The organism is Halomonas sp. R57-5 (assembly GCF_900070345.1).
In the GTDB taxonomy this organism is placed as follows: Bacteria; Pseudomonadota; Gammaproteobacteria; order Pseudomonadales; family Halomonadaceae; genus Vreelandella; species Vreelandella ventosae_B.
On record NZ_LN813019.1, the window covers coordinates 4381170 to 4496512 of the forward strand.

The 115343-nt window shown below is 57.0% G+C and carries 109 protein-coding genes (2 of these 109 cut by a window edge); 49 read left to right on the forward strand and 60 right to left on the reverse strand.

All coding sequences use genetic code 11. The annotated features are described in order from the left end of the window. The 9 genes from HALO_RS19930 to HALO_RS19970 form a co-directional block, all read left to right on the forward strand. A protein-coding gene (locus HALO_RS19930; RefSeq protein WP_035576604.1) for an ABC transporter substrate-binding protein crosses the window boundary here: on the forward strand, positions 1–86 show its final stretch. Its footprint begins 1432 nt before the window's first position; only the last 86 of its 1518 coding nucleotides appear in the window; the start codon falls outside the window, past its left edge; its stop codon occupies positions 84–86. Positions 87–161: 75 nt separating this feature from the next. Beyond that, positions 162–1079 carry an ABC transporter permease gene (locus tag HALO_RS19935; protein WP_009288365.1) on the forward strand — a complete coding sequence of 306 codons (918 nt, stop codon included), beginning with the start codon at positions 162–164 and terminating at the stop codon, positions 1077–1079. 11 nt (positions 1080–1090) lie between these two features. After that, a complete protein-coding gene (locus tag HALO_RS19940; protein WP_035576603.1) occupies positions 1091–2002 on the forward strand; it encodes an ABC transporter permease in 912 nt (303 codons plus the stop codon). Beyond that, positions 1995–3044: an ABC transporter ATP-binding protein gene (locus HALO_RS19945; protein WP_050713929.1), complete on the forward strand. Its 1050-nt coding sequence runs from the start codon at positions 1995–1997 to the stop codon at positions 3042–3044. The genes HALO_RS19940 and HALO_RS19945 overlap by 8 nt, the downstream gene beginning before the upstream one ends. Continuing rightward, positions 3041–4054: an ABC transporter ATP-binding protein gene (locus tag HALO_RS19950; RefSeq protein ID WP_081899009.1), complete on the forward strand. Its 1014-nt coding sequence runs from the start codon at positions 3041–3043 to the stop codon at positions 4052–4054. The genes HALO_RS19945 and HALO_RS19950 overlap by 4 nt, the downstream gene beginning before the upstream one ends. A 37-nt stretch (positions 4055–4091) precedes the next feature. Then, positions 4092–5513 carry a M20 family metallopeptidase gene (locus tag HALO_RS19955; protein ID WP_035576602.1) on the forward strand — a complete coding sequence of 474 codons (1422 nt, stop codon included), beginning with the start codon at positions 4092–4094 and terminating at the stop codon, positions 5511–5513. After that, a complete protein-coding gene (locus HALO_RS19960; protein ID WP_050713930.1) occupies positions 5498–6670 on the forward strand; it encodes a M20 family metallopeptidase in 1173 nt (390 codons plus the stop codon). Before HALO_RS19955 ends, HALO_RS19960 begins: the two co-directional genes overlap by 16 nt. A gap of 81 nt (positions 6671–6751) precedes the next feature. Further along, complete coding sequence (sodC, locus tag HALO_RS19965) at positions 6752–7303, forward strand: superoxide dismutase family protein (protein ID WP_035576599.1); 552 nt, start codon at positions 6752–6754, stop codon at positions 7301–7303. Between the two features lie 185 nt (positions 7304–7488). After that, on the forward strand, positions 7489–8958 hold the full coding sequence (locus HALO_RS19970; protein ID WP_035576598.1) for a carbon starvation CstA family protein: 1470 nt from the start codon (positions 7489–7491) through the stop codon (positions 8956–8958). A 226-nt stretch (positions 8959–9184) separates the two neighbouring features. Here HALO_RS19970 and HALO_RS19975 read toward each other — a convergent pair whose 3' ends face one another. From HALO_RS19975 to lptF, 6 genes are all read right to left on the reverse strand, one after another. Beyond that, a complete protein-coding gene (locus HALO_RS19975) occupies positions 9185–11356 on the reverse strand; it encodes an esterase-like activity of phytase family protein (RefSeq protein ID WP_050713931.1) in 2172 nt (723 codons plus the stop codon). Positions 11357–11699: 343 nt separating this feature from the next. Next, positions 11700–12182 carry a bacterioferritin gene (gene bfr / locus HALO_RS19980; RefSeq protein WP_009288515.1) on the reverse strand — a complete coding sequence of 161 codons (483 nt, stop codon included), beginning with the start codon at positions 12180–12182 and terminating at the stop codon, positions 11700–11702. A 191-nt stretch (positions 12183–12373) separates the two neighbouring features. Next, positions 12374–12580, reverse strand: coding sequence for a (2Fe-2S)-binding protein (locus HALO_RS19985; RefSeq protein ID WP_035576596.1), 207 nt, complete (start codon positions 12578–12580; stop codon positions 12374–12376). Positions 12581–12749: 169 nt separating this feature from the next. Continuing rightward, complete coding sequence (locus tag HALO_RS19990; RefSeq protein WP_035576595.1) at positions 12750–13226, reverse strand: RDD family protein; 477 nt, start codon at positions 13224–13226, stop codon at positions 12750–12752. 68 nt (positions 13227–13294) lie between these two features. Further along, a complete protein-coding gene (gene lptG, locus HALO_RS19995) occupies positions 13295–14374 on the reverse strand; it encodes an LPS export ABC transporter permease LptG (protein ID WP_035576594.1) in 1080 nt (359 codons plus the stop codon). Then, positions 14374–15453 (reverse strand): LPS export ABC transporter permease LptF, encoded by a 1080-nt coding sequence (lptF, locus tag HALO_RS20000; protein WP_092490876.1) that lies wholly within the window; start codon positions 15451–15453, stop codon positions 14374–14376. The genes lptG and lptF overlap by 1 nt, the downstream gene beginning before the upstream one ends. Before the next feature lie 146 nt (positions 15454–15599). On the opposite strand from lptF, the gene HALO_RS20005 reads away from it, so the two are divergent. The 3 genes from HALO_RS20005 to HALO_RS20015 all read left to right on the forward strand — a co-directional run bounded on the left by HALO_RS20005 (position 15600) and on the right by HALO_RS20015 (position 18916). Continuing rightward, positions 15600–17120, forward strand: a complete 1521-nt coding sequence (locus tag HALO_RS20005; RefSeq protein WP_050713932.1) for a leucyl aminopeptidase — start codon at positions 15600–15602, stop codon at positions 17118–17120. A 166-nt stretch (positions 17121–17286) separates the two neighbouring features. Continuing rightward, entirely contained in the window at positions 17287–18384 is a 1098-nt protein-coding gene (locus HALO_RS20010; RefSeq protein WP_050713933.1) for a branched-chain amino acid aminotransferase, read from the forward strand. Between the two features lie 100 nt (positions 18385–18484). Beyond that, positions 18485–18916 carry a DNA polymerase III subunit chi gene (locus tag HALO_RS20015; protein WP_035576592.1) on the forward strand — a complete coding sequence of 144 codons (432 nt, stop codon included), beginning with the start codon at positions 18485–18487 and terminating at the stop codon, positions 18914–18916. Positions 18917–19019: 103 nt separating this feature from the next. Here the strand turns inward: HALO_RS20015 and HALO_RS20020 are convergent, their stop codons facing one another. Then, on the reverse strand, positions 19020–19490 hold the full coding sequence (locus HALO_RS20020; protein ID WP_050713934.1) for a Spy/CpxP family protein refolding chaperone: 471 nt from the start codon (positions 19488–19490) through the stop codon (positions 19020–19022). A gap of 161 nt (positions 19491–19651) precedes the next feature. Here HALO_RS20020 and HALO_RS20025 point away from each other — a divergent pair, with 161 nt between their 5' ends. From HALO_RS20025 to HALO_RS20035, 3 genes are all read left to right on the forward strand, one after another. Continuing rightward, positions 19652–20827, forward strand: a complete 1176-nt coding sequence (locus tag HALO_RS20025; RefSeq protein WP_035576590.1) for an MFS transporter — start codon at positions 19652–19654, stop codon at positions 20825–20827. Between the two features lie 135 nt (positions 20828–20962). Then, positions 20963–23809 carry a valine--tRNA ligase gene (locus HALO_RS20030; RefSeq protein ID WP_050713935.1) on the forward strand — a complete coding sequence of 949 codons (2847 nt, stop codon included), beginning with the start codon at positions 20963–20965 and terminating at the stop codon, positions 23807–23809. Between the two features lie 204 nt (positions 23810–24013). Further along, positions 24014–25087, forward strand: a complete 1074-nt coding sequence (locus HALO_RS20035) for a TauD/TfdA dioxygenase family protein (RefSeq protein WP_035576588.1) — start codon at positions 24014–24016, stop codon at positions 25085–25087. A 137-nt stretch (positions 25088–25224) separates the two neighbouring features. On the opposite strand, the gene HALO_RS23790 is transcribed toward HALO_RS20035, so the two are convergent. Further along, the gene (locus HALO_RS23790) at positions 25225–25749 is read right to left on the reverse strand and encodes a GNAT family N-acetyltransferase (RefSeq protein WP_035576587.1); all 525 of its coding nucleotides are present in this window, start codon (positions 25747–25749) and stop codon (positions 25225–25227) included. A gap of 349 nt (positions 25750–26098) precedes the next feature. Here HALO_RS23790 and HALO_RS20045 point away from each other — a divergent pair, with 349 nt between their 5' ends. From HALO_RS20045 to HALO_RS20075, 7 genes are all read left to right on the forward strand, one after another. Beyond that, on the forward strand, positions 26099–27142 hold the full coding sequence (locus tag HALO_RS20045) for an aminoglycoside phosphotransferase family protein (protein ID WP_035576586.1): 1044 nt from the start codon (positions 26099–26101) through the stop codon (positions 27140–27142). A 30-nt stretch (positions 27143–27172) separates the two neighbouring features. Further along, positions 27173–28393, forward strand: a complete 1221-nt coding sequence (locus HALO_RS20050) for an ABC transporter substrate-binding protein (RefSeq protein ID WP_050713936.1) — start codon at positions 27173–27175, stop codon at positions 28391–28393. A gap of 3 nt (positions 28394–28396) precedes the next feature. Continuing rightward, positions 28397–30070 (forward strand): ABC transporter permease, encoded by a 1674-nt coding sequence (locus tag HALO_RS20055; protein ID WP_035576583.1) that lies wholly within the window; start codon positions 28397–28399, stop codon positions 30068–30070. Positions 30071–30080: 10 nt separating this feature from the next. Continuing rightward, positions 30081–30719 carry an ATP-binding cassette domain-containing protein gene (locus HALO_RS20060; protein WP_035576582.1) on the forward strand — a complete coding sequence of 213 codons (639 nt, stop codon included), beginning with the start codon at positions 30081–30083 and terminating at the stop codon, positions 30717–30719. Then, positions 30706–31428, forward strand: coding sequence for a TIGR04283 family arsenosugar biosynthesis glycosyltransferase (locus tag HALO_RS20065; protein WP_231896764.1), 723 nt, complete (start codon positions 30706–30708; stop codon positions 31426–31428). The genes HALO_RS20060 and HALO_RS20065 overlap by 14 nt, the downstream gene beginning before the upstream one ends. After that, entirely contained in the window at positions 31418–32029 is a 612-nt protein-coding gene (locus HALO_RS20070) for a TIGR04282 family arsenosugar biosynthesis glycosyltransferase (RefSeq protein ID WP_035576581.1), read from the forward strand. Before HALO_RS20065 ends, HALO_RS20070 begins: the two co-directional genes overlap by 11 nt. Positions 32030–32114: 85 nt before the next feature. Then, complete coding sequence (locus tag HALO_RS20075; RefSeq protein ID WP_035576580.1) at positions 32115–34277, forward strand: FAD-dependent oxidoreductase; 2163 nt, start codon at positions 32115–32117, stop codon at positions 34275–34277. A gap of 39 nt (positions 34278–34316) precedes the next feature. Here the strand turns inward: HALO_RS20075 and HALO_RS20080 are convergent, their stop codons facing one another. Beyond that, the gene (locus HALO_RS20080; protein ID WP_306448728.1) at positions 34317–34712 is read right to left on the reverse strand and encodes a transcriptional regulator; all 396 of its coding nucleotides are present in this window, start codon (positions 34710–34712) and stop codon (positions 34317–34319) included. 165 nt (positions 34713–34877) lie between these two features. Between HALO_RS20080 and HALO_RS20085 the strand changes: the two genes are divergently transcribed. Both HALO_RS20085 and HALO_RS20090 read left to right on the forward strand, forming a co-directional pair. Then, on the forward strand, positions 34878–36272 hold the full coding sequence (locus HALO_RS20085) for a GGDEF domain-containing protein (RefSeq protein WP_035576579.1): 1395 nt from the start codon (positions 34878–34880) through the stop codon (positions 36270–36272). 32 nt (positions 36273–36304) lie between these two features. Further along, positions 36305–37444 carry an FAD-dependent oxidoreductase gene (locus HALO_RS20090; protein WP_035576578.1) on the forward strand — a complete coding sequence of 380 codons (1140 nt, stop codon included), beginning with the start codon at positions 36305–36307 and terminating at the stop codon, positions 37442–37444. A gap of 7 nt (positions 37445–37451) precedes the next feature. Here HALO_RS20090 and HALO_RS20095 read toward each other — a convergent pair whose 3' ends face one another. Together HALO_RS20095 and gloA are read right to left on the reverse strand one after the other, a co-directional pair. Further along, positions 37452–37913, reverse strand: a complete 462-nt coding sequence (locus tag HALO_RS20095) for an META domain-containing protein (RefSeq protein WP_035576577.1) — start codon at positions 37911–37913, stop codon at positions 37452–37454. A 91-nt stretch (positions 37914–38004) separates the two neighbouring features. Continuing rightward, positions 38005–38445, reverse strand: coding sequence for a lactoylglutathione lyase (gloA, locus tag HALO_RS20100; RefSeq protein ID WP_035576576.1), 441 nt, complete (start codon positions 38443–38445; stop codon positions 38005–38007). A gap of 131 nt (positions 38446–38576) precedes the next feature. Between gloA and HALO_RS20105 the strand changes: the two genes are divergently transcribed. Beyond that, positions 38577–39647: a metal-dependent hydrolase gene (locus HALO_RS20105; RefSeq protein ID WP_035576575.1), complete on the forward strand. Its 1071-nt coding sequence runs from the start codon at positions 38577–38579 to the stop codon at positions 39645–39647. Between the two features lie 22 nt (positions 39648–39669). On the opposite strand, the gene HALO_RS20110 is transcribed toward HALO_RS20105, so the two are convergent. The 8 genes from HALO_RS20110 to rho all read right to left on the reverse strand — a co-directional run bounded on the left by HALO_RS20110 (position 39670) and on the right by rho (position 46489). Next, complete coding sequence (locus tag HALO_RS20110) at positions 39670–40419, reverse strand: MliC family protein (protein ID WP_035576574.1); 750 nt, start codon at positions 40417–40419, stop codon at positions 39670–39672. Positions 40420–40464: 45 nt separating this feature from the next. After that, on the reverse strand, positions 40465–40977 hold the full coding sequence (locus tag HALO_RS20115) for a DUF3087 family protein (RefSeq protein ID WP_050713937.1): 513 nt from the start codon (positions 40975–40977) through the stop codon (positions 40465–40467). Positions 40978–41057: 80 nt separating this feature from the next. Continuing rightward, entirely contained in the window at positions 41058–42152 is a 1095-nt protein-coding gene (locus HALO_RS20120) for a 3-deoxy-7-phosphoheptulonate synthase (protein ID WP_035576572.1), read from the reverse strand. Positions 42153–42154: 2 nt separating this feature from the next. Then, positions 42155–42313, reverse strand: a complete 159-nt coding sequence (locus HALO_RS23235; RefSeq protein WP_172821689.1) for a hypothetical protein — start codon at positions 42311–42313, stop codon at positions 42155–42157. A gap of 397 nt (positions 42314–42710) precedes the next feature. Next, the gene (locus HALO_RS23645) at positions 42711–42839 is read right to left on the reverse strand and encodes a hypothetical protein (RefSeq protein ID WP_261377686.1); all 129 of its coding nucleotides are present in this window, start codon (positions 42837–42839) and stop codon (positions 42711–42713) included. A gap of 63 nt (positions 42840–42902) precedes the next feature. After that, positions 42903–43643, reverse strand: a complete 741-nt coding sequence (locus tag HALO_RS20125; RefSeq protein ID WP_035576571.1) for an NAD(P)H-flavin reductase — start codon at positions 43641–43643, stop codon at positions 42903–42905. A gap of 64 nt (positions 43644–43707) precedes the next feature. Then, positions 43708–45198 carry a 4-hydroxy-3-polyprenylbenzoate decarboxylase gene (gene ubiD, locus HALO_RS20130; protein WP_050713938.1) on the reverse strand — a complete coding sequence of 497 codons (1491 nt, stop codon included), beginning with the start codon at positions 45196–45198 and terminating at the stop codon, positions 43708–43710. Positions 45199–45229: 31 nt separating this feature from the next. After that, a complete protein-coding gene (gene rho, locus HALO_RS20135; RefSeq protein WP_050713939.1) occupies positions 45230–46489 on the reverse strand; it encodes a transcription termination factor Rho in 1260 nt (419 codons plus the stop codon). Positions 46490–47019: 530 nt separating this feature from the next. Here rho and ppx point away from each other — a divergent pair. Beyond that, the gene (gene ppx, locus HALO_RS20140; protein WP_035576569.1) at positions 47020–48573 is read left to right on the forward strand and encodes an exopolyphosphatase; all 1554 of its coding nucleotides are present in this window, start codon (positions 47020–47022) and stop codon (positions 48571–48573) included. Here the strand turns inward: ppx and tilS are convergent. The 18 genes from tilS to rpsB form a co-directional block, all read right to left on the reverse strand. Then, positions 48548–49846 (reverse strand): tRNA lysidine(34) synthetase TilS, encoded by a 1299-nt coding sequence (gene tilS / locus HALO_RS20145; protein ID WP_035576568.1) that lies wholly within the window; start codon positions 49844–49846, stop codon positions 48548–48550. The genes ppx and tilS overlap by 26 nt on opposite strands. Next, positions 49827–50783 carry an acetyl-CoA carboxylase carboxyltransferase subunit alpha gene (locus tag HALO_RS20150; RefSeq protein ID WP_035576567.1) on the reverse strand — a complete coding sequence of 319 codons (957 nt, stop codon included), beginning with the start codon at positions 50781–50783 and terminating at the stop codon, positions 49827–49829. The genes tilS and HALO_RS20150 overlap by 20 nt, the downstream gene beginning before the upstream one ends. Positions 50784–50888: 105 nt before the next feature. Further along, a complete protein-coding gene (dnaE, locus tag HALO_RS20155; protein WP_035576566.1) occupies positions 50889–54404 on the reverse strand; it encodes a DNA polymerase III subunit alpha in 3516 nt (1171 codons plus the stop codon). Between the two features lie 38 nt (positions 54405–54442). Next, a complete protein-coding gene (gene rnhB / locus HALO_RS20160; protein ID WP_050713940.1) occupies positions 54443–55090 on the reverse strand; it encodes a ribonuclease HII in 648 nt (215 codons plus the stop codon). Beyond that, positions 55080–56252 (reverse strand): lipid-A-disaccharide synthase, encoded by a 1173-nt coding sequence (gene lpxB, locus HALO_RS20165; RefSeq protein WP_035583025.1) that lies wholly within the window; start codon positions 56250–56252, stop codon positions 55080–55082. The genes rnhB and lpxB overlap by 11 nt, the downstream gene beginning before the upstream one ends. A gap of 31 nt (positions 56253–56283) precedes the next feature. Further along, the gene (gene lpxA, locus HALO_RS20170) at positions 56284–57051 is read right to left on the reverse strand and encodes an acyl-ACP--UDP-N-acetylglucosamine O-acyltransferase (RefSeq protein WP_035576565.1); all 768 of its coding nucleotides are present in this window, start codon (positions 57049–57051) and stop codon (positions 56284–56286) included. Beyond that, complete coding sequence (gene fabZ / locus HALO_RS20175) at positions 57048–57491, reverse strand: 3-hydroxyacyl-ACP dehydratase FabZ (RefSeq protein WP_035576564.1); 444 nt, start codon at positions 57489–57491, stop codon at positions 57048–57050. Before fabZ ends, lpxA begins: the two co-directional genes overlap by 4 nt. Before the next feature lie 149 nt (positions 57492–57640). Next, the gene (gene lpxD / locus HALO_RS20180; RefSeq protein WP_035576563.1) at positions 57641–58675 is read right to left on the reverse strand and encodes a UDP-3-O-(3-hydroxymyristoyl)glucosamine N-acyltransferase; all 1035 of its coding nucleotides are present in this window, start codon (positions 58673–58675) and stop codon (positions 57641–57643) included. Between the two features lie 53 nt (positions 58676–58728). After that, complete coding sequence (locus tag HALO_RS20185; protein WP_035576562.1) at positions 58729–59229, reverse strand: OmpH family outer membrane protein; 501 nt, start codon at positions 59227–59229, stop codon at positions 58729–58731. A gap of 90 nt (positions 59230–59319) precedes the next feature. After that, positions 59320–61671 carry an outer membrane protein assembly factor BamA gene (gene bamA, locus HALO_RS20190; RefSeq protein ID WP_369333477.1) on the reverse strand — a complete coding sequence of 784 codons (2352 nt, stop codon included), beginning with the start codon at positions 61669–61671 and terminating at the stop codon, positions 59320–59322. A 100-nt stretch (positions 61672–61771) separates the two neighbouring features. Further along, positions 61772–63130: an RIP metalloprotease RseP gene (rseP, locus tag HALO_RS20195; RefSeq protein WP_035576560.1), complete on the reverse strand. Its 1359-nt coding sequence runs from the start codon at positions 63128–63130 to the stop codon at positions 61772–61774. Between the two features lie 45 nt (positions 63131–63175). Beyond that, positions 63176–64372 carry a 1-deoxy-D-xylulose-5-phosphate reductoisomerase gene (ispC, locus tag HALO_RS20200; RefSeq protein ID WP_035576559.1) on the reverse strand — a complete coding sequence of 399 codons (1197 nt, stop codon included), beginning with the start codon at positions 64370–64372 and terminating at the stop codon, positions 63176–63178. Continuing rightward, entirely contained in the window at positions 64369–65199 is an 831-nt protein-coding gene (locus HALO_RS20205) for a phosphatidate cytidylyltransferase (RefSeq protein WP_035576558.1), read from the reverse strand. Before HALO_RS20205 ends, ispC begins: the two co-directional genes overlap by 4 nt. Beyond that, positions 65192–65980 (reverse strand): polyprenyl diphosphate synthase, encoded by a 789-nt coding sequence (gene uppS / locus HALO_RS20210; protein WP_050713941.1) that lies wholly within the window; start codon positions 65978–65980, stop codon positions 65192–65194. The genes HALO_RS20205 and uppS overlap by 8 nt, the downstream gene beginning before the upstream one ends. 93 nt (positions 65981–66073) lie before the next feature. Further along, entirely contained in the window at positions 66074–66631 is a 558-nt protein-coding gene (frr, locus tag HALO_RS20215; protein ID WP_035576556.1) for a ribosome recycling factor, read from the reverse strand. A gap of 4 nt (positions 66632–66635) precedes the next feature. Then, positions 66636–67409: a UMP kinase gene (gene pyrH, locus HALO_RS20220; RefSeq protein WP_050713942.1), complete on the reverse strand. Its 774-nt coding sequence runs from the start codon at positions 67407–67409 to the stop codon at positions 66636–66638. 174 nt (positions 67410–67583) lie between these two features. Beyond that, entirely contained in the window at positions 67584–68453 is an 870-nt protein-coding gene (gene tsf, locus HALO_RS20225; RefSeq protein WP_035576554.1) for a translation elongation factor Ts, read from the reverse strand. 263 nt (positions 68454–68716) lie between these two features. Then, positions 68717–69466, reverse strand: a complete 750-nt coding sequence (gene rpsB / locus HALO_RS20230) for a 30S ribosomal protein S2 (RefSeq protein ID WP_035576553.1) — start codon at positions 69464–69466, stop codon at positions 68717–68719. Positions 69467–69801: 335 nt separating this feature from the next. Between rpsB and map the strand changes: the two genes are divergently transcribed. The 7 genes from map (at position 69802) to HALO_RS20265 (ending at position 77555) form a co-directional block, all read left to right on the forward strand. Next, positions 69802–70593 carry a type I methionyl aminopeptidase gene (map, locus tag HALO_RS20235; RefSeq protein WP_035576552.1) on the forward strand — a complete coding sequence of 264 codons (792 nt, stop codon included), beginning with the start codon at positions 69802–69804 and terminating at the stop codon, positions 70591–70593. Further along, the gene (locus tag HALO_RS20240) at positions 70593–73268 is read left to right on the forward strand and encodes a [protein-PII] uridylyltransferase (RefSeq protein WP_050713943.1); all 2676 of its coding nucleotides are present in this window, start codon (positions 70593–70595) and stop codon (positions 73266–73268) included. Before map ends, HALO_RS20240 begins: the two co-directional genes overlap by 1 nt. Positions 73269–73357: 89 nt before the next feature. Then, complete coding sequence (dapC, locus tag HALO_RS20245) at positions 73358–74554, forward strand: succinyldiaminopimelate transaminase (protein ID WP_050713944.1); 1197 nt, start codon at positions 73358–73360, stop codon at positions 74552–74554. Between the two features lie 30 nt (positions 74555–74584). Further along, complete coding sequence (locus HALO_RS20250; protein WP_035576549.1) at positions 74585–74929, forward strand: Spx/MgsR family RNA polymerase-binding regulatory protein; 345 nt, start codon at positions 74585–74587, stop codon at positions 74927–74929. A 55-nt stretch (positions 74930–74984) separates the two neighbouring features. After that, entirely contained in the window at positions 74985–76010 is a 1026-nt protein-coding gene (dapD, locus tag HALO_RS20255) for a 2,3,4,5-tetrahydropyridine-2,6-dicarboxylate N-succinyltransferase (protein ID WP_050713945.1), read from the forward strand. Then, complete coding sequence (dapE, locus tag HALO_RS20260; RefSeq protein ID WP_035576547.1) at positions 75997–77169, forward strand: succinyl-diaminopimelate desuccinylase; 1173 nt, start codon at positions 75997–75999, stop codon at positions 77167–77169. Before dapD ends, dapE begins: the two co-directional genes overlap by 14 nt. Continuing rightward, complete coding sequence (locus tag HALO_RS20265) at positions 77166–77555, forward strand: hypothetical protein (protein ID WP_050713946.1); 390 nt, start codon at positions 77166–77168, stop codon at positions 77553–77555. The genes dapE and HALO_RS20265 overlap by 4 nt, the downstream gene beginning before the upstream one ends. A 98-nt stretch (positions 77556–77653) precedes the next feature. Here the strand turns inward: HALO_RS20265 and HALO_RS23650 are convergent, their stop codons facing one another. Beyond that, on the reverse strand, positions 77654–78199 hold the full coding sequence (locus HALO_RS23650) for a cold-shock protein (RefSeq protein ID WP_035576545.1): 546 nt from the start codon (positions 78197–78199) through the stop codon (positions 77654–77656). Between the two features lie 112 nt (positions 78200–78311). On the opposite strand from HALO_RS23650, the gene HALO_RS20275 reads away from it, so the two are divergent. After that, a complete protein-coding gene (locus HALO_RS20275) occupies positions 78312–78560 on the forward strand; it encodes a SlyX family protein (RefSeq protein WP_035576544.1) in 249 nt (82 codons plus the stop codon). Between the two features lie 85 nt (positions 78561–78645). On the opposite strand, the gene ald is transcribed toward HALO_RS20275, so the two are convergent. From ald to radC, 7 genes are all read right to left on the reverse strand, one after another. Beyond that, the gene (ald, locus tag HALO_RS20280; protein WP_035576543.1) at positions 78646–79764 is read right to left on the reverse strand and encodes an alanine dehydrogenase; all 1119 of its coding nucleotides are present in this window, start codon (positions 79762–79764) and stop codon (positions 78646–78648) included. A 174-nt stretch (positions 79765–79938) separates the two neighbouring features. After that, positions 79939–80373, reverse strand: a complete 435-nt coding sequence (locus HALO_RS20285) for an acyl-CoA thioesterase (protein WP_050713947.1) — start codon at positions 80371–80373, stop codon at positions 79939–79941. Positions 80374–80405: 32 nt separating this feature from the next. Further along, positions 80406–81596: a class I SAM-dependent rRNA methyltransferase gene (locus HALO_RS20290; protein WP_035576541.1), complete on the reverse strand. Its 1191-nt coding sequence runs from the start codon at positions 81594–81596 to the stop codon at positions 80406–80408. 54 nt (positions 81597–81650) lie between these two features. Next, on the reverse strand, positions 81651–82493 hold the full coding sequence (mutM, locus tag HALO_RS20295; RefSeq protein WP_035576540.1) for a bifunctional DNA-formamidopyrimidine glycosylase/DNA-(apurinic or apyrimidinic site) lyase: 843 nt from the start codon (positions 82491–82493) through the stop codon (positions 81651–81653). Between the two features lie 157 nt (positions 82494–82650). Further along, on the reverse strand, positions 82651–82806 hold the full coding sequence (gene rpmG, locus HALO_RS20300; RefSeq protein ID WP_022520204.1) for a 50S ribosomal protein L33: 156 nt from the start codon (positions 82804–82806) through the stop codon (positions 82651–82653). A 53-nt stretch (positions 82807–82859) separates the two neighbouring features. Beyond that, positions 82860–83096 carry a 50S ribosomal protein L28 gene (gene rpmB / locus HALO_RS20305; protein ID WP_008959893.1) on the reverse strand — a complete coding sequence of 79 codons (237 nt, stop codon included), beginning with the start codon at positions 83094–83096 and terminating at the stop codon, positions 82860–82862. Between the two features lie 257 nt (positions 83097–83353). After that, on the reverse strand, positions 83354–84028 hold the full coding sequence (gene radC / locus HALO_RS20310; RefSeq protein ID WP_035576539.1) for a RadC family protein: 675 nt from the start codon (positions 84026–84028) through the stop codon (positions 83354–83356). 174 nt (positions 84029–84202) lie between these two features. Here radC and coaBC point away from each other — a divergent pair, with 174 nt between their 5' ends. From coaBC to slmA, 5 genes are all read left to right on the forward strand, one after another. Further along, the gene (coaBC, locus tag HALO_RS20315; protein ID WP_035576538.1) at positions 84203–85510 is read left to right on the forward strand and encodes a bifunctional phosphopantothenoylcysteine decarboxylase/phosphopantothenate--cysteine ligase CoaBC; all 1308 of its coding nucleotides are present in this window, start codon (positions 84203–84205) and stop codon (positions 85508–85510) included. Next, positions 85507–85965, forward strand: a complete 459-nt coding sequence (dut, locus tag HALO_RS20320; protein ID WP_035576537.1) for a dUTP diphosphatase — start codon at positions 85507–85509, stop codon at positions 85963–85965. Before coaBC ends, dut begins: the two co-directional genes overlap by 4 nt. Before the next feature lie 61 nt (positions 85966–86026). Next, a complete protein-coding gene (locus HALO_RS20325) occupies positions 86027–87412 on the forward strand; it encodes a phosphomannomutase/phosphoglucomutase (RefSeq protein ID WP_050713948.1) in 1386 nt (461 codons plus the stop codon). A gap of 133 nt (positions 87413–87545) precedes the next feature. Further along, complete coding sequence (gene argB / locus HALO_RS20330; protein ID WP_035576535.1) at positions 87546–88445, forward strand: acetylglutamate kinase; 900 nt, start codon at positions 87546–87548, stop codon at positions 88443–88445. A gap of 19 nt (positions 88446–88464) precedes the next feature. Continuing rightward, positions 88465–89073, forward strand: a complete 609-nt coding sequence (slmA, locus tag HALO_RS20335; protein ID WP_035576534.1) for a nucleoid occlusion factor SlmA — start codon at positions 88465–88467, stop codon at positions 89071–89073. 104 nt (positions 89074–89177) lie between these two features. Here slmA and rpoH read toward each other — a convergent pair whose 3' ends face one another. The 4 genes from rpoH to ftsY form a co-directional block, all read right to left on the reverse strand. Continuing rightward, positions 89178–90044: an RNA polymerase sigma factor RpoH gene (gene rpoH, locus HALO_RS20340; RefSeq protein ID WP_035576533.1), complete on the reverse strand. Its 867-nt coding sequence runs from the start codon at positions 90042–90044 to the stop codon at positions 89178–89180. Between the two features lie 181 nt (positions 90045–90225). Then, entirely contained in the window at positions 90226–91269 is a 1044-nt protein-coding gene (gene ftsX, locus HALO_RS20345; protein WP_050713949.1) for a permease-like cell division protein FtsX, read from the reverse strand. Further along, positions 91266–91934 (reverse strand): cell division ATP-binding protein FtsE, encoded by a 669-nt coding sequence (gene ftsE, locus HALO_RS20350; protein WP_035576531.1) that lies wholly within the window; start codon positions 91932–91934, stop codon positions 91266–91268. The genes ftsX and ftsE overlap by 4 nt, the downstream gene beginning before the upstream one ends. Then, positions 91931–93241, reverse strand: coding sequence for a signal recognition particle-docking protein FtsY (gene ftsY / locus HALO_RS20355; RefSeq protein WP_035576530.1), 1311 nt, complete (start codon positions 93239–93241; stop codon positions 91931–91933). Before ftsY ends, ftsE begins: the two co-directional genes overlap by 4 nt. 90 nt (positions 93242–93331) lie before the next feature. Here ftsY and rsmD point away from each other — a divergent pair, with 90 nt between their 5' ends. Together rsmD and zapB are read left to right on the forward strand one after the other, a co-directional pair. Next, positions 93332–93976 (forward strand): 16S rRNA (guanine(966)-N(2))-methyltransferase RsmD, encoded by a 645-nt coding sequence (gene rsmD, locus HALO_RS20360; RefSeq protein WP_035576529.1) that lies wholly within the window; start codon positions 93332–93334, stop codon positions 93974–93976. 120 nt (positions 93977–94096) lie between these two features. Next, positions 94097–94291: a cell division protein ZapB gene (zapB, locus tag HALO_RS20365; RefSeq protein ID WP_035576528.1), complete on the forward strand. Its 195-nt coding sequence runs from the start codon at positions 94097–94099 to the stop codon at positions 94289–94291. Positions 94292–94314: 23 nt separating this feature from the next. Here zapB and HALO_RS20370 read toward each other — a convergent pair whose 3' ends face one another. The 7 genes from HALO_RS20370 to prfB form a co-directional block, all read right to left on the reverse strand. Further along, positions 94315–94758 carry a GNAT family N-acetyltransferase gene (locus HALO_RS20370; protein ID WP_050713950.1) on the reverse strand — a complete coding sequence of 148 codons (444 nt, stop codon included), beginning with the start codon at positions 94756–94758 and terminating at the stop codon, positions 94315–94317. Beyond that, positions 94758–95606: a hypothetical protein gene (locus tag HALO_RS20375; RefSeq protein ID WP_035576526.1), complete on the reverse strand. Its 849-nt coding sequence runs from the start codon at positions 95604–95606 to the stop codon at positions 94758–94760. Before HALO_RS20375 ends, HALO_RS20370 begins: the two co-directional genes overlap by 1 nt. Continuing rightward, positions 95603–95911, reverse strand: coding sequence for a BolA family protein (locus tag HALO_RS20380; RefSeq protein WP_035576525.1), 309 nt, complete (start codon positions 95909–95911; stop codon positions 95603–95605). The genes HALO_RS20375 and HALO_RS20380 overlap by 4 nt, the downstream gene beginning before the upstream one ends. A gap of 41 nt (positions 95912–95952) precedes the next feature. Further along, positions 95953–97356, reverse strand: coding sequence for an MFS transporter (locus HALO_RS20385; protein ID WP_050713951.1), 1404 nt, complete (start codon positions 97354–97356; stop codon positions 95953–95955). A 134-nt stretch (positions 97357–97490) separates the two neighbouring features. Further along, positions 97491–97877, reverse strand: coding sequence for a hypothetical protein (locus HALO_RS20390; RefSeq protein ID WP_035576523.1), 387 nt, complete (start codon positions 97875–97877; stop codon positions 97491–97493). A gap of 63 nt (positions 97878–97940) precedes the next feature. Next, the gene (gene lysS, locus HALO_RS20395; protein WP_035576522.1) at positions 97941–99452 is read right to left on the reverse strand and encodes a lysine--tRNA ligase; all 1512 of its coding nucleotides are present in this window, start codon (positions 99450–99452) and stop codon (positions 97941–97943) included. A gap of 34 nt (positions 99453–99486) precedes the next feature. Then, positions 99487–100585 (reverse strand): peptide chain release factor 2 gene (gene prfB, locus HALO_RS20400; RefSeq protein WP_144810681.1). Its coding sequence is split into 2 segments (ribosomal slippage): positions 99487–100509 and positions 100511–100585, totalling 1098 coding nucleotides; the frame shifts between segments, so codons are not numbered across the junction. A gap of 227 nt (positions 100586–100812) precedes the next feature. On the opposite strand from prfB, the gene HALO_RS20405 reads away from it, so the two are divergent. The 4 genes from HALO_RS20405 to HALO_RS20420 all read left to right on the forward strand — a co-directional run bounded on the left by HALO_RS20405 (position 100813) and on the right by HALO_RS20420 (position 105910). Further along, complete coding sequence (locus HALO_RS20405; RefSeq protein WP_050713952.1) at positions 100813–102393, forward strand: peptide ABC transporter substrate-binding protein; 1581 nt, start codon at positions 100813–100815, stop codon at positions 102391–102393. A gap of 83 nt (positions 102394–102476) precedes the next feature. After that, the gene (gene oppB, locus HALO_RS20410) at positions 102477–103406 is read left to right on the forward strand and encodes an oligopeptide ABC transporter permease OppB (protein WP_050713953.1); all 930 of its coding nucleotides are present in this window, start codon (positions 102477–102479) and stop codon (positions 103404–103406) included. After that, complete coding sequence (locus tag HALO_RS20415) at positions 103399–104277, forward strand: ABC transporter permease subunit (RefSeq protein ID WP_081899005.1); 879 nt, start codon at positions 103399–103401, stop codon at positions 104275–104277. The genes oppB and HALO_RS20415 overlap by 8 nt, the downstream gene beginning before the upstream one ends. Positions 104278–104296: 19 nt before the next feature. Then, entirely contained in the window at positions 104297–105910 is a 1614-nt protein-coding gene (locus HALO_RS20420) for an ABC transporter ATP-binding protein (RefSeq protein WP_035576517.1), read from the forward strand. An 84-nt stretch (positions 105911–105994) separates the two neighbouring features. On the opposite strand, the gene HALO_RS20425 is transcribed toward HALO_RS20420, so the two are convergent. Continuing rightward, complete coding sequence (locus HALO_RS20425; protein ID WP_050713954.1) at positions 105995–107326, reverse strand: OmpP1/FadL family transporter; 1332 nt, start codon at positions 107324–107326, stop codon at positions 105995–105997. Positions 107327–107591: 265 nt separating this feature from the next. On the opposite strand from HALO_RS20425, the gene HALO_RS20430 reads away from it, so the two are divergent. The 4 genes from HALO_RS20430 to HALO_RS20445 all read left to right on the forward strand — a co-directional run bounded on the left by HALO_RS20430 (position 107592) and on the right by HALO_RS20445 (position 111681). Further along, entirely contained in the window at positions 107592–108020 is a 429-nt protein-coding gene (locus tag HALO_RS20430) for a MerR family transcriptional regulator (RefSeq protein WP_035576515.1), read from the forward strand. Beyond that, complete coding sequence (locus HALO_RS20435) at positions 108017–110605, forward strand: heavy metal translocating P-type ATPase (RefSeq protein ID WP_035576514.1); 2589 nt, start codon at positions 108017–108019, stop codon at positions 110603–110605. The genes HALO_RS20430 and HALO_RS20435 overlap by 4 nt, the downstream gene beginning before the upstream one ends. Before the next feature lie 198 nt (positions 110606–110803). After that, positions 110804–111163: a hypothetical protein gene (locus HALO_RS20440; protein WP_050713955.1), complete on the forward strand. Its 360-nt coding sequence runs from the start codon at positions 110804–110806 to the stop codon at positions 111161–111163. Beyond that, positions 111160–111681 carry an RES family NAD+ phosphorylase gene (locus HALO_RS20445; RefSeq protein ID WP_197671952.1) on the forward strand — a complete coding sequence of 174 codons (522 nt, stop codon included), beginning with the start codon at positions 111160–111162 and terminating at the stop codon, positions 111679–111681. The genes HALO_RS20440 and HALO_RS20445 overlap by 4 nt, the downstream gene beginning before the upstream one ends. 13 nt (positions 111682–111694) lie before the next feature. Here the strand turns inward: HALO_RS20445 and HALO_RS20450 are convergent, their stop codons facing one another. The 3 genes in view from HALO_RS20450 to thrC are tightly spaced (at most 44 nt apart) and all read right to left on the reverse strand, a layout consistent with a single transcriptional unit that may run on beyond the window. Then, positions 111695–112324 (reverse strand): YitT family protein, encoded by a 630-nt coding sequence (locus HALO_RS20450; protein WP_035576512.1) that lies wholly within the window; start codon positions 112322–112324, stop codon positions 111695–111697. A gap of 44 nt (positions 112325–112368) precedes the next feature. Next, the gene (locus tag HALO_RS20455; protein ID WP_050713956.1) at positions 112369–114165 is read right to left on the reverse strand and encodes a single-stranded-DNA-specific exonuclease RecJ; all 1797 of its coding nucleotides are present in this window, start codon (positions 114163–114165) and stop codon (positions 112369–112371) included. Between the two features lie 7 nt (positions 114166–114172). Continuing rightward, positions 114173–115343 carry the 3' portion of a threonine synthase gene (gene thrC, locus HALO_RS20460; RefSeq protein ID WP_050713957.1) on the reverse strand. It continues 218 nt past the right edge of the window, so 1171 of the gene's 1389 nt are visible here — the last part of the coding sequence; the start codon falls outside the window, past its right edge — the gene reads right to left on this strand; its stop codon occupies positions 114173–114175.

Below are 115343 nucleotides of genomic sequence, written 5' to 3' on the forward strand. Positions count from 1 at the left end.
CCACCTACTACGCCCACACCGCTGATCTTGAGTTCACTGCTTACCCCGACGAACTACCGCGCTTTTACGAGGCAAGCTGGAAGTAACGGCGTGATATTTGAACTATCGGCAGCCGTGGCTCTTCCCACGGCTAGCCTTCTATAGCGAAGGGGTGATGCTTTATGTGGGCATTTGTTTTCAAGCGCACGCTAATAGCGCTTAGCGTCGCTCTGACTATTTCGGTTCTCTGCTTTAGTCTGCTGCAGCTCTCGGGTGACTTGGCGCTCTCCATTGGCGGCCCCGAGGCCACCGCCGAGCAGGTAGAACAAATCCGCGTTGATTACGGCCTGGACCGCCCGGTGATTCAGCAATTTACCACTTGGCTGTGGGGAGCCGTGCAGCTCGACTTTGGGCGTTCATATTACTACCAAAGCGAGGTAATGGATCTAGTCGTTGAGCGACTACCGGTGACGATGACCCTAGGAATCTTGGCCTTGGCGATTGCGCTGGGCGTGTCTATTCCCCTCGGTGTGGTCGCCGCGCTCAAACGTGGCAGCTGGATAGACCGTATGGCCATGGCGATTGCGGTCACCGGCCAGGCAATGCCCAACTTCTGGTTTGGCTTAACGCTGATCATCGTGTTTGCCGTCAAGCTGCAGTGGTTTCCAGCCGCAGGTAGCGATAGCTGGCAAGGCTTTGTGCTACCGGCCGTTGCACTGGGCTATTACGCCACCCCCGCCATGATGCGCCTGACCCGCAGCGGCATGCTGGAGGTGCTAGAGGCCGATTACATTCGCACCGCACGGGCCAAAGGGCTGCGCACCGGCACGGTTATCTTCAAACACGCCTTGCGCAATGCGGTGATCCCGGTGGTCGCGCTGGCCGCCGTGGAGCTCGGGTTTATGCTCGGCGGGTCAGTGGTTATCGAAACCGTGTTTTCACTACGCGGACTGGGGCAGTTGGCGTGGAATGCTATTTCACGCAATGACTATCCGGTCGTTCAGGCCATCGTACTGATCATTGCGCTGTTCTATATCGTGTTGACGCTGCTGGCCGACATTCTCAACGCAGCCCTCGACCCACGCCTGCGCGCGCGCTAACGGAGAACACCATGACAGACTCTCTTACCCCATCGGCTACCGCGCTACAAAGCCAATTACCTCCTGCTTGGCAGACGCGTCTATGGCGCAGCACGCTCAATAATCGCAGCTTGGCCATCGGCCTCTTAATCATTGCCTCGTTGGGGATTGTGGCGCTTCTAGCACCGTGGCTGGCTCCCCATGATCCCTACTTACAGGACACCGCTAATCGCATGGTGCCGCCTTTTTGGCACGACACCGGTAGCTGGACGCACCCCTTAGGTACCGACCGCCTTGGCCGCGACTACCTGAGCCGCCTTATCTTTGGCGCGCGAATTTCGCTGTTTATTGGGTTGGTGGTCGCGCTGATTTCCGGCCTGATTGGTACCACTCTGGGGGTCTTGGCGGGCTACTTTGGTGGTCGCGTTGATGCGGTGGTGAGTTACCTGCTGACCACCCGCCTAGCCATGCCCGTGGTGTTAGTGGCGCTGGCCATGGCCTCGCTGATCGGCGGATCAATGCTAACCGTTACGCTACTGCTAGGCCTGCTGCTATGGGATCGTTTCGCGGTCGTCGCCCGCTCGGCCACCCAGCAACTGCGCGATGCCGAGTATGTGCAAGCCGCCCAGGCGTTGGGCTGCCCTCTGCCCTACATTCTGCTACGCGAAGTGCTTCCTAACATTGCAGGCGCGTTGATTGTCGTCGCCACCCTTGAGGTCGCCAACGCCATTTTGCTCGAAGCAACGCTGTCATTTCTAGGCATGGGTGTGCAGCCACCCTCGCCCTCCTGGGGGCTAATGATCGCCGAAGGCAAAACCTATATGTTCTTTCAGCCCTGGGTGATTACGATCCCCGGCGGCGCGCTGTTTATGCTAGTGCTGGCGATTAACTTGCTGGGTGATGGACTGCGCGATCTCAGCGCACCGGGAGGCCGCAATGAGTAATCTATCAACCGCTGAGCATTCCGCGGCAACAAGCTCGCCTCTACTGACGGTTAAACAGCTGCGCGTCGACTTGCCCGTGGCAAAGGGCMCCCTTCACGCGGTACGGGGTATCGACTTTCACGTTGAGCGTGGAGAAATGCTCTGTCTTGTAGGTGAGTCAGGCTGTGGTAAATCCATGACCTCACTGGCATTAATGGGCCTGCTACCGGGCAAGGCGCAGATAAACGCCGATTGCCTCAACTTTGACGGTGTCAATCTGCTCACGGTTTCTGAGCGCGAACGCAGCAATTTACGTGGCGCACGCATGGCGATGATTTTTCAGGAACCCATGACCGCACTCAACCCCGCCTATACCTTGGGCAATCAGCTCTGCGAAGCCCTGCTTCGTCATCAGCGGGTGTCACGTAAAGCGGCCCATGACCGCGCCCTCTATTTGCTTGAACGAGTCGGCATTAGCGCTGCAGAAGAGCGAATGCGCCAATATCCCCACCAGCTTTCGGGCGGGTTGCGCCAGCGGGTGATGATCGCCATGGCACTAATGTGTGAGCCCGATTTGATCATTGCCGATGAACCCACCACTGCATTAGATGTGACGATTCAGGCGCAAATTCTGCACCTGCTACGCGACTTACAGCAGGAGTTTGGCACGGCGATCATTTTCATCACCCACGACTTGGGTGTCGTTGCGCGTATCGCCGACCGGGTCGCCGTGATGTATGCCGGCGAAGTGATTGAAACCGCCTCTGCACAGGCGCTCTTTAAAGCCCCCAGCCATCCCTATACCCAAGGTTTGTTGCGCTGCATACCGACGCCCGGCAAGACACTGCCAGGCAGTCGTTTGCAGGCGATCCCAGGCGTAGTGCCCAGCTTGGTAGGCAAGATCGAGGGCTGCGCCTTTTGCAATCGCTGCGATCAAGCGGATGAGCGGTGCCGAACCACGCCCCCCTTACAGGCAGTGGCAGGCGAGCACTTTTCACGCTGCCACTTTGCCCATCAGCTAGCCAGCCCAGCGCCACTAAACGATCAGGAGGTAACGTCATGACAAGCACCACCTCTCCTGCAAACAGTATGGATCCTCTTGCCCTTGAACTCTGCGCGCTGTCTAAAACGTTCAAACTGGGCGGTGGCATGCTACATAAGCCTCAAACCTTAAAAGCAGTCAATGAGGTATCGCTACGCGTTCCGCGCGGCCAGGTGATGGGGCTGGTGGGCGAATCAGGCTGTGGCAAGAGCACCTTGGCCAAGATGCTGCTGGGGCTGACACCCCCTAGTTCGGGCGATGTGCTGATCAATGGCAAAGCGATTGTTAACGCTAACCAAAAGGCACTGGCCCGGCATATACAGCCGATCTTCCAAGACCCTTATTCGTCGCTTAACCCACGCCAGCGGATTGCTCAGATCGTTGGTCTACCGCTACGTATTCACGCGCTAGGCACGCCCCGTGAACAGGCAGCGAAGGTCGATCAGATGCTTGACCTGGTCGGCCTACCCAAACGCGCCGCCCAGCAATACCCCGGGCAAATGTCAGGGGGGCAGCGCCAGCGGGTGGCAATTGCCAGAGCGCTGATTATGCGCCCTGATCTGGTGATTTGTGACGAACCCACTTCCGCGCTGGATGTATCGATCCAGGCGCAGATCCTCAATCTACTGCTCGACCTTAAAGATGAGTTTGGCCTTACCTACCTGTTTATTAGCCACGACCTCGCCGTGGTCGAACATCTCGCGGACCGGCTCGCGGTCATGTATCTAGGCCAGATTGTCGAAGAGGGTACCCGTGAGCAAATCTTCACCTCACCACGCCACCCATATACCCAAGCGCTACTCGCTTCCGCGTTGACCCCGGAGCCAGGTCTAGGCGTGCCCGACATAGGCCTGGGGGCAGGCCAGCCCGACCCCACTCAGCCACCTTCAGGCTGCGCTTTTCACCCCCGCTGCCCAATCGCTCAACCGCAATGCTCAGAGCAGACACCCAAGCTGAGCGCTATTACGCATGCTTCCGGTCAAGCTTTTGGCAAGGGCAGCCAGGCGCGTGTCGCCTGCCACCTTGCCTAAACATATTTAATCAATATTAACGTTAAAAGGAGTGCCTATGACGCGCCAACACGCCTTAGATCAAGCCAAATCTTACTTTGACAGCGGCGATTTTTATGACCAGCTTGCCCCGCGCATTGCCATCCGCAGCGAAAGCCAGGAATCGAATAGACAGGAAGAGCTTCACCGCTACCTTACTGAACAGATCATTCCGGATATTGAGCAGCTCGGTTTTAGCTGGGACATTGTTGATAACCCGGCGGAAGGGTTTGGGCCGTTTCTGCTTGCTGAACGCCTTGAGCCAGAAGCCTCGTTCAGCGTATTAACTTACGGTCATGGCGATGTCATCCGCGGCTATGACGACCAATGGGCTGAAGGGCTTTCGCCCTGGAAAATCACCCAGCAAGGGGATCGCTGGTACGGGCGTGGCACGGCGGATAACAAAGGCCAGCACACCATCAATTTAGCCGCGCTGGGCTGCGTGCTGAAAGCGAGCAACGGGCGCCTGGGCTATAACGTTAAGCTGGTGCTGGAAATGGGCGAGGAGACGGGCTCCCCTGGCTTAAAAGAGATCTGCCACCGCTACCGTGACCGCCTCGCCGCCGATGTGTTTATTGGCTCAGATGGGCCACGTTTGAATGCCGACGCTCCCACGCTGTTTTTAGGTTCACGGGGTTCCTTCAATTTCGACCTTAAACTCCAGGCCCGTGAAGGCGCTCACCACTCGGGCAACTGGGGTGGCGTATTAAAAAACCCTGCGGTGCGTCTGGCCAATGCACTCGCCACACTAGTGGATGCCAACGGTGTTATTCAAATCCAAGGCCTACGGCCTGACCCAATACCCGAAGCCGTGCGTAAAGCGCTCGCCGCATTGGAAGTCGGCGTCGGCGACAATGCCCCCACTATCGACACTAACTGGGGTGAGCCAGGACTATCGCCCGCTGAACGACTGTTTGGCTGGAACACCTTAGAAGTACTCGCCATGAAGGCGGGCAACCCGGATGCCCCGGCCAATGCTATTCCGCCAAAGGCCTATGCCCACTGCCAACTGCGTTATGTGGTGGGCAGCGACCAGGACAATTTTCTAGTCCATTTACGCCATCATCTGGATCAACACGGCTATCACGATATTGAGGTAAGCGCTGCGCGCATGTCGCAAATGGCGGCGACACGACTCGATCCTGAAGACCCCTGGGTGGGCTGGGCGTTGGCCTCTATGCAACGCTCCACCCATAAAACGCCGACGCTGCTACCCAACTTAGGCGGCTCGTTACCCAACGATGTGTTTGCCGAAACCCTGGGCTTACCCACGCTATGGGTTCCACACTCCTACCCCTCCTGCTCCCAGCACGCGCCTGACGAACACCTATTGGGGAGCATCGCTTCAGAGGCACTGATCTTAATGGCGGGGCTATTCTGGGATTTGAGTGACCAAGGATCAGACATCATGAGAGAGAAAGCCTTATGCAAGACGAACTAACCCAACAGGTTTGCGCGTGGCTGGAAGGCCAGCAGCAGGCGATGCAAGATTGCCTTGAGGCGTTGGTCAATATCGACTCCAACAGCTATGACAAAGCGGGTACCGATGCGGTCGCCGACCTGATCACTCAGTGGCTTGAGCAGGATGGCATCACGGTTATACGCCACCAGCGCCCTGACTCAGGCGATATTTTGGAAGCTCATCTGGGGGGAACGGGTCAAGGCCATGTCTTACTCATGGGCCACCGGGATACGGTTTTCCCCACCGGTACGGTGGCGGGCCGAGGCTATACCCAGCAAGACAATATCGGCTTTGGCCCAGGCGTTGCCGATATGAAAAGCGGCCTGGTGATGAACTGCTTTGTTATGCGTGCGCTAAGCCGCCTGCCCACCTGCCCCCTACCCGTTCGCGCCCTGTTTACCGCCGATGAGGAAATTGGCTCGCCGGATGGGCGGGCGTTTATCGAAGCGGCTGCCCAGGGGGCACGCGCCGCCTTAAATGTCGAGCCAGGGCGGGTCAGCGGCAATGTGGTGACGGGCCGCAAAGGGGGCGCTGGTTTCTTAATCGAAGTCGCTGGCAAGGCCGCCCACTCGGGCGTTAGCCATGCCGATGGCGCCAGCGCGATAGAAACACTCGCTCGAAAAATCATCAAGCTGCATGCGTTAACCGACTATGAGGCAGGCATCACCACCAATGTGGGCACCATCGCCGGAGGCGTGTCACGCAATACCGTCGCGCCTTTCGCGTCAGCACAGTTGGACACTCGTTTTGTAACCACTGCCCAGCGTGATCAGCTGTATAAAGCCATTGAGGCGATTATCGCGGAACCCGACGTTCCCGGCACTCTTGCGACCATAGAACAAACCTCTGAATTTTATCCTCTCGAAGCGCGTATGAGCAGCGCGCTGTTTGAGCTTTATCAGGTTCAGGCTAAGGCGATCGGGTTTGCTGTTGACGGCGAATTCACTGGCGGCTGTTCTGATGCGGGCKGGACGGCCAGCCTGGGCATTCCCACTCTGTGCGGTCTTGGCCCTATCGGCGCAAAAATGCACACTGACGAAGAGTACTGTTTGCTGGATACACTGGTGCCGCGCACTCAGACACTCGCTGCTACGTTATTGAATTTGCACGATGTATCCTTTGCTTCGGCACGTTAAATTGGCAATGTAACTGCTAGCCAACTACCTTGAGTAAGCAACGCTGCTACAGCGTTTCCATGGATTCGGAAGGAGATCAACATGCGCTATTCAACTATACGTTTCTCAACACCGCTTACCGCTATTGCCGCCTCGCTGCTGCTCGCCACCTCAGCGGCACAAGCCAATGAAACGCTTGATGTCGAGATGCATAAAGTCAGCACCGAGGGTAATGAAGAGTCAATCGGTACCGTATCCCTTGAGCATACGGATCACGGCTTACTGCTGACACCTTCGTTGACGGGCCTTGAGCCTGGGGTCTACGGTTTTCACGTTCACCAGAATGCCAGCTGTGATCCCGCCGAGAATGACAGTGGCGAGATGACCGCGGCACTGTCGGCTGGCGGACACTATGACCCTGAGGAAACCGGCACTCACCAAGGCCCCTATGGAGAAGGTCATTTAGGCGATCTACCGGTGCTAACGGTTAATGAAGATGGCGAAGCCAATCTCCCCGTCTTGGCGCCGCGCTTGAGCATGGAAGATATGCCTGGCCGCAGCTTGATGATTCACGAAGGCGGCGACACCTACACAGATGAGCCCCACCTGGGCGGCGGTGGCACCCGGATGGCCTGCGGCGTCGTTGAGTCTTAAGATTTGCCTTTGCTAACCGATAAATTGGGCAGCCACTAGGCTGTCCATTTTTTTGCTTAAGGCCCACTAAAGTCTAGCTGTGATTTTATAGTGCTTATCTGTAAATTCAGCCCTGCTAAAGAAGTACCTGCTTGCATGCTCACCGGTATGCTCGCCCATTCCCCTCACTGCTCTAGGTACCTTAGATGATCACCTTTATCGTATCGATCCTGCTGCTGATAGCGGGCTACTTTACCTATGGGAAGTTCGTTGAACGCGTGTTTGTGACTAACCGCAAACGTCAGACCCCTGCCTTCAGCATGCGCGACAACATCGACTACGTGCCGATGAACACCACGCGCAACTCGCTTATCCAATTATTGAACATTGCCGGGGTGGGCCCCATTTTCGGCCCCATTCTTGGTGCGCTGTATGGACCGGTGGCCTTTATCTGGATTGTGGTCGGCTGCATCTTTGCCGGTGCCGTGCACGACTACCTGACCGGTATGATCTCAATCCGCAACCACGGCGCTCACTTACCTCAGCTGGCCGGCAAGTTTCTGGGTAAAGCGATGAAGCACGTCGTCAATGGCTTCGCGATCTTGCTGCTGTTGTTAGTCGGCACGGTATTTGTGACCTCCCCCGCGGCGCTGCTGGCCAATATGACCTCGCTGTCACTGACACTGATCATTGTTGCCATCTTTATTTACTACCTGATCGCCACGCTGCTGCCAATCGATAAGGTCATTGGCCGTATCTACCCCTACTTTGGCGCCCTGCTGCTGTTCAGCGCCGCAGGTATCGGTATTGGCTTGGTTGTCACCGGCGCTCCGATCCCCGAGCTTTCGCTGCAAAATATGCACCCTGACGCCGCACCGATTTTCCCGCTACTGTTTTTAACCATCTCCTGCGGCGCGCTTTCCGGTTTTCACGCCACCCAAACGCCGATTATTTCGCGCACCACGCAAAACGAAACCAATGGGCGCAAAATCTTCTACGGCATGATGATCACCGAAGGCATTATCGCGATGATCTGGGCGGCCGCCGCCATGAGCCTGTTCTACGGCGACCAGTCGCTTTCCGATGTGCTGGCGGCCGGTGGCCCTGCCGCGGTGGTCAGCGAAGTATCTACCACCATGCTCGGCGCGGTGGGTGGCACCCTGGCCGTGCTCGGCGTTATTGTGCTGCCGATCACCTCGGGCGATACCGCCTTTCGCAGCGCGCGGATGATCATCGCCGACTACATTAAGATCGATCAAAAGCCGATTATGAAGCGCGTCATGGTCGCTCTACCGCTGTTTGTGGTGTCTTACGCGCTAACCCATATGGACTTCACACTGCTATGGCGCTACTTCTCCTGGGCGAATCAGACCACCGCCGTGATCGCGCTGTGGGTAGGCACCATGTACTTGGTGCTGTCGCGTAAGCCTCACTGGATCACCTCGATCCCAGCCACCTTTATGACCATGGCCACCTTTACCTATTTAGCCTACGCGCCGATCGGTTTTGGTCTGCCGCTGCAGTTAAGCTACGTGGTCGCGGCGCTAGGTACGCTCCTTTGCATCGCGCTGTTTATGAAGCGTGTCCGTCGTCTAAGCCGGGCAACTTTTGCCGTTGATGAGCCGGCGGTACCGAGCCAGTTTGTGGACAGCGGCGAGGTGATGGCAGCTAAATAGTTAGGCGCTCCATAACGTTACCGCCACACTCTCTTCACAGGACGCTCTTCACAAGACATTCTCCACACAAGAGCCACTCCACAAAAAAGGGCACACATCAGCCACATAACCGTGTTTGATGCGTGCCCTCGCTTTTTCTCCTATCTCGCCTATCCTTCCTTTTTTCCCCTACTCCTCATGTTTATCGCTTCCATGCTGCTGCGGTATAGACGAATACAGGCAGGGACTACTCCAGCGGTATCGACCAGAAGTAGGTCTCGCCAGAGCTATCGTCCACACCGTCGTTGTCACTGACCAGCCAGGCGTTGCCATTATCGTTAATCGCCATTCCTTCAATCTTGTCCACCACAAAGCCGTTGTAGCTGGCTAGGTCGGGAATCAGGTCGCGCACTAGCTGTTTCTCGGCCACCGGCAGCTCACCGCCCAGCGGGGCAGGTTCCAGGCCATCCAGGGCAATGCGGGTCACTTGCTTAACCTTAGCCTCGGCGCCGATCTGGTTGTCGCGCTCGATCAAATACAGCCAATCGCCATGGGCGGTGATTTCGGAGAGGCCAATCCAACCCTGTTCCACGTTATCCAGCGGGTAATGAACAGCGCCCCACTCGCCACTGTCGATATCAAAACGCAGTAGCTTGACCATGCCTTCGGGGTCATCCTGCCAGGGGCGCTGCAACGCCAGCCACAGTTGATCATCAATGCGCGTGACGCCTTCTAATCCCCACTTCAATGCCTGTTGAGCGAGCGCCTCGGGAAGTGCAATTCCTTGGATAATCTCACCGTCGGAACCCACATGATAAAGGGTGTTGGCAAGGCCTTTGTCGTTACCTTCGGAAGCGACCCAGAAGCCACCTTCACCATCGGTGGTAATGCCTTCCATATCCAGGCCTAGCGCAGGTTCACCGTTGCGGGTCACGTCCAGTGCTGCCGTAATCCGCGCTGGGGAGGCTGAGGGGTCGATGGTAAAGATGCGCGGCTGGGCGCTGTAGAAGCTGTCATTGACCGCATAAAGTACGTCGTCAGTGGCGACTAACCCGGAAAGTGCGCCCCAACCGATCAGTTCATCGGCGCCCGCCGAGGTCAGGGTAGGATAGACCGCTGGCGCATCCTGATATTGATAAATCATGACATGGGCGCGGGGGCCGCCGTCTTCGCCCAGATCCCCTTCATTGGCGGTGGCTAACAGGCCACGGCTGGGAATCGCCACGGCGCCTTCGGGAGACAGGCCCGAGGGCAGTAGCTGGGTGAGCTGCGGTTCGGCCAGGTTGCTAACGTCATAAACGCCCACCAGCGAGCCGCGCTCGGAAAGCAGGAAGACATAGGGCGTACCTTCGAACACCGCAAGCTCCATCCCCTCCGGCTCGCTGCCTTTGGCATCCGAACGCTTATCGGGGTAGTGACCCGCTTCAATCACCGCGCGCTCGAATGAAGTACCTGACTCGTATACCACCTCGCCGCGCTTGTTGAAGATCGTCCAGCCGCGCGCGCCGCCATCCATATCGCCTTCGTTGGCAATAGCGAAGTGGTCGTTGTCGATCCACTGCAAAGCGTCCGGCTCACGCAGGCGCTCGGCTTGCTGCTCGTTGAAAATCAGCGCACCGKCATCGCTGGCGTCAATGCCGTCCAGCTCGACAGTCCCGGCACTGAAATCCGCCACCACCTTTCCGGCGTAGTCGAGCACCACCAGGTGGTTGTTCTCCTGCACGGTGACGACGGTCTCACCCAGGGTATTGATATCGACAAACTCCGGCTCGGGATCCTCGGGGGCGATCTCGGCGAGCCCGGTTACGTCGGCGTAGAGCAGGCTGTCGCAGTTAACCAGCCCTTCCGCATTGATCTCCACCAGTGCCACGGAACCGCCGGGCATCTGCGGTACACGTCCATCACCCGCCTCTTCGTCGCGTTCGTTCTCAATGGCGACAGCGACAAAGCGCCCATCGGGGGCCGCAGCGGAAGCCACACTATCGGGCTGTCCGTCCAGCGGGCAGGAGGCGAGTATCTCGCCACTGGCTAAATCGACCGTACGCAGTTCCCCGGAAGGTTCGCTGTAGGAAGCCGATGTATTCACTCCGACATAGGCCATATTGCCGAGCACCGATACGGCCGTAGGCTCACCGTCCATAACGATATTACCCAGCGGTTGCGGATTAGCCGGGTCGCTGATATCGATGCGCCCGATCACGCCCAGCGGGCTATCGGTATACACCAGCGTCATGCCATCACCGGAGGCAGCAATGATTTCAGGCGCGGTCTCGCGTGTACGATCCTCGCCCTCGGCCATGTTATCGGGAACCGCGAAGCTGGCGATGCGGTTGAAATGCTTATCTGCCGCACCTGCCGCTTGCGTGGCGGCCAGCACAGCAGCCAGCGCCAATAGGATTGGTCTGCGTTTGAGTATCATGATGGAGTTAATCCCCTGCTTAAGCTTAAGAAACGACTGATTAAGTTATTAAACTTGCTATGCCCGATTAACTATCCAACACCATGGCGATGTCAGGCTTATGACACTCACAGGCTAAGTTAGCGCCGTTGGCTATCGGCACACCTCAACGCTAAACCCAGGCTGCCGCGAAGATGGGKAAGTAGTGAAGGAACGCATAGGGGAAAAGGGAAGCAGGAAAATCGATAGATAAAAGGAGACTTTAGAACGAAAGCAGCCAGTCAGTTAGCCCTGACTGGCTGCTTTTTAGCTAGTTTTGGTTGCTAGCTTGCTTCTATACATACGACATACGCGCGATAGCGTTTTACTCGTCGCCTGCCATCTGCATTTGACGCTGCATATAATTCTGAATACCCACCTTGTCGATCAAACCAAGTTCCGTTTCGATGTGGTCGATATGGTCTTCTTCGTCGGCGAGCAGGTCACGCAGCATATCGCGAGTCACGTAATCTTTAACGCTTTCGCAATAGGTGATCGCTTCGATGTAGTCGTTGCGGCCGTCGTGCTCAATTTTTAGATCGCTTTCGAGCATCTCTTTGACGTTTTCGCCGATGTGCAGCTTGCCCAGGTCTTGCAGGTTGGGGATACCTTCGAGGAACAGGATACGCTCGATGATCTTGTCAGCGTGCTGCATCTCTTCGATGGACTCATCGTATTCCCATTTGGCGAGGGCTTTCAGACCCCAATCTTTATACATTTTGGCGTGCAAAAAGTACTGATTGATCGCAACCAGTTCGTTGCCGAGCGCCTTATTAAGATGCTCAATAACTTTCGTATCACCTTTCATAACGTCACCTTTTCTACTGTAATGCTGATGTTTAATCTAGTTTAGACAATACGATCAAGCAGTTACGTTTGGAGAAGAGCATAGACGCAAATAGCTATACTCCCAGCGTTTCTGAGAGTATAGATAAGGTGATTAAAAGTTCAAGTAAATCAGTTGTTTGCTAAAGATAACCCTAACAATAGTGATTCGCGTCACACGGCGTAAGCGAGCCCCATATTGGCTTCCTGGCGCGCTTCCTGAACGGCATCGCGGGTAATAGATTTAGCATAGCACGCGCACTTACCACACTGCGTTGCGCAGCCGGTTGCCTCGCGTACTTCTCGCCAGCTTCGCGCACCGTCGTCAACGTGCTGGCGAATCTGATGGTCGGTTACTCCCTTGCACACGCAAACGTACATGGCGACACCTCATAGAAATCATGAGATGAATGTAAATGATTCGCATACATCTTATCAAGTAGAAATTACTGCTTTTTGCTAGCCATTCGTCTTAGTAAATATGAAGAGCGCGATAAGATATTGTCGAAGCGACGCTTTTTTCAAAAAAAATGGCCGATGCCCGGTAAAACTATTTTTTCGGCAAAACCACCGTTTGTGTGTTGGAAGCAATATCCGGCCAGCTACGGCGCTGTTTATCGAACAGCACCCATAAGTAGCCCAAACCCAAGGCCAGTAGCGAGAGCCACGCCACCGCGCAGCGAATCAGGCACTGCTTCAAGTTCAGCGAATAGCCATCTGCTGCTTGCACCCGCAGCCGCCACGCCTGCATGCCCAGGGTCATACCACCGCGTGACCAGGAAAAAACAAAAAACAGCGTGACAAAAAACACCAGCATGAGGCGCAGGCTCCAAATATCGCTGGCCGTGGTGCCAATCTCTTCGGGCTGCTGACCAAGCACATAACGGAAAAACAGCATATGTACGACCGTCACGGCGATCCATATGGCAATGACTAAAAAACCGTCATACAGCATGGCGCCCAAACGGCGGCCAAGGCCCGCTGGCCATACGCTATCCAACTGAGTAAAGCGTCGTGTTTCCCTCATTCTTTCCCAGCTCCTGGCTGTTTATTGGCGGTTTTCAGGCGATAAGCAGCAGCGATGCCGTTGCGGCATTAACCGTTGCGACGTAGAAAGTAGATCCCGACCCCGGCGCACGCCAGTGTCGGCACCAGCACCGCCCAGACGGGCGAGAAGCCAAAAATCGTCGAGGCGGGCGCCAGAAGATCCTGAACATACTTAAAGCTCAGCCCAGTGATCACGCCGTAAAATACCCGGGTGCCTGCAGCCACCGTACGCAGCGGTCCAAACACAAAGGAGGCAGCAATCAGCACCAGCGAGCCCATGGTCAGCGGCATCAGCATCTTCTGCCAAAAATACAGCAGCGCTTGGTCATTCTGCAGGTTTTGCGCTTCAAGGAACTGGGCATAGGCCCACAGTTCGCTGGGCGCCTGGCTCTCGATATCGCGCAGCAGCCGCTCTAACTGGGTGGGGGTAAAGGACGTTTCCCAGCCCATGCTTGCCGTCTGTTCGGACTCGGTGTGGTCGTCAAAAATGCGCGTGGTCGCCACGTTTTCCAACCGCCAGGCATCGCCTTCCCAACGTGCCCGCTGGGCGTAGGTGGCTTCGACAAGCTGGCGGTCATCAAAGCGATAGCGGGTTAAGTCGAGCACCACATCATCGGCACGAATCGCCCCGAAACGGTAGACGCTGTCGCCCTCGATCTGCCAGCCGCTGCGGCTGGTCAGCATAGCGCCTTCGCCCTGAAGTTTTTCCAATCGCCACGCCTCGGCATACTGCTCGGTGCGCGGGCTGACATACTCAGCGACCAGCAGCACCACAACGACGACCACCAGCACCGGTTTCATCACGCCCCACACGATGCGCGCCAGCGAACGCCCAGCAGCGCGCATAACGGTGAGCTCGTTACTTGAGGCCATACTGCCCAAGCCAATTAGCGCGCCGATTAATACCGCCACAGGGGCATACTGATAAAAGCGCCAAGGCGTGCGCATAAGCAGGTAAAGCAATGCATCGAGCGCGGTATAACCCGCCTGTACATCACCTAAATCATCGATATAGGCAATGGTAATATCCAACCCAAGCAGCACGAACTGGACGACGATAATGGCCGCCAGTACGTTGCGGGCGATGTAACGATCAAGACGATCAGCTACCGTTAACAACTTCAGCATCAGCGCATCCCCTTACGTTGCGAGCGCCACAGCATTAGCAGGCCCAACCCTAAGAACAGTCCGTGTACCGGCCACACCCCCAACGTAGTCGGCCAGGTGCCGCTGCCAGTAGCATCGACCACCGCCAGAAGCAGACTGAGATAGGCGACGTATAAAAATACCGCGGGCAGCAGTTTACCAAAGCGCCCCTGGCGGGGATTAACCCGGGAAAGCGGCTGCGCCATCAAGGCCMGCACAAACACCATAAGCGGGAGTCCTGCCCGCCACTGCCATTGTGCTTGGGCACGGGGGCTTGGATTATTCCACAGCGCAGGCGTGGTGGCGTATTCCAATGAATCCAGCTCCTGCCGGTCACGATTCAACCCCAGTCGCAACGTATAACGCTCAAACGTGAGCCGCTCGGCGCTCTTATCGCCCGGCGTCACCCCGTAGCGCTCGCCGTCATCCAACACCAGAAAACGGCTACCCGTTTCGAGTCGGGTTTCCTGATAGCCCGATGCCGCCCGGGTAACGTAGTCGTGAGTGCCTTCGTCGCCCTGCTGGTTCTKCTCGTGCACCAGCACATCCTGCATTTCCGTTCCGTCGCTAGAGAAGCTGCCGATATAGGCGGTACGGCCACCGCCGAACTCTTGAAAACGCCCCGGCGCCAACACGGAAACATCCAGACGACTGCGCTGCTCTTCCAGCGCGGTCTCGGTTTGCAGCGCCCCAAAAGGCGTCAACCACAAGCTACAGACACCGACTAGTACCGCCACCACGCTGGCAGGCAGCAACGTCACCTTCAATAGACGCGTGGGGCTCATCCCACAGGCGACCATTACAGTGATTTCGCTATTCATATAGAGCTGCCCGTAGGCGAGCAGGATGCCTAGAAAAAACGACAGCGGTAGAATGAGCTCCATAAAGCCAGGCAGGTGAAACATCATCAGGCTGCCTAACATGGTGACGGGGATATCGCCTTCCGCTGCGTCCGAAAAATAGCGGATAAAGCGGCTGCCCATGATCACCAGCAGCAGAATGCCAGCAACCGCTGACATGGTGAGTAACACTTCGCGAGTTAGATACCGAAATAAAATCAACGCGCTCTCCGGCTAGACGTGCAGGATGCCATGCAATAAGCGTATGGCTTGGGTACACTAATCAAACTATTCACAGKCCCTTTTCAAAATCAAAAGCAACGGGGCATTATCCCGAATCCCTCGATGCTTGTCTTGTTGGAGCCGTCATGGAATTTTCCGTTCAGACCGCAAACCCAGCCAAAGCTGAAACACCCTGCCTCTTGGTGCCGGTTTTTAAAGGGGGCGACTTACTGCCCACCGTCGCCAAACTGGACGACGCCAGCGAACGCCTAATCGGCCAGTTGCTGGAACGCGGCGACTTCGACGCCGCGCTGGGCAACGTGCAAATGGTGCCCTTTGCACCGGGCCTGGGCGCTGAACGTATCTTACTGGTGGGCTTGGGTGAGCGCGAAAAATGTCAGGAAGCGGCCTTTATCAAGGCGCTGGATGCGGCCATGACCGCGCTGGTGAAACTGCCCATCGACGAAGCAAGCGTGGTATTTGGTGATATCCCATTGGCCGATCGCGACGCGGCCTGGAACGCGCGCAAGGTCATGGAAGCCGTTGAGCGGGCTATTTATCGCTTTGATCAGTTCAAATCGTCGCCTGCGCCAGCCCCCAGCCTAGCCAAGCTGACATTAATTATCAGCGATGCCGACGCTGTCCCGCAGGTGAAGCAAGGCGCATTAGTGGGCAACGCCATTGGGCAGGGGATAAACTACACCCGCACCTTGGGTAACCTGCCCGCCAATATCTGCACCCCCCGCTACTTAGCCGAGCAGGCAGAGCAGTTGGGCCGCGACTCAGAAGGCGCGCTCGAGGTGGATATTCTTGATGAAGAAGCGCTGGAAGCCCTGGGTGCAGGCTCGCTACTATCCGTAGGCCGCGGCAGCAAAGAACCCACACGCCTGATCGTGATGAAGTACCAGGGCGCCGAAGAGAGCGAAGAAGCGCCCCACGTGCTGATCGGCAAAGGCATTACCTTTGATACCGGCGGCATTTCGCTCAAACCTGGCGAAGGTATGGACGAAATGAAGTTCGMCATGTGCGGCGCCGCCAGCGTGTTCGGCACTGTCAAAGCAGTGCTGGCGATCAAGCCCAAGCTCAACCTGGTATTTATCGTCGCCGCGGCGGAAAACATGCCCGACGGCCACGCCACCAAGCCCGGCGATATCATCAAAACCCTTAAAGGCCTGACCGTCGAAGTGCTTAACACCGACGCAGAAGGCCGCCTGGTACTGTGCGATGCGTTGACCTACGCCGAGCGCTTTACCCCGGCCAGCGTCGTGGATATTGCCACCCTGACCGGCGCAGTCATTGTCGGTCTGGGTCACCACGCCACCGGGCTGCTCTCCAACGACGATGACCTAGCGCTGGATCTATTAGACGCAGGTGAAGGGGCTTGGGATCGCGCTTGGCACCTGCCGCTTTGGGATGAGTACCAAGAGCAGCTTGAGTCCAACTTTGCCGACCTGGCCAATATTGGCGGCCGCCCGGCAGGCACGATTACCGCTGCGTGCTTTTTATCGCGCTTTGCCAATCACTTCCCCTGGGCACACCTGGATATCGCCGGAACCGCTTGGCACTCCGGCAAGCAAAAAGGCGCTACCGGGCGTCCCGTCGGGCTGTTAACTCAGTACCTGCTTGACCGTGAAGCAGACGCCCAAGTAGAAAATAGCGACGTCTAACAACACAATCAGGCAATCAACGGTTGCCTTTATTTGACGCAACCGTTACACCTAAACCCATTAGCGTGTKCCTTATCTCAAGGCACACGCTACGACCACTTTAACGCTTATATTACGACGCCTATATTTGCCCTTCAGGGCTTGGATCAAGTAGAGAGAACATGCCGTGCCCACTAACTTTGAGATTTTGCCATCCAACCAGCCGATAGCCGATGAGATCCGTGACAGCATTCTCAAAAACCCCGGCTTTGGCAAACACTTTACCGATCACATGGCCCATGTGCGCTGGACCGTCGACGCCGACTGGCACGGCCACCAAGTGCGCCCTTACGGCCCGCTCACCCTCGACCCGGCTGCCTCTGTACTGCATTACGGTCAGGAGATTTTTGAGGGCATCAAAGCTTATCGCCACGCCGACGGCTCTATCTGGACATTCCGCCCAGAGAAAAACGCCGAGCGCTTCCGCCGCAGTGCCCGTCGTTTGGCGCTGCCGGAGCTGTCCGATGAAGACTTTATCGGCTCGCTGAAAGCGCTATTAGCGCAAGATCACGCCTGGGTGCCCACGCCTGCCAGCGCATCTGACGAGTGCAGCCTCTACCTGCGTCCGTTTATGATCGCCTCGGAAGCCTTCTTGGGCGTACGCCCCGCCCACGAGGTCGACTACTACGTCATCGCCTCCCCCGCGGCGGCGTACTTTAAAGGTGGCGKTGCGCCGGTGTCGATCTGGCTCTCCTCGAACTATAAGCGCGCTGCCGCAGGCGGTACTGGCTTTGCCAAGTGCGGCGGTAACTACGCCGCCTCATTAGCCGCGCAGAAAGAGGCCGAAGCCCMCCAGTGTGGCCAGGTCGCATTTCTTGATGCTGCTGAAAACAAGTGGGTGGAAGAGTTGGGCGGCATGAACCTGTTCTTTGTCTTCAAAGATGGCCGTTTGGTGACGCCGCGCCTGACCGACACCATTTTGGAAGGCGTCACGCGCAACTCGGTGCTCACGCTGGCCAAAGATGAAGGCCTAACGCCGGAAGAGCGCGCTATCAGCATTGACGAGTGGCGTGAAGGCGCGGCGTCTGGCGAGATCACCGAGGTATTTGCCTGCGGTACCGCCGCGGKCATCACCCCGGTGGGCGAGCTGGTCACCGAGAACGAGCGTATCAAGCTAGCTGCCGGTGGCAATAATGAGATTGCCATGCGCATCCGCACCAAACTGCTCGACCTGCAGTACGGCCGCAGCGAAGATAAGTACGGCTGGTTAACCCAGCTGGTTTAAGCGGTTTTAAAACCAGCGCTTATCCTTTCAGCMCCGCCGCATTCTTGCGGCGGTGCTGTTTGCCATCGACGTATCTGAAATCGTTTTACCTGGAACCGCTATGGCGCGCATTGATTTCTACATTCTGCCCGATACCACGCTAGAAGCGCGCTTGCAGTTTGCTTGCAAGCTCGCCGAGACCATCTGGCGTAAAGGCTACCGGCTGCATCTGCACTGCGAAGATAAAGCCCTCGCCGAGCAAGCTGACGACGCGCTATGGAATTTTCGCCCGGACGCTTACCTGCCCCACGCCTTGGAAGATAGCGAAATGGCCGCCAGTGTACCGATCACACTAGGCTGGCAACAATTGCCGGTGCCCACGGAAGAAACCGCACTGCTTAATCTACACCCGGAAATACCTGAAGGCGTAGAGCGCTACGCCCGCATTGCCGAGATCATTAACCAGCACCAACAAGTGCTGGTTGCCAAACGTGCCTGCTGGCAGCGCTATAAAGAACTGGGTCATGAGGTCGTGCCGCATAAGTTGGGGTGAATGGCCGAGGAGACCATCCACCACAAACAAGTGACCCCGCACTTGGCGGGGCCGTCAACAGAAGTTAGGCAATTGCAATGAGTGTGGCCAGGCAGCTTTCGCCTTAGCCTCCCTGTTGCTGCATCTGCTCCTGCATCTGCTCCTGCATCTGCTGTTGCATTTGCTCCTGCTGCTGAGCCACGGCCTCATCCAGTTGATCGCGCTGCTCCTGAGTGAAAACGCCTTCGATCTGAGACTGTATGATAATGCTATCCGCGGTCATCTCGGCCGTTAGGTCACCAAGACGCTCTGCATCTGCCCGAATGGCGGCTTCGTCATAATCAGTCTGAACGTGCTCACTGAGTTGCTGTTGCAACTGCTGGGCTTCCTGCTCATTGGCACCAACGTCGTCTTGCATCTGGGTCAAAAGGTTGCTGAGTTCTTCCTTCTGCCCATCATTCAGATCCACCATTTCGTCGAGTTGGTTAACTTGGTCATCGACACTGGGGGTGCCGCCACCCATTTGCTGGGCCATGGCGGGAACACTGAATGCCAGTGCTGCAACTGCTGGAAGGAAAAGCTTGGCTACGTGCATAAAAACTCCAATTGCGAACAAATTTGTACTTCCTGCCCGACGAATCCTGACGGGTCTTGTGATCCGACACTGCTGTTTTTAAAAAATTCGTCGTAACGGTAAATTGTTGATTACCATTAGCGGGCTCTGGCCGCGCCCTTTGCCCTCATGGAGACGTAAACGTGTTCACGCGCTACCCGCTTGTTACGATTGTCATCGCCCAGCTGTTTGGGACCTCGCTATGGTTTAGCGTTAATGGCGTTGGCTTGGCGCTGCAGGAGGCCGTCGGCCTTAGCGAAAGCGACTTGGGTCTGCTAACCATCGCCGTTCAGGCAGGGTTTATTACCGGCACGCTGCTGATTGCAACCACTGGTCTTGCCGACCGAATTCGTGCCAGCCACCTGTTTGCGATTTCTGCCGCTCTCGGCGCACTGATCAACGCCGCCTTTATCGGCGTGGCTGAGAGCGTGACGCTCGCCGCTGTTGCTCGTTTTGCGACCGGGCTTTGCCTGGCGGGGATTTATCCGCTAGGCATGAAGCTGGTGGTGAGCTGGACACCCAGCCACGCCGGCGCCGCGCTGGGTTGGCTGGTGGGCATGCTCACCCTGGGCATTGCCTCGCCACACCTGCTGCGCGGTTTAACGCTGCATTTACCCTGGCAGTGGCCGCTGCTGCTGGCTTCACTGCTGGCGCTGGTCGCGGCGCTAATGATTTTCAAGCTAGGCGTTGGCCCCCACCTCCCGGCCACCGCCAAAAGCGGACGCCCTTGGGCAGGTCTGGCCGCTTTCAAACAGCCTCGCTTTCGTGCCGCCGCACTGGGTTATTTCGGCCACTGCTGGGAGCTTTACGCCCTTTGGGCGCTGGTGCCGTTTCTGGTCGCCCGGGAACTGGAGCGCTTAGGGGCTTCAAACAGCGTCCAGCCATGGCTAAGTTTTGCGGTGATCGCGTTGGGTTTGCCGGGCTGCGTGCTCGCGGGCAAATGGAGCCGCCAGATTGGCAGCGATCGAGTAGCCTGCGTGGCATTGGCCACCTCAGGCGCGCTCTGTTTGGTTTATCCCCTGTTGGGCAGCGCCTCGCCCTGGCTGCTGTTGGCGCTTCTCGGCTTATGGGGAGTCAGCGTGATTGCCGACTCCGCGCAGTTCTCTGCGCTGGCCAGCGCCACGGCTCCACCCGAGCGGCTAGGCGCAGCGCTGGCAATGATGAATGCGATCGGCTTTGGGCTGACCATTCCCTCCATCGCCCTGGTCACCGCGCTGTGGTCGAGCCAGTCTCTAGCGGTGATCTGGTGGCTATTGCCGGGCCCCATCCTCGGGCTAATCGCCATGCGCGGGTTTTCTGCCCATAAACAGTTTTCATAAATACATCGCATAAGTACTGTGCACCTACAATAGAGCGTGAGTAGCCCCTGACGACCACGGCCCTTACGCGGTATACTCACACCCATTCATTTATGCACTTATGCACATTTCTCGCCAGCCGTGAGCCAACTCTCCATGGAAAAGACCTACCAACCTGAACAGATCGAAACCCGCTGGTACGAGCGCTGGGAAGCTGACAACCGTTTTGCCCCCTCCGGCCAGGGCACGCCTTTTTCGATCATGATTCCACCGCCCAATGTGACCGGCAGCCTGCACATGGGCCATGCGTTCCAGGACACCATTATGGATACCCTGACGCGCTGGAAACGGATGCAGGGTAATAACACCCTGTGGCAGGTAGGCACCGACCACGCCGGCATCGCCACCMAAATGCTGGTGGAGCGTAAGGTTGCAGCGGAAGAGGGCAAGACCCGCCACGACCTGGGCCGCGATGCGTTTATCGACAAGGTGTGGGAGTGGAAACACGAATCCGGCGGCCATATTACTCGCCAGTTGCGCCGTATGGGCGCCAGCGTCGACTGGTCTCGCGAACGCTTCACCATGGACGACGGCTTCTACAAAGCGGTGCAAGAAGTGTTTGTGCGCCTGCACGAAGAGAAGTTGATTTATCGTGGCAAGCGCTTGGTCAACTGGGATCCCACGCTGCACACCGCCATTTCTGACCTGGAAGTAGAAAACAAAGAGCAGCAGGGCAGCTTCTGGCACTTCCGCTACCCGCTGGCAGACGGCATCAAAACCGACGACGGCAAGGATTACCTCGTGGTTGCCACCACCCGCCCGGAGACCCTGCTCGGCGATACCGGCGTGGCGGTGAATCCAGACGATGAGCGCTACGCCTCTCTGGTCGGCAAGTTCATTGAGCTACCGCTGGTCGGTCGCCGTATTCCGGTAGTTGCTGACGAGCATGCCGATATGGAAAAAGGCTCGGGCTGTGTGAAAATCACCCCCGCCCATGACTTCAACGACTACGAGGTCGGCAAGCGTCAGAACCATCTGCTGATCAATGTCTTCTCCAAAAACGCGGCAATTCTTGAACAAGCTGAAATTTTTGATCTTAAAGGCCAGCCCCAGCCGGACGAAGATGCGACCCTGCCAGCCAAGTACGCAGGGCTTGACCGCTTTGAAGCGCGCAAGCAGATCGTTGCTGATATGGATGCCCTAGGCCTACTGGAACAGGTCGAAGCCGTTAACAACACCCTGCCCTACGGCGACCGCTCCGGTGACGTGATAGAGCCGCTGCTCACCGATCAGTGGTTTGTAGCCGTGGAAAGCCTCGCCAAGCCCGCCATTGAGGCGGTTGAAAACGGCGATATCCAGTTCGTGCCCAAGAACTACGAAAATATGTACTTCGCCTGGATGCGCGACCTGCAGGATTGGTGTATCTCCCGCCAGCTGTGGTGGGGCCACCGCATTCCGGCCTGGTACGACGCCGAAGGCAATGTCTACGTTGCCCGCACGGAAGCCGAAGCCCGCGAGAAACACGGACTGGGCGATGATATTGCGCTCACCCAAGACGAAGACGTGCTGGATACCTGGTTTAGCTCAGGCCTGTGGACCTTCGGCACCCTGGGTTGGCCGGAACAAACCCCGGAGTTGGAGACCTTCCACCCCAGCAGCGTGCTGGTCACCGGTTTTGACATCATCTTTTTCTGGGTCGCCCGGATGATCATGATGACGCTGAAGTTCACCAAGCAGGTACCGTTCAAAACGGTTTACGTGCACGGCCTGGTGCGCGACGGTCAGGGTCAGAAGATGTCCAAATCCAAGGGCAACGTGCTTGACCCCATCGACCTGATTGACGGCATCACGCTGGATGAGCTACTCGAAAAGCGCACCGGCAATATGATGCAGCCAAAACAGGCAAAGGCGATTGCCAAAGCCACCAAGGACGAGTTTAAAGACGGCATTGAAGCCCACGGCACCGATGCGCTGCGCTTTACCTTCCTCTCCCAGGCGACTACTGGGCGCGATATCAAATTTGATATGAATCGCCTGGATGGCTACCGTAACTTCTGCAACAAGCTGTGGAACGCCTCGCGCTACGTGCTGATGAACGCCGAAGGTGAAGACTGCGGTACAGACGGTAGCGACGTTGAACTCTCTCTGGCCGACCGTTGGATTATCTCGCAGCTGCAGAAAACAGAAGCCCAGGTCACCAAAGCGCTGGATGAGTACCGCTTCGACCACGCCTCCCAGGCGCTGTACGAATTCGTTTGGAACGAGTATTGCGACTGGTACCTGGAGCTTTCTAAGCCGGTGCTATGGGATGAAAATGCCACGGCAGAAGCCAAGCGGGGAACACGCCGCACGCTAGTACGCGTGCTCGAAGCGATTCTGCGCCTTGCTCMCCCGATGATGCCCTATATCACCGAAGAGATTTGGCAGCGCGTCTCGCCGCTGGCCGGTGTATTTATGGGCGATGGCGCGTCGATCATGCTGCAAGCGTGGCCAGAAGCCGACGAGAGCAAAATCGACGATCAGGCCAGCCTGGATATCGAGTGGTTGAAAGGCGTCATCATCGCCGTGCGTAACATCCGCGCCGAAATGAACATCGCCCCAGGCAAGCCGCTTGACGTGCTGCTGACCAAAGGCAAGCCCGAAGACGCCGAGCGTCTGGAGAGCAACCGTCGCTTCCTGTCCAAACTCGCCAAGCTGGAAAGCGTTACCTGGCTTGAAAACCCAGACGATGCCCCGCTCTCAGCCACGCAGTTGGTGGGTGATATGGAAGTGCTGGTGCCGATGGCCGATCTGATCGATAAAGACGCCGAAATCGCCCGCCTTAGTAAAGAGATCGAAAAGCAGGACAAACTGATCGGCGGCATCGAGAAGAAGCTTGGCAACGACGGCTTTATCGCCAAAGCCCCCGTCGCCGTGGTGGATAAAGAGCGAGGCAAGCTGGCCGAATTCCAAGCCACCAAGCAGCTGCTGGAAGAGCAAAAGGCGAAGATTGAGGCGTTGTAATCGCACACTAAGACACTAAAATCGGCACCCAAAAGGKGCCGATTTTAGTTTCGCCCTACTGCCCAAGCACTGCTTGAATCCGAAACAAAGCCCATGACAACCTGACCAATGACTATAAGATCGCTTGGCTCTGGATCTCAGCTGCCTTTCGCTGCAATCACGGAGCTGAGCCATTTCGAATTCACTCATTGAGATCGCTCGAATATGGCAACAACCGATAAATTCAGCAGCATCCCACCCACCATACCGCCGCTAGACCCTGGCCGTATCACGCTGTTTGAGAAGGCGGGATTGACGGTGAAGCAGTTGGAACCGCTTGGCGTGGAAATCTACGGCGCCGACGTTCGTTCCCGACTTTCAGAGCCAGTCATCGAAGCGTTAGCAGTGGAAATGGCGAATCGGGGCTTTATCGTCTTTAAGCACCAAACGGATCTCTCAGCAGATGAACTGGTCAGTGCGAGTAAATGGTGGGGCGCTGGAGAAATTCATTCCACGCATGGCGTCCACCCCGCCACGCCTGATATGAACCGGGACATATTCCGCTGCTCCAATGACAAGCGCTATGGCATCCTCGGCGTTGGCCCCCAGTGGCATAACGATGGCAGCTTCGAAGCAGCAACGTTTTCTCACTCCGCCTACTACATGGCGCGCGCCCCTGAGCAGGGCGGCGGAACGCACTTTGCTCATCAGGGGGCAGCCTACGACGTGCTGCCAAAGGAAAAGCAGGCGTTTTGGGAACGGCTTGTCTCTGTGAATTCTGATTCAGGGGTCAGTCACCCCGTCGTCCATACCCATCCTATTTCGGGGCGAAAGAGCGTATGGCTTCATTTAGGGATGACCGGCGCCGTTATAGAGCGGTTACCAGAAGAAGGCGTTGCAATCGATGAGCTGCAACAAGCCCCCGCCTCTGCCGATAAGCTTCGTTTACTCAACGAAGATGAAATGAAACAGCTTTTCAATGACTATAACGATCTTCTCGATGCGTCCTTCGAGAAGGGCTATGGGATCCGTTATCACTATCAAACGGGTGATTTACTCTACGTTGATAACTGGGCACTGGCTCACAGGGCTGCGCCTGAAGCGCATATGTCGGCTGAGGAGCAAGGGTTGAGGATAATGGATCGCGTGACTATCAAGTCCAGGCAGAACCTGGCACCTCACTTTGGCTTGCCGCAGTACATCAATTTATCCGGGCCACACCCTTTTAATCGCGATGGCGTATGGCAAGCAGGTGGTGTGGGTTTTCGGTGGAAAGATGACATTCCCATGCAAAACTAGGGTCTGTTGACGTGTCATCTACCGCCTACCAGATCAGCGTCGCTCTTTAAGCAGGGTGACGTTATTAGCTGTATGACACGTGAAAAGTCATGCCTGACTCTGCTCGCAGAACGTAAAAATTGCTCTCAGGGTAACTTTCACAAATCCCGAGCAGTAGAGACCAACCGCTTAACCATGGGCTGCACCATAAGCTCGGAACCCACCCTCAGTGGTTCAAGCGGCCCATTAGGCGCATACCCATATGAAGTATACAAACCAACTGCAGCTGCATTGCTTGTCGTTACCGCAAGCTTTATACACTCACACCTTTTGTTGATAGCCCATGTACTCATTTCACCCAGCAGAGCCTTGGCTATACCTTTTCCTCGCAGTGTCGGGGACACCCACATTTGGTAGATTTGGGCGATTTTCGTATCGGGCTCATGTATTACCCCCCAGGCTAGGCCAACCGATTGACCCTCCAACTCAGCAATTAAGGGCAGAGCCTCCAGGCCTCGCAATTTCAGATCCAAGCGTGTCTGCCACTCAGCGTCTGAGAGCGTTACTTCCTGCTCATAAGTTGAGCCAAAAGAGTCAGGCGACTCCTCAAGAGATTTCAACCGCGCCGACTTATAAAGCTGCCAATCTTGCGGGGTTAATACTCTGATCCTTACGTCACTCATGATTTTCCTGCATACAGCAATCAAGCCCAAGGCTGTGATGAATAGGAGTAGGAGTAGGAGCTAAAGACTCTGCACGTAAACTCTTCCTGTGACTCTGGAGAGCCGCTGCGTCCTGTTTGCTCTTGAATCATCTGCCCTACCGTCGGAAAGACACGTTTTCATGAGCGGTAAATATATCGAAGATAAGTAGCTTATTAGTTATGGCTCATAATATCTATGCAGCGCTCGCGCATGACATATTGGCCCCTTACACCCCACTTTAACCACATTTTCTTACGAAACGTGTAAGGTTGGTACAAGTACGGCCACTAAGTGGCATCGCTGATTCAGCAACGACACGGACGGCTCTATGCCAATACCAACTGAAGCACGCTTACAGGCGCTGGCCAGCGAATTAAAGCGGGCCGGGATTGCCTACCAAGCGCTTACCCCGATGGCGGATACTGGGCTTGCCCACGATCATGTCTGGCTGCATCGCAGTGATGGCGATGACTGGGTAGCGCGGCTGCCGAAGCAGAGTCAGATGAATCTACCGCCTGAAGAGAACCTGGCCTATCAGAGAGCCTGTTACCAGCGCTCTAGCCCTGGCGGGCACACGCCGACACTTTATGACACCCTGCCGCCCAGCGAGGCATTGCCCAGAGGCGGGTTGCTGGTAGAGGCTATACGTGGGCGTTTGGCGCAACTACCCGACGACCTCCCCGCCATCGCGGATGCCCTGGCCAGCCTACATCGCCAAACGCTACCTAATGCCTCGGCGCAGACGCCGCTGCTGGCCCCTAAAGACCCATGGCAGGCGATGGTGGATGAAGTGCGCCAGCAGGCTAACTGGCTAGGCGATGCGCAGCTTTCGAGTAAAGTGACCCAGCGGATTAAGCAGGAACTGGACTTACTTCCGCCCCGCCTAAACGATGAAACCGCGACGCTGATTAGCTTTGACACCCACCCTGGCAACTTCTTAATCCGCGACGATGGCCGCGCGGTGTTGGTGGATTTAGAGAAGTGTCGCTACGGCCTGCCGGGCATTGATCTCGCCCACACCAGCCTCTACACCTCCACTACCTGGGATGTAAACAGCCAAGCGGTGCTATCGCTGAATGACGTGATTAACTTTTACCGCCGCTGGCAAGCAGCCATGAGTGAATCACCCGATACCGACACCCTGGTCGCCTGCCGTCGCGCTACCTGGCTGTGGTCATTGACCTGGTGCGCGAAATGGCGCGCCCAGCACCTAAACGCTAAAGATGCCCAGCAACGGGGAGAAGACTGGTCGGCAGAACTCACCGACCCTGCCGTGATTGACCACGTACGTGACCGCGTTGAGCACTACCTCTCGCTGCCGATTATTGATCACGTTCATAGCGAGCTGCAGTGCTTGCAAGCTTCCCTATAACGTTTGTGCTTCCTACCCAAGAGATATGCGATGCCGATTAACCGTCACCCTATACGCTTCACGATCGCCACCACGCTGTTAGGCCTTGCGCTTCCTGCCATGGCCAACCCTGATCCGGACGACTGGCAAAGCGTCGTGTCACAAGCCGAAGGCCAAACCGTTTACTGGAATGCCTGGGGGGGTGATACGCGCACCAACCGTTATATTGACTGGGTGGCGGAGCAAATGCAGGCCCAGTACGGCGTCGATGTGGTGCACGTTAAGCTGGACGATACCGGCAGCGCGGTGGCGCGGGTGCTAGCCGAAAAGCAGGCGGGTAACCACGACGAGGGCAGTATTGATCTGATTTGGATCAACGGCGAGAACTTCGCAGCCATGCGCGACAACGATCTGCTGTTCGGCCCCTTCGCCGAGGCGCTGCCCCATTTTGCGCTCACCAACGCTGACGAAAACCCCGAGGTTGTCACCGACTTCMCACTGCCTACCGAAGGCTACGAGTCGCCCTGGGGAAAAGCGCAAATCACCTTCTATTACGACAGCGCCMAAACCGAGACTCCCCCCAAGGATATGCAGYCGCTACTCGCCTGGGCTCGAGCCAATTCGGGCCAGTTTAGTTATCCACGTATTCCCGACTTCACCGGCAGCACCTTTTTGAAACAAGCACTGATCGAGCTTACCGAGCAGGATGAGGCGCTTTACCAGCCGCTCTCAGAGAGCGATTTCGAGACCGTGACAGAGCCGCTTTGGACCTATTTAGATGCGCTGCACCCGCACCTGTGGCGCAGCGGGCGCAGCTTTCCCGACTCCGGCCCCAATTTGCGTACATTGATGAGCGATGGTGAGCTAAGTCTAGCGTTTTCTTTCTACCCCACTGATGCTGCCGTGGCGGTCATGGAGTATGAATTACCCGATAGCGTACGCAGCTATGTGCTGGAAGGCGGCACCCTGGGTAACGTCCACTTTGTGGCAATTCCCTATAACTCGCCGCATAAAGCTGGGGCCATGGTGCTCGCCAACTATCTACTTTCAACGGAAGCCCAGGCCGAAAAACAGTCGTTAGCGATGTGGGGCGACCGCAGTGTGCTGGATATCAACCAGCTAGACACTGACGCCCAAGCGCTGTTTGAGCAGGGAGATCGACACCCTTCAGAGCTACCCGCGGACGCGCTGTCTAACACCCTACCCGAACCGCACCCCAGCTGGATGACCGCCCTGCAAGATGCCTGGCTTGAGCGTTACGGCGTTAACTAGACCATGCTGCGACTGGCCCCGGCGCTCATCATTGCCCTGCTAGTACTACCGGTAGCCGCAGGGCTACTGATGGTGCTGCTGCCAGCATTTGGCTACTTGCCTGCGCTAGGCGGACATGGCGGTAGTTTAGCCCCCTGGCAGATGCTGTTCGCCCAGCCGGGGCTGTGGCGTTCGGTGGCGGTGAGCTTTACCAGCGGGTTAGTCAGCGCAGCCATAGCGCTGGTTATTGTGGTGCTGTTTTTGGCCGCCAGCCGGGGCACATGGCTAGACCGCAGCATTCGGCGGCTGGTTTCGCCTCTACTCGCCATCCCCCATGCCGCTATCGCGTTTGGATTTGCCTTTTTGATTGCCCCTTCGGGCTTGTTGGCGCGGCTCATATCGCCATCGCTAACCGGCTGGGAGCGCCCGCCGGATGCGCTGATCATCAACGATCCTTGGGGGCTTTCCCTGATCGTGGGGCTGGTGCTAAAAGAAGTGCCGTTCCTACTGCTAATGAGCCTGGCAGCGCTGCCGCAGCTAGTGCCTGAAAAGCGCTTAATGCTGGCGCGATCACTGGGCTATTCACCTACCATTGCGTGGTTAAAAACCGTGCTGCCTTCGCTCTACCCGCTGATTCGCCTGCCCGTGTATGCGGTGATCGCCTACGCCACCTCGGTCGTCGATATGGCGCTGATTCTCGGCCCGACCTTGCCTCCCACGCTGAGCGTGTCTATCTTGCGCTGGTTCAACGACCCCGATATTAGCCACCGCTTTATGGCCTCGTCAGCGGCAGTACTACAACTGGGGGTCACCATCGCCGCGCTGCTCTGCTGGTGGCTACTGGAACAACTGACCCGCCTGCTGGCGCGAGGCTGGCTGACCAATGGCAGCCGCCAGCGAGGTGAAATCGCCCTGCGCGTAGTGGGCCGCTCGGCGTTACTATTTGCAAGTATGACGGCGCTGGCGGCCTTGGTCGGGTTGGGGCTATTTTCGCTGGCCGGTTTTTGGCGTTTTCCTGAGCTGTTACCGCAGATGCTAACGCTGGATCACTGGCAACGCAGCGGCCCTATGCTGGTCACACCGCTCGTCAATACCGCGCTGATTGGGCTGATTTCAACGACGCTGGCCACGGCGCTGGTGTTAACGACGCTGGAAAACGAGCATCGCCAGCACATTCAACCGAGGCGCGCACTATGGCTGCTCTATCTACCGCTACTGGTGCCGCAAATTGCCTTTCTGTTTGGTCTGATTGTGGCAGCGGAGAGTTTGGGCGTTCGCCCCCAACTAGGCTTGGTGATCGCAGGTCACCTGCTGTTTGTGCTGCCTTATGTCTATCTATCATTAGCCGAGGCGTATCGTCGCCTGGATCCACGCTGGCTACAGGTAGCGCGCTCCCTGGGTGTGTCACGCAGTGCTGCATTTTGGAAAGTGCGCCTCCCGCTAATATTAGCGCCCATATTAACTGCCTTTGCGGTGGGCCTGGCGGTGAGTATTGGCCAATACTTACCCACCCAACTGCTGGGAGCCGGGCGGGTCACTACCGTAACGACCGAGGCGGTGGCGCTTGCCGCAGGCGGTAACCGACGCTTAATCGGCGTTTGGGCATTAGTGCAGGCGGGCCTGCCACTGATCGGCTTTATGCTTGCTCTGGGGCTGCCCCGCTTATTGGGCACCCACCGCCGTGAACTGGCTACCTAAGAGGGACATTGTGACAGTTTATTTCAGCGCGTCGCTGCGCCTTGAGCAGATTAGCATCGCCCTTGCGGGCCGCGAGTTACTGGCAGTGGATACCACCATAGCCCCAGGCGAGGTGCTCACCGTAATGGGTCCATCGGGCTCAGGAAAATCGACCCTGCTGGCGTATATTGCGGGCTTTATTACTCGAGATTTTAGCGCCAGCGGCGGCGTATGGCTGGGCGAGCAAGACCTGTTAAGCCTCCCCGCTGAAAAGCGCGGCATCGGGCTTTTGTTTCAGGATCCGCTGCTGTTTCCGCACCTAAGCGTGGGCGGCAATTTGCGTTTTGGGCTACCTCGCCATATTCAAGATAAACACCAACAGGTCACCCAAGCGCTTAAACAAGTGGGGCTGGCAGGCTTTGAAGCGCGCGACCCCGCCACCCTTTCTGGCGGCCAGCAGGCTCGCGTGGCATTGATGCGCCTGCTGCTCTCCAAACCGCGCGCCGTGCTGCTGGACGAGCCGTTTTCCAAGCTGGATACGGCACTGCGCCAGGAAATGCGCACCCTCGTGTTTAACCAACTGCGCGACGCAGGCCTGCCTGCACTGCTGGTCACCCACGACCTCGCAGATGCCAAGGCAGCAGGAGGGCCTGTGCTTGAACTCGGTTGAAAACTCGATTGAAAAGGCACCTCAACTCAGCATCGTGATACCGGTACTTAACGAGGCAGCCGGTATTGAGGCAACACTGTTGCCGCTACAGTTACTACGCGCTCAGCGCCTTTCGGCACTGGTCGAAGTCATTGTGGTCGATGGCGGCAGTGGCGACAGCTGCGTTCGCATCGCCACACCCCTGGCTGACCGCGTGCTCGGCAGCTCACCCGGCCGAGGTGAACAAATGAACCTGGGCGCGCAACATGCCCGAGCKCCTGCGCTGCTGTTTCTGCATGCGGATACTCAACTGCCCGATGATGCCGTTGAACAGATAACACGGGGGCTTAACCGCCACGCCTGGGGGCGCTTTGCTATTCAGCTTTCAGGCCGCAGCCGCTGGCTGCCCATGGTGAGTTGGATGATGAATCAGCGCTCGCGGCTGACCGGGATGGCCACCGGCGACCAGGGAATCTTTGTCCGCGCCAGCSCCTTCAGGGCCGTCGGTGGTTTTCCCGAACAGCCACTGATGGAAGATATTGAACTGTCCAAACGGCTTAAGCAGGTATCGCGCCCCGCCTGCCTAACGGCGAAAGTGATAAGCTCGGGCAGGCGCTGGGATCAATACGGCGCTTGGAAAACGATCCGTCTGATGTGGCGGCTACGCTACCGCTACTGGCGCGGCGTTAGCGCAACCCAACTCGCCAAGGAGTATCGCGATGCCCGCTGAAACGCCCCATCTACACCTGCTGGCCAAAGCGCCGCTGGCGGGGCAAGCCAAAACGCGTCTGTCGCCTTTACTGGGAGCAGAGGGCGCCGCCAACGCCCACGCGGAGCTGGTACGCCACTGCGTCGCCAATGCTTGCAAAGCATTGACGGCAGAAAAAGTCACGCTATGGACGGCGCTGGATCACGCACACCCGCTGTTTATAGAGCTTCGTGAGCAGTTTGGTTTGACGTTAACCCCCCAACCAGACGGTGATTTAGGCGCACGGGTTCGCCACGCCCTGAACAGCACGTCTGGCCCTGCCATGCTGATGGGCAGCGACTGCCCGAGCATTACCAGCACGCTGATGACTACCTGCGCGCAGCAACTGGCCAGCTACGATGTGGTGATTCTGCCCGCCGAAGATGGCGGCTATGGCTTTGTAGGCACCCGGCAAGACTACCCTACGTTGTTTGCAGATATCCCATGGGGCACCCAAAGCGTGCTGACCACCACTCAGCAGCGCATTAAGGAGCTGGGGCTGCGCGCCGCTTACCCGGCGACTATCTGGGACGTGGACCGCCCCGAAGACTGGCAGCGCTGGAAAGCGCTAGCCAACCTCTGATTAGCCGTTTCAGTGTAAGGAATCAGGCGCCCTTCTCACTCAGTAACAGCAGATACTTACCTTCTTAGCGCTGGAGTTTTTTATTGTGACCCGACAACGTCTGATTATTGCCGCGCTACTGATAACAGCCATTGGCGTGTTTTTCCTTAGCGGTGCCCATCAATGGTTCACGCTAGAGACCCTCAAGGCATACCAAAGCGACTTTCAAGCGGCGTTTAATCAACACCCTTGGCAGGTGGCGGGCCTGTTTTTCGCCGTATATGTCTCAATGACCGCGCTTTCGCTGCCCGGTGCCACGCTGCTAACCCTACTGGGCGGTGCACTATTTGGCTTAGGTTGGGGGCTGCTGATTATCTCTTTCGCCAGCACAATGGGCGCCACACTGGCGTTTTTACTCTCGCGTTTTCTGTTTCAAAAGCCGATTGAGAGACGCTTTCCGCGCCAGTTTTCCTCTGTGAATCGTGGTGTCGAGCGCGACGGTGCCCTGTACCTATTCACGCTGCGTTTAGTGCCGGTATTTCCGTTCTTTATGATCAATCTGGTCATGGGCCTAACGCGGATCAAAACCCTCACGTTTTACTGGGTGAGTCAGGTCGCTATGCTGCCCGGCACTGCTATTTATGTGAACGCGGGCGGCCAGCTAGGTGATTTGGAGAGCCTGGGAGGCATCCTTTCGCCAACGCTTATCGCGTCATTTTTACTGCTCGCCATCTTCCCCTGGATCGCGCGGCGGATTGTGCTGCTGGTGCAGAAGCGCAAGGCCTACCAGGGTTTTACCTGCCCCCAACGCTTTGATTACGACATTGTGGTGATCGGCGGCGGCTCGGCGGGACTGGTAACCAGCTATATCGCCAGCGCTGTTAAGGCCAAAGTCGCGCTGGTGGAAAAACATAAAATGGGCGGTGACTGCCTGAATACCGGCTGCGTACCTTCCAAAGCGCTAATACGCGCCGCCCGCGCTGCCCACGAGATTCGTACCGCGCCACGCTTTGGCGTGACATCTAGCGAACCTCAGGTCGATTTTGCCAAGGTGATGGAGCATGTAAAACAGGCGATTAGCGCTATCGAACCCCACGACAGCGTAGAACGCTATAACGGCTTAGGCGTTGAGGTGTACCAAGATCACGCCAAGCTAACCTCGCCTTGGCACGTCCAGGTGGGCGAAAAAACCCTCACCGCCCGCCATATCGTGCTGGCCACCGGTGCCCGCCCCAAGGTGCCGTCGCTACCGGGTATTGAGCATGCTCCCGTGCTCACCTCTGAAAACCTATGGTCACTGACAGAACTGCCCAAACGCCTGGTAGTGCTCGGCGGCGGTGCGATTGGCTGCGAGCTAAGCCAGAGCTTTGCCCGCCTGGGTAGTCAGGCCACGCTGGTGGAAGGCATGCCCCAGTTGCTGGGCCGCGAAGACCCAGAAGTCGGCGAAGCCGTCGAAAACACTCTGGCGAGCGAGGGTGTAACGGTGATGACCGACGCCAAGGCGCTGGAAGTACTCAACGACGACGCAGGCTACCAACTGGTCGTGGAGCATCACGGTGAGCGCAAGCTMCTGCCCTTTGACTACCTGCTGGTTAGCGCCGGTCGCCAAGCCAATGTGGAAGGCCTAGGGCTTGATGTGCTGGGTATTACAACCACCCAAGCGGGCACTTTAGAACTTAACGAGCGGCTGCAAACCCGCCTACCCAACATCTGGGCCTGCGGCGATTTGGCTGGGCCGTACCAGCTTACCCACGCGGCGGCTCACCAAGCGTGGCACGCAGCGGTCAATGCGCTGTTTGGTGAACTGAAAAGCTTTGCGGTGGACTATCGCTATATGCCCGCGGTCACCTATGTACAACCGGAAGTCGCCAGAGTCGGGCTGAATGAAAAGGAGGCCAAGGCAAAAAGCATTGAGTATGAAATTACCCGCTACGCCATGGCAGAAAGCGACCGCGCCATTGCCGAAGGCGCCACAGAGGGGTTTATCAAGGTGCTCACGGTGCCGGGCAAAGACAAAATCCTTGGCGCAACGATCGTGGCAGAAAACGCGGGCGAGTGGCTGGGTGAGTTTACCCTCGCCATGAAACACGGCCTGGGGCTCAATAAGCTACTCGGCACCATTCACCCCTACCCCACGCTGGGTGAGGCGGCAAAGGCCACTGCCGGGGTGTGGAAAAACGCCCACAAGCCCGAACGAGTGCTGGCACTATTGAAGCACTACTTCAATTGGCGACGCGGTGACAAGTCAGCTAAAACAATTGATTCCTAGCGCACCAAGTTGAAGCATAATTAGGAAAAAGAAGTACGCCTAGTCGTTTCGTCCGTTAGCAGGCGGGTGCACTTTGGCGAATGTTTCAATAATTTCGCGCACTACTTTACGCTGGGCAGCGGGAAGCTCCCTGTAGAGTGCCAGCAATTGGCGCTCTTCACTGGTAGATGAAACGTCCCAACTTGCGGAAGGTTCGCTGACCGTATAAGCGGTGCTGGCGCCGTAGCGCAAGTGGTGCGGATCGACTAACAGCCAGCGAGCCAACACCTGGAGCTTATCCTGACTGGGGATTGAGTCACCGCGCAGCCAGCGCCTAACGGCCTGGAACGTGATCGGCTTTCCCCAGTAACGCAGGTTAAATTCCCGTTCTAGCACTGACGGTCGCGGTTCGTAACCGGCTGCTTCTAGCGCCGCTTTCAGACGTTCGGCGAACATGATTTTTTCATTCATGCCGCCAATGTGAAGCGATTGTTCAATAATAGTTGAATAACGGTTCACCTTTTGATTGAATCATTAATTCAATTTTGAGCTTTCGCTTAGCCGAAGCGGGCGAGTGGCTATGCTAAACGCTGAAGCGCGGCGCTTGAGGAGTCATTCAGGATGAGTGGCACACTATCTCCATCGGTGCAAAATATTGACCACCTGTGTCATGAGCTGGCATTACTCTGCAGCTCGGCCACTCCTCTTGAGCTTTTTGAGCTGCTGGCAAAAATGCTGCACTCGCTCACACAGGCTAAACCGATCACGCTTTATCGTCGCTTGAGCTCAGGCAATCTCCGCTTGGCATACTGCTACCCGATGGAAAGTACCCTGACCTCTCATTCCCCCCTGCTCGCTATTCGTTGTTACGACGACCTAGCGGCTTCAGAACTGCAACTTTATGAGCTAAATGGCGAACATGGCGTGTGGGGCTATATTGGGCATCCCCCTGCGGTCGACGCTGGACCAGGCAAATGGATTCAGTTGCTCATCGATATTGCGTCCCAACGCTTACGCTTGTTAAAAGCAGAGCGCATGGCCGCTCGCCAGTCAGGTTTAAAGTCGCGCCGCAAGCTGCTATCACGAGATATTAAACGCCTGACGTCCATCGATGGTATTTTGCAGCATCATGGTGCCAGTTGGTGCGATATTTTTCAGGCTGAGGGTATCGCACTGACGTATCAGGGCGATCTACACTGCTTTGGCGAATGTCCCTCCAAGCACCAGTTATTTCATCAGCTACAGCAGTTGAACCAACAGAACGCCCATGACGAAATCGCCGAGCTAACTGGCAGTTGCCAAGGAGGCTTGGCGGCCCCGCTCAGCGTTGCGAATGCTTCATTGGGTTGGTTACTGCTGTTTCGTCAACAGCCGCTACACCCCACCTTGGCTGCGGATGTAACGCTTCAAGACGCCTTGAGTTATTGGATGCCACTGGAAGCCGCTATGATGATTGAGCTGGCCGATGATTTGGCAGTGGCTATTACAGCCCAGGAGGTCGTTCGCCTCAATCGCCAGTTAACCAAAACTAATCAACGCCTTGAGGGCCTGGCCCATACCGATCCTTTAACGAAATGCTGGAATCGTTACTACACCGAGCTAGTGATTGAGGATTTGCTCGATTCGTCAGTCAGTTTCGCCATGTTGATGTTTGATATTGATGATTTTAAAAATATTAACGATACCTATGGGCATGCAGTAGGCGACGACATCTTGCGTGATATGGCACATTTAGTGCAGAAATCGTTGCGAGATGATGACCATCTTGGCCGCTGGGGAGGCGAAGAGTTCGTCGTCATCACCAAGGGACATGACCAAGATGCCAGCCTAGCCCTGGCTAACCGGCTTTGCCGCAATGTGGAACAACACACTTTCGCCACCGCTGACCAATTAACGATTAGTATCGGCCTAACCCTTGTGCAGCCCGGTGACCAGCCCCGCCAACTATTTGAGCGGGCGGATCGAGGCATGTATCTGGCCAAGATGGCGGGTAAAAATCGGGTCATTATTTGCTAATCACCCAACAGCACACAGTTTTCGAATAGGCGATGCCCATGCAGCGGTTATTACTGATTGGTGCGGGCCATGCCCACGCCTTTGTACTCGAAGCCTTTGCCCTCCAGCCGGAACCCAACATCGCGATTACCGTGGTGAGCGATAGTCCGTTAGCGGCTTACTCAGGCAGCGTGCCCGCGTGGCTGGCGGGAGAGTGCACGCTGCGCGAGACGCAAATCAACGTGGCTGCGTTATGCCAACGGGCCAACGCTCGATTGATTCTTTCCCCAGCTAAAACTATTAACACGCTACTACGCCATGTGGCGCTGGAGAATGGCGAGCAGGTTAATTTTGATGTGGCCTCCTTCAATATCGGCTCGACCCTGACGCTCCCCCAGCAGCACGGAGAGCAACTCCCCAAGCTACTCGCCATGCGCCCATTAAGCAGCTTGCACCAGCGCTGGCAGGCACTGCAGAACGAAATTAGCCATTTACCTGACGGCGGCACCCAACGGGTGATGGGCGTTGGCGGAGGCGCCGCAGGCTGTGAAACGCTAATGAGCGTACTGGCCCAGTTGCGCCAACAGCGCCCGGATATTGAGTGGCAGGGGCATTTGCTCAGCGCTGCTAACGAACTGCTGCCGGATGCCGGGCGCTTACCACGCTGGCTAATAAAGCGTGCGCTCTCCAAAGCAGGTATCTCCGTTCACTTTGAGCAACGCGGAGAAACACTGATTGCAGGCGGCGTCGCAACCCATGATGATAAACGCCTCGATGCGGATATCGTGCTATGGGCAACCGGCGCGGTTGGCCACCCTTGGCTTGAGGACACCGCGCTGCCGTTGGACAAACACGGTTTTATCCGCGTAGAGAACACGCTGGAAGTCACAGGCCAGCCGAGTGTTTTTGCCGTTGGCGACTGTGCAGGTTTGACCCCGGCGCTGCCCAGCGCAGGGGTTTATGCGGTGCGTATGGGTCCGCACTTGGCAAACAACCTACGCCGCGCCTGCCACGGTGAGCCACTATCCCCCTGGCAGCCMCCCAAACGCGTATTGGCACTGATTGGTACCGGCGACGGCCGCGCCATTGCCAGCCGCGGCGCCCTTGGCCTTTCAGGCAAATGGGTATGGGAATGGAAAAAGCGCATTGATGCGCGCTTTATTGCCCGTTTCAATCCGCCTTTTGAGGACTGACTGTCCGTTAGTTTCCTTCGCGCCAACCGCCTAATACTCGGCTGTCTGGGCCAAAAAAGACCAAGCGATCATGGTCGATCAAGTAACGATAGGCGCTCTCCAACATATTCGTCACTCGCTGAGCGTCTTCCATTTTAGGGCACGCCATGCGCGTGGTGGCCAGTTCGCTAAATTCAATGCGTTGGTTCTCGCCGAGCGTTACCTCGCCGGTAAAACGGTTACAGCCATCGTGGCCGGTGACGCTTCCATTCGGTGAAATCTGGAAAAAGGCTGCTTCCGGCATCGACAACCTTTCATCGGTGCCCACTAACAGCAGGTTCCAACGTTGATCGACGATAGCACCCGAGAGCGAGGAGCCACTTGGGCCGTCTTGCGGTACCGAGCTTGGTCCAGGCGCACTGCTACACGCACTTAACAGCAGTGCAGCCGAGGCTAACAGTGGCAGTAAACGCCAACCTTTCATGGTCATGGTGATCTTTCCCTTGTTTAACGATTACCGGCTAGTTCTTAACAATAGTTCTTAACAACGGTTCTTAACAACAGTTTTTAACACCAAGCTCTTACCAGCTACCGCTGTTTTCCATTGAGGCCCAGGGCTCTTGCGGTGCCAAGGCATCGCCCTTCTGCAGCAGTTCAACAGAGATGCCATCGGGCGATTTCACAAACGCCATATGGCCATCACGGGGCGGGCGATTAATCGTCACGCCGTTGTCTTTAAGGTGCTGGCAGAGCGCATAAATGTCGTCCACCCGGTAAGCCAGGTGGCCAAAATTACGCCCGCCAGTGTACTCTTCAGGATCCCAATTATAGGTCAGTTCTAATTCTGGTGCGGTCAGCCGCTCCGAGCGCGGCTCATCTGCTGGCGCGGCCAGGAATACCAGCGTAAAGCGCCCTTTCTCATTCTCTTTACGGCGCACTTCTTTAAGCCCCAGCAAATCGCAGTAAAAACGCAGCGAAGCATCTAGGTCACTGACACGCACCATGGTATGTAGATATTGCATATCAACTCCTGAGAGAAAAAAACGTCCTAGTCATACTTTACAAAAACGTGACAGCGGAAATAAATCGCTGCAACGCTGTATAATTAAATAATACCCTTTATCTTAGCTGGGTTTACCCGTCGGAGAAACCTGTGGATTCAGTCACTCAAGCCGCGCTTGGCGCAGCCATTGGCGGTGCCGTATTGGGCAAGCGCTTAGGGCGCAAGGCCATTCTAATCGGCGCCGTACTGGGCACCCTGCCCGATCTTGATGTAGCGTTGGACTATGGCGATGCTGTAGCCAATGTCACTGAGCATCGAGGCTTTAGCCATTCGCTTTTTGTGCTCACCGGGTTAGCTACCCTATTGGCGCTGCTGTGCACGCGATTTGCTCCCGCAAAAGATATCAGCCTGCCCCGCTGGTGGAGCTTCTTTACGCTAATACTGATCACCCATCCACTGCTCGACGCGCTCACCACGTACGGCACTCAACTGCTTTGGCCGCTTGATCTGTCCCCATCGGCATGGCCGATTATTTTTATAATCGACCCGCTCTACACCCTTCCGTTACTGATTGCGATTGGGGTTGCACTGGTATCACAGCGAGTAATGAAGGCGTGCGCTTGGGGATTAGCGATCACTTGTGTTTACCTCATGATGGCCGCTGGGGCTAAGTTAACGGTGGAGCAACGCCTTGCCCCGGCACTGGCGGAGCAGGGGCTGGAGGAAGCTCCCCTACTGATACAGCCAACGCCGTTTAACATTGTGCTATGGCGTGCCACGGTCATGGGCGAGGATCGTTATTATGAAAGTCTGGTGAGCGTGTTCGACAGTGACCGGCAACCACGTCTTGAGCCGCTGGTTAGTAACCCTGAATTGGCGGAGTATGCCCTGGCCAGCCAGCAAGGGCAGCGCTTAACGTGGTTCACGGGGCCTTTCCTGCGCTATGAAACACGACTTCTGGACGGAAAAGAGACGCTGATCGCCACCGATATTCGGCTCGGCTTCCCTGGTTTTCATCCGTTTAGCTTTACCCTGGCAACGCTTGAAAGTGATCGCTGGCACCCGCTGGCGGTGAGCGAACAAGTGGAGAGTACCCGCGGTATTCAGTTGGAAACACTATCACGGCTTGCCGCTCGCGCCACTGGCAACACCTCAGCCCTTTGCGCCAGCGACTTTGTGCCGCCAGAGTGGCGGGCCGAGCGTATTGTCTATCGTTGCTGAGCTAGCTCTTTATGAGATTCGGCTAGGGGGCAATACCTTGGCCGCAGCCACTATATTGCTCGCCGCCATAGGTTAGCGTAACGCGGGCGGGAAAAGGCTTTCCGCTCATATTGTCAAAGCAGGCACCGGCCTCAATGCGCACGCGGAAAAAAGGCTCCACATCGGCGTTTTCAATCACAACCCGACCTGCGTCGTTGTCCATCACGCTAACCATATAGGGCAGTTGAAGACGCTCTTCCCCATAGTTCGTCTCCATCGTCAGCGTGGGCGTGTCATTCGCTAGCGCAACCGTCCAGCCCGGCTCATTGCCCTGGCCAAAAAACATTACMCCGGGCTTCTCGGTTCGAGTTAAGGCATCACGCTGCTCAGCCTGCGAACACTTCAGCTGCCCCCGCGGCGTTTCCACTAGCGCCTTGTCACCCCGGTTCCAGAAGCTAATCTCACCGTCTTGATAGCGCGCGCCGCTGGCCACGATCGCCTGGGGGAGCCGCCATGCGCCGTGCAGCGACCATAGACGTAGGTCGTTGGCATTGGTCGCGGTCACTAAGTTCTGTTGTGCAGGCTCACATTGCCAAGCGGTAAATTGGGAGGCTGAGCCAGGGAATAGCGCCGAGGGCAGAAAAGGCGCTCGGTTATCCAGCGTTGCTTGGTTAGCGGCGGCAGTTTCTTTAGAGGCTATTGTTTCTGCGGAGGGGGTTGCTGCGCAGCCCCCGAGCACCGCCATCACACCGGCAGCGGCGATGGCACCACCCCATGTTTTTAACGTATTCATACATCGTGCTCCCTGTAAAAATGCTGCTATTGCCTACTGAGCGGCTTACCCACGTTTGAACGCCTGCAGGTCATGCGTATCAATACTCTCGACCTGCGGGGGTAACTCCAGCTCTTCGCGTTTGATTTTAACCTGCATTTTTTCCGCTAGCCGTTCGGCGTCGTCGTCGGTGGTGCGCCCGTTAAGCTCCGCCAACTGTGCCATGCCCTGATGATAGAAAGTGAGTAAATCCAACGCCGTACGGTTGTTCTCTTCCACCGCTTTGCGCAGTTGCGAAAGGTAGCCACTGACTTGCGATAGGTGATGTTTTAGCTGCCAGACGTAGCGAACCTCCGTCATCCATGGGCGCTCGCGCAGCACGGCAAATAACGCACTGGTGGCCAATAACCCAAGCAGCACGCCGAGGGCGTTGAGCCATAGGCTACTGCCAAAGGKGGAGGTAAGGAGCATTGAGAATAGGAGGCCAAAAATAATCAGTTGCCCCGCCATGGCAAAGCTGATCATTCGGGCTTTGCGGCGGTAGGTCTCGGGATCGTGATGTTCTAGGGTAAATACCATGGCCAGCCTCATTATCGCTGCAAACGCCCTATGATACGGGGCTGGCCAGGGCAAACAAGTAATAGCGTTTACAAATGCAATTACGCCAAACGCTCCGCGGCCGTTTTAAGTAAGTGTTCGGTCGTTTCCCAGCCCACGCAGGCATCGGTGACCGATACGCCGTAGCGCATGGCACCAGGCTTGAGCGGCTGTTTGCCCTCGAACAAATGGCTTTCCAGCATCAGCGCTACCAGGTTAGCTTCGCCCGCCTGACGCTGCGCCAACACATCCAGCATCACTTCACTCTGGCGGCGATGATCTTTACGCGCATTGGCATGGCTGCAATCCACCATCAGCCGTGGGTTTTGCCCGGCGTTACGCAACGCAGTAGTGGCTGCCCGCACATGGTGACTCTGGTAGTTGGGCTCACCGTGACCGCCGCGCAGCACCACGTGGGTGTGCGGGTTACCCGTGGTTTGCTGAACAACCGGGTGGCCGTGAGGATCTACCGCGAAACGCTGGTGCGGGTGGGCCGCCGCACTCATGGCATCAATCGCCACTTGCACATCGCCGCTGGTGGCATTTTTAAAGCCCACCGCTGCTAGCAAGTCACTGGCCAGTTCACGGTGCAACTGCGATTCGGTGGTGCGCGCGCCAATCGCTACCCAGCTCAGTAAATCATCCAAGTAAGGCGCCAGCATCGGCTGCAAAAGCTCGGTGGCCACCGGCAGGCCGCGGGCGGCTACCGCATGCATGAGTTCACGGGAGAGCGCCAAACCGCGGGGCATATCGCCGCTGCCATCTAAGCCTGGGTCGTAGGCCAGCCCTTTCCAGCCCACGGTGGTGCGCGGTTTTTCAACGTAGACGCGCATCACCGGCAAAATGTGCTCGCTCACTTCTTCACTGAGTGCGGCTAGGCGGTCGGCGTATTCAAGTGCTGCGTCTGGGTCATGCACGGAGCAGGGACCCACCACAACCAGTAAGCGATTATCGTGACCGCTCAAAATCTGTTGGACGGCGTGGCGTTGGCGGGCAACCTGCTCACTCAGCGAGTCACCTAACGAGATATGCTGATGAAGCTGGGCAGGGGTTGGCAGCCGCTGTGTGGAAGAGTTGGCTTCCGGCATAGGCCGTAGGCTGGCGTGGGCCGTGTTTACAACAGGGTTGTTTACAACAGTGCTGATAGGCGCATTCATGATCAATTCTCCGCAAGCGTACATCGTTTAACTAGGTGACCACCCAGGCGTACGCGGTCGGAGGTGGCAGCTAGCACCGACCGCGCGTCGCTAAATCGCCAGCTATAGCCGTAACCCACAAAATAGGTAGCGAAAGCGTTAGTCAGTGCGCGATAGATCATGATGCTGCTCCTTGATGAAATAATAATGAAAACTCACTAAGCCCAACAATAGCCATGTTTCACAATACAAGGCCCAAAAACGCCAGAAGCCCCGGCGGGGTTACCGACCGGGGCTTCTGTGCTTGCGGCAGGCAACCGAGTGGTGTGCCTGGTGGCGCGACGTTAGGCGTCGGCCAGGGGCACACCGTGGCTAAACCAATACCCATAAAACGCAAAGCCACCAGCCAATTCTGGCTGTGGGTTTACTATATGTGGGGTGGTTAGTCGCTGCATGCCCATATTCCGTTAGATTCTGTTAGTTCCGCTGGCAATCCCTAGCCCAAGTAAATCGTCTGATAGGGCTGCCGCCATGGCGTTGAGGTTTTATCCTGCCTGCAAGCGCTGCAAATGGCAACACTCAACCGCTAAAAGCTTGCACCCAACCAATAGTAGCGGGCAGCGCGCTCATACTTACCAGCACCACCAAGCCTAGAAAGATGGACAGGAAACCAGAATCGTCTTTAAAGTTTTCGTCGTGTTGGGCCATGTTAGCCTCCTTTTTTTTATCAACACTATATCAGGGGGGAAGTAGCCAAAATCTGAGGCCATATTAAGTAGATCGAGGTGCGTAGGCAAACACATCCGAAAACACTCGCTCTAGTTTAGTGCCTTTTGCATCCAGCGCATCCAGGCAGGCATAGACCATGTTGGGCGACCCCGAGATATACACGTCGTGGGTGTCTGGTGTGATATCGGCGCTTTTTAATACTTGGTCAACACGCCCCAGGTGATGGGTGATCCGCTCTCCGGCCGCCAACGGCTCTTCTAAAGGTGATTCGGTCACCGCATGAAAGCAGACGTTAGCATGGGTTTGCGCCCAGTGGCTGGCCAGTTGCTCTAAATAGAGATCGCGGTGCTCACGGGCCGCCCACCAGAGTGAAATCTCTCGCTCCGGCTGTTCGTGCAGCACCGCTTCAATGATGGCTTTCATCTGCGAAAACCCCGTACCTGCAGCAATCAGCAGTAGCGGCCTTTCACTCTCGCTATCAAGCACACACTCACCGCCGGGCAGACGCAGTGTGAGCTGGTTGGCGACCTGTAGCAGTTCACGCAGCCGCGCTGAGTTATCACGCTCCGGCCAGTGCTGAATATGCAGCTCGATCACGCCATTGCTGCGATCTGCACTGGCGATCGAAAACGGCACCCAGGTTGTATCGTCCAGCTTAAGCTCTAAATATTGCCCCGGCGCATGCTGCATGGCTTCGGGGCGCCCGGCTAGCGTCACACCAAACACGTCCGGGTTTAAGTTCTCAACCTCGGTGACTTGGCACGTCAACGTCCTTGCACTCATGAAAGCCTCTTTTAACAAATTCGGTCAGCGATACGCTGCATGATCCACTACTGAATTAACCGCATCAAAGGCGAGGGGGCGGTAGCTCAAGGCCAATACCCAGCGCTTCCCAACGCTCATCCACGCGCGCTTTAACGGCATCGTCCATCACAATCGGGGTGCCCCATTCGCGGTCGGTTTCGCCTGGCCACTTATTGGTGGCATCGAGTCCCATTTTCGAGCCTAGCCCTGAGACTGGCGAGGCGAAATCGAGATAATCAATCGGGGTATTTTCGACCATCACGGTATCCCGCGCAGGATCCATCCGGGTGGTAATCGCCCAGATCACGTCTTCCCAATTGCGCGCATCCACGTCGTCATCCAGCACAATCACAAACTTGGTGTACATAAACTGGCGCAGGAAGCTCCACACCCCCATCATCACGCGCTTGGCGTGCCCGGGGKACTGCTTCTTCATGGTGACCACCGCCATGCGGTAAGAACAGCCTTCCGGCGGCAGGTAGAAGTCGACAATTTCGGGGAACTGCTTGCACAGAATAGGCACAAAGACTTCGTTGAGCGCCACGCCCAAAATCGCCGGTTCATCCGGCGGACGCCCGGTATAGGTCGAGTGATAAATCGCATCACGGCGCATGGTCATCCGCGTGATGGTAAATACCGGAAAGTGGTCGACCTCGTTGTAKTAACCGGTGTGATCGCCAAAGGGGCCTTCCGCCGCCATATCATCTGGGTAGATAAAGCCTTCGAGGATAATCTCGCTGGACGCAGGCACATCCAGGTCGGCGTGGCCGCACTTGACCAACTCGGTACGCGAACCGCGCAGCAGACCCGCAAAGGCGTACTCCGAGAGCGAATCCGGCACCGGAGTAACCGCACCCAGAATCGTCGCCGGGTCGGCGCCAAGCGCCACAGCGACCGGGAAAGGCTCGCCAGGATGGGCTTTTTGAAACTCAAGAAAGTCCAGCGCGCCGCCGCGATGGGAGAGCCAGCGCATAATCAGGCGGTTTTTGCCGATTTTCTGCTGACGGTAAATGCCCAGATTCTGACGCTTCTTATGCGGCCCTTTGGTAATCACCAGCGGCCAGGTGACCAGCGGCGCCGCATCGCCCGGCCAGCAGTGCTGAATCGGCAGCAGGCCAAGGTCGACCTCGTCGTCTTCATACACCACTTCTTGCACCGGTGCATGCTTGACGTTTTTCGGCCCCATGCTGAGCACTTGCTTGAAGATCGGTAGCTTGTCCCAGGCGTCTTTCAAGCCTTTGGGCGGGTCAGGCTCTTTGAGAAACGCCAACAGCTTACCCACTTCTCGTAGCGCTTCCACCGAGTCTTGACCCATGCCCAGCGCCACCCGTTTAGGCGTACCAAACAGGTTGCCAAGCAGCGGCATGTCGTGGCCTTTGACGTTTTCAAACAGCAACGCCGGGCCACCGGCACGCAGGGTGCGGTCGCAAATTTCGGTGATTTCCAGATAAGGATCGACTTCGACGGAGATACGCTTGAGCTCACCCTGCGCTTCAAGCGCTGCGATGAACTCGCGCAAGTCTTTATACTTCAAGGCACGCTCCCTGGCTGGCAAGTGCGCCGCCTTAGCGGCGCTTCATCGCTTCAAAGAACTCAAGATTGGTCTTGGTATCTTTCAGACGGTCGATCAGGAATTCAGTGGCGGCGGTGTCTTCCATCGGATTAAGCAGCTTACGCAGAATCCACATGCGCTGCATTTCATCCTCAGAAGCCAGCAGGTCTTCACGACGGGTGCCGCTGCGACGGATATTGATTGCCGGGAATACGCGACGCTCTGCCAGTTTGCGGTCCAGATGGGCTTCCATATTACCGGTACCCTTGAACTCTTCGAAGATGACTTCGTCCATCTKGGAGCCGGTATCGACCAGCGCCGTGGCGATAATCGTCAAGCTGCCGCCCTCTTCGATGTTACGCGCCGCACCAAAGAAGCGTTTCGGCTTTTCAAGGGCGTGGGCATCGACACCACCGGTAAGTACTTTGCCGGAGCTAGGTACCACGGTGTTGTAGGCACGCGCTAGTCGGGTAATCGAGTCAAGCAGGATGACCACGTCTTTCTTGTGCTCAACCAAGCGCTTGGCTTTCTCGATCACCATTTCGGCCACTTGCACGTGACGCGCAGGCGGCTCATCGAAGGTCGACGCCACTACTTCGCCACGCACGGTGCGCGACATTTCGGTCACTTCCTCAGGGCGCTCATCGATCAGCAGTACGATCAGATGACACTCTGGATTGTTGCGCGTAATGGAAGTCGCGATGTTTTGCAACATCAGCGTTTTACCCGCCTTGGGCGGCGATACCAGCAAACCACGTTGGCCTTTACCGATCGGCGCGGTTAGATCGATGATCCGCGCGGTAAGGTCTTCCGTGGAGCCGTTMCCGATCTCCATACGCATACGATCGTCTGGGAACAGCGGCGTTAAGTTCTCAAACAGGATCTTGTGCTTGGCATTTTCCGGACGGTCAAAGTTAATTTGACTGACCTTCAGCAGGGCGAAGTAGCGCTCACCCTCCTTCGGCGGACGGATTTTGCCGGAAATGGAGTCACCCTTGCGCAGATTGAAACGGCGGATCTGCGAAGGCGATATGTAGATATCGTCGGGACCGGCGAGATAGGAGCTGTCAGCGCTACGCAGGAAGCCGAAGCCATCCTGAAGAATTTCCAGCACACCGTCGCCGTAAATATCCTCGCCACTTTTGGCGTGTTTTTTAAGGATGGCGAAAATGATGTCCTGCTTGCGCGAACGGGCCAAGTTATCAATACCCATTTCACGGGCGATATCGAGGAGCTCGGGAACGGTTTTTTGCTTGAGTTCAGTGAGATTCATCGGTGTGTTAGAAAGTTGCTCATGGAAGCTGGGCGCCAGGCGCCGGGAGTATGACAGGAGGCGTGAAAGTGACGCCGTGTGATGCGTTCAGACCCCGGTAAAGGCACGCGCTCGAAGATGAAAGGAACTGGGTTGGACTTAACTAACAACGCTGTAGCTTGTCATCATTAAGACTCAACTCGAGGGTGCTAACAGTTGTTTAATCTGGTTCCCACAGGAGAGTGGTTGAACCAGTGGGCTATCTGACGACTTGGAATTCTGGCTGACGCTAACGGGACAACAGTGAGTAACGTCTGGGGCGACCAAGGTGCCGTACTTGAGCAACGCATGCAAGATTTTTTATCTGAACGTCAGTTACCTAAACGGCAGTCATCTCAACAGCGAAGCACTTGTGGACACACTAACTAACCAGGTCAGATCAGGCCAGTAGCTCGATGGTAGTCAAGCGCCGCGATAAACGCAAGCCTTTGGCAATTGACAATAGATAAAGGTCGCCGCAACCTTGGCACAGCCAACACCAAGGAATGCTCATGCCCACGGATATTTCGCCCCCCATTGCCACCTCTGCCGCCGAGGCAGACAGCGGTGCACCGCAGCGCTTAGCCGCTATTGACCTGGGCTCCAACAGCTTTCACCTACTGGTGGCCAACTACCAGCATGAACGCCTTCAGGTGGTGGCCCGCTTGGGTGAAAAGGTGCAGCTAGCCGCGGGTTTGGACGATGACGGCCTGCTCAGCGAAGAGGCGATGCAGCGCGCGTTGGACTGCCTGGGGCGCTTTGCGCCGTTTTTAAGCGACATTACCCACGCTAATTTACGCATCGTAGGGACTAATGCACTGCGCGATGCCGATAATAGCCAAGCGTTTATCGAGCGCGCCGAGGCCCAGTTAGGCCATGCCATCGAAATTATTGCCGGTCGCGAAGAGGCCCGGCTGATTTATTTAGGCGCCGCCCACGCTCTGGCCGAAAATGGCCGCCGCTTAATCGTCGACATTGGCGGCGGTTCGACCGAATTTATTATCGGCGAAGCTTTCGAGCCCAAAGCGCTGGAAAGCTTGCGCATGGGCTGCGTGACTTTTTCCCGACGTTTCTTCGCCGACGGTGAATTAAACGAAAAACGCATGCGCCGTGCTGAGTTAGCTGCGCTCTCAGAACTGGCCAATATTCAGCGACCCTACCAACGCCTAGGGTGGGACGACCCGGTTGGCTCCAGCGGCACAATTAAGGCTGCCGCCAGCGTATTGCATGCTTACGGCGACACCCCCCACGAAGGCGTTATCACCCGTGACGGTTTGAAGCAGCTGCGCGAACGGCTGCTGAAGTGTAAGCAGCTGGATAAAGTCGTGCTGGATGGACTCAAAGCCGACCGGGCCAAAGTCTTCCCGGCAGGTATTGCCATTCTTGGGGCGATTTTTGAAGCCTTCGATTTAACTCAAATGCGCTATGCGGATGGCGCCCTGCGTGAAGGCGTGCTCTACGACATGGCCGGGCGTAACACAGCAGAAGATTCTCGCTCCAAGAGCCTGGAGTCGCTCAAACGCACCTACGATGTGGATACGCGCCAAGGGCTCAACGTCGCCGACACCGCCGAGCGCCTGTTCGACCAGGTGCACCAGGTGTGGTCACTAAGCCCTGAACAAGGGCGCTACTTGCAGTGGGCATGCTTGGTGCATGAAATCGGCCTGGCGATCTCCCACAGCCAGTTCCATCGCCACGGCGCCTACCTGCTGGAGCACTCTGACCTGGCCGGTTTTTCACGCCCTGAACAGCGCCAACTGGCGTTTTTAGTGCGTGCCCACCGGCGCAAATTTCCGCTCAAGGAGTGGCAGGCCCTGCCCGAGGCGCAGCAAGCGTCTACCCAGAAGCTCGCCCGGCTGCTGCGCTTAGCCGTACTGCTCAACCATTCGCGTCCTGAAGTCGCCCCGCCGCTACCCGAGATTAGCGCTGACAGCCATAGCCTGACGCTCACCCTGCCTGCCAGCGATGAACCCACTCTGTTGAGCACCGACTTGGAGCAGGAGCAGGCGTTTATGGAAGCTGCAGGGTTTAAGCTGGTGATTAAACAAGTGAAGTTAAACGGCTAAAGGCGACCCCCTCGGCCTGCCATAGTAGCTTGGCAGGGGGGCAAATGACGCCAATACATGCATCCGCCTGCATAATCACCACCAGCCGCTCGCGTTCCCAGGGCGGCATATCAGCCTCTTGTAACAGCCGCTTAAGATCACGCCGCCCCCGTTTAGGCAATTGAATAACCTCGCCTCCCTGGCGCCAAGTTACCCTCAGCACGTGAGAGTGCGGCTGAGATGATGCCAGCTGCCAGCCTAACGGCCCAACGGGCGTTTCCAGCGGGGCTTGACCATCCCAGCGGGCCTCCCATGGCGGCAGCATTTCAAGCGGTGCGATCAGATAGAGCCGCTGGCGCCACAGGCGCGCCTGGGCGCCCGGCCACTCAACGCACACCTCAGCATCAGCCTTCGCCGTCAGCTGATCCAACAGGCTATCTAAGCGCTTCTGCGGCGGCGTAGGTAAGCCCTGCTGCTGACAGAGAGTGCGCACCAGTAGCCGCTGGCGCGCACGGGAGCGCTGCCTAAGCGCGCTCGCATCTACATGCCCTTCACCGGTGGTGAGCGCTACTAACTCGGCCGCTAAATATTCGCTAAGCACAGCATCTGCTTCACTGGCGTGGGCTGCGCTATTCGCTAAAGCAACGTCGGCGGCGGGCCAGCGCTCACGCAGTGCAGGTAATATCCGGTGACGCAGTCGATTACGGTCAAAGCGAATATCCTGGTTGGTAGGATCTTCGCACCAATTCAACTCAAGCAGACCCGCTGCAGCTTCAAGTTCAGCTCGACGCACGGAGAGCCATGGACGCACCAAGGTAATTCCCTCGGCCTCGCGCAGAAATGGCATGCCCGCCAGGCCACGCAGTCCACTGCCGCGCAGGGCAGCAAGCAGAAAGGTTTCTGCCTGATCATCCTGGTGCTGAGCCAGCCACAGCGTGTCACCAGCGGGAAGCGTTGCCTGAAATGCGGCATAGCGGGCGTTGCGTGCCGCACCCTCGACGCCTTTACCTTGGGCATCCACCGACACGCGAACCACCGTTAGCGGAACGTTCAACCGCACGCAGAGCGTTTTACACTGCTGTTCGAATGCCGCCGCTGCCGCCTGGAGGCCGTGGTTAATATGAAGGGCGCGCAGGGGACGGTCTGCTTGTTCGCAGACGGCTGCGGCTAATGTAAGCAGCAAGCAGGAGTCCAGACCGCCGGAGAGTGCCACCCAAATAGAGCGCCCCGGCGGGGTTTCCGCCAGGGCGTCTTCAAGCAAGCCTTGCAGTAATTTACGCGGCTGGGGCGCCATAGCTCATTAAACGCTTGTAGCGACGCTCTAACAGCGCGTCGGTGTCCATCGCCTGCAGACGTTCCAGGCTGGCGGTTAGCGCCTCTTTGACCCGTTCAGCGGTGGTCAGCGGGTGGCGGTGGGATCCACCCAGCGGCTCTTTAATGAGCGAATCGACAAAACCCAACTCTTTCAGTCGCTCGGCGGTAATGCCCATTGCCTGGGCGGCGTCCGAGGCTTTGGTGGCACTCTTCCACAGAATCGAGGCGCAGCCTTCTGGCGAGATCACCGAGTAGGTGGAGTACTGCAGCATTTGCAGCTCGTCGCAGACACCAATGGCCAGTGCGCCACCTGAACCACCCTCACCCACTACCGTCGAGATAATCGGGGTTTTCAGCCGCGACATAACGGCCAGGTTGTAGGCGATGGCTTCGGACTGACCGCGCTCTTCGGCGTCAATGCCTGGGTAAGCGCCCGGGGTATCGATAAAGGTCAGCACCGGCATTTTAAAGCGCTCAGCCATTTCCATCAGACGGCACGCTTTGCGGTAGCCCTCCGGGCGTGGCATACCAAAGTTACGGCGCACCTTCTCTTTTACATCGCGGCCTTTTTGATGGCCAATGACCATTACCGGTGCATCGTTCAGCCGCGCGATGCCACCGACTAGCGCGGCATCATCGGCGAAGTTGCGGTCGCCGTGCAGCTCGTCAAAGTCGGTAAAGATGTGCTCAAGATAGTCCAGCGTGTAGGGGCGCTGGGGATGCCGTGAAATCTGCGAAACCTGCCAGGGAGTCAAATCCTTGAAGATCGATTCCGTCAGCTTGCGGCTTTTCTCTTCCAGCCGAGCAATCTCGTCAGAAAGGTTCACTTGGCTATCGGAGCTGACTAAGCGCAGCTCCTCAATTTTTGCCTGAAGTTCGGCAATCGGCTGTTCAAAATCGAGATAATTAGGATTCATCGGCGCTGCCTATAAAAAGTAGCCTGATCAAAATAAGCATTGATAAGTAATGAGAGAATAAGCGCATTATCGCACCCTGACCCAGCCACGCAAGTTAGGCTCTCTTTAGCGATAACGGAGCTGAACACCTGCCTGGCCCTGCACATCCCGCAGCGCCAGCAGTAAATCGTCACTAGGCGCCACTTTCCACTCATCGGCAAGCTCGAGCCAGGCAACCGCTGCCGGGTGGCGGTACTGCAGGCGTACCGGCAAACCTTCCTCGTCGCGGTACGGCGTCAAGCTGTCGCGCAGGGTCTCAATTAAACGACCATTGATTTGCCCCGCATCCAGTGCCAGCTCCACCGCCTGACCGTAGCGAATGCGCGCGGTCACCATCGGCGTGACATCCTTGCCGCGCAAGCGCAGGCCGCCGGAAAATTCATCGCTGGAGACTTCGCCCTCAACGATCAATACCTGATCGGCCTCAATCTGACCGCGCAGTTGCTCAAATAGCTCCCCAAACAGCGAAGCTTCAATGCGCCCGGTGCGGTCATCCAGGGTAATAAATGCCATGGTATCGCCGCGTTTGGACTTCATGGTGCGCACGCCGACCACTAGTCCAGCAACGCGCTGGGGGTCGCGAGAGGGTTTTAAATCACTGATCCGAGTCGACACAAAGCGCTTTAATTCGCGCTCGTATTCGTCGATCGGGTGGCCGGTGAGGTAAAGCCCCAGGGTATCTTTCTCGCCTGAGAGTCGCTCGCGGTCGGTCCACTCGCGGGCGTTGATATACTCAGCGTAAACGTTACTGTCGCCTTCACCAGCCCCTTCGTCGGCGCTAAACGCATCACCGAACATATCCAGCATGCCCAGATTCTGGTTAGCGTGGTTCTGGGCGGCGGCTTTTAGCGCGTCTTCCATCGCCGCGAACAGCACCGCGCGATTGGGGCCGATGGTATCCAGCGCGCCGGAGCGAATCAGTGCCTCAAGGGTGCGCTTATTCATCCGCTTGGGGTCGATACGACGACAGAAGTCGAAGATATCCTTAAACGGGCCATCTGCTTCACGTGCTTCGACAATGGCGCCAATGGGGCCTTCGCCCACGCCACGAATCGCGCCTAGCCCATAGACCACCCGCGCATCGGTATCGACGGTAAACTTGTAGCCACCGACGTTGACGTTCGGCGGGGTCACGGTGAGCCTGAGGTTACGACACTCCTCAATCAGCGGTACCACTTTATCCAGGTTGTCCATTTCCGTGGACATAACCGCGGCCATGAAGGGCCCTGGGTAGTGGGCTTTCAGCCACGCGGTTTGGTAAGACACCAGCGCGTAGGCGGCCGAGTGGGACTTGTTAAAACCGTAACCGGCGAATTTTTCCACCAGGTCGAAGATGTTACCGGCCAGGTCTTTATCGATGCCGTTGGCGGCACACCCCTCCATAAAGCCGTCGCGCTGTTTGGCCATCTCTTCGGGCTTTTTCTTACCCATGGCCCGACGCAGCATATCGGCCTGGCCGAGGCTGTAGCCTGCCATGACCTGCGCGATCTGCATGACCTGCTCTTGGTAGAGAATGATGCCGTAGGTAGGCGCCAGCACGGGCTTTAACAGCTCATGCTGGTAATCAGGGTGGGGATAAGAGACTTCGGCCCGGCCGTGCTTACGGTTGATAAAGTCATCAACCATGCCTGACTGCAGCGGCCCGGGTCGGAACAGCGCCACCAGGGCGATCATGTCATCCAGGGAGTCGGGCAGCAGGCGCTTGATCAGTTCCTTCATACCGCGAGATTCAAGCTGGAAGACCGCGGTTGTCTCGGCGCGCTTGAGCATCTCAAAGGTGGGCGCGTCGTCCAGCGGGATGCTCTCGATATTGAGCGGCCCCTGACCATTAACGCTGCGCACCTTATCGACCATCTCCAGCGCCCAGTCGATAATCGTCAGCGTACGCAGGCCCAGGAAGTCAAACTTAACCAGCCCGGCCTCTTCAATGTCGTTTTTATCAAACTGAACGACCAAGCCGGAGCCGTCTTCATCGCAGAGCAGCGGCGAAAAATCGGTCAGCTTGGTGGGAGCGATAACCACCCCACCGGCGTGTTTACCAGTACCGCGAGTGGTGCCCTCTAGTTTGAGCGCCATCTCCCAGATCTCTTCGGCTTCGTCGTCGTTGCCGATAAATTCTTTAAGCGCGGGCTCCTGCTCAATCGCTTTGGCCAGCGTCATGCCCACTTCAAAGGGAATCAGCTTGGAGAGCTTGTCACCCAGCGAATAGGGGCGCCCCTGGGCACGGGCCACGTCACGCACCACCGCCTTGGCCGCCATGGTGCCAAAGGTAACAATCTGAGAAACCGCGTTACGCCCGTAGCGCTCGGCCACGTACTCAATGACTTTGTCGCGTTTCTCCATGCAGAAATCGACATCAAAGTCGGGCATCGAGACACGTTCAGGGTTCAAAAAGCGTTCGAACAGCAGGTCGTAACCAATCGGGTCTAAGTCAGTGATCTTCTGCGCGTAGGCCACTAGCGAACCGGCACCAGAGCCTCGCCCAGGGCCTACCGGTACACGGTTGTCCTTGGCCCACTGGATAAAGTCCATCACGATCAGGAAGTAGCCTGGGAAGCCCATCTGAATAATAACGTTGAGTTCGAACTCCAGCCGGTCGCGGTAGCGCTGGTCGATCGCCTGATACTCTTCGCTGTCGCGAGGGTAGCGCTGTGCAGGAAATAGAAAATCCAACCGCTCGGTTAAACCGTCGTGGGAGACCTTGCGGAAGAACTCGTCCTGGGTCATGCCCTCGGGAATGCCGAACTCGGGCAGGAAAATCTCGCCCAGGCGCACGTTAACGCTGCAGCGTTCGGCAATCATCACGCTGTTTTCCAGCGCTTCAGGAATATCCGAGAACAGCGCCGCCATCTCGTCGGGGCTTTTTAGATACTGCTCTTCGGTGTAGCGGCGTTCGCGGCGCGGGTCATCCAGTGCTTTACCTTCGCCGATGGCGACCCGGGTCTCATGGGCCCAGTAGTCGTCTCGCTCCAGAAAGCGCACGTCGTTGGTGGCTACCACTGGGGTGCCCGTTTCAATGGCCAGCTTGACGCTGGCGTGAACACAGGCCTCTTCCAGCGGGCGCCCAGTACGAATCAGTTCCAGGTAAAAGCGCTCAGGAAACGCTGCCTGCCACTCTTCAAGCAGCACCCGAGCGTCCTGTTCGTGGTCAGACAACAGGTGGCGACCAATCTCGCCCTCCCGTGCGCCGGAGAGCGCAATCAAGCCCTCGCTCTGTTCCAGCACCCACTGTTTATCAAGAATGGCGCGCCCCTGGCGCTGGCCATGGGTCCAGCCCTTGGAGATCAGCTCAGTCAGGTTGCGATAGCCAACATCGTTCATCGCCAGCAGCGTTAGCCGGTAGGGGTGCGACTCGTCATGGGGATTGTGCAGCCATAAATCGCTGCCAATAATCGGCTTCAACCCCGCCCCCTGGGCGGCTTTGTAGAACTTCACCAGGCCGAAAAGGTTGGCTTCGTCGGTCAAGGCCAATGCTGGCATCGCCCGCTCAGCCGTGGTGCTGACCAGCGATTTTAGCTTCACTAAGCCATCGACCAGGGAGTATTCACTGTGCAAACGTAAATGAACGAACGGAACCGTCATGGGACTCTCAGCAAAACGCTAGGTGAAGAAAAAATACGTTAAAGCAGCGCCAACTGGCGCTGCACCGGCGCGAAGCTACGACGATGTTCGGCCAGTGGCCCGTGAGCGGCAAGCGCCGTCAGGTGCTCTTTGGTCGGGTAGCCTTTATGGCGCGCAAAACCATACTCAGGATAGCACTCATCCAAGGCGACCATCTGTGCGTCGCGAGCGACCTTGGCCAAAATCGACGCCGCGGCAATGGCACAGTGGCGTGAATCGCCCTTCACCACGGCCTGGCCAGGCAGCAGATGATCAGGTAATTTGTTGCCATCGACGAGTAGATATTCCGCCGCCGGTGCCAGCGCATCAATGGCACGACGCATGGCCAAGTGGGTGGCGTGGTAAATATTCAACGCATCCACTTCCGCTGCGCTGGCTTCTGCCACGGCAAAGGCCAGCGCCCGCTCGCGAATCTGGCTATCCAGCGCTTCACGTTTGCGCGCCGTCAATTTTTTAGAGTCGGTAAGACCGTTTATTGGCTGCGCGGGGTCGAGAATCACCGCTGCGGCCACCACGCTACCGATCAGCGGCCCTCGGCCTACTTCATCAACCCCCGCCAGCAGCTCGCCGCTGTAGGCAATGTCTAACGTTGGAAAATCCTTGTGCTCGATCAACCAGTGCGCTGTCACCCTATTTTTAATGGCCATCAACAGTCTCCAGCGGCTGTCCCGCGGCCAACAGGCTAATTGCCTCGGCGGCGCGACGGCTGGCGTTACGCTGAAGGGTGGCGTGCATCTGGGCAAAGCGCGCCTCCAGAGCATGGCGGCTATCTTCGTCCGCCAGCATGGCGCTGAGCTGATCGGCAATCGCCTCCGGCGAGGCCGCGTCTTGAATGAGTTCGGGCACCAGCGTTTCCTGGGCAATCAAATTAGGCAGCGATACCCACTGGGTTTTGACCATTCGCTTGGCCAGCCAGTGGGTGGTCGGGGCCATCTTGTAAGCCACCAGCATGCTGCGGTGACACAGCATGGCTTCCAGCGCGGCGGTACCAGAGGCCAGCAGCACGATATCGCTGGCTACCATCGCTTCGCGGGCTTGACCATCCAGCAGCGTAGTACGCTCGGCCAGCTGTGGGTAGTTGGCCAGCAGCGCGCTAATTTCATGGCGGCGATCAGCGGTAGCCGCGGGAATAACCACGTGCAGCGCAGGGTGGCGTTGGCAGAGCTGTGCGGCGGCGGCAAGAAAGGTATCGCCCAGAAAACGAATTTCGTTGGCCCGGGAGCCAGGCAGCAGCGCTAACACCTGCAGATCAGGCGCGAGTTCCAGCGCCTGGCGGGTGGCAACACGGTCATTTTCCAGCGGCATTTCGTCGGCCAGGGGGTGGCCCACAAAAGCGACGGGCACACGATGTTGGCGATAGAAAGCAGCCTCAAAAGGCAGCAGCGTCAGCATGCCATCGACCGACTTAGCGATGCCTTTTACCCGCCCCTGGCGCCACGCCCACACGGAAGGACTCACGTAGTGGGCGGTGGTGATCCCCGCTTCGCGAAGCTGGCGCTCAAGGCCTAGATTGAAGTCAGGTGCATCGATACCCAGCATAATATCCGGCTGCCAAGCTAACGCTTCGGCTTTTAGGGTGCGCCGTACACGGATCAGTTCAGGGAGGTGCTTCAGCACTTCAACCAGCCCCATTACCGCAAGCGTTTCGAGAGGAAAGCGGCTCTCCATGCCTTCCGCCTGCATACGCGGTCCGCCGATACCACGGAACTCGACATCAGGATGGCGAACCTTGAGCTCACGCATCAGACCAGCACCAAGAATATCGCCAGATAGTTCTCCGGCCACGAGGTAGACGCGTTGCAGGGTCATCATTGCAAGATCATAGCCGGTAAAACATGGGTTAGCGGGTGATCCCGCGGGTAGAGCGCTCAATAGAGGCGGCAAAATGCGCGACTTCGGGTAGTTCAAAACGGCTGCGCATTTCGGCCAACGCCTGTTCCGTGGTTAATCCTTGGCGGTAAACCATTTTATAGGCGGCGGTTAAGGCATTAATCGCATCGCGGCTAAAGCCACGACGCTTTAAGCCCACAAGGTTCAGGCCACGTGCTTCAGCAGGGTTGCCATTAATCATGATATAGGCGGGGGTGTCTTTGGTAATGATCGAGCCACCACCGGCCATGGCGTGATCGCCAAAGTGGCAGAACTGATGTACCGCCGCCAAGCCACCCAGAATGGCATGATCGCCGACGGTGACATGGCCCGCCAGAGTGACCTGATTAGCTAAAATGCAGTCGTTACCAATCACGCAGTCATGGCCGACATGCACGTAGGCCATAAACAGGTTGCGCGAACCAATCGTCGTTTCGCTACGATCCTGAACCGTGCCACGGTGAATGGTGGCGCCTTCGCGGATGACGTTATCGTCGCCCATGACTAACCGTGTGGGCTCGCCTGCGTATTTTTTGTCCTGGCAGTCTTCGCCTACCGAGGCAAACTGAAAGATACGCGTGCGCTCACCCAGCGTGGTGGGACCTTTAACCACCACATGAGGGCCAATCACTGAGCCCGCGCCGATCGTGACATCGGGGCCAATAATGCTAAAAGGGCCTACCTCAACGTCGTCGGCAAGGCGCGCCGTTGGGTCGACCAGGGCAGTAGGATGTATCAAGCCACCTTCCTCTCGGCACAAATAATTTCCGCTTCGCAGGCCAGCTCGCCGTCCACCGAAGCGCGGCATGCAAACTTCCAGATACCCCGTTTACCTTTAATCACGTCGGCCTCTAAGGTGAGCTTGTCACCCGGCATTACCGGGCGCTTAAAGCGCACTTTGTCACTGCCGACCAGGTAGTAGACATAACCATCGGCAGGCAGTTTATTAACCGTTTTAAAGCCCAGAATGCCGCACACCTGGGCCAGGGCTTCAATTACCAGCACGCCGGGCATAATCGGATGATGCGGGAAATGACCGTTGAAGAACGGCTCATTAATGCTGACGTTCTTATACGCAACGATGGATTCACCGATGGCTAGTTGCGTTACTCGATCCACCAGCAAAAACGGGTAGCGGTGGGGCAAGTATTCGCGAATTTCATTGATATCCATAACCATCGTAGCGACCTCTAAAATAACAAAACGCCTGATGTACTTCTGAAAAGAGTCAGGCAAATACCAGCGCGTCCGCTGATTAAAAGGCTGGGATTATACCCCGCTGCCATCTAGCCTCAAAACAGCAGCAGGTAAATTTCATTCAGCACTCATTAATCACGCTGTTTTTTTTCCAATCTTGCTAGGCGCTTAGCGATATCATCGAGCTGTTTAAAACGCACCGCATTTTTTCGCCACTGGGTATTGGCCATGGCGCCGGTACCCGAGGAGTAGACCCCCGGCTCATGAATTGAGTTGGTGACCAGGCTCATCCCCGTCACCTGAACGCCGTCGCAGATGGTCAGATGGCCGGACAAACCTACGCCACCACCCAGCATGCAGTGCTTGCCTACTTGGGTAGAGCCAGCAATACCCACACAACCCGCTAACGCGCTGTGATCGCCAATGATGACGTTATGGGCAATTTGTACCTGACTATCAATTTTGACGTCATCACCAATCACCGTATCGCCCAGCGCGCCACGATCAATGCTGGAGCAGCTGCCCACTTCAACATCATCACCCAACACGACGCCCCCCAACTGGGCGATTTTATGCCAGCCGGCACCGTCGTGGGCAAAGCCAAAGCCGTCACCGCCAATCACACACCCGCTTTGCAGAATTACCCGCTTGCCGACCACCACGCCGTGACACACAGTGACGTTGGCATGCAGACGCGTTGCTTCACCGATAATGCTGTCGGCACCTACCACGCTGCCTGCCCCAATCACTACCCGGTCGCCCAGCACTACGCCCGCTTCAATCACTGCGTGCGCTTGAATACAGACATCAGCGCCCAGCTTAGCGTCTTCTGCCACTACCGCCGTGGGGTGAATGCCGACGACATCGCGGGCAGGAAGAGGGTCAAACAGCTGCGATAGTTTGGCATAGCCCAGGTAAGGGTTATCAATTTCCAAACGCGCTACCGGGCAGTGTTTGCCATGTTCAGGGTGCAGCAACACTGCTGCTGCCTGGGTCGTCGCCAAATCCTTGAGATAGGCGCGGTTAGCGAGGAAAGCCACTTGATCCGGCTGCGCTTCTTTTAGCGTCGCCAAGCCACGTATCGGCTGCTGGGCATTGCCACTAACGGCAATACCCAATTGGCGCGCAATGTCTGCGAGGGTAAGGTGATGAGAAGCGTGCGTCATGGGAACCCAGGGAAGCATTGGTGTGGCCAGGCCACACCATTCTTCGATTAAATTTAGTTCAAGGTATCAAAAATCTGCGTGACCTCATCGGTCACATTAGGCAGATCCACCCCTGAGTGCAGTACGCCCTGAGGCTCAACCAGAACATCAATACCGTGACGCTCCAGCACCTCGGCAACCGCCTGCTCCAGCTTCGGCTCAGCGCCTTCTAAAAACTGCTGCTCAGAGCGCTGCTGCGCCTGTAACACTTCCTGGCGGAGCTGCTCAAAACGGCCGCCCTTTTCTTGTAGTTCGCTAATCAGCGTTTCTCGCTGGGACTGGGCCATAGTTTCGCCTTCGTTCTGTAGGCGCTGTTGTAACTGCTGGAGTTCATTACCCAGGTTCTGCGCTTCACGCTGCTGATTGCCGATCTGCCCTTCCAGGCTACTCATAGACGCCTGTGCGGACTGAGTATTCATCAGTGCTGCTCGCCAGTCCAACACCGCTACTTCTGCAGCGTGAGCGGGCAAAATCATCGCGCCCAACAGGCATACCACCGCTGTTAGTCTACGCATTATGTTATCTCCTTAGGTCACGCTAGCGCGCACCGCCATGGCACACGATCTAGCAAAATTAGCACGATTGCGATTTAGAACAACGGTCGCTTAGAACGTTTGCCCTAACGAGAACTGGAAGAACTGGGTATCGTCACCGCTCTCATCATTCAAGGGTTCAGCAACACTGAAGGTCAGCGGACCCACTGGCGTCAGCCAAGAGAGACCGATACCGGCGCTGTAGCGCAAATCGCCTAAATCAACGCCAGAGTTACACTGCTGGCGACCGGCATCTTCCGCGAGCACATCGTAGCAAGAGCTCAGGAAAGTATTACCGCCATCCAAGAATAGCGATGTCTGCAGCGCGCGCTGATCTTCAATAAAGGGCAGTGGGAAAATGATCTCGGCGCTACCTTCTACTGAAACGTTACCGCCCAGGGTACGGTCACGGCCACCTTCGGTAGCTGGCGTAGTGCGCTGCCCCAGCGTATTGGAGGTATAACCACGCACCGAGCCAAGACCACCGGCGTAGAAGTTTTCATAGAAGGGGAAGGGATCGTTGCCTCCCAGCGTATCGGCATAGCCGAGGTTGCCGGTGAATTTGAACGCCCAGGACTCGTCATCGTTAATCGGGAACAGCTGTTGTGCCCGCGCACGCAGCTTGTAGTACTCCGAATCGCTGCCCGGCGCGCCGGTTTCCAGCGACAGGCGCTGATAGCTGCCATCGGTCGGCATAATACCCCGGTTAAGGTTATTACGCGTCCAACTGGCCGTTAGCTTCAGGCTTTGCGCATCTTCGCCCTGATCTTCCACATAACGACGAATTTCAGAGGCCGTGTCAAAGTAGGTTTTCACCGTTAGATCTTCAACGCTGGCACCGAAATTAAGACGCGACAGCTCGCTAATGGGGTAGCCGAAATTAATACCGGCGCCGTAGGCATCGGTTGAGAACGTCGAAATATCCGAATCGGCATAGTCGGTTTCGCGGTAGAACAGGTTATAGCCGCGGGAAATGCCGTCCAGTGTCCAGTAGGGGTCGGTAAAGCCAAAGTTCACGCTGGTAAAGGTATCGCTGCGCTGCGCCCCCACATTGACGCGGTTACCCGTACCCAGGAAGTTGTTTTGCGACAGGCCGACACCGTAAATAATCCCGGCACTCTGGGAGAAGCCAACGCTTGCAGAGACCGAGCCGGAGGGCTGCTCTTCGACGTTATAAGTAACGTCGAGTAAATCCGGCTCGCCAGGTACCGGTTGGGTATCTACCTCTACTTGGCTAAAGAAGCCGAGGCGTTCAAGGCGCTGACGCGATTGCGTAATGGCTTCAGTGGAAGCAGGAGCACCCTCCAACTGGGTCATTTCACGGCGCAGCACTTCATCCTGAGTCGTGGTATTACCAAAGAACTCGATGCGGCGCACATAGGCACGCTCACCGGGATTGATGGCAATCACCAGATCCACCGTTTCACCATCATCTGACATTTCAGGCACGCCCTGAATATCAGCAAAGGCGAAGCCCTCGGCACCTAAACGCTGGCGCAAAGCCTCCGTTGAGGTATTCACATCACCTCGTGAGAAAATCTCACCTTCCTTAACAGTGAGCAGCTGGCGCGCTTCGTTTTCGCTGATCTGCAAATCACCCGCGAAACGAATATTGCCAACCCGATACTGAGTACCTTCATCGACGTTGAGGGTAATAAATATCTCGGATTTTTCCGGGCCAATCGATACCTGAGTCGACGTCACATCAAAGTTGACGTAACCGCGATCCAAGTAGAAAGAACGCAGCCGCTCAATATCGCCCGACAGTGCTTCACGGGAATACTCATCGCTAGAGAACCAGCCGAAAATGCGCCCAGGCCGATCATTTAGCTCAAATACCTCACGCAGCGTTTCATCGTCGAAGGCTTCGTTGCCAACGATATTGATCTGGCGAATTTTGGCCACTTCACCTTCGTTGATATTGATATTGACCTGAACCCGGCCCTCATCAACCTCTTCAACTTCGGTATCAATACTGGCGCTGTAACGACCTTGCGACTGGTAAACAGCTTCCAGCTCGCGCTGAATCTCTTCCAAGGTGGAGAGCTCCAGCACCTGGCCTTCAGAGAGCCCCGATTCACGCAAACCGTTGCGCAGATCCTCTTCGGAGATCTGATCGTTGCCACTGATTTGTAGCCGCGCAATGGTCGGCCGTTCAACGACCTGAATAACCAGCACATCGCCTTCGCGCGCTAACGAGACATCGTCAAATAGCCCTGTGGCAAATAAGTCACGGGCAGCGTCGGCCAGCTGTTGTTCGCTGACGCGCTCGTTGGCACTGACCGGAAATGCATTGAAGACCGAGGCGGCGGATACCCGCTGCAGTCCCTCCACTCGAATGTCTGAAACATCAAAGGATTGTGCTTGGGCGCCGCTGGCGCCTGCCAGCAAGAGTACCGCCATTCCAAGGGTCTTGATTTTCATGCAGTCAATTCGCTCGCGTTGGTCTGCCGATCATTCCAGAAAGGCACCATATACATTTGTGCAGGCAGATGACAAGGCATCCTGCGCGCTACACGCGTCATTACCACAGGCGCATCAGATCAAAATAGAGGGCCATCAACATCAGGGTGCCGACCATGGCAAGCCCGATGCGCAATCCTACGGCTTGGGTTTTTTCAGATACTGGCCGTCCACGCACGACCTCCATAAAATAATAAAGCAAGTGACCACCATCGAGCACGGGGATGGGTAATAAGTTCAGCACCCCAAGGCTGATAGAAAGATACGCTAGAAAGCCAATAAACGCTTCTATCCCTGCTCGGGCTGAATCACCTGAAACCTGCGCAATGGTGATTGGCCCGGACAAATTGGAAGGCGAGATAAGACCCACAAACATTTTGCGTATGGCATCTAACGTTAAGAGCGTCATCGCTCCAGTGCGTGAAACAGCCTGACCTACCGCTTCGATAGGGCCGTAACGGATTTCACGCTGGAACTCTGCTGGCCACTCGACCTCCTCGGCGCCTGCACCGATATAACCAATCTCAACCCCAGTGTCCAAGCGGTTACGCCCGGGGGTTAAATCAACACTCGACTGCTCGCCATTACGTTCATAGGTGAGCTGCAGCGTTTCACCTGGACTACCTCGCACCATGTTAACGAAGTGCATCCAATCATCCACTGGTTCGCCATTAACCGCCACCATCCTATCGCCAGCTTCTAGGCCCGCTTGTTCGGCGGCTTCTCCGCTGACGACCTGGCCTAAGACAGCCGGAAATTCCGGCTGCCAAGGGGTAATACCCAGCGTTTGCAGCGGCTGCGGCGGATCTTGTCGAACCAAATAATCAGTGACCGATAAGCCAAAACGTCGGGTGTCGCTCGCCCCTTCGGAACGGGCGTCGATATCCAACTCACCGCTAAAGCCAATAATCGATACTAGCTTTAGGTTAACATCTTCCCACGAACGCATCTCATCGCCCTGAATGGCGACAATTTCATCGCCATTGGCAAGCCCGGCCTCAGCAGCTGGCGAGTCAGGCGCAACGCTACCCACCATCGGCGACACCACCGTAGTGCCCGCCACAAATAACGCCCAGTAGGCCACAATGGCCAGCAAAAAGTTGGCGATAGGGCCCGCTGCCACAATCGCAATGCGCTGCCAAACGGTCTTGCGGTTAAACGCCTGGTCAAGCTGCTCTTCCGGTACCGGTGCCTCACGCTCATCGAGCATTTTGACATAGCCACCCAAGGGAATGGCGGCTATAGCGAATTCGGTGCCCTGGCGGTCAACCCGCGACCATAGCGGTTTGCCAAAGCCTACCGAAAAACGCAGCACTTTGACCCCACAGCGCCTTGCCACCCAAAAGTGGCCAAACTCGTGGAAGGTCACTAGCAGACCCAACACCACGATGACCGCTAAAATATTCTGTATTAGGCCCACACTCACTCCTTAACGCCCCGCACTAACGACCAGCTCAGCGAATGCTTAAGCGGACCACCTTGTTATCAGTTCAAGCGCCTGCTGCCGCGCCCATTGATCGGTTGCCAATACGCTGTCCAGGCTGTCGACCCGGCCCTGATAGGGCCGCGACAGGACGTCGGCCACCAGTTGTCCAATCGCAGTAAAACCGAGCCGACGCTGCAGGAAGGCGTCTACCGCGACTTCATTGGCCGCGTTAAGCACAACCGGCGCCATGCCGCCCTGCTGCATCGCTTGACGAGCGAGCCCCAAACAGGGAAAGCGGGCCTCATCGGGCGCTTCAAAATCGAGCCGCGCCACCTGAAAAAGATCCAGTGTTTCGACGCCGGCGTCAATGCGCTCTGGCCACGCTAGACCATAGGCAATGGGGGTGCGCATATCGGGATTACCCAACTGTGCAATCACCGAGCCATCATGATACGCCGCCATGGAGTGAATCACGCTTTGCGGGTGCACCACCACCTGGATCTGTTCGGGCGTGGCATCAAATAGCCAGCAGGCCTCGATAAGCTCTAGCCCTTTGTTCATCAGCGTGGCGCTATCCACCGAGATTTTACGCCCCATTGACCAGTTCGGGTGAGCGCAGGCCTGCTCGGGGGTGACATTGTTGATATCCGCCTGGTTCCAGGTTCGAAACGGCCCCCCAGAGGCCGTTAGCAGCAACTGGCGAACGCCGTGTTTGGCAAGCCCGCCGCGATGCTCCGCAGGKAGACACTGGTAAATGGCATTATGTTCGGAATCAATCGGCAGCAGTGTCGCCCCCGAACGGGAAACCGCCTCCATAAACAGTGCGCCACTCATCACCAGCGCCTCTTTATTGGCCAGCAGCACGCGCTTACCCGCTTCAGCAGCCGCTAGCGCAGGCAGCAAGCCCGCAGCACCGACAATGGCCGCCATCACGCAGTCGACACTCGCGTCCCGGGCAACCTCACACAGCGCCTGCGGACCTGCGCTCACTTCGGTTGCCTGGCCAGCCCTATGAAGCGCTTGGCGTAGCCAAGCGGCATCGGCTTCATCATCAAGCACGGCGACCGCAGGCCGGTGCGCTAAGCACTGCGATAACAGGGTCTCTTTCGAAGTGTGTGCGGTCAGCGCATGGACGCTATAACGGTCAGGATGACGACTAATGACATCCAGCGTGCTAGTGCCAACAGAGCCTGTCGACCCCAGTACCGTCACACGTTGTAGCGATGACTGGCTCATAGCGGCGGCACCTTGGCAAATACCTCAACAAGCACTTCCACATAGAACAGCGCAAATAGCGGGATCGCCGCCGTCAGACTATCAATGCGATCCATCACACCACCGTGGCCAGGAAGCAGCTGGCTTGAGTCTTTGATATTGCGGTAGCGTTTGAGCATGCTTTCCAGCAGATCCCCTAGCACAGAGGCCAAGGTGACCACGGCAGTGACCAGTATCAGGGTAATCCCGCCCACTAAATCCAGCGGCAACCACAGCGCAAACAGAATGGCCAGGATAGCGGTCGCCGCTAAGCCACCGAACACACCCTCCCACGATTTGCCTGGGCTCACGTGGGGGGCCAACTTGCGCTTACCCCAGAGCCTCCCCACAAAGTAGGCGCCAATATCCGCGCTCCAGACCAGCAGTAGCACAAACAGCAGCCAAGCCATACCAATATCACGTAGAACGTTAAACCCCACCCAGCAGGGCAACAGCACCCACAGGCCCATCGCCAAGCGCCGCGTAGTGGCCTGCCACTGCTCACCTGCAGCGGGGTAACGGGTTACCCAGTAGAGATTCACCAGCCAGCCAGCGGCGGCCAGCCAAAGCGGCCATATCGCCATGGCGGTGCCCGTCAGCCACATCGCCAGCATCAGTACTGCCATTACGGCGACTAGCTGGGCACGCCGCACCGTGCGGGTAACACCCGCCAGATTAGTCCACTCCCAGGTGGCGAGCAGCACCATTAGCGCCGTAAATAGCGCAAAAGCGCCGCCATCTAAACCAAACAGGCCAACCAGCACCAGGGGTGCTAGCCAGGCTGCAGTGATAATCCGCTGTTTAAGCACCCTGCGCCTCTATTTGTTCGTCCGTCATGCCAAAGCGACGACGGCGCTGACAGAAGTCGTTTAATGCCGCGTCAAAGGCTTCCGCACCAAAAKCGGGCCATAGCAGCGGGGAAAAGTGCAGCTCAGCATAGGCCAACTGCCAAAGCATGAAGTTGGATAGCCGCTGCTCACCGCTGGTGCGTATACACAGATCCACCGGCGGCACATCATCAACCCCCATTGCCGTGTCGAAGCACGCTTCATCGATTTCCGCAGGTGACAACACCCCTGCCGCCACCTGTTCGGCCAAGGTGCGCGCCGCTCGTGCGATATCCCACTGGCCGCCATAGTTGGCGGCAATCACCAGGTGCATGCCCGTGTTGTCTGCCGTTAACGCTTCAGCGCGCTGAATATGCTTTTGGATGGCATGGGAAAAACCGCGCTGCTCGCCGATGATCGAGAGGCGGACATTACGCTCATTGAGCTTTTTGACTTCACGCTTGAGCGCCATCAAAAACAGCTCCATCAGCGCGTTGACCTCCGCGGCTGGGCGTTTCCAGTTTTCGCTGGAGAAGGCGAACAGGCTGAGCGTTTGCACCTCGCGTTCGGCGGCTCGCTGAATCACCGCACGCACAGTTTCCACTCCGGCCCGGTGCCCGCGCACCCCTGAAAGCCCTCGCGCACGCGCCCAGCGGTTATTGCCATCCATAATAATGGCAACATGAGACGGCGGGGCCTCCCCGGCCAGTGAAGGCGCACAGGCGTCGTCCGGCTGTTGTTCCGGAAGCTGCGGAGACGTCATGGATTCTCGCACCAAAGATCAGTCATAAAAAAACCAGCCAGAGTGTGGCAAAACGGGCAGCCTAAGCTGCCCGCGGCTGAATAAAGCACAGGTTTATACCTGCATGAGATCCTGCTCTTTTGCAGTCAGCGCCTTATCGATCTCAGCGATGTACTTATCGGTCAGCTTTTGAATCGCGTCTTCGCCTTCACGCTGATCGTCTTCGGTAATGTCTTTATCTTTTAACAACGACTTAAAATCACCGTTAGCATCGCGGCGTACGTTACGCACGGCCACACGGGCGTTTTCAGCTTCGCTACGCGCCTGCTTGATGTAACCTTTGCGGGTCTCTTCGGTGAGCATCGGCATCGGCACACGGATCACGTTACCTGCACTGGCTGGGTTAAGCCCCAGATCAGAGGTCATGATAGCCTTTTCGATTTTCTGCACCATGCCCTGCTCCCACGGCGCAATCGTCAGCGTGCGAGCGTCTTCAACGTTGACCGATGCCACTTGGCTCAGCGGTACCTGGCTGCCGTAATAATCCACGGTAACGGCGTCTAAAATGCTCGGATGAGCACGACCGGTACGAATTTTATTGAAGTTGCTATGCAGCGCTTCAACGCTTTTTTGCATGCGCGAATCGGCATCTTTCTTAATATCGTTGATCACGTCATTACCCTCTGTATATCAGCGTGCCTTCCTTGCCCCCTACGACCATATTCAGTAGGGCACCAGGCTTATTCATATCAAATACCCGCACCGGCATATTATGGTCACGTACCAGGCAGATAGCGGTCAAATCCATAACGCCCAATTTTTGATCCAGGGCGTCGTCGTAAGAGAGCTGGTCGTACTTCACCGCATCCGGATGTTTTACCGGGTCTTTATTGTAGACGCCATCGACTTTGGTCGCTTTAATCACCACGTCAGCGTCCACTTCAATGCCCCGTAAACAGGCGGCAGAATCAGTGGTGAAGAAGGGGTTACCTGTGCCCGCAGAGAACAGCACGACGTCCCCTGAGGTCAGGTAGCGAATGGCGGTACGCCGGTCATAGTGCTCCACCACGCCGCTCATCGGGATAGCCGACATCACTCGCGAGCGAATATTGGAGCGCTCCAGCGCGTCACGCATGGCCAGCGCATTCATTACGGTGGCCAGCATGCCCATATGGTCACCGGTGACACGGTCCATACCAGCCTCGTTGAGTGCTGCACCGCGGAACAAGTTACCACCACCAATCACGATACCTACCTGCACCCCAATACCGACAAGCTGGCCGATTTCCAGCGCCATGCGGTCAAGTACCTTAGGATCAATACCAAAATCGTGCTCCCCCATTAGCGCTTCGCCAGAAAGCTTGAGCAAAATACGTTTGTATTTTGACTTGGTACCCACTGCTTTGCTGGGTGCTACATGGGGGGKAGGCTCTTGAACATCACTCGACATGGCATCTCTCCTGAGGCAGACCTGAAAACAGGCAGGCGGGGCAGCCCCTTGGTATAAACTAGTATATAAACCCGTTATATCGGGGCCGATTATACTAGCATTATTTATACAGGGGCCGGATACGCGAAGGCGTGCGCTCGCGCGCACGCCATCTTCTTTCTGAAACCTCTGACCTCAGCGACGGCCAGCCTGTTCCATAACTTCTTTAGCAAAGTCGACTTCTTCTTTCTCAATACCTTCGCCAACTTCAAAGCGCGTAAAGCCAACCACTTCGCCGCCCGCCGCTTTGACGAACTCAGCCACCGTCTGGTTCGGGTCTTTCACAAACGGCTGCTCGGTCAGGCTGTTTTCTGCCAGGTACTTTTTCAAGCGGCCTTGCACCATTTTCTCAGCGATTTGCTCCGGCTTACCGGCCATATCCGGCTGGGCCAGAATAATCGCTTTTTCCTGATCCAACTGCTCTTGGGGCATATCGGCAGGATGCGCAACCGCAGGGTTGATCGCAGCAACGTGCATCGCAACGTCTTTTGCAACTTGCGAAGTGCCGCCGGTCAACACGGTAAGAACGCCAATGCGGCCACCGTGAACGTATTCGCCGACTAGACCGCCGTCAGCAGCGTTAACGACGATGGCGCGACGCACACCGATGTTTTCACCGATTTTCTGCACGAGCTGCTCGCGAGCAGTCTCAAGCTCGCCCGCCATAACGGCGGCAACGTCTTCGCTTTTCGCGGTGAAGAAAGCACCGGCGATTTTGTCGGCAAAGGCGATGAAGTTGTCATCACGAGCCACAAAGTCGGTCTCGGAGTTGATTTCAACCATTACGCCGTAGCTGCCGTCTTCTGCTACGCGCGTTACTACTACACCTTCTGCGGCGATACGATCGGCTTTCTTCGCCGCTTTTAGGCCGGAGCTTTTACGCAGGTTTTCAATCGCAACTTCGATATCACCGTCGGCTTCGGTGAGTGCTTTTTTACACTCCATCATGCCGAGACCGGTACGTTCGCGAAGTTCCTTGACCTGAGAGGCGCTGATAGCTGCCATGAGAATTCACCTCTGAAATGGTTCTATGAGAGTTAAACGCAACACAGAGTATAGGCATGATAAATGACCATCATGTATCACGCTGCCCTATGTCTCTCTGCATTGCGGGGCCGGCATCTAGCAGCCGGCAAATTCGTCCCGCCTAAACGCTTCACCTGCAGCGAAAAAACCACAGTGGAAAGCCTGTAGTGGGAAAAAGGGGGCATAGCCCCCTCTCTTTTATCATGATGCGGCAGCCCTGCTCACCGCACCCACTGCTGCGATTACTCGGCGGCAGTGTTGTCTTCAGCTGCAGCGGCCTCTTCGGTCACTTCAACGAACTCTTCAGCGTTACCTGCTTTGGCACGGCCACAGGCGTCCGCAATCGCTTTTACGTAGATCTGGATAGCGCGGATAGAGTCATCGTTGCCGGGGATTACGTAGTCAACGCCATCGGGGTTGGAGTTAGTATCCACCACGCCGATAACCGGGATACCCAGTTTGTTGGCTTCGTTGATCGCGATGCGCTCATGGTCAACGTCGATCACAAACAGTGCGTCCGGCAGGCCGCCCATGTTCTTGATACCGCCGATAGAACGCTCAAGCTTGTCCTGCTCACGAGTCGCCATCAAGACTTCTTTCTTGGTCAGCTTCTCGAACGTGCCGTCTTCGCGCATGGTTTCAAGATCACGCAGACGCTTAATGGACTGACGGATGGTCTTGAAGTTAGTCAACATGCCGCCCAACCAGCGGTGGTTGACGAAATGCTGACCGGCACGGTTCGCTTCTTCTTTAATTACCTTGCTAGCGCTGCGCTTGGTACCAACAAACAAAATTTTGTTGTTGGATGCCGCCATCTTCTCGACCACATCGATCGCTTCGTTCAGCGCCGGAAGGGTGTGCTCAAGGTTGATGATGTGAATCTTGTTGCGCGCGCCGAAGATAAATTTGCTCATCTTCGGGTTCCAGTACTTGGTCTGGTGACCGAAGTGAGCGCCTGCTTTAAGCAGGTCACGCATATTAACGTGAGACATGGTAAAACTCCTAAAACTCGGGTTAGGCCTCCACGCACCCCATGGATCCGACCGTTGACGACGTTAGACGCTGCCAGCGGCACCCGGGACCATGTGCCGGTGCATGTGTGTTTTTAAGGCTTGGTCGTTAAGTAGTACGCCCCTTAGTGGCMCACTACAGATTCATCGCCCCGCCCTTCAGCGTGCTACCCAGCCAACAAAGAAGCTCGGAATCACGATTGCAGGAAAGCGCGCGGCTTTATACCATAGATCATTGCCAAGATGAAGTCGCACCCCGTTTGACGGTCTTAAATTGCGCCATTCAATTTTCCACTCTGCATTCATATCGAGCATTCATGAACGTTCCTATCAAGACGCCTTCTGAAATCGAATACATGCGCGAAGCCGGGCGCCAAGCGGCTAGCGTGATTGAAATGATCACCCCGCACATCCAGGCGGGCATTAGTACGGGGGAGATCGACCGTCTTTGTCACGACTATATTGTTAACGAGCTGGGCTCGACTCCGGCCCCGCTGAACTATCATGGCTTCCCCAAAGCGACCTGCACCTCGCTCAACCATGTGGTGTGCCATGGCATCCCCGACGACGGCAAGAAGCTCAAGAAAGGCGATATCATGAATTTGGATATCACCGTTAAGACCCAAGATGGCTACCACGGTGATTCCAGCGTGATGTTCGTGGTAGGTGAAACGATCCAGGGCGAACGGCTGTGCCGCATCACCCAGGAGTGCCTGTATAAAAGCATTGAGTTGGTCAAGCCCGGCGTGCGCCTGTCTGAACTGGCTAGGGTGATTCAAAAACACGCCGAAGAGCACGGCTACTCCGTGGTACGCGATTTCTGCGGTCATGGCATCGGCGCCGAGTTTCACGAAGAGCCGCAGTTCTTGCACTATGACGGCTACGCACCGGATGCCGACATCACACTCGCCGCGGGGATGTGCTTTACCATCGAACCGATGATTAACGTCGGCGGCTATAAAACCAAGGTGCTGCGCGATGGCTGGACCGCCGTGACCAAAGACCGCAGCCTCTCCGCCCAGTGGGAACATACGCTGCTGGTCACCGAGGGCGGTGTTGAAGTGCTGACTGCGCGCGGTGATGAAGACTTCAGTTTTCTAACCAACTGATGCTTTTACACCACCACCGGTTTGAGCCGGACACCACGCTTTACGACCTGGATCTTTTTCGCACCGAGCTTGCCGGTTCGCGCTCCCCGGTCGCGCCCTTTAAAGCCGCCCTGCGCGAGTTACAGGCGCGCCTGGACGAGCAGTTTCGTGCCGGAGCAGACATTCGCGACCTGGTGCGTGGCCGCGCCTGGTACCTGGATCAACTGCTGGCCATTGCCTGGGCCCAGCATGATTGGCCCGATGAGGGCATTGCTCTGGTGGCGGTCGGCGGCTACGGCCGTGGTGAGCTACACCCCCACTCGGATATCGACCTGCTGCTGCTGCTGGAGCAGGACGACGACACCGCCTATCGCGAACCGCTGACCGCCTTTATCACCTTCTTATGGGATATTGGCCTGGAGATTGGCCATAGCGTGCGCTCGCTCAGCGACTGCGAGCGTGAAGCCGAAGCGGATGTCACGGTGATTACCAACCTGCTCGAATCGCGCTTGATCGCCGGGCCCGAAAGCCTGCGCGAAGCGATGCGCGAACGCCTCAGCGCCGAACATATTTGGCCTGCCGACCGCTTCTTTGAAGCCAAGTGGCAGGAGCAGATATCCCGTCACTACCGCTACAACAACTCCGAGTATCACTTAGAGCCCAATCTCAAAAGCTCCCCCGGCGGGCTACGGGATATCCAGATGATCGGCTGGGTGGCCAAGCGCCACTTCGGCACCGAGCAGTACACCGACATTGTCGCCAACGGCTTTATGAACGACGCCGAGCTGCGCATTTTAAGCCAGGGGCAAGCGTTCTTGTGGCAGGTGCGATACGCCCTGCACATGCTCACCGACCGGGCCGAAGACCGTCTGCTGTTTGACCACCAGCGCACTATCGCCGAGATGTTTGGCTTCCGCGATACGCCAGAGCGCCTGGCGGTCGAGCAGTTTATGAAGCGCTACTACCGCCATGTCACCGCGCTGGCGGGCCTCAACGATATGCTGCTGCAACATTTCGACGAAGTGATCCTGCGCGGCAGAGAGGCGCTGGAAACGGTCAAGTTGAACGAGCGCTTCGAGACCAAGGGCGGCTATATCCAAGTACGTTCGCGCAACCTATTCCGCGAACGGCCAGCGGCGATGCTGGAGCTATTTCTGCTGATGGCCAAGCACCCCGAAATCGAAGGGGTTCGCGCCGACACCATCCGGCTAATTCGCGATCATCGCCACCAGATTGACGACCACTACCGGGAAGACCCCCGCCACCAGCGGCTATTTATGGCCATTATGCGCGCCCCGGGCAACGTACCGCGCCAGCTACGCCGCATGAACCGCTACGGCATTCTGGGCAAATACCTGCCCGAGTTTGGCCGCGCCGTGGGGCTCATGCAGCACGACCTGTTTCATATTTACACCGTCGACGCCCACACCCTGCGGCTGCTTAAGTTTCTGCACGGCTTTCGCAAACCGGAGGCCAAAGACGACTTCCCGGTAGCCGCGGCCCTCATGCAGCAACTGCCCAAGCTGGACCTACTCTGGGTCGCCGGGCTATTTCACGATATAGGCAAGGGCCGCGGCGGCGACCACTCGGAGATTGGCGCGCGGGACGTTGCACTGTTCTGCCAGCGTCATAACGTCTCGGTGCACGATACCAACTTGGTTAGCTGGCTGGTGGAGCACCACCTGTTGATGTCGATGACCGCGCAAAAACGCGATATCAGCGACCCCGACGTGATTCGTGATTTTGCCTTGATCGTGCGTAACGAAACGCGCCTGGACTACCTGTACGTGCTCACCGTTGCCGACATCAACGCCACCAACCCGACGCTGTGGAACGGCTGGCGGGCGTCGCTGCTGCGCCAACTTTATGCCGAGACCAAACGCGCCCTTCGCCGCGGTCTGAACAATCCGCCCGACCGCGACGACTGGGTGCGAGAAACGCGCACGGAAGCGCGCTCGCTGCTACAAACCATCGGCGTTAATCGTGAGCAAATTGATCATCTTTGGGAATCGCTAGGGGAAGACTACTTTCTGCAGTACGCGCCCAGCGAAATCGTTTGGCAGACCCAGGGCATTCTCAATCACAACCAGTCGCCGCTGCCGCTGGTACTGATCAGCGCGCCTACTGCCGATATGGCCGAAGGCGGCACCAAGGTATTTATCCACACCCGCTCGGTAGATGACCTTTTCGCCGCCACCGCCGCTGCCATGGAGCAGCTGGGGCTGTCGATCCACGATGCACGGATCGCCACCTCCCATAACGATTGGRCGCTGAATACGTTTATCGTCCTCGACAGCCACGGTCAGCCGATCCGGGATCCAGCGCATATTGAAGAGATGCGCCAGCACCTGGTCGAAGAGCTCGATGACCCGGACGACTATCCCAATATCGTCACGCGCCATACGCCACGTCAGCTCAAACACTTCAAGGTCTCCACCGAAGTACTGATTGAGCAGGATCCAGCCAATGAGCGCACTCTGCTGGAACTCACCGCCCCCGACCGCCCCGGCCTACTGGCCCGGGTAGGGCGTATTTTTATGGAGCAGGATATCTCACTCTCCGCGGCAAAAATCGCCACACTGGGCGAGCGGGTAGAAGACGTTTTTTTCATCACCACCAAGGCAGGCGAACCGCTCACCGACCCCGAGCGCCAGCAGCAGCTACGCGAACGTTTGATTGAGGTGTTGGGGGTTTAAGCCTCTCCGCAGTCCCGGTTAGGTTTGAGCCTGCACCGGGGCTTGCCTATAATCGACGGTTTACGCCGCCAGCCATCAACGGACACCTCATGAACGCCGACCTCGACGCCCTGCATCCTTACCCGTTCGAAAAGCTGGCTGCGCTTAAGGCAGCGCTTACCCCGCCAGCCGAGCTCTCCCCAATTTCGCTGACCATTGGCGAACCCCAGCACGCGCCCTACCCCGCGGCGCTTGAAGCGCTGGTGACGCACCAGTTGGAAATGGCCCGCTACCCGGCGACCAATGGCCTGCCAGCGCTGCGCCAAGCCATCGCTACCTGGGTAGCACAACGCTTTCAGCTGCGCGAACTCGACAGCGAGCAGCATGTCGTGCCAGTGAACGGCACTCGGGAAGCCATTTTTGCCTTTGTACAGGCGGCGTTGGATCGCAGCCGCCCGGCGAAAGTCGCGATGCCCAATCCGTTTTATCAAATCTACGAAGGCGCGACGCTGCTGGCAGGCGGCGAGCCGCTCTATTTAGACTKTACCGCTGAGAATGATTTTCGGCCCGACGTTAGCGCCGTGCCCGCCGCTACGTGGCGCGATGTGCAAGTCGTCTTTATCTGCTCACCGGGCAACCCCACTGGCGCAGTCACGCCCCTTGATGAATTTAAGCATCTGATTGCCCTCGCCGACGAACACGACTTTATTATCGCCTCGGACGAGTGCTACTCGGAGCTCTACCTCGACGAAGCCGCCCCMCCGCCGGGGTTACTGCAAGCCTGCGCCGAGCTGGGTCGTGATGATTACCGGCGCTGCGTGGTCTTTCACTCACTCTCCAAGCGTTCCAACTTGCCGGGCCTGCGCTCCGGCTTTGTGGCGGGGGATGCGGCACTGCTCACGCCGTTTAAGCGCTACCGCACGTACCATGGCTGTGCCATGTCGCTGCCGCTGCAGCACGCCTCCATCGCCGCTTGGCAAGATGAGCAGCACGTACGCGCCAACCGCGACGCCTACCGCGAAAAATTTAGCGCGGTGACCGATGTACTTGCCCCGGTCATGGATTTTCCCGCACCGCAAGCTAGCTTTTACCTATGGCCTGCGGTACCGGGTGGCGACGATATCGCCTTCACCCAGCGGCTGTTTGCCGAGCAGCACGTTAGCGTACTGCCCGGCAGCCTAATGGGCCGCACGGGAGCAAACGGCGTTAACCCCGGCGCAGGCCGTTTACGCCTAGCGCTAGTGGCTGAGCTGGCACCCACGCTGGAAGCCGCCCAACGCATTCGTCATCTTATAGAGCGCGGTTAACCGCGAGATTTAACCTTTCAGGGAGGCCATATGCTGACGCTGTATATCATTGATAACTGCGATACCTGCCGCAAAGCGCGCAAAGCATTGGATGAGAAAGCACTGCTGTATAAAACCCACGATCTGCGCAAAGATGGTCTCTCCGCTGCGCTGCTGGAGCATATTTTACATCGCGTGCCGCTGGTTGAGGTCATTAACAAACGCAGCAAAACCTGGCGCGAGCTTTCCGCTGATGAAAAGGATTACGACGCCAACTCGGCCCGTCAGCTGCTAATGAAACACCCCACGCTGCTTAAACGGCCGCTGCTGGAAGTCGACGACTCAACCATATTAGTCGGCTACCGCGACGGCGATTACGACAAGCTAAGCGGCTAAGCAACCAGGCTCTTTTTGCTAACATTCACTTCCCAACACCACAGGAAAACTTCTTATGCTGAGCTTTGCGCTTGGAATCGGCACCCAAAACACCCAGGGCGACTGGCTGGAAATCTACTACCCGGCACCGCTGTTCAACCCACCTGCAAGTCTAGTGGAAGCCGCTCAGCAGGCCCTGGATGCCCCCCAAGGCAACGCCGCCATCAGCTTTTTGCCCGAAGACTGCACACGGTTGGCCAAAGCCCTGGAAGCCGCCGGGCACTCAGCCCAAGCCGAGCTTGCCGAAGCGCTCTCTGCCAGCCAGCGCCCGCTGGTCGCCATGTTTCTGGACACCGACCAACCACCGCAAACCGCGCCAGAGGTGTATCTAAAACTGCACCTGCTGTCGCACCGGCTGGTCAAGCCTCATGGCCTTGATCTCACCGGCATGTTCGGTCTGCTGCGCAATATTGCCTGGACAAACGAAGGCGCCATCGACATTGAAGAACTGCCTACCCGGCGCCTGAAAGCGCGCATGGCGGGCCGCGCGCTGTCCGTCGACTGTGTCGATAAATTCCCCAAAATGACCGACTACGTGGTGCCCTCCGGTATTCGCATTGCCGACACCGCCCGCGTTCGCCTGGGTGCCTACCTGGGCGAAGGCACGACGGTAATGCACGAAGGCTTTGTCAACTTCAATGCGGGCGCCGAAGGCCCCGGCATGATTGAAGGCCGTATCTCGGCGGGCGTGGTGGTCGGCAAAGGCTCCGACTTGGGCGGCGGCTGCTCCACCATGGGTACGCTCTCCGGTGGCGGCAATATCGTCATTAAGGTTGGCGAAGGCTGCTTGATCGGTGCCAACGCTGGCATCGGCATTCCCCTGGGTGACCGCTGCACGGTGGAAGCAGGGCTCTACATCACCGCAGGCTCCAAGGTCGCGCTACTGGATGATCAAGGCCAAGTAGTGAAGACCGTCGCTGCACGCGAACTGGCCGGCCAAGACGACCAGCTGTGGCGCCGCAACTCGCAGAGTGGCCGCMTTGAGTGCTTGACCAACAAAAGTGCCATCGCCCTGAACGAGGCGCTGCATGCCCACAACTGAGCCTGAAGCGCTGTCGCCGACGCTCACGCTGGCCTTTGAACTGCTCAGCCGGGCCTCGGTAACGCCAGACGACGAAGGCTGCCAGGAGCTAATGATCGAGCGCTTAACCGCGCTCGGTTTTCATATTGAGCGGCTGCCGTTTGGCGACGTAAAGAATTTCTGGGCGGTGCGCGGCCATCACGGCCCTGTGGTGGCTTTCGCGGGTCACACCGACGTGGTGCCCAGCGGCCCCTACACCAACTGGCAGTACCCTCCGTTTGAGCCCTGTATTGATGACCAGGGCATGCTGTGCGGGCGCGGCGCGGCGGATATGAAAGGCAGTCTGGCGTCGATGCTGACCGCCACTGAACGCTTTGTGACCAACCACCCTGATCACGATGGCCGTATCGCCTTTCTGATCACCTCAGATGAAGAGGGCCCGGCAGTCGACGGCACCCGCGCGGTGGTCGAGCACCTACGTGAGCGCAACGAGCGCCTTGATTACTGCATCGTTGGCGAGCCTTCGTCCACTCAGCGTTTGGGCGACGTGATTAAAAATGGCCGCCGCGGCTCACTGGGCGCCACGCTGCACATTAAAGGCGTGCAGGGTCACGTGGCCTATCCGCATTTAGCGCGCAATCCTATTCATCAGGCGATGCCAGCGCTGGATGCATTGGTCAATGAACACTGGGACGCGGGCAACGATTTTTTTCCCGCCACCAGCTTTCAGATTTCCAATCTGCGCGCAGGCACCGGGGCGACCAACGTGATCCCCGGCGACGTGGAAGTGGTGTTTAACTTTCGCTTCTCCACCGAGGTGACCTCTGATGAGCTCAAAGCGCGCACACAAACCCTTCTCGACCAGCATGGATTGGAATATCAGGTAGACTGGACACTCAACGGCGAACCATTTTTAACCGCGGAAGGCGCGCTGGTTGACGCCGCCATTAAAGGCGTTGAAGCGGTGACCGGCGAGCGCCCGACGCTCTCTACCAGCGGCGGCACCTCGGATGGCCGCTTTATTGCCACGCTGGGGGCTCAGGTGGTCGAGCTAGGCCCACTCAACGACACCATCCATAAGGTGAATGAGCGCGTTCGCGCCAGCGACCTGGACGATTTAAGTCGGATTTATGAAGCGACGCTACAGGCGCTGCTCACTCCCGGCGAGGTAAACGTATGATGGAGCGTTATCCCGATATCGAGATTTACCTGGCCAGCGTCTCGCTTGAAGCGCTCAATGAGTGGCTTAAAAGCACATTAATAGCGCCCCCGCTAAGTCCCGCTGGCAAGGGGCAATGGAAAACCCGTGGCCAATACCAAGGCGACTGCGTGCCGGTGCTGCTGGTTGACAAAGCCGCCGACGGCTTTGCCAGTCTCTGGTTCGATAGCAACCACACCCCTTGGATAACCGATCAGGATTGCGCCCAGCAAGCAGCGGAAGCTCTTCAAACCGAAGTGCGTTGCTCCCTGGGTGGCTGGCATCCCGGCGATGACCCAGACCGCTTCTGGCAGGTGTTTCCCGGCGGTAAGGAAGGCGCAATCGAGKGGCCTGACTCTGGCCGTTAGCAAGCACCTCTAAACGCAAACGACCCCGCAAAAGCGGGGTCGTTTTTTACTATCAACCGTTATTACCTAGCTGACGATACAAAAGCCAGCCCTTCAGCTTACTCAATAATGCTCACATCGTCGGCCTGCAAACCACGCTCATTTTTAATCACGTGGTAACGCACAATTTGGCCTTCTGCCAGCATACGCGGGCCACGACCACGAATGGCGCGAAAGTGTACAAATACATCTTCGCCATTATCGCGGGTTATAAAGCCGTAGCCTTTGTTGGTATTGAACCACTTCACTTCACCCTCTTCACGGCCATCGTTAGGATCGATGATGTCTTCTTCCTCATCATCGCCCATAGGAGCAGCCGCTTGCGGCTGACGCGATGCTGGCTTAGGACGCGCCACCACATCAGATGCCACCACAATCGAGGGCGCAAAAGCAGCTGACGCTAATGTGCCAACCCACAGAACAATAAAACACCCTATAGCAACGGCAACATAGACACTGCTAACTCCACTGATTGCCAGCTCGGCCATCCACAGCTCGGCGAGGGCACTATCGGTTAAATGAACAATCCCCGCCAACAGAAGTGGCGTGGGGGCGGCTAGTAATACACTGATTAAGAAACAGCGAAACACAACTTTTGGATTCATAGAAAAAAAAAGCTCTCTTGTTGTATGGGTAACAGACGAAGGACAATACCCGCACTATCAGGCCCATTCCCAATAGCACCGGCATACTACTACATAAGGTTGCAATGATATCATGACCCACGAATTATCGCCTGTTGACCTAGCTCAACGTCTTGAATCTTTAGAGAGCCGATTAGCCCATCAAGAGCACTGGCTGGACACCCTGGATCAAGCAGTGGTTCAGCAGGAGCGGCGCCTGGAAAAACTTGAGCAACTCAGCGGGCTAATGCGCGAACGCCTGCGCGAGCAGCACCAGGCGCTACAAGCCAGCGAACCCCAGGGCGACCAGCGCCCCGAGGATGAGCTTCCGCCCCACTACTGAGCCAACGACAGCACTGATCAATAGTTCTGATCGATACCCTCGATGCAACTAATTAATTAACCGTCAGCAACTAGCCTCTAAACGCTTAGCTGCCAACAACGCTTGCAGGATCGCTACTTGCCAACCCAAAGGCGTCTGCCACCGCTTGATAAGTCACTTGGCCTGCGTGCACGTTAAGACCCGGCAGGAAGTGCGGGTCGTCACGTAGCGCCTGCTGCCAGCCTTTATCCGCCAGGGCTAGTACAAAGGGCAGCGTGGCGTTGGTCAGCCCTTGGGTAGACGTTCGCGCCACCGCGCCAGGCATATTCGCCACGCAGTAGTGCACCACCCCATCGACGATATAGGTCGGCTCGGCATGGGTGGTGGGCCTGCTGGTTTCAAAACACCCGCCCTGATCGATGGCGACATCCACCAGTACACTACCGGGCTTCATATCGGCCAGCATGGCGCGAGTGATTAACTTGGGCGCAGCGGCGCCGGGCACCAGCACTGCGCCAATAATCATATCCGACTCACGCGTGGCTGTTTCCAACGCGTCTGCGGTGGAATAAACCGTTTTAATGCGGCCCTGATAGCGGTCGTCCAGCACTTCCAACCGCGCTAACGACTTATCCAGAATAGTCACCTCGGCACCCAACCCCAGCGCCATGCGAGCAGCGTTCTCCCCCACGACACCGCCACCAATCACGGTGACCTTTCCCGGCGCCACACCAGGCACACCGGGTAGCAGCACGCCTGCACCGCCTTGGGCCTTCTCCAGGCTATGGGCACCCGCTTGCACCGCCATTCGGCCTGCTACGGTGCTCATCGGCGCCAGTAGCGGCAAGCCACCACGGGCGTCGGTAATCGTTTCATAGGCGATACAGGTGGCACCGCTTTCCATTAGGCCGCGGGTAAGGGGCTCTTCGGCAGCAAGGTGTAGATAGGTGAACAGCGTGTGCTGTGAAGTGAGGCGCGCCACCTCATCCGGCTGCGGCTCTTTCACCTTGAGGATTAGCTCGGCGTGGCGCCACAAAGCATCCACATCGGCTTCTATCTGCGCGCCAGCGGCTTGGAAGTCCGCATCAGCAAAGCCAGCACCTTCACCAGCGCCCGCCTGAACGCTCACCTGATGGCCACGCCCGGTTAACTCCCGCGCGCCGGTCGGTGTTAAGGCTACCCGATATTCGTGATTTTTAATCTCTTTGGGGACAGCGATTTTCATTGGCGTATTCCTGTGCTTTTAAAGGTCAGTGGTCTTGTTAAGCAAATTACAGCACAGCTAACGTTGACCACCACCCCAGGAACGCAAAACAAAAAAAACGCCGGTTAAGGCGTTTTTTAGGAGAAAAATCTAGCGATTGCCGGTTCTGCACGAAAAAATCCACTTCGCTCTACGTCACTCCGCAATAACCGCGCCGCCGTATATGCGCCGATACTCCTCGGGGAGGCGTTTGGGCCGCCCCGTTGAGAGTGCCACGCAAGCAAAGCGCGTGCGAGCATAAAGCAGTGTTTTAGCGTCTCTGACGCGCACCAGTTGAAAACGACGGGTCAGACTAAAACGCTCGTCGCAATCAACAATCCAAGTCGCTAACTGTAGCTCGTCGCCTGCAAAAGCCGGTGCTAAGTAATCCAGCTCGTGGCGATGAACTACCATGGCCCGGKCAAGCTCTCGGTAGCGCTCAAGCGATAGCCCCAGCGCTTCTGAATGCGCCCAGCTGATTTGCTCAACCCAGCGCAGGTACTCGCTATTGTTGACGTGCCGGTAGGCGTCGATGGCCTCATCCGTCACGCGGATATCAATCACAAAAGGCTCGGGTAGCGCCCACTCCATTGCCTTGGCTCCTTCACCGGTTGCTGTACGACCTAGTCGCGGAACACCCGCACACCCAGGGCTTTCAGATAAGACGTTTCGGGGATAGCCGGATGCACCGGGTGATCAGGCCCTTGGTGGCCTTGGAAAATAACCTGACCGTGACGATCCTGATGGCGAACCGCACCGCGCACCACATCCATTAGCCGCTCGGGCGCCAAATGCATCGAGCAGGAGGCTGACAGCAATAGGCCGTCGCGACCCAACAAACGCATGGCTTCACGGTTCAAACGCGCATAGGCGCGCTCGCCATTGGGGATATCTTTACGCTTTTTGATAAACGCCGGCGGGTCAAGAATGACCACGTCGAATTCTTCACCGTCCGCCTTCAATGCCGCCAAGGCTTCAAACGCATCTCCCTCACTAACCGCTACCTTCTCCTGCACGCCGTTCAGCTCAGCGTTACGTGCGACTTGGTCCAGCGCCGGGCCCGAAGAGTCCAGGCACAGCACCTCTTTTGCGCCGTGAACGGCCGCCTGCACGCCCCAACCACCCACATAGCTGAATACGTCCAGCACGCGCTTACCTTCCACATTCCGATTGACCCATTCGCGATTAACGCGGTGATCAAAGAACCAGCCGGTTTTCTGACCATTGAGCACCGGCACTACAAAGCGGGCGCCGTTCTCTTCGAGCACCACTTCGTCAGGCAGCGTGCCTTTGATGACGTCAACGTGAGCCTCAAGGCCCTCCTGTCGACGGCCGCCAGTATCGTTGCGGAAGACAATCACTTCTGGTTTGATCACTTTTTCCAGCGCATCGACAATTTCATCCGCCAGTGCCTGCATACCGGCGGTATTGAGCTGCACGACGAGGACATCACCAAAGCGGTCAATCACCAGACCTGGCAGCAAGTCGCCTTCGCCATGAATCAAGCGGTAGAACGGCTGCGCATAAAGGCGCTGACGCAGGGCTAATGCCTGATTAAAGCGGTGCACAAACAGCGAGCGATCCAAGCGCATTTCAGGGTCGCGGGACATGACCCGGGCCGCAATGAGCGAATGGGGATTAACATAAGCCACCGCCATGACTTTGCCATTGGAGGCTTCGACCAGGGCGGCTTCGCCTGCCGCGAAGTTTTTCAGCGGCGTCTCCTTAATATCTACCTCATTGGAGTAGATCCAGAGATGGCCCGCTTTAAGGCGGCGGTCAGCATTCTTATTCAGGCGCAGGCGTTGAGTCACAGCAATCTCCAAAAAACGTAAGCAAAGCAAAACAGTAGCATTTATAGGTAGCCATTAACGTTGGCAGCCCGGGCAGAACACACTGGCGCGCTGGCCAAGGGTAATGCGGCGAAGCTCAACGCCACAGCGCAAACAGGGCTGGCCGTGGCGGCCATAAACATTCAAGCGCTGGGCAAAGTAGCCGGGCTCGCCCTGGCCACTGACAAAATCCCGCAGCGTGGTGCCACCTTGGGTGATTGCCGCCGCCAGCACCTCCTTAACAGCAAGGGCTAAGGCGTCGTAACGCGCACGGGAAACCCTTCCCGCCGCGCGGCGCGGATCAATACCCGCCATAAACAGCGCTTCCGCCGCATAGATATTACCGGCGCCAACCACCACCTGGTTATCCATCAGAAACGGTTTTACCGCCACGCGCTTGTGGCGCGAAAGCGTGTAGAGCCATTTGCCGTTAAACGCATCAGACAGCGGCTCGGGCCCCAAGTGCGCAAGCCGCTTATCCTGTGTTTCGTCTTCGGCCTGCCAATCCACAAAGCCAAACCGACGGGGGTCGTGATAGCGCAGTACATAGCCGCTGGCAGTCACCACATCCACATGATCATGTTTTTTAGGCAAATCCCCTACCCGCGCAATTCGCAGGCTTCCCGACATGCCCAAGTGCCATAGCAGCGTCGCGTTAGCGTCGCCTTCAAGCGCATCAGCAGGCTGGATAGGAATCTGCAGATACTTAGCACGCCGCTTCAATACGCCAATGCGTGCCCCTACCAACCGCTCGGCAAGGTCATCAGGCACGGGGACACGCAGCCGCGGCTGGCGCACCAGCACTTCGGTCACTTCCTGACCTTCAATATAGGGCGCAATCCCACGGCGGGTGGTTTCAACTTCGGGCAGTTCGGGCATATTTCAGAATAGTAACGGCCTGTAATGACAGCCTAGTGAAGGTAAGTTCGCGCAGCATGCAACGGATAAAAGGCATGCATGCAAAAACCCGGCTTGAGGCCGGGTTTTTGAACAGGCGCTCGCCTGCAGTGGAAGCCGATCATTATCGCGTAAGCGATTACTTGATCTTGGCTTCCTTGTAGATCACGTGCTTACGGATGACCGGGTCGAATTTTTTAAATTCGAACTTATCCGGGGTATTCCGTTTGTTCTTATCAGTGGTGTAGAAGTGACCTGTACCGGCACTGGACACCAACTTGATTTTATCGCGCATGGTTTAATCCTTCCAAAATGCTTGGTCCGAAGCGCTAGGCCCCAAAAGCTGGCTTAGATAGCGTCGCCGCGCTTACGAATATCAACCAAAACTGCGTCGATACCGTTTTTATCAATAATACGCATTCCTTTAGTAGAAACGCGCAGCTTGACGAAGCGGTTTTCAGACTCAACCCAAAAACGATGGGTGTGCAGGTTTGGCAAGAAACGACGACGTGTCTTACGCATTGAGTGTGAAACGTTATTTCCAGTTACCGGACGCTTGCCGGTAACCTGACATACTTTGGACATTAGAGCCTCCAACTGCTTGGCCAGGATATAATAACCTGAGTGTTCAAAACTGTCGGGCGGACCGGAAGGGAAGGTGTCGACGCCGTTAACCGCCAAGCTTTATCCAAATCCGTTATTCAACCCAAGTTTAAAGGTGGCACTTTATACCAGAGCACTCGACTTGCAGCAAGCAAAACCCACAAAAAAGGCTGAAAAAGCGCTTTTCTGCTCATTTTACTTAGTCAGCACTGCATTGAGCAGTGCATCTTTGGTGCTGCTTATAGCCAGCCGCGCTCGGCAAAAGAAATCACTTCTCCATCCCCCACCACGAAATGATCTAACACGCGCACCTCAAAGAGTGCCAGCGCGTCTTTTAAGCGCTCCGTGATACGTCGATCAGCATCGCTTGGCTCTGCCACACCCGAAGGGTGATTGTGAGCCAGGATAACGGCGCCTGCGCTAAGTTCTAATGCGCGCTTGGCAACTTCGCGGGGGTAAACAGAGGCGCTGTCTAGGGTACCGCGAAACAGCGATTCATAGCGAATAATTCGGTGCTGGGTATCCAAAAAAAGCACCGCAAACTCTTCATGCCCTAAATGACGTAGCTGCGAACTCAGGTAATGACGCACCAAGGCCGGCGATGTTAGCGCATTGCCTCGCGCTAACTGGCTGGCTAAATGGCGCCGCGATAGCTCAAGCGTTGCCTGAAGTTGGGCGTACTTGGCGCTGCCTAACCCACGGGCAGTACAGAAGCTTGCCTGATCGGCCTCTAGCAGTTGGCGCAGACCACCGAAACTACTGAGTAAATCCCGCGCCAAGTCGACCGCTGAACGCCCCTGCACGCCAACACGCAAAAAAATTGCCAACAGCTCCGCATCTGAGAGTGCCTGAGCTCCCGCATTTAACAATTTTTCCCGGGGCCGCTCACCTTCCGGCCAGTGATTGATTCCCATCGCACCCTACCCGCGCTGTCCACCTTTATTGCTTCAAGCCCGCCTCATCGAACTGATACTTGCAGCAACAAGCTCATTAAACCTAGCTTAACCTTGTTTGCACCTAATATGCCAAATTGTTGGTGCCAATGGTATGGTAAGCCTCCTTACGCATGTGAAGATGGATCACTGACCATGGCCTCTGCTGTTAACTCGACAAGCACCTCGAGACTTGTAGGCAAACGGGTACTGCTCGGCGTCAGTGCGGGTATCGCTGCCTACAAAAGCGCGTTGATTGTGCGCCTGCTCAAGCAGGCGGGCTGCCATGTGCGCGTGGTGATGACCAGCGGGGCACAGGCTTTTATTACCCCGCTCACGCTCCAGGCGCTCTCCGGCGAGCCCGTGCGCACCTCCTTGCTCGACCCCGAAGCCGAAGCAGGCATGGGGCATATTGAGCTGGCTCGCTGGGCAGATGTGGTGCTGGTCGCTCCTGCCACTGCCGACCTGATCGCCCGCTTGGTGCACGGCATGGCCGATGACCTGCTCACCACGCTCTGCTTGGCCTCAGAGGCGCCCAAACTGATTGCCCCGGCGATGAATCAGGCCATGTGGCGCCACCCTGCTACCCAGCGCAACGTACAGCAGCTGGCGGATGATGGCTGGCAGCTGATTGGCCCCGCCGCCGGAGATCAAGCCTGTGGCGACGTGGGGCCTGGCCGCATGAGCGAACCTGAAGAGATATTTAGTGCCCTAACGACGCTGTTTGCAGCCTATCTCGCCGATGCTCCGCACAGCACTGCCCCCCATGTGGTGATTACCGCCGGCCCTACCCGGGAACCGCTGGATCCAGTGCGCTACCTCTCCAATCACAGCTCGGGAAAAATGGGCTTTGCCTTGGCCGCAGCGGCAGCCGCGCAAGGCGCCAAGGTCACGCTGATCAGTGGCCCGGTTAACCTGTCCACCCCTCAGGGCGTGACGCGCATTGACGTTGAGTCCGCCGAGCAAATGCACAATGAGGCGCAGCGATTAGCGCCTCTTGCAGCGCTGTTTATCGGCTGCGCGGCGGTCGCTGATTATCGCGTGGCAGCGCCTGCCGGGCATAAGCTCAAAAAGCAGGACGATAGCGATACGCTTACCCTGACGTTAATTAAAAACCCTGACATTATTGCCAGCATCGCGGCACTGCCCGCCGGGCAGCGCCCGCTGGTGGTGGGTTTCGCCGCCGAAACCCAAGATGTAGAGCGCTACGCACGGGATAAATTACAGCGCAAAGGGCTGGATATGATCGTCGCCAACGATGTTTCCCAGGCGGGCCTGGGGTTCGGCAGCGACCAGAATGCTGCGTTGCTGCTATGGCGCACCGCAGAAGGCGTTGAGAGCCGTTCTGAATCAGCCCAACCGAAGTCCCAGCTGGCCACTACCATCATCCACCAAGCGTTCGCCCTGCTACCTACGCAAGCAGCGCCCCAAATATCTTCCAACGCTTCCGGAGAGCCCCAATGAGTGCCCGCCCCCGCCTGCAATGCAAAGTATTAGACGAGCGTTTGCATGACTACATGCCGCACTATGCCACCGAAGGCTCGGCGGGAATGGATCTGCGCGCCCTGCTGGATGAACCGTTACCATTAGCCCCCGGCGAATGCCAGCTCGTACGCACCGGCATTGCCATCTATATTGAAGATCCGGGCTTGGCGGGCATGATTCTGCCGCGCTCCGGTTTGGGGCATAAACATGGCATCGTGTTGGGCAATTTAGTCGGTTTAATCGACTCTGATTACCAGGGCGAACTGATGATTTCGGTCTGGAACCGTGGTCAGAGCACGTTTACGCTAGCCCCATTTGATCGACTGGCACAGTACGTGCTTGTGCCTGTGGTACAGGCCGAACTATCGCTGGTGGACGCTTTTGAAGATTCCTCACGAGGCAGCGGCGGGTTTGGCAGTACGGGCAGTCAGTAGCGAGTGATCACGTCTGCTTAGCCGATCTTTTAAGGAAACGTCTGTTTAGCTGGGAAGCCCTATGAACGCACAGTCTGTACCCGCTTCGATTTTCCGCGCCTACGATATTCGCGGTATCGTTGACGATACGCTCACTGAAGAGACAGTAGAAATGATCGGGCGTGTTGTCGGCTCTGAGGCCGCCGCGCGGAGCGAATCCAGCGTTGTCGTTGCCCGCGACGGTCGCCTTTCAGGCGCCCGGCTGCAAGCAGCGCTGATGCGTGGCCTGAACGCCGCAGGGCGCAACGTGATCGATATCGGCATGGTGCCCACCCCGGTGCTCTACTTCGCCACTCATATACTGGAAGGCACCCAATCAGGCGTGATGGTCACCGGTAGCCACAACCCGCCTGACTACAACGGTTTTAAAATTGTGCTGGGTGGCGAAACCCTCTCCGGTGATGCCATCACCGCCCTGTTTGAGCGCATTCAGTCCGGCGCGCTGGAAACTGGACAAGGCAGCATCACCCGGCAGGATATCCGTGAAAGCTACTTAACGCGCATTTTAGGTGACGTTAAGATCAATCGGCCGATCAAAGCCGTCGTCGACTGTGGCAATGGGGTAGCAGGCGAGCTCGGCCCGCAGCTGCTGGCCCGCTTAGGTATTGATACCCTCCCCTTGTTCGCCGAAATCGATGGCCATTTTCCCAACCATCACCCTGATCCTGGCAAGCCAGAAAACATGCAGGACCTGATGCGCAAGGTGCAAGAAACCCAGGCCGACATTGGCCTGGCCTTCGACGGAGATGGCGACCGCCTGGGTGTTGTAACGCCCTCGGGTAAACTGATCTATCCCGACCATCTGCTGATGGTATTTGCCACCGATATGCTCGCGCGCCAGCCTGGCGCGAAGGTTATTTTTGATATTAAGTGCACCGGCAACCTGGTCAAAGTGATCAGCGAGGCAGGCGGCGAACCGGAAATGTGGCGCACCGGGCACTCAATGATCAAGGCACGCATGAAAGAGACTGGCGCCCAGCTTGGCGGTGAGATGAGCGGGCACATTTTTTTCCAAGAGCGCTGGTACGGCTTCGACGATGGCCTCTATGCCGCCGCTCGGCTGGTGGAAATTCTCGCCAACCAAGCCGACGATGCGGATACGTTTTTTGCCCGCTTCCCCCAAGACGTTGCCACCCCGGAAATTAATATAGCGGTTAGCGACGCTGACAAATTTTCTCTGGTGGATAAGCTTGCTCGCGAGGGCGACTTCGGCGAAGGTATTAAAACGACGCTGGACGGTATCCGCGTTGACTACCAGGATGGCTGGGGGCTGTGTCGCGCCTCCAACACCACGCCTGCACTGGTTATGCGCTTTGAAGGTAAAGACGATACCGCCCTGGCACGCATCAAAGCAGTTTTTAACGACGCGCTACAGCGTATCGCGCCAGATATTGAGCTACCCCMCTAAACAGGCAGCTCTAAAGTTAGCTCTTCAAATAGCTCGGCGCTGAAGGGATCGCGACCACCTAGAAAGCGCGACCCTCATCACTCAATCAGCATCAACGTTAGCAGCATAATAAACGTTAGCAAGGGACAACCTCATGAGTTCAGCCAGTCGCGACCCCCAGGTCGTTGTGGAGGTGCTTTCCGAAGCCCTCCCGTATATTCAGCAGTTCTCGGGCAAAACTGTGGTGGTCAAATACGGCGGTAACGCCATGACCGAAAGCACCCTCATTGACTCCTTTGCCCGCGACATCGTGTTAATGAAGGAAGTCGGCATTAACCCGGTGGTCGTGCACGGCGGCGGACCGCAGATCGGCGAACTACTCAAAAAGCTCAACATTGAGTCGCGCTTCGTCAACGGCATGCGGGTTACCGATTCACAAACCATGGACGTCGTGGAGATGGTGCTGGGCGGTTTGGTCAACAAAAGCATCGTCAACCTGATCAACCAGAGCGGTGGCAAAGCGATCGGCCTGACCGGTAAAGACGGTTCACAAATTCGCGCTCGCCAGCTCAAGGTAGAGCACCAAAGCCCCGAAATGACCGCCCCGGAAATCATTGATATTGGTCATGTGGGCGAAGTGGAGTCGATCTCAACCGAGCTTATTGAGATGCTGGCGGCACGCGACTTTATCCCGGTGATTGCCCCAATTGGCGTCGACGCCGCAGGACATAGCTACAATATCAACGCTGATCTGGTCGCGGGTAAGATTGCGGAAGCGCTCAATGCTGAAAAGCTGATGCTGCTGACTAATGTCGCTGGATTAATGAATGCCGAAGGCGAAGTCCTCACCGGCTTAAGTACCGCTCAGGTGGATGACCTGATCGCCGATGGCACGATTTATGGCGGCATGTTGCCCAAAATCCGCTGTGCACTGGATGCGGTAAAAGGTGGCGTTAATAGTTCGCATATTATTGATGGCCGTGTCCCCCACGCAGTGTTGCTGGAAATTTTCACCAATGCTGGGGTAGGTACTCAAATCAAGGACGCGAGCTAACCGCGACGGAGGCCACATTATGAGCGAAGATCGCAAACCACGCCGCCGCGAGCAGATTCTCCAAGCCCTGGCGTTAATGCTTGAGGAAGATAGCGGCAAGCGCATTACCACAGCCGCTCTCGCCCGCCAGGTCGGCGTTTCAGAAGCGGCGCTCTACCGCCACTTCCCCAGCAAAGCGCGTATGTTTGAGGGGCTGATCGACTTTATTGAAGAGAGTATTTTTGCCCGCATCACGCGCATTCTGGAAGACGTTCCAGACGCCACCACTCGCTGCGGCACCATACTTGCACTGCTGCTGGGCTTTGCTGAAAAAAATCCTGGTTTGGCGCGGGTGATGGGCGGCGACGTGCTCACCGGTGAAACCGCAAGGCTACGACAGCGGGTAAACCAGCTGTTTGAGCGCCTGGAGATGCAGCTTAAGCAGATCCTGCGCGAAGCCGAGATACGTGAAGGGCTGCGCCCCACGATCCCCGCCTCTGCCGCTGCCAACTTGCTGGCGGCCCAGGCGGAGGGGCGAATTTCMCAGTATGTGCGTAGCGACTTTAAGCGCCTGCCCACCGAACACTGGGAAGATCAGTGGTCACTGCTGTCAGCTCAGTTACTGCGTGCCACGGCGCAGCCTGCTTAAGCTAAAGTACTGATAGAAGCACCAAGCGTCCGCTGTAAAAAAACCGGCTCCTTTTACAAGGGCCGGTTTTTTAATGCGACTGGGGTAAAGACCGCTAAGCCTGATTACGCAGCCAGCGTGTCGCCCATTTTCTGACGCAGCTTTTTCATGGCATTTTTTTCAAGCTGACGAATACGCTCGGCGCTGACCCCGTAAACATCGGCCAGATCATGCAGCGTCTCTTTGCTATCGGCCAACCAACGGCGCTGCAGAATATCTCGCGAGCGCTCATCCAACCCCTCAAGGGCAAGCTGTAAACGGCGCGTCGAGTCTTCCTCGAAGTTGCTATCTTCCAGCTGTGTGGCAGGGTCGGAAGCAGCATCGTCCAAGAAGTGCACTGGCGCTTGATAAGTGCTCTCTTCATCATCGCCTGCCGGTGCGTCGTAACCCGCATCGTAAGAAGAGAGCCGCCCTTCCATATCGCGCACGACCTCAGGTTTGACGTCGAGGTCTTTAGCAATCGCATCGACTTCGTCGTTATTCAACCAGGCCAGACGCTTCTTGGCACCACGCAAATTAAAGAACAGCTTACGCTGAGCTTTAGTGGTCGCGATTTTAACGATTCGCCAATTGCGCAGCACAAATTCGTGAATTTCCGCTTTGATCCAGTGCACGGCAAAAGAGACCAAGCGAACGCCCTGATTGGGATCGAAGCGCTTGACGGCTTTCATCAAGCCGACGTTACCTTCTTGGATCAAATCTGCCTGGGGCAACCCATAGCCCGAATAGCTACGCGCGATATGCACCACAAAGCGCAGATGCGAAAGTACCAAACGCCGAGCGGCTTCCAAATCGCCCTCATCGTAGAGACGATAGGCAAGCTCGCGCTCTTCATCGGCTGTTAATACCGAAATTCCATTGACCGCGCGGATATACCCGCCGAGGTCGCCGCCGGGTGAAAGTTGCCCCACCGGTAGAAGACTAGTGCTCATGTGCAGGTGGTCTCCCCTGTAACCCATCGTGGTTGACGTAGCACGTTATCAATAACCTATTACAAAACCGTGATACTAATTCGGTGATACGAAATCTGTGGTACTGAGACCTTAACGCAAGCATAAAGTTCGCACGTTAAGTAATTCAGCCGTATCGCATTAGCCGCCTAAAACGCATCCATCATCTTGGCCGAATGCTTGAGAGATGACGTGTCACCGCCAACCAAGCACCCAGCCAGCCTAATAGTGTACTGCAAGATAGCAGAATTGTAGAGCCTGTCACGTCGAGTTGGGGTAACGAGAAGCTCGCCCCGTAACTCGCCGCCAGCGCAGCGACCGGCAGTGACAGCCAGTGATTGCCCACACCTAACAGCCCCAGCGCTAACAGCCCACCGCCCAGCCCGTACCAAGCGCCGCTATATAGGAAAGGCCGCCTAACAAAGGCATGGGTCGCGCCAATCAGCATCMCCACTTCAATTTCCCGGCGACGACTCTCCACCGAGAGGCGAATGGTATTGCCGACCACCAATAGTACGCCCAACCCAAATAGCGCGCCCAGCGCTAGTGCCACACGGCGGCCTAATTCTGCCAGATTTCGCAACCGCTCGACCCAGGCCAGGTCAAGGCGAACCTCATCGATACCAGCAAGCGTTTCAAGGCGGGCAGCCAACTGTTGCATGGCGGCAGGCTCAACGCTTTCTGGGCGCACCACTATACTGATAGGTAGCGGGTTGCTCTCCAACCCCGCCMGAGCATCATCAATCCCCAGCGACTGCTGAAACTCCGCCATGCCTTGCTCGGCGCTGATCAGCTGCGTCTCGAGCACGCTCGGCTCCGCGTCGACCGCCTCTTCGATACGCAGCGCTTGAGCATCATCGGCGCTCAATTCCAGGTAGACCGTTAAGGTGGCGCTCTCATCAAGCTCCGCATCCAACAGACGCGCGCTATCCAGGGTTAGCCACAGCGCGGCGGGCAGCACCAGCGCAATAGCAATCGCCAGCATGGTCAGTAGGTTGCCCAGCGGATAGCGCACTAAGCGCTGAAAGCTATCCCACGCCATGCTGCGGTGGTGACGCCCCCAAGCCCGTAAGCGGCTGGAAAAGCGCGTCTGTTGCGATCTGGCGCCCCGCTGGGGGACTTTATCGACCGCTGGTTTAGTAGCGGCTTTGCGCGGCGTCTTTAATGCCGCTCCCTGTCGACGCTTTGGCGTTGTGGACGGCTTCATACCGCCCCCTCATCGGCGACCAGACGGCCATCGCTTAAGCGCAGGATACGGTGGCGTAGTCGAGCAATCAGGGCCAGGTCGTGACTAGCGATCATCACCGTGGTACCAATCCGGTTAAAGTCCTCAAACAGTCCCATGATGTCCGCTGAGAGCTGGGGGTCCAGGTTGCCCGTTGGCTCATCGGCCAGCAGCAGCGCAGGCTTATTGACCACCGCCCGGGCAATCCCCACCCGTTGCTGCTCGCCGCCCGACAACTCGATAGGCAGGGCTTTTTCACGATGCAACAGCCCCACTTTATCTAACGCAGCGCGCACGCGCCGGGCAGCCTCACGGGGCTCTACGCCCTGAATTTCCAGCGGCAGGGAGACGTTGTGAAAAATACTGCGATCAAAGAGCAGCTGGTGATCCTGGAAGACCACGCCAATTTGACGCCGATAGAACGGCACCTGACTGGCATGTAGTTGGGCAATATCGTGGCCCGCCACAACAACACGCCCCCGGCTGGGCTTTTCAAGGCGCATCACTAAGCGTAGTAGCGAGCTTTTACCCGCCCCGGAGTGGCCGGTCAGAAACACCATCTCGCCCCGGGCAACCCGAAAGTTAAGATGCGCCAACGCCTCGAAGCGTCCGCCGTAGCGCTTTCCCACATGCTCAAAAGCGATCATGCGCTGGCATCGTCCCCTTGGCGGTCAAACAGCGCTTGGACAAAATCATTGGCCTCGAAGGGGCGCAGATCGTCGATGCCCTCCCCCACGCCAATAAAGCGAATCGGCGTTTCCAGTTGTTTAGCCAGCGCGAAAATAATCCCGCCTTTGGCGGTGCCGTCCAGCTTGGTCAGCGTGATACCACTGACCGGCACGGCGTCGTTAAAGGTGCTGGCCTGGGAGATAGCGTTTTGGCCAGTGCCCGCATCCAGTACCAGCATCACTTCGTGAGGCGCGGTGTCATCTAGCTTCTGCATCACCCGGTGGACTTTTTTCAGCTCTTCCATCAGGTGGCTTTTGTTATGTAGCCGACCGGCGGTATCGGCGATCAGCACATCAACTCCTCTCGCAGTAGCGGCCGCTACCGCATCGTAAATCACCGAGGCGCTGTCAGCGCCGGTGTGCTGGGCGATCACCGGCACCTTGTTGCGCTCGCCCCATACTTTGAGCTGCTCGACAGCCGCTGCACGGAAGGTGTCACCGGCCGCCAACATGACGCTCTTGCCTTCGCGCTGAAAGCGCTGGGTGAGCTTGCCGATGGTGGTGGTTTTACCCACGCCGTTAACGCCCACCACTAAAATGACAAAAGGCCCCGTGCCCGATTTTTCAAGCACAAGCGGCTTGGCGACCGGCGCCAGCATAGTGGACAACTCTTCCTGCAAGCCACGGTAAAGCGCTTCGGGATTGTTCAACTCTTTGCGCGAGATACGCGCTTCCAGGCGGCCAGTAATCTCGCTAGTGGCGTCAATCCCCACATCGGCCATCAATAGCTGCGTTTCCAGATCTTCCAACAGTTCGTCATCGATCTGTTTTTTACCTAGGAACAGATCGGCGATACCGTCGGTTAAATTGGCGCGGGTTTTCCCCAGGCCTGACTTGATACGCGCAAACCAGCCTTTCTGGTCGCCTTTGGTGGCCACCGGCTTGTCTTGCAAGGCGGGCGTCGGCTCTGGCTCTGGCTCTGGCTCTGGCTCTGGCTCTGGCTCTGGCTCTGGCTCTGGCTCTGGCTCTGGCTCTGGCTCTGGCTCTGGCTCTGGCTCTGGCTCTGGCTCTGGCTCTGGCTCTGGCTCTGGCTCTGGCTCTGGCTCTGGTAAAGTTTCCGGCGCTTTTGAAGTCTCTTCAACCGCTTCAGCTGCAGCGTCAGACGTCGCAGTGTCCACCTCATCGGGTTGATTTTGCTGCTGCTCTTCCTCTTGATGCGCCTGCTGCGGGTCTTGAGGCGACTGCTGCTGATCCTGCTTATTCTTACGCTTAAAAAAACCAAACATGAGTGTTACCCGACATAAATAGTGAACATTAGGGTTATGCTAACACCGTAACCCAAGACTTTGGATAAGCAGCCCGCTACAATCCGCTTTATGACACGACAACGCTCCCCCCGATCCTCCGCTTCCCGCCGCACACCTGCTCAGCGGGCGGGCAAATCACCTGGCAAGCCACTCGGTAAGCCATTAGGTAAGTTACGCATTATCGGCGGCGAATTCCGCCGCCGCCAGTTGCCTGTGCTGGATAGCCCCGGTCTGCGGCCAACCCCCGACCGCGTGCGTGAAACGCTGTTTAACTGGCTGGGGCAGCAGCTTTACGGCCAGCAGGTACTCGATCTATTCGCAGGTACCGGCGCGCTGGGTATTGAAGCCCTGTCCCGTGGCGCTGCGGGGGTCGATTTTGTCGAGCGGGATGCGCGGGTGGCGGCACAGCTGTCGACCAATCTGGCAACGCTCAATATTACCGCAAGCGCAGTGCATGTTAACGATGTTCAGGCCTACCTGGCGCGCCCAGCCAAGCCCTATGCGCTGGCCTTTCTCGACCCTCCTTTCCATCAGCAGCTAGCTGCMCCCTGCTGCGCTGCTTTGGAAAGCGGCGGCTGGCTAGCGGATAGGGCGATGGTTTACCTGGAAACCGAGGCATCTCTGCCCCCCGAAGTGCCCGCCAACTGGCAGTTACACCGCGAAACCCAGGCGGGAGAAAGCACCGCAAGGCTCTATCTACGTCAGCAACCTTAAACAGCGCTTGCCGCCACGCGGCGGTGGCGTTACGCTCGCCTCATTCGTCCCTACTGACAAGCTTTGCGCTTGTTTTTTTGAGCTTATTTTTGCTTAACATTTTATGCTATGGAGCTATACATGAGTCTGGAACTATTTAACCAGCTTGAACAGAAAGTCACCGATACCGTTGATGCACTGGAAATGATGAAACTGGAAAATGAGGAGCTGCGCGGCGAAAACGCCAAGCTTAAAGAGGAACGTGAAGAGTGGGAACGTCGCCTCAATGGCCTACTCAGCAAATTCGACAGCCTCGAAACATCCACCACGTCCTAACCGCCTGATAGATACGTTGCTGCCTAGAGCACCAGAGACATCAGCAGCGCATCCTCGCGCCCGGCGGCCCCTTTTGCCGCTGGGTAGTAGCCCCGCCGACAGCTATCTTCGCTAAATCCACAGCGTTGATAGAGCCGTATGGCGCTAAGATTACCCACCCGCACTTCGAGCAGCAGCCGCTCACTGAGCCAGCCTTTTGCTATCGCCAACMCGGCATCCATCAACGCCAGGCCCGCGCCACTTCGGCGACACTCGGGTAAAACCGCGATCGCTTGCAGTTCCGCTTCAAACGGCAGTCGTACCACGATGGCATACCCTAGCAGCTGTTCATCTTGCCACCAGCCCAACACGCAGGTGTCCTGACTGCCCAAGGACTCAAGCATTTGCGAGTCGGAGGTGCCACTTTGCGCCTGACGCTCAAGCGTAATAAGTAGCGTCAGGTGCTCAACATTGAGTTCAGCGATCATTAGCTGTCTGCCCTGCACTTGGACGCCCACTGCTGACCTAGCGTTTTCAGCGCTGGCCAGAGGTCGCGTTTACGATGGGTACCGTCGAGCAGCGACGCAAGCGCAGGACCCTGCCATACAGGCAACGCGAGCGTCTCGCTCTGCCCTTCGGTGACATTCAGAATGCGATCCAGCGGCGCCTGGTCAGGCCCCAACTCCCCCCACCAGAGAAGCCGCTCTAGCTGCCACCCCTGCCGACTCGCGCCGCCAGCGATAAAGGCTGCCAGACCTTCGCGGGCTTCATCTAGCGGATCTTCTACCGCAAAGGCGTTGGCCATTTGCGGCCAGGTGAAGTGGCTCGCTTCCGGCAGTGCGCCCGGCTGAATATCCACGGCCTGTAGCAAGTTAGCCAGCAGCTGCTGCTCAAGCACGCTCATGGCGCCTGCCTGCAATACCAGCCAGCGCCCCTCTAGACATACACACGAGAGTGAGAACGCCAATGGTTTGGCGGGCTTGTCAGTGGCTGCTTCAGCGGCCGTAACAGATTGCTCAGCCATCGGGTTGGCTGGCCCCGGTTTGTCTTGACCCAACAGTGCCCGCACCGCCGAGGGCGAGGCAATGGTCTCAGCTGAGGTTTGAGTTTCAGACGAAGGGGGCGCGGGTGCTTGGGGTTTAGCCGTTTGACGCCTAGGTGCGGGGGCGTCGTCCAGCAACGCCTGCAACCGCTCCCGGGGCGGCGTCGGGGCAGGCGTCGTCTCCTCCCACTCACAGGCCTCAGTAGGTAGTGCGTTAGGCAACTGGTATTTGGCAGCCCAGGCAGTAATGCCCATGGCATCCAGATAGTGGCGCCGTGTGACTTCCTGGTTCACTGACCGCCGCCGAGGCAGTTGGGTGAATTCGGGCGTTCCCCGCCCCGCGCCTGCCACTCATTGGGCGTATAAAGATGCAGTGCCAACGCATGCACCGGGCCTGAAAGCTCATCGGCCAACAGCGCATAGATTTGCTGATGGCGCTTCACCGGCATCATACCGTCGAAGGCGTCGCTCACCAGGGTCACCTTGAAGTGGGTTTCCGAGTTAGCGGGCACGCTGTGCATGTGGCTTTCATTTTCTACCTGCAGCACGTCGGGCGCGAGCGCCGTTAACTTCTGCTCAATCTGTGTCTGCAGCGTCATGAGGTTCTCCTTGAGATCACAAACCACTTTATTGTACGCGCTTACTGCCCCTTAGACGATGCCCTCCGGGCGTGTAMCGCGCGTCTTGCCAGCGGCATACGCGCAACGCTTGCCAATAGCGCCAGCAGCGTGGTCGCAGCCCCCAGCCAGAGCGTTACCTGTACCGGCCACCCGAGCGCCAGGGCTGCGCCGACCAACGCCACCCCAAACGACTGCCCTACGGTGCGCGTAGTGCTCATTACTCCCGAGACGTTGGCGCTTCGCTCCGGCGGCAGGCTGCCCATCATTTCGCGATTATTGGGCGGCTGAAACAGCCCGAAGCCAATGCCGCATAGGGCGGTACGCCATAAACTTCCCGCGACACCGGTCGACTCATCCACTAGCGCCAGCGCTATCAGGCCAATAATGAGTAGCCCAAGCCCGGTGCTGGAGAGGATGCTAGGGTTAATATGGTCAGCCAAGCGGCCAGCAATGGGGCCAACGAGCATGATGGCCAGTGGCCAGGGGGTAAATAGCCAAGCGGTTTCCAGTGGTGAAAAGCCCATCTGCTCCTGATAGAAAAATGACAGCGCCACAAAGGTAAGCCCCTGGCCGATAAAAGCAAGCCCAGAAGCAGAGACAGCCAGTGTAAAACGCGGCTCAGCAAAGACGCTAAGGGGCAGTAGTGGATAAGGCGCGCGGCGCTGACGAGCAATAAACCCGACGCAGGCCAGCACCGTCAGTAGTGCCCAACCCCCGCTTTGCCACAGCGGGGCGGCGTGGCTTACGGCGTCCATGGCGATAAAGAAACTCGCCAGCATAACGATGGAGAGCATCGCCCCGGCCACATCAAAACCGCCTTGACGACGCTCTTCACGGGGTAACGCCCGCTTGGCCAGCCATAGCGAACAGAGCCCCAGCGGCACATTGAGCGCAAACAGCCAGGGCCAATCGGCAAACGACAGGATCACGCCGCTGAGCGTGGGCCCTGCTGCGTAGCCGCCGGCCACGACCAATGCACTCAAGCCAAGGGCGCTGCCCAACAGCCGCGAGGGGAAAATCGCCCGATAGAGCGACGGGCCAATCGACAGCGTGGCGGCGGCACCCAACCCCTGAAAGGCACGAAACACCAGCAGCGTTTCCAGGTTGCGCGACAGCGCCGCCCCCAAAGCTGCCGCCACAAAGGTGGCCAACCCAAACAAATAGAGCCTACGACGAGTGATTAGCTCACTAATGCCCGCGAACACCAGCAAAAATGCCGCACACACGACTTGAAACAGGTTGGTAATCCAGACTGCCCGGGAAGCGGACACATTCAAATCAGCCGCAATGGTGGGCAGTGCCAGATTGATCATGGTGGTGTCGACCACCGCCATCAAGGTGCCGGTCACCAGTGCCAGCACAGCAAGGGCGCGTTCAGGGCCGGGTAAACCATCATCTCCCGGACGGGTTTCAAACAGTCGCATGGGTGGCGTCCTAAGCGAAACAGCTAAAAGCAGAAAACCGGCCTAAGCCGGTTTTTCGATACACTTGCGCTAGGTGTTACTTGGAAAGTCAGCTAGCAAGCGCCAGGCAGAGCCCAATATTAGCACGCTAATAGCTAATCCTGCTCACTATCGAGCAGCAGCGCATCATCAACTTCTGAAATCTCTAACGCCGTTTCGTCATCCAGGTCGATGGCCAGATAGCTGTGTTCGACACGCACAAATTCCTGGAACAGGGCCCAGTCCAGCTTATCCGGCCACTGGCGTTCATCCTCTTCCCAAGCGCGCAGCTCAGTCTCAAGGATTTCCGCGTAACGCTCGCGCACGAAGGTTTCCAGCGCTTCTGGGGTATCCATCTCTGGGATCAGGTAAATGGTACTTTCACGTTCGACGTCGTCCAGGGTCAGGTCGTCGTCTCCCATGGTGGGTTCCAGCGCGTTGATCCAGTCCACAAAGGGCTGGGTCGGCCTGACGCTCAGTGCGGAGCGGTTAAGCAGTTTCATGGGATTCTCCTCGCCGTCGAAACGTTGACCATTATGGGCGCTATAACGCGCCCTTACCAACTTTTAGTCCACTTCAGGGCGCATCGCCGGAAACAGCAGCACATCACGAATCGAAGCACTATCGGTGAAAAGCATCACCAGGCGGTCGATCCCGATGCCTTCACCGGCGGTGGGCGGCATGCCGTACTCCAAGGCACGCACGTAATCCGCGTCGTAATACATCGCCTCTAGATCGCCGGCGTCCTTTTCCGCCGACTGGGCACGGAAGCGCTCCGCTTGGTCTTCAGCGTCGTTGAGCTCCGAGAAACCGTTGGCGATTTCGCGACCACCCACAAAGAACTCAAAGCGGTCAGTGACGAAGGGGTTGGCATCGTTACGCCGTGCCAACGGGCTAACTTCCGCCGGGTATTCGGTGATAAAGGTCGGTTGATCAAGCTTGTGCTCGGCCACCTCTTCAAAGATCTCCGTTTGCACCTTACCCAGGCCCCAGCTCCCTTTGACCTTGATGCCGAGCTTTTCAGCAGTGGCCCGCGCCGCTTCCAGCGAATCCAAATCACTGTCGGCAATGCCGTCACCGTGATCAAGAATCGCCTGACGCAATGTTAAGCGGGCAAAAGGTTTGCCGAAATCGTAGCTGGCGCCCTGATACTCAATGATAGCGCTACCGAGCACTTCTTCGGCCGCTGTGCGCAGCATGGCTTCGGTCATATCCAGCAGGTCACGGTAATCCGCATAGGCCCAGTAGAACTCTACCATGGTGAACTCTGGGTTGTGGCGGGTCGAAAGACCTTCGTTACGGAAGTTGCGGTTAATCTCGAACACTTTTTCAAAACCGCCCACCACCAAACGCTTGAGATAAAGCTCCGGCGCGATACGCAGATACATATCGATATCCAACGCATTGTGATGGGTAATGAAGGGGCGCGCCGCCGCACCGCCAGGAATCGGCTGGAGCATCGGCGTTTCCACTTCCATAAAGCCGCGGGCTTCAAAGAAGCGGCGCATGGAGCTGATGACCGCTGCGCGGGTTTCAAACACCTTACGCGACTGCGGGTTCATGATCAGATCCACATAGCGCTGGCGATAGCGGGCTTCCATATCGGTCAGGCCGTGAAACTTATCCGGCAGCGGGCGCAGGCTCTTGGTGAGCAGCTGCGCCTCTTTCATCATCACGTATAGATCGCCCTTGCCGGATTTATGCACCGGCCCGTGGGCAGCGACGATGTCACCGATATCCCAGCTTTTAACGTCTTCCAGTATGTCGGCGGGCAGGCCCTTTTTATCCACGTAGAGCTGGATTTGCCCGGCCACGTCCTGAATGACGATGAAGGGGCCACGTTGACGCATCACACGACCCGCCACAGCGGCGTGGTGATCCAGTGCTTCAAGCTCAGCCTTGTCTTTATCGCCAAAGGCGTCTTGCAGCTCAACGGTTAAGCTGTCGCGGCGAAAATCATTGGGAAACGCACTCTTTCCCTGCTCAGCGGCGCGCTCGCGGCGAGCAGTCAACTTGGCTCGGCGCTCGGCAATCAGGTGGTTTTCGTTGTCTGCAGGAGACGCGTCTTGGTTAGCCATGGGGCACCCTGTTCATGTTCAAACGCTAAAAAGATTACAAACCTTGCTTCAAGCTGGCGACGATAAATTGATCAATATCCCCGTCGAGCACTTTATCGCAGTTACTGGACTGCACGCTGGTGCGCAAATCCTTGATGCGCTGATCATCCAGCACGTAAGAGCGGATCTGGCTGCCCCAGCCGATGTCAGCCTTGGAGTCCTCGGCCTCCTGCTTGGCGGCGTTGCGCTTTTGCATCTCGTGTTCCCACAGCCGCGCTTTCAACTGCTTCATGGCAAAATCGCGGTTGGCGTGCTGGCTGCGTTGCCCCTGGCAAGCCACCACGATACCGGTCGGCTCGTGGGTAATCCGCACGGCCGAATCGGTGGTGTTTACGTGCTGACCGCCCGCGCCGCTTGAGCGGTAGGTATCAACGCGCAGATCCGAGGGGTTAATCTCCACCTCAAAGCTGTCATCAATTTCCGGGGACAGAAATACCGATGCAAAGGAGGTATGCCGACGGCCACCGGAATCAAACGGGCTTTTACGCACTAGGCGGTGCACGCCGGTTTCGGTACGCAGCCAGCCGAAGGCGTAATCGCCTTGGATATGCACGGTGGCCGACTTAATGCCCGCCACTTCGCCAGCAGAGATTTCGGTGATATCGGCTTTGAAGCCGTGACTCTCCGCCCAGCGCAGGTACATGCGCAATAAAATATTGGCCCAATCCTGTGCCTCGGTGCCGCCGGAGCCGGACTGAATTTCCAGGTAGGCGTTGTTCTGATCCATTTCACCGGAGAACATACGCCGAAACTCAAGCTTCTCTAACGCCGTCTGCATGCTGTCCAGCTCTTTGCACACTTCTTCGACGGTGCCTTCATCCTCTTCCATTTCTGCAAGCTCCAGCAGATCCCGGCTATCGCCAAGGCCCTGCTCAAGTTCATCAATGGTGGCCACTATGGCTTCGAGGGAGGCGCGCTCTTTGCCTAACTTCTGCGCGTAGTCTGGATCGTTCCAGACATTGGGGTCTTCCAGTTCGCGGGTGACCTCTTCTAGCCGATCTTTCTTCTCGGCATAGTCAAAGATACCCCCTAAGAACGTCTGTCCGCTCAGACAGGTCCTTGAGCTGGTTGTGAATCGGATTGGTTTCCAACATGGGATCGCCCTAGCTTGGTCTACTCGGATCGTACAGAGGTGTATCGATCAGAAAAGCGCATAGTGTAGCGAAATTGGCTTCCAACAACCATTAGCCCCGTCACTATCGAAATTGCGTATAGCTACATGTGTAATTTCTGATAGACGCCTGCTTTTCACCGATGCTAGTACTTAATTGGAGTTTAGATCTTCAAACAACCGTATTAGAACAATATTGGAGGGATCAATATGCTTAAAAATCGCACTCTCATGGGCCCTGTGGCGATAGCGTTGGCTTTTGGCTTTACCGCCCCTCTTCAGGCGGATACGCTCCGCTTAGCGATTATGGGCGAACCCGCTTCTTTAGATCCGCATAAAATCAGCGGCACCTGGGAAAACGATGTGGKGGGTGACCTTTTTGAAGGTCTAGTCACTGAAGCAGCCGATGGCACTCGCATTCCCGGTGTTGCAGAATCCTGGGAAGTCTCCGCTGACGGCACGGTGTACACTTTCACGTTGAGAGACGATGCCAAGKGGTCGGACGGCGAACCAGTGACGGCTGACGATTTTGTTTTCGCCTTTCAGCGCATTTTATCGCCAGCCACCGCCGCTAATTACGCCTATCTGCTGTACCCGATTAAAAATGCCGAAGCTGTCTATGCGGGCGAAGCCGATACCAGCACACTGGGTGTCGAGGCCCTGGACACGACCACCCTGCAAGTAACCCTTGAGCGTTCAACACCTTACTTTTTAGACCAGCTTTCCCACTATACCGCCTACCCGGTGCCCAGCCACACGGTAGAGACTTTCGGCGACGACTGGTCTCGCCCGGGCAACATGGTCTCCAACGGCGCTTTCCAGCTCGAGGAGTGGCAGTCACAAACGCGCATTACAGCAACACGCAACCCTCATTTTCACGACGTTGACAATGTCGCCCTGGAAGAGGTCGTCTACTTCCCCATTGAAGAGCGCAATACGGCGCTGAACCGGTTTCGCGCAGGCGAAATCGATATCGCGCGGGAGTTCCCCACCCAACAGTACGACTGGCTGATGGATAATCTACCCGAGGCGGTTCAGGTAGCCCCTTACCTGGGCATCTATTACTACGTTTTCAATGCCCGAGACGGCCATGCGACTATTGATCCACGTGTACGTGAAGCGCTTAGCCTAGCCGTTCGCCGCGAAGTCATCACCGACCAAATACTGGGTACCGGCGAAGTACCGGCTTACAGCTTTGTTCCACCCGATGTCAGCCACTATGAAGCGCCCACAGTCAGTTTCGCCGAGCTATCTCAAGAGGAGCGATTAGAGCGTGCACGTGAATTGCTCCAAGAGGCAGGCTATGGCCCGGATAATCCGCTGGAGCTCATGCTGCGCTATAACACCAGCGAGGACCATCGCAAGGTCGCCATCGCCATTGCTGCCATGTGGAAGCCCCTGGGCGTCGAGGTTGAACTCTATAATTCGGAGGTGGCCGTTCACTACTCGGATATTCGTCAGGGCGACTTCGACGTTGCTCGAGCCGGCTGGATTGGTGACTACAACGACGCCCAAAACTTCCTGAGCCTGCTGGAAAGCAACGTATCCAATAATTATGGCGCCTACAGCTCGCCTGAATTTGATGCGCTGATGAGCGAAGCCGCTAATACCCAGGACCTGGATAAGCGAGCCGAGATCATGGCCGAGGCAGAGACCATTGCCCTGGAAAATAGCGCCACGCTGCCGATCTACTACTACGTCTCGCGCAACCTTGTCAGCCCCGACCTGTCCGGCTGGGAAACCAACATTGAAGATATCCATCGCTCACGCTGGATTCACTTCGACGATTAATTCCCTTTAGTTCGTTGTTTTTTTCATCACAACTGACTGCCGCTATATCCTCAGGCCTTCGGCCTGAGGAACGAGGCTCGATAATGCTCAGCTACACTCTAAAGCGCTTACTTCAGGCGATCCCGACGCTGTGGATTGTGATTACGCTGTCGTTCTTTTTAATGCATCTGGCCCCCGGCGGGCCTTTCGACGGCGAGCGTCAGCTCCCGCCGGAAATCGAGGCCAACTTAATGGCCTCCTATGGCCTGGACAAACCCGTCTGGGAACAGTATCTCACCTACATGGGCAACCTGCTCCAAGGCGACCTTGGCCCCTCGTTCAAATACAAGGATTTTTCAGTTACCGAGCTGGTCGCTCAAGGCTTTCCTGTCAGCCTGGAACTCGGCCTATGGGCAATCGGCCTCGCACTCCTGGTCGGCATTCCCATGGGGGTTATAGCGGCGCTTAAACGCAACTCCACCATTGACTATATGGTGATGGGCACGGCGCTGGCCGGGGKGGCCATTCCCAACTTTGTAATTGCCCCGCTACTGGCACTGGTATTCGGCGTATTTCTGGCCTGGCTACCGGTCGGCGGTTGGAACGACGGTCATTGGAAGAACATGATCCTTCCCGTGGTGGCACTCTCTATTCAGCAGATTGCGTATATCGCGCGAATGATGCGCGCCAGCATGATTGAAGTACTTAGTAGCCATTTCATCCGCACAGCCCGAGCCAAAGGCCTTAGTGAGAGCGAGGTGATCTTTCGTCATGCCCTGCGCCCATCAATGCTCCCCGTAGTCTCCTACCTAGGTCCCGCCATTGCCGGGATTATTACCGGCTCGGTGGTCATCGAGCAGATTTTCGGGATACCGGGTATTGGCCGCTATTTCGTCCAGGCGGCGCTCAATCGCGATTACACCCTGGTAATGGGCACCGTCGTCTTCTACGGCGGCCTGATTGTTCTTTTCAACCTAATCGTCGATTTACTCTACTCGGCTCTGGATCCGCAAATTCGCTATGATAATGAATAATGCAACGTCGGCCCCTCCGGTCGCCAGCAACAGCCTAGCCCGCGAAGCATGGCGGCGGCTTCGACAAAACAGTGCGGCGACCGCAAGTCTTGTGCTCCTCATCGTCATTTCCCTGGCCTGCTTATTGGGCCCCTGGTTAACCCCCTGGGCACTTGATGAAGTGGACTGGAATGCCTTTTTGACCCCACCAAGTTTAGAGAGTGGCCACTATGCGGGCACTGACGCCAATGGACGCGACTTGCTCACACGGGTATTTCATGGGGGGCAGATTTCGCTATCCGTCGCCTTGATGGCAACCCTTGTTTCGCTGGTGATCGGCGTCCTTTACGGCGCGATTGCCGGCTACGTGGGTGGCCGGGTTGACAACTTGATGATGCGCTTTGTCGACATCATGTACTCGCTGCCATTTATGTTTATGGTCATCCTGCTGATGGTGGTATTTGGGCGGAATATCCTGCTGATCTACGCTGCCATTGGCGCTGTTGAATGGCTCGACATGTCGCGCATAGTGCGCGGACAGGTGCTCGCTTTAAAACGCCGCGAGTTCGTTGAAGCCGCCCATGCGCTGGGCGTAAGCAGCTTTAAGATCGTCACACGCCACCTGATTCCCAATGCTATTGGGCCGGTGATCATTTATGTCACTCTCACCGTCCCCAAGGTCATTTTGCTGGAAAGCTTTCTCTCCTTTCTCGGCCTCGGCGTGCAAGAGCCCCTGACCAGCTGGGGAGTACTGATCAGCGAAGGCAAGGACATGATGGAAACGGCGCCGTGGATGCTGATTATTCCCTCTGCGTTTCTGGCCACCACGCTGCTGTGCCTTAACTTTTTGGGGGACGGTCTGCGAGACGCCCTTGATCCCAAGACGCGCTAGCAAAACGCAAGGAATCTTCATGTCACAGCCACTGCTGGAAATTGACCGTCTGCGGGTCGACTTCGACCTTCCCAATGGCACCGTTACGGCTGTCAAAGACGTTAGTTTTACTCTTCATAAAGGCGAGACGCTGGCTTTAGTCGGTGAATCAGGCTCAGGTAAGTCGATTACATCAACCGCCGCGATGGGGCTACTCCCAGAACTAGCTCGTGCCACCGGCACCATTCGCTGGCATGGCGGTTCCGGTGATGAAAATTTGCTCACCATCAGCCGTAAGCGCCTGCGGGCCATTCGTGGCAATGAGATCTCCATGATATTCCAAGAGCCGATGACCTCGCTCAACCCGATGCACCGCGTGGGTAGACAGATTCGTGAAGTCCTGCATAAGCACACGCCCTTGCGAGGCAACCATGCTTACCTGCGGGTACTGGAACTACTCGAACAGGTGGGGATTCCCGAGCCTAAACGTCGCATCGACAGCTTTCCTCACGAGCTTTCCGGTGGCCAGCGCCAGCGGGTAATGATTGCCATGGCGCTGGCCTGTGAGCCTCAGTTGCTGATTGCTGATGAGCCGACCACCGCTCTTGATGTGACCGTCCAGGCACAGATTCTCGCGCTGCTTAAAGACCTCCAGGCCCGTTATGGCATGGCCATCTTGTTTATCACCCACGACCTGGGGGTTGTCCGACACTTAGCCGATAGCGTGTGCGTCATGCAAAACGGCGAAATCGTCGAAGCGGAGGCCACCAAGGCGCTGTTTCAATCCCCCCAGCACGCCTATACCCGAATGCTGATTGACGCCAACCCAAGTGGCCATAAGGCGCCTGTTCCCGACTCAGCCCCCATCCTGCTCACAGCGCAAAGTATTGGCGTTCGCTTCCCGATCAAAAAGCGTCTGTTTGGCCCAAACCGCTATTTTGAGGCGGTGAAAAACATCGACCTCACGCTGAGGCAAGGCCAAACCTTAGGCATCGTGGGCGAATCGGGGTCAGGAAAAACTACCTTAGGCCGCGCGCTACTTCGGCTGGTAAAGAGTCACGGCAAGATACGCTTCGATGATATCGACGTTGCCCAACTTGACCGCGCAGGAATGCGCCCGCTGCGATCACGCATGCAGGTTGTCTTTCAAGATCCCTTTGGCTCGCTTTCCCCGCGTATGACAGTAGGTGAGATTATCGGCGAGGGACTACGCGTTCATCAGCCACTGCTGGGGCGCGCCGAACGCGATGCCCTGGTTATTCAAGCCCTAGAAGAAGTCGCCCTGGACCCCGTCCACCGACACCGCTACCCCCACGAGTTTTCCGGCGGACAGCGGCAAAGGGTTGCCATTGCCCGGGCATTGGTCGTCAAGCCCGAGTTCCTGCTGCTTGATGAACCAACGTCTGCCCTTGACCGTTCAGTTCAAATGACCGTTATTGAGCTGTTACGGGATTTGCAACAACGCCATGGACTGACCTACCTATTTATTAGCCATGACCTCGCCGTGGTACGCGCGCTAGCCGATGAGGTGATCGTCATGCGACAAGGCGAAATCATTGAGCAAAGCGACACGCAATCACTGTTCAACGCTCCCCGCGAGACCTATACCCGCGAACTGATGCGCGCTGCATTTCTAGATAGCCCTGGGATATAGACTTGTAAACTTTCGCTTTTACCCTCGCATCTAATAAAAAACCCGGCGTGCGCCGGGTTTCATTGGGGTTTAGCTCTCTCAAGCTTAAAAGCGATAGGTTAACTGCGCACCAAAACCGTGGGCTTCGTTTTTGTAGTCGGCTGAGTAGGACGCGCCGCCTGCACCTTGGAGCAGATCGTTACGATCCTGTTCAACAAAGGTGCCTCGCTCCGTGAGATAGGAGTACGCCACGTCAATGGTCATATCAGGCGTTGGGCTCCATCCTGCCCCCAGCGAGAAAATACGCCGATCGTCAGAAGGAATACGCACGCTGCGGTCTTCATCATTGGTGGGTGTAAAGTCCAACGTTACCCCAGCACGAAGCGCTAATGTCTTCGTTAACTGATACTCGCCGCCGGTGGCAAACGCCCAGGCGTTTGAATAGTTCTGAACTTCTTGGGTAATCGTATCGCCTTGGCTACCGGTAACCAAAATTTGATCAAATTGGCTCCAGCGAACCCAGGACGCCCCGAACATCAGTTTGAGGCGATCGGTCATCTGCTGGGTTACGGAGAAGTTAACCGTCTCTGGGGTGGTTAAATCCAGGTTCGCGGTATCTGAGCGAAGGACATTACCCAGGGGATCGGTAGCGCTAAAATCCCCTTCCAATGTGTAGTCTACTTTTGAACGGTAAGTCAGACCCAAGGTGGTTTCGGGTATCGGGCGATAGATCACGCCTAAGTTGTAGCCCCACGCTTCGTCTTCGCCGTCAACGCGCGAGTCGATGTCGGTAGCTGGATTAAACGTAGCCTCAGAGGGTAGCTGGCGACGCAGTTCACCTTCTACTTGGTTGTAGGTAATACCCGCACCAACCGACCATTGATCGTTAAAGCGATAAGAAACCGTCGGCTGCGCACTGATCACTTTGACTTCGGTATAGTCGCCAAAATAGCGTCCCTGGAAATCATCTTCGTAGTCGGTTTTGGAGCCAAAGGGTGCATATACCCCGAACCCAAACGCTAACTGATCAGTCACTGGCTGCGCATAGAACGCAAAAGGAATGGGAGTACCTGGCACCATATCGCCATCATTCCCCCCAGGAATGCTGCCGATGGGAATCTGATTGCCATTGGGGGCGCCACCAGCAGCCACGCCCGAATCAATAAAGCGGCTAGCTTCGACATTAGAAAGATCAGTATTTACGTTTAGATAGGTTCCCCCAACCGTCACTTGCGCACGATCCAAAAACGACATACCTGCAGGGTTACCGTACACAATGGTTGCATCATGGATATTAGAGCTGCGCCCGGCATGGCCATAGCCCTGGCCACTCACGCTCTGCTCGTTGACTTGATACCCGCCCGCGTGGGCTTGGCTGGSGAAAGCAACCGCTGCAATAGCAGCGGCCAGGGTTAGCTTATTAAAGTTATTATTCATAGTGGGCCTCTCTTCCCGATGATCCAGTGGATACCAACGATCCACCCTCTTTATTTTTACATGACTGTTTTCTCGCAACTGGGCCAAAGGTTCAAGGGCAAACGTTCGTTTTATTTTATTTTTGGCTTATACATTAGTCGCACGGTCGTTTTAAATCAGTGTTTTAGTCATTTGAGCTTATTGCACAAAGTCGCCCTTGACCTATGGGTAACCCATAGGTTCTACACTAAAGCGGTTACTATTTAACCGGTCGGGAGAACAGGCCATGAAAGTTACTGAGCTTGCCAAACGGGGCGGTGTTACCGCTGAGACCGTGCGTCACTACGCTCGTGAGCGGCTACTTGCTCCTCAGCGCCACCCGGATAACGGCTATCAGCTATTTTCGGATACCGACTTAGAGCGGCTGCGCTTTATTCAGCGGGCACGCAAGCTCGGTTTTAGCGTGGCGGAGATTCGCGACATCCTGACCCACGCCGACCAAGGCGACTCCCCCTGCCCCTTGGTACGCGACTTACTCGCCAGCCGCCTGCCACAAATCCGCGCACGTATTGCCGAGCTGGAAGCGCTAGCCGAACGAATGGAACAGGCTATGGAGAGCTGGCAGCAGATGCCCGACGGTTCCCCCGACGGCCACAGCGTGTGCCGCCTGATTGAGAGTTTTCCTGACGCCACGTCTACCAAGGAGACCCCATGAGCGACGCCTCTACCGAAGCCGCCTCAAGCGTAAGCCCTGCAAATGGAGCCACCACGCGAACCATCCCCGGCATGAATTGCCAGGGCTGCGTCAAGCGTATGCGCGAGGCGATTCAAAGTGGTGACCCTGAAGCAGACGTCACCGGCATGCCTAGCGAAAAACGCCTCGAGGTTGTTTCGACTCTAACCGACGCCGAGCTTGATCAACGCTTGACCGCGGCGGGCTACCCGCCAGGCGAAGCAGCTCTGGAGGAAGCAGCCCCAGACGATGCTGATAATCAGCCAGAAACCGCGGCACCCGCTGATGCCGAAGCTGAAAAAACCGCAAGTGCTCACTCCCAGTCTCAAGGGCAAGGCAAGAAACAGCGCTTGGCGATTAGTGGGATGACCTGCGCCAGCTGCGTCAACAGCGTGCAGAAAGCACTAGAGCGCACTGAGGGAGTCGACACCGCCAGCGTCAATTTTGGCACCCACTCCGCCCAGGTGTTTGGCAGTGCCGAGACCCAAGCGTTAATCGCCGCCGTTGAGTCAGCCGGCTATGGCGCCGAACCGATTGTGGATATGCGGGAAGCAGAACGCACTCGTGCAGAGCAGGACGCCAAGACATACCAAAAACGGCTGCGCGGAAGTGCCATCTCGCTGGCACTGGCGGTTCCGCTGATGATGAGCATGTTTTTTTTCCATCCCCACCCGATGGGCATGGGGCGTCTCTACTGGCTGGTGATCGGCTTATTAACCTTGGGCATTTTGGCCTTCCCAGGACGCCACTTTTTCGTCAACGCCTGGAAGCAGCTTAAGCACCACCAAGCCAATATGGATACCTTGGTCGCTATGGGCACTGGCGCCGCCTGGCTATATTCCATGGCCGTGGTGCTGTTTGCGCCGTGGTTACCCGAGGTTGCCCAGGGCATCTACTTTGAAGCCTCAGCGATGGTAATCGGGCTGATTCTGCTCGGCAATGCCATGGAGCTACGCGCCCGGGGCCGCACCAGCGATGCGCTAAAGCGCCTGCTCGATCTGCAGAGCCGCACGGCGCGGGTGATTCGCGACGGTCACGAGCAGGAGATTGAGATTGACGCGGTGCGTGCTGGCGACCACGTACGGGTGCGCCCCGGTGAGCGCTTGCCGGTGGATGGTGACGTCGTTGAAGGCCAAAGCCATATCGATGAGTCGATGCTTACCGGCGAGCCACTACCGATCGCCAAGGGCGCGGGGGATGAAGTCAGCGCTGGCACGGTGAATGGCAAGGGCAGCTTGATCTATCGCGCAACGCGAGTGGGCACCGACACTCGCCTGGGGCAGATTACCGAACAGGTAGCGAGCGCCCAAAACTCGCGCCCACCGATTGGCGAGCTAGCCGACCAGGTCTCCAGCGTTTTTGTGCCTGCGGTAATGATCATTGCCGTATTGACTGCCCTGGTGTGGTTCAACCTAGGGCCCGCCCCCCAAGTGATCCATATGCTGGTGACGGCGACCACCGTGCTGATTATTGCCTGCCCCTGTGCGCTCGGCTTGGCGACGCCGATCTCAACCATGATCGGCGTCGGTAAAGCAGCTGAGCAAGGGGTGCTGGTGCGCAGCGGCGAGGCGCTCCAAACCGCCAGCAAGCTGACCACGCTAGTGGTCGATAAAACCGGCACGCTCACCCAGGGCAAGCCCAGTGTTACCGATGCGCAGATGTTTGGCGTAGAGCAATCCACCGCGCTAGCGTTGGTGCACGCGCTGGAACGCAGCTCCGAGCACCCATTGGCGGCGGCGTTAATGACCTACGCGGATGAACACGACGCTAACCCTGCCGAGATTAATGGTTTCGATAGCGTGACTGGTGGCGGGGTAAAAGCCCAAACCGCCGACGGCAAAGCGCTGCTGCTGGGCAATGCACGTCTATTGAGCGAGGCAGGGGTGGATCTCAAGGCAGGTGAAGGGCAAGCACGCGCCCTAGAAGAGCAGGCTCGCACGCTGGTGTACTTGGCGGTGGATGGCAAACTGGCCGCCCTGTTTGGCATCAGCGACCCGCTTCGCCATGACACCGTGGCCGCGATCAAGCGCCTGCAAAAAGACGGCTTAACCATTGTCATGTTAACCGGCGATAACGAGCACACCGCCAAGGCCATTGCTCAGGAAGTGGGTATTGATGAGTACCATGCAGGCCTGCTMCCCGAGGACAAGCACGCCGAGATTGAGCGCCGTCAAAAGGCGGGAGAAATCGTTGGCATGGTGGGCGATGGCATCAATGATGCCCCGGCGCTGGCCCGAGCAAATGTGGGCTTTGCGATTGGCCAAGGCACCGATGTGGCCATTGAGAGCGCGGGTATCACGCTAATGCGCGGCTCGCTGCACGGGGTGGCGTCAGCGATAGAGATCAGCCGCGCCACGCTGCGCAATATCAAACAGAACCTGGTCGGCGCGTTTGGCTACAACCTACTGTGTATTCCCATTGCTGCGGGGGTGCTTTACCCGCTCACCGGCATGCTGCTTTCACCGATGATTGCGGGTGCTGCCATGTCACTCTCGTCCATCACCGTGGTGAGTAACGCCAACCGCTTGCGGCTGTGGAAGTCACCCAGCCAGGAGGACGTCGCATGAGTCTATTGATCAACTTGGCGGGGCTTGGGCTTATCGCCGCTATCGTGTGGTGGTTCTGGCTTAGCAAAGCTGGCTAAGCCAACGTCTTCAACTTTCGTTTCGCCACACTTCTCGCCACGCGTTTACAACTGCCGTTTTTTACAAATGCCTTATTGTCACCCATAATGACGTAAACATACGCCTATATGGGTGACATTTATGAGKCCTGACATCAACAGKGCCGTGGATAATGAAGGTTTTATCATCACCGATGCACTACTTGACGAGTTGCATATTACCAAACGTGAGTTCGCCCATGCGATTGGGCTTAGCCACAACGCCATCATCCGTAAAGACCGTCTCCACGCCGTCTCCACACAGCAGCGCCTGCGCCAAGCGATGGAAATACTTAAGCGCATTGAACCCTGGGCGGGGTCGATAAGCGCCGCATGGTCTTGGTATCGCAGCTACCCTATCGCGCCGCTGGGGGATTTCACCGCTGAAGAACTGGTTAGTCACGGGCGGGCGGATGATGTCCGTGCCTACCTCTCCCACATTGCCGAGGGAGGCTATGCGTGAGTCTGCTGGCACTTGGGTTTCAATACACAGGGCTGGTCTATCGTGGGCACAACCCCAGATGGCAGCATGCACCCACATCAGGAGCAGGCGCCGCACGCAACGGCGGCCGCTGGAACCCCGTTGACCTGCCCGCGCTGTACACCAGTGAGCGGTTCGAAACAGCCTGGCTTGAGGCTCAACAAGGCTTTCCCTTTAAGACGCAACCGCTGACGCTGTGCAGCTATGAGGTAAATTGCGGKCCGATTCTCGATCTCTGTGACCCAGCTATCCAAACGCGCGTTCGACCGCATCCAGAGAACTGGATGCAGGAAGCATGGTTAGATAAGAAAATAAGGCGCGAGCCCGTTATCGCCTGGGAAATCGCGGAGCAGTTGATCACGACCGGATTCGCGGGCATTCGAGTGCCGKCMCAAGCCAAGGGAGCGACCCATCGAGACGTTAATATTGTGTTCTGGAAATGGTCGCACCAAGTGCCTACCAAGGTCTGCGTGATAGACGATGAAAAGCGGTTGTCTTAAGAAATGTCTCCTCTCAACTCACCCCAATATAACGCCCTGGCTTATGGTTCAGAGCGATAATCAGATTGAGGGTCAGTGCGCCCAGCACTGAGTAGCCCACGCGATCCAGCGGTAGCTGCGTTAACGCAATCAACAGAATAACGCCATCGATGGCGAGTTGAACGTAGCCTGCACGCAGGCCGTGTTTATCCTGCAGATAGAGCGCGAGGATATTGATACCGCCCAGACTGGTGCGGTGGCGAAACAGCATCAGCATGCCAATGCCCATCAGCGCGCCGCCCATTAAAGCAGCGTAAAGCGATGGCACGTTGGCAAACTGCACCCAGCCCTGGGTTAGCTCGGAAAACAGCGAGACCAAGCCGATGGCGGCGAAGGTACGCAGGGTAAAACTCCAGCCCATGCGTTTAACCGCCAAGTAGTAAAACGGCAGGTTAATGGCAAAAAACCACACCCCAAACCCCCAACCGGTGACGCTGCTGGTCATATAGCTGAGTAGCAGCGCCAAGCCTGCGGTACTGCCGGTGAGCAACACCGCATGGGTATAAAAGGTAACCCCCAGCGCGACGAAGAACGTCCCCAGCAGCATCGCCATGACATCTTCATAGGGACGATGCTGATCCGTTGGTAAATCTTCCACGCGCATTGGAGCGTCCTTACGTGAGTTGTTAAGGTTATAAAACGCTTAGTTTAGATAGCGCTGGCGTGCTCGACCATCAGCTGCAGCGTTTCACGACCGCGCCAGCGGTTGCGATTAAGCTTATAGGCGCAGTGCAGCGTATCGCCGACGCTAAACCCAGGCAGTTCCCCCGGCGTTAGGGCGCGAAACCAGATCGCTTTACAGGTCACCGGGCCAGTGGAGAGCTCCAGCATCAGGTGCGCGCCGTCGGCACCCACCGGACGCAGCGCTTCGACAATAAAGCGCCCCTCAAATAGCGGCGGGTCAAATTCCCGTCCGTAGGGGCCAAGCGTTTCGATCTCCTGCAAGGTGGTCAGCGAAAGCTGCGCCTTAGAAAGTTCACCATCTGTCCAGAGTCGCGGGTAAAGCGTCCGCCCCTCCAACTGCTCGCCCACTGCCTGCAGGAAAGCCGCTTTAAAGGCGTCAAGCTGATCTCTGGGCACGCCCACCCCTGCCGCGCCACTATGGCCGCCAAAGCGCGGTAACGCCTGAGGAGCAAGCTCAAAGGTACGTTGTAGGGCATCGCGCAGGTGCAGCCCGTCAATCGAGCGGCCGGAGCCGGTGAGCATGCCCGGTGCCGATGCCTGGGTAAGCACCAGCGCTGGACGCCCGTAGGCCTGCACCAACCGCGAGGCAACGATGCCCTGTACGCCGGGGTGCCCGTCTTCCAGCAGTACCACCACGGCGGGCTCATCAGCGGTTAACGCACTCACCGCCAAAGTACGCGCCTCGGCAGCCATATCAGCCTCAATCGCTTTGCGGGACTGGTTATCCTGATCCAAAACGTCGAGCTGGCGATTGGCGACCCCATCGTTCTCGGCGAGCATAAAGTGCAACGCCGCGTAGGGGTCGTCCAGCCGTGAGCGGGCATTGATGCGCGGCCCCATCTGAAACGCTAATGTCTCGGCGTTAAACGGCACGCTGTCAGCGCCTAAGCGCGTGGCCATAGCGCGCCAGCACGCCGCATCCATACGGTTGATCAGCTTTAACCCTTGATTGACCACCGCGCGGTTGGCGGGGCTGCCGCCTAAGGAGACACAATCCGCTACCGTGCCCAGCGCTACGTATGAGAGCCAAGGCGACAGCTTGGGCGKCGATTCCGAAAGCGCTCCCCACTCAATCAGCACACCGCGGGCGAGCGACATCAATAGCCACGCCACCATACAGCCGGCGATGGTTTTATCAGGATACTCGCAGTCATCCCGGGTAGGGTTAACGCAGGCAAATGCCGAACTTGGCGGCCCCTCAATGGGCAGCGCGTGGTGGTCACTCACCACCACATCGATACCCGCTGCCTTAAGGCGTGCGATGCGGGGCTCATCAGAGCTACCGCAGTCGGCGGTGATAACCAGGGTGGGAAACGGCTTTTGCGCCAGCGTGCGTTCCACCAGCGGCAGGCTAATGCCGTAGCCGTCATGAATACGGTGGCCAATCAGGCTGTGCAGCTTGCCTTCCGGGACTCCAAACAGCTCCACCAGGGTGCGCCGGATCACCACGTGGGAGGKGATMCCATCCACGTCGTAGTCGGTAAGAATGCCGATGGCTTCGCCCTCTGCCACCGCCTGAGCAATACGCTCAGCGGCGCGGCGACCGTCGGCCAGTTTCTCCGGGTGGGCCAGATAACGCAGGCTGGGCTCGATTAACGGTTGCAACTCACCGCTGTAACCAGGCAAGCGGGAGGCTAGCAATCGCGCCTGCAGTTCGCTTAACCCTTCCGCTTGTGCACGGGCATAGAGCGCCTCGTCCACGGGACGAGGCTCTAAGCGTGGCCGGGTGGTGCTATGGGGTAAATCGACGACTGAGGTCATTGACACTTCAACGCCGATTTTCCACGACAAACTGCTGCACGGCGGCAAGCTCGGCGGGCAACACGGTATAGCGCTCTTCCCGCTCAATCAGGTCTTCCATATGCGGCGGCAGTGGCACGCCCAGAAAGCCCGCTTTGACAACGGCTTCGGCAAACTTGGCCGGGTGCGCAGTGGCCAGCGTTATCATCGGCGTTGACTGATCTGCGCGGGCGCGCTCGGCGGCACGGTAGCCGGTGGCGGTATGCGGGTCGAGCATTTCGCCGGTGCGCTTATGGGCGTCGCGAATCGCTTCCAGAATCGTTGCATCGTCCACGCTGTAACTGGAAAACTTCTCGCGCAGCTTGGCCAGCGGCGCAYCGGCCAGCGCCGTCGGCTCCTGCTGGAAGCGCTCAAGCAACGCCGCCACGGCCAAGCCATCGCGGTCGTAGGCGTCAAACAGCAGGCGCTCAAAGTTAGACGACACCACGATATCCATGGAGGGCGCCAGCGTTGCCGCCAGCTCTTTTTTGGAGAAGTCGTTGGCGGCCAACGTACGGTGGAGAATATCGTTGGCGTTGGTAGCGATGATGAACTGTTTCACCGGCAAGCCCATTTTGTAGGCCATATAGCCTGCAAAGACGTTACCAAAGTTAGCCGACGGCACGCAGAAGCTCACCTCCCGGTGCGGCGCGCCCAAGGCAACACCTGACGCAATGTAGTAAACGATCTGCGCCATAATGCGCGCCCAATTGATCGAGTTGACTGCGACCAAGCGGGTGCCATTAAGGAACGTCTGGTCGGCAAAGCTGGCTTTGACCATCGCCTGGGCGTCGTCAAAATTGCCTTCGATGGCAATGTTAAAGACGTTATTAGCCAGCACCGAGGTCATTTGGCGACGCTGAACTTCCGAGACGCGGTTATGCGGGTGCAGGATGAAAATATCCAGGTTGTCACAGTGGCGGCAACCTTCAATCGCCGCCGAGCCGGTATCGCCAGAGGTCGCGCCCATGATCACTGCGCGCTCGCCGCGCTTTTTCAGGAAGTGATCCAGCAGACGGCCAAGCAACTGAAGCGCTACGTCTTTAAACGCCAGCGTCGGGCCGTGGAACTGCTCAAGCAAGAAATGATTGGCGKCCAACTGCTTGAGCGGTAGCACGGCGTCATGATTGAAGGTCGCATAGGCCTCAGTCACGATGCCA

Coding starts and splice junctions, on each gene's coding strand:
- HALO_RS20070 (WP_035576581.1), top strand. CDS start 31,418: ATGCCCGCTGAAACGCCCCATCTACACCTGCTGGCCAAAGCGCCGCTG.
- HALO_RS20390 (WP_035576523.1), bottom strand. CDS start 97,877: ATGAAACTGCTTAACCGCTCCGCACTGAGCGTCAGGCCGACCCAGCCC.
- HALO_RS20080 (WP_306448728.1), bottom strand. CDS start 34,712: ATGTTCGCCGAACGTCTGAAAGCGGCGCTAGAAGCAGCCGGTTACGAA.
- map (WP_035576552.1), top strand. CDS start 69,802: ATGAACGTTCCTATCAAGACGCCTTCTGAAATCGAATACATGCGCGAA.
- tsf (WP_035576554.1), bottom strand. CDS start 68,453: ATGGCAGCTATCAGCGCCTCTCAGGTCAAGGAACTTCGCGAACGTACC.
- HALO_RS20415 (WP_081899005.1), top strand. CDS start 103,399: ATGAATAATGCAACGTCGGCCCCTCCGGTCGCCAGCAACAGCCTAGCC.
- lptG (WP_035576594.1), bottom strand. CDS start 14,374: ATGCTGAAGTTGTTAACGGTAGCTGATCGTCTTGATCGTTACATCGCC.
- HALO_RS19990 (WP_035576595.1), bottom strand. CDS start 13,226: ATGAGGGAAACACGACGCTTTACTCAGTTGGATAGCGTATGGCCAGCG.
- rnhB (WP_050713940.1), bottom strand. CDS start 55,090: ATGGCCATTAAAAATAGGGTGACAGCGCACTGGTTGATCGAGCACAAG.
- dapE (WP_035576547.1), top strand. CDS start 75,997: ATGCCCACAACTGAGCCTGAAGCGCTGTCGCCGACGCTCACGCTGGCC.
- argB (WP_035576535.1), top strand. CDS start 87,546: ATGAGTTCAGCCAGTCGCGACCCCCAGGTCGTTGTGGAGGTGCTTTCC.
- HALO_RS20015 (WP_035576592.1), top strand. CDS start 18,485: ATGGCGCGCATTGATTTCTACATTCTGCCCGATACCACGCTAGAAGCG.
- HALO_RS19935 (WP_009288365.1), top strand. CDS start 162: ATGTGGGCATTTGTTTTCAAGCGCACGCTAATAGCGCTTAGCGTCGCT.
- HALO_RS20055 (WP_035576583.1), top strand. CDS start 28,397: ATGCTGCGACTGGCCCCGGCGCTCATCATTGCCCTGCTAGTACTACCG.
- lysS (WP_035576522.1), bottom strand. CDS start 99,452: ATGGCTAACCAAGACGCGTCTCCTGCAGACAACGAAAACCACCTGATT.
- mutM (WP_035576540.1), bottom strand. CDS start 82,493: ATGCCCGAACTGCCCGAAGTTGAAACCACCCGCCGTGGGATTGCGCCC.
- HALO_RS20380 (WP_035576525.1), bottom strand. CDS start 95,911: ATGACGCTGCAGACACAGATTGAGCAGAAGTTAACGGCGCTCGCGCCC.
- HALO_RS19950 (WP_081899009.1), top strand. CDS start 3,041: ATGACAAGCACCACCTCTCCTGCAAACAGTATGGATCCTCTTGCCCTT.
- HALO_RS23235 (WP_172821689.1), bottom strand. CDS start 42,313: ATGATCTATCGCGCACTGACTAACGCTTTCGCTACCTATTTTGTGGGT.
- HALO_RS23645 (WP_261377686.1), bottom strand. CDS start 42,839: ATGGCCCAACACGACGAAAACTTTAAAGACGATTCTGGTTTCCTGTCC.
- ald (WP_035576543.1), bottom strand. CDS start 79,764: ATGAAAATCGCTGTCCCCAAAGAGATTAAAAATCACGAATATCGGGTA.
- HALO_RS20150 (WP_035576567.1), bottom strand. CDS start 50,783: ATGAATCCTAATTATCTCGATTTTGAACAGCCGATTGCCGAACTTCAG.
- sodC (WP_035576599.1), top strand. CDS start 6,752: ATGCGCTATTCAACTATACGTTTCTCAACACCGCTTACCGCTATTGCC.
- HALO_RS20035 (WP_035576588.1), top strand. CDS start 24,014: ATGGCAACAACCGATAAATTCAGCAGCATCCCACCCACCATACCGCCG.
- dut (WP_035576537.1), top strand. CDS start 85,507: ATGAGTGCCCGCCCCCGCCTGCAATGCAAAGTATTAGACGAGCGTTTG.
- lpxB (WP_035583025.1), bottom strand. CDS start 56,252: ATGACCCTGCAACGCGTCTACCTCGTGGCCGGAGAACTATCTGGCGAT.
- HALO_RS20185 (WP_035576562.1), bottom strand. CDS start 59,229: ATGCGTAGACTAACAGCGGTGGTATGCCTGTTGGGCGCGATGATTTTG.
- HALO_RS19940 (WP_035576603.1), top strand. CDS start 1,091: ATGACAGACTCTCTTACCCCATCGGCTACCGCGCTACAAAGCCAATTA.
- lpxD (WP_035576563.1), bottom strand. CDS start 58,675: ATGACGCACGCTTCTCATCACCTTACCCTCGCAGACATTGCGCGCCAA.
- HALO_RS20085 (WP_035576579.1), top strand. CDS start 34,878: ATGAGTGGCACACTATCTCCATCGGTGCAAAATATTGACCACCTGTGT.
- HALO_RS20125 (WP_035576571.1), bottom strand. CDS start 43,643: ATGAGTGCAAGGACGTTGACGTGCCAAGTCACCGAGGTTGAGAACTTA.
- radC (WP_035576539.1), bottom strand. CDS start 84,028: ATGGGAATCAATCACTGGCCGGAAGGTGAGCGGCCCCGGGAAAAATTG.
- rpsB (WP_035576553.1), bottom strand. CDS start 69,466: ATGTCTCACGTTAATATGCGTGACCTGCTTAAAGCAGGCGCTCACTTC.
- ppx (WP_035576569.1), top strand. CDS start 47,020: ATGCCCACGGATATTTCGCCCCCCATTGCCACCTCTGCCGCCGAGGCA.
- HALO_RS23790 (WP_035576587.1), bottom strand. CDS start 25,749: ATGAGTGACGTAAGGATCAGAGTATTAACCCCGCAAGATTGGCAGCTT.
- HALO_RS19970 (WP_035576598.1), top strand. CDS start 7,489: ATGATCACCTTTATCGTATCGATCCTGCTGCTGATAGCGGGCTACTTT.
- rpmG (WP_022520204.1), bottom strand. CDS start 82,806: ATGCGCGATAAAATCAAGTTGGTGTCCAGTGCCGGTACAGGTCACTTC.
- HALO_RS20430 (WP_035576515.1), top strand. CDS start 107,592: ATGAAAGTTACTGAGCTTGCCAAACGGGGCGGTGTTACCGCTGAGACC.
- HALO_RS23650 (WP_035576545.1), bottom strand. CDS start 78,199: ATGAATCCAAAAGTTGTGTTTCGCTGTTTCTTAATCAGTGTATTACTA.
- ftsY (WP_035576530.1), bottom strand. CDS start 93,241: ATGTTTGGTTTTTTTAAGCGTAAGAATAAGCAGGATCAGCAGCAGTCG.
- HALO_RS20020 (WP_050713934.1), bottom strand. CDS start 19,490: ATGCACGTAGCCAAGCTTTTCCTTCCAGCAGTTGCAGCACTGGCATTC.
- rpoH (WP_035576533.1), bottom strand. CDS start 90,044: ATGAGCACTAGTCTTCTACCGGTGGGGCAACTTTCACCCGGCGGCGAC.
- ftsE (WP_035576531.1), bottom strand. CDS start 91,934: ATGATCGCTTTTGAGCATGTGGGAAAGCGCTACGGCGGACGCTTCGAG.
- HALO_RS19955 (WP_035576602.1), top strand. CDS start 4,092: ATGACGCGCCAACACGCCTTAGATCAAGCCAAATCTTACTTTGACAGC.
- coaBC (WP_035576538.1), top strand. CDS start 84,203: ATGGCCTCTGCTGTTAACTCGACAAGCACCTCGAGACTTGTAGGCAAA.
- bamA (WP_369333477.1), bottom strand. CDS start 61,671: ATGAAAATCAAGACCCTTGGAATGGCGGTACTCTTGCTGGCAGGCGCC.
- fabZ (WP_035576564.1), bottom strand. CDS start 57,491: ATGGTTATGGATATCAATGAAATTCGCGAATACTTGCCCCACCGCTAC.
- HALO_RS20250 (WP_035576549.1), top strand. CDS start 74,585: ATGCTGACGCTGTATATCATTGATAACTGCGATACCTGCCGCAAAGCG.
- HALO_RS20120 (WP_035576572.1), bottom strand. CDS start 42,152: ATGAATGCGCCTATCAGCACTGTTGTAAACAACCCTGTTGTAAACACG.
- HALO_RS19985 (WP_035576596.1), bottom strand. CDS start 12,580: ATGTACGTTTGCGTGTGCAAGGGAGTAACCGACCATCAGATTCGCCAG.
- tilS (WP_035576568.1), bottom strand. CDS start 49,846: ATGGCGCCCCAGCCGCGTAAATTACTGCAAGGCTTGCTTGAAGACGCC.
- HALO_RS20045 (WP_035576586.1), top strand. CDS start 26,099: ATGCCAATACCAACTGAAGCACGCTTACAGGCGCTGGCCAGCGAATTA.
- zapB (WP_035576528.1), top strand. CDS start 94,097: ATGAGTCTGGAACTATTTAACCAGCTTGAACAGAAAGTCACCGATACC.
- HALO_RS20450 (WP_035576512.1), bottom strand. CDS start 112,324: ATGCGCGTGGAAGATTTACCAACGGATCAGCATCGTCCCTATGAAGAT.
- HALO_RS20095 (WP_035576577.1), bottom strand. CDS start 37,913: ATGACCATGAAAGGTTGGCGTTTACTGCCACTGTTAGCCTCGGCTGCA.
- gloA (WP_035576576.1), bottom strand. CDS start 38,445: ATGCAATATCTACATACCATGGTGCGTGTCAGTGACCTAGATGCTTCG.
- HALO_RS20420 (WP_035576517.1), top strand. CDS start 104,297: ATGTCACAGCCACTGCTGGAAATTGACCGTCTGCGGGTCGACTTCGAC.
- bfr (WP_009288515.1), bottom strand. CDS start 12,182: ATGAAAGGTGATACGAAAGTTATTGAGCATCTTAATAAGGCGCTCGGC.
- rpmB (WP_008959893.1), bottom strand. CDS start 83,096: ATGTCCAAAGTATGTCAGGTTACCGGCAAGCGTCCGGTAACTGGAAAT.
- HALO_RS20275 (WP_035576544.1), top strand. CDS start 78,312: ATGACCCACGAATTATCGCCTGTTGACCTAGCTCAACGTCTTGAATCT.
- dnaE (WP_035576566.1), bottom strand. CDS start 54,404: ATGACGGTTCCGTTCGTTCATTTACGTTTGCACAGTGAATACTCCCTG.